Origin of the sequence: Citrobacter sp. 50677481 (assembly GCF_001463265.1) — a bacterium.
GTDB classification, from domain to species: Bacteria; Pseudomonadota; Gammaproteobacteria; order Enterobacterales; family Enterobacteriaceae; genus Citrobacter_A; species Citrobacter_A sedlakii.
On the sequence record NZ_LNHZ01000075.1, the window covers coordinates 287366 to 398618 of the forward strand.

The 111253-nt window shown below is 54.2% G+C and carries 121 protein-coding genes, 4 tRNA genes and 1 pseudogene (2 of these 126 cut by a window edge); 44 read left to right on the forward strand and 82 right to left on the reverse strand.

Going from position 1 to position 111253, the window contains the following annotated elements; genetic code table 11:
• The 8 genes in view from APU02_RS23075 to flgB are tightly spaced (at most 57 nt apart) and all read right to left on the reverse strand, a layout consistent with a single transcriptional unit that may run on beyond the window.
• Positions 1-152 carry the start of a flagellar basal body P-ring protein FlgI gene (locus APU02_RS23075; protein ID WP_042283752.1) on the reverse strand. 946 nt of this gene lie to the left of the window's left edge, so the window shows 152 of its 1098 coding nt (coding positions 1-152); its start codon is at positions 150-152; the stop codon falls past the left edge of the window.
• A gap of 12 nt (positions 153-164) precedes the next feature.
• The gene (gene flgH, locus APU02_RS23080; RefSeq protein WP_042283754.1) at positions 165-863 is read right to left on the reverse strand and encodes a flagellar basal body L-ring protein FlgH; all 699 of its coding nucleotides are present in this window, start codon (positions 861-863) and stop codon (positions 165-167) included.
• 57 nt (positions 864-920) lie between these two features.
• The gene (gene flgG, locus APU02_RS23085; protein ID WP_042283756.1) at positions 921-1703 is read right to left on the reverse strand and encodes a flagellar basal-body rod protein FlgG; all 783 of its coding nucleotides are present in this window, start codon (positions 1701-1703) and stop codon (positions 921-923) included.
• A 13-nt stretch (positions 1704-1716) separates the two neighbouring features.
• Positions 1717-2472, reverse strand: a complete 756-nt coding sequence (locus APU02_RS23090; protein WP_042283758.1) for a flagellar basal body rod protein FlgF — start codon at positions 2470-2472, stop codon at positions 1717-1719.
• A 20-nt stretch (positions 2473-2492) separates the two neighbouring features.
• Complete coding sequence (flgE, locus tag APU02_RS23095; RefSeq protein WP_060571350.1) at positions 2493-3767, reverse strand: flagellar hook protein FlgE; 1275 nt, start codon at positions 3765-3767, stop codon at positions 2493-2495.
• 25 nt (positions 3768-3792) lie between these two features.
• On the reverse strand, positions 3793-4491 hold the full coding sequence (gene flgD / locus APU02_RS23100) for a flagellar hook assembly protein FlgD (RefSeq protein WP_060571351.1): 699 nt from the start codon (positions 4489-4491) through the stop codon (positions 3793-3795).
• Between the two features lie 11 nt (positions 4492-4502).
• On the reverse strand, positions 4503-4907 hold the full coding sequence (gene flgC, locus APU02_RS23105; protein WP_042283764.1) for a flagellar basal body rod protein FlgC: 405 nt from the start codon (positions 4905-4907) through the stop codon (positions 4503-4505).
• Between the two features lie 3 nt (positions 4908-4910).
• Positions 4911-5327 (reverse strand): flagellar basal body rod protein FlgB, encoded by a 417-nt coding sequence (gene flgB, locus APU02_RS23110; RefSeq protein WP_042283766.1) that lies wholly within the window; start codon positions 5325-5327, stop codon positions 4911-4913.
• Positions 5328-5483: 156 nt separating this feature from the next.
• Between flgB and flgA the strand changes: the two genes are divergently transcribed.
• The 3 genes from flgA to flgN all read left to right on the forward strand — a co-directional run bounded on the left by flgA (position 5484) and on the right by flgN (position 6956).
• On the forward strand, positions 5484-6143 hold the full coding sequence (gene flgA, locus APU02_RS23115; protein WP_060571352.1) for a flagellar basal body P-ring formation chaperone FlgA: 660 nt from the start codon (positions 5484-5486) through the stop codon (positions 6141-6143).
• Between the two features lie 92 nt (positions 6144-6235).
• Entirely contained in the window at positions 6236-6529 is a 294-nt protein-coding gene (gene flgM / locus APU02_RS23120; protein WP_042283772.1) for a flagellar biosynthesis anti-sigma factor FlgM, read from the forward strand.
• 4 nt (positions 6530-6533) lie between these two features.
• A complete protein-coding gene (gene flgN / locus APU02_RS23125; protein ID WP_060571353.1) occupies positions 6534-6956 on the forward strand; it encodes a flagella biosynthesis chaperone FlgN in 423 nt (140 codons plus the stop codon).
• A gap of 94 nt (positions 6957-7050) precedes the next feature.
• Here the strand turns inward: flgN and murJ are convergent, their stop codons facing one another.
• The 4 genes from murJ to rimJ all read right to left on the reverse strand — a co-directional run bounded on the left by murJ (position 7051) and on the right by rimJ (position 10866).
• Positions 7051-8586 (reverse strand): murein biosynthesis integral membrane protein MurJ, encoded by a 1536-nt coding sequence (gene murJ / locus APU02_RS23130; RefSeq protein WP_042283776.1) that lies wholly within the window; start codon positions 8584-8586, stop codon positions 7051-7053.
• A gap of 109 nt (positions 8587-8695) precedes the next feature.
• Positions 8696-9619 carry a Gfo/Idh/MocA family oxidoreductase gene (locus tag APU02_RS23135; protein WP_060571354.1) on the reverse strand — a complete coding sequence of 308 codons (924 nt, stop codon included), beginning with the start codon at positions 9617-9619 and terminating at the stop codon, positions 8696-8698.
• A 1-nt stretch (position 9620) separates the two neighbouring features.
• Positions 9621-10271, reverse strand: a complete 651-nt coding sequence (locus APU02_RS23140) for a YceH family protein (RefSeq protein ID WP_042283781.1) — start codon at positions 10269-10271, stop codon at positions 9621-9623.
• Between the two features lie 10 nt (positions 10272-10281).
• Complete coding sequence (gene rimJ / locus APU02_RS23145; RefSeq protein ID WP_042283783.1) at positions 10282-10866, reverse strand: ribosomal protein S5-alanine N-acetyltransferase; 585 nt, start codon at positions 10864-10866, stop codon at positions 10282-10284.
• Positions 10867-11126: 260 nt separating this feature from the next.
• On the opposite strand from rimJ, the gene mdtH reads away from it, so the two are divergent.
• From mdtH to APU02_RS23195, 10 genes are all read left to right on the forward strand, one after another.
• Positions 11127-12335, forward strand: coding sequence for a multidrug efflux MFS transporter MdtH (gene mdtH / locus APU02_RS23150; protein WP_060571355.1), 1209 nt, complete (start codon positions 11127-11129; stop codon positions 12333-12335).
• Between the two features lie 63 nt (positions 12336-12398).
• Positions 12399-13046 carry a glutaredoxin 2 gene (gene grxB, locus APU02_RS23155; protein ID WP_042283788.1) on the forward strand — a complete coding sequence of 216 codons (648 nt, stop codon included), beginning with the start codon at positions 12399-12401 and terminating at the stop codon, positions 13044-13046.
• Between the two features lie 129 nt (positions 13047-13175).
• Complete coding sequence (locus APU02_RS23160) at positions 13176-13736, forward strand: lipoprotein (RefSeq protein WP_042283790.1); 561 nt, start codon at positions 13176-13178, stop codon at positions 13734-13736.
• A gap of 102 nt (positions 13737-13838) precedes the next feature.
• Positions 13839-14885: a dihydroorotase gene (pyrC, locus tag APU02_RS23165; RefSeq protein WP_060571356.1), complete on the forward strand. Its 1047-nt coding sequence runs from the start codon at positions 13839-13841 to the stop codon at positions 14883-14885.
• A gap of 75 nt (positions 14886-14960) precedes the next feature.
• Positions 14961-15206 (forward strand): DNA damage-inducible protein I, encoded by a 246-nt coding sequence (gene dinI / locus APU02_RS23170; RefSeq protein ID WP_042283794.1) that lies wholly within the window; start codon positions 14961-14963, stop codon positions 15204-15206.
• A 299-nt stretch (positions 15207-15505) separates the two neighbouring features.
• Positions 15506-15760: a biofilm formation regulator BssS gene (gene bssS / locus APU02_RS23175; protein WP_042284725.1), complete on the forward strand. Its 255-nt coding sequence runs from the start codon at positions 15506-15508 to the stop codon at positions 15758-15760.
• Positions 15761-15890: 130 nt separating this feature from the next.
• On the forward strand, positions 15891-17012 hold the full coding sequence (gene solA, locus APU02_RS23180) for an N-methyl-L-tryptophan oxidase (protein ID WP_060571357.1): 1122 nt from the start codon (positions 15891-15893) through the stop codon (positions 17010-17012).
• Between the two features lie 49 nt (positions 17013-17061).
• A complete protein-coding gene (locus APU02_RS23185; protein ID WP_042284727.1) occupies positions 17062-17175 on the forward strand; it encodes a YceO family protein in 114 nt (37 codons plus the stop codon).
• Between the two features lie 260 nt (positions 17176-17435).
• Entirely contained in the window at positions 17436-18008 is a 573-nt protein-coding gene (locus APU02_RS23190) for a cytochrome b (protein WP_060571358.1), read from the forward strand.
• Positions 18005-18580, forward strand: coding sequence for a YceI family protein (locus tag APU02_RS23195; RefSeq protein WP_060571359.1), 576 nt, complete (start codon positions 18005-18007; stop codon positions 18578-18580). The genes APU02_RS23190 and APU02_RS23195 overlap by 4 nt, the downstream gene beginning before the upstream one ends.
• 97 nt (positions 18581-18677) lie before the next feature.
• Here APU02_RS23195 and APU02_RS23200 read toward each other — a convergent pair whose 3' ends face one another.
• Positions 18678-19730: a rhodanese-related sulfurtransferase gene (locus APU02_RS23200; RefSeq protein ID WP_060571360.1), complete on the reverse strand. Its 1053-nt coding sequence runs from the start codon at positions 19728-19730 to the stop codon at positions 18678-18680.
• Positions 19731-19955: 225 nt separating this feature from the next.
• Between APU02_RS23200 and APU02_RS23205 the strand changes: the two genes are divergently transcribed.
• The 3 genes from APU02_RS23205 (at position 19956) to APU02_RS23215 (ending at position 22712) form a co-directional block, all read left to right on the forward strand.
• Positions 19956-20876, forward strand: coding sequence for a Kdo(2)-lipid IV(A) acyltransferase (locus APU02_RS23205; protein WP_042283799.1), 921 nt, complete (start codon positions 19956-19958; stop codon positions 20874-20876).
• 158 nt (positions 20877-21034) lie between these two features.
• A complete protein-coding gene (gene mdtG / locus APU02_RS23210; RefSeq protein WP_060571460.1) occupies positions 21035-22255 on the forward strand; it encodes a multidrug efflux MFS transporter MdtG in 1221 nt (406 codons plus the stop codon).
• Between the two features lie 82 nt (positions 22256-22337).
• Positions 22338-22712, forward strand: coding sequence for a MysB family protein (locus APU02_RS23215; protein WP_042284731.1), 375 nt, complete (start codon positions 22338-22340; stop codon positions 22710-22712).
• Here the strand turns inward: APU02_RS23215 and APU02_RS23220 are convergent, their stop codons facing one another.
• The 3 genes from APU02_RS23220 to mdoG form a co-directional block, all read right to left on the reverse strand.
• Positions 22713-22940 carry a YceK/YidQ family lipoprotein gene (locus APU02_RS23220; protein ID WP_060571361.1) on the reverse strand — a complete coding sequence of 76 codons (228 nt, stop codon included), beginning with the start codon at positions 22938-22940 and terminating at the stop codon, positions 22713-22715.
• 106 nt (positions 22941-23046) lie between these two features.
• On the reverse strand, positions 23047-25575 hold the full coding sequence (mdoH, locus tag APU02_RS23225; protein ID WP_042283804.1) for a glucans biosynthesis glucosyltransferase MdoH: 2529 nt from the start codon (positions 25573-25575) through the stop codon (positions 23047-23049).
• Complete coding sequence (gene mdoG, locus APU02_RS23230) at positions 25568-27103, reverse strand: glucans biosynthesis protein MdoG (protein WP_082636903.1); 1536 nt, start codon at positions 27101-27103, stop codon at positions 25568-25570. The genes mdoH and mdoG overlap by 8 nt, the downstream gene beginning before the upstream one ends.
• 278 nt (positions 27104-27381) lie before the next feature.
• Between mdoG and mdoC the strand changes: the two genes are divergently transcribed.
• Positions 27382-28542, forward strand: a complete 1161-nt coding sequence (gene mdoC, locus APU02_RS23235) for a glucans biosynthesis protein MdoC (RefSeq protein WP_060571362.1) — start codon at positions 27382-27384, stop codon at positions 28540-28542.
• An 11-nt stretch (positions 28543-28553) separates the two neighbouring features.
• Here mdoC and APU02_RS23240 read toward each other — a convergent pair whose 3' ends face one another.
• The 6 genes from APU02_RS23240 to csgB form a co-directional block, all read right to left on the reverse strand.
• The gene (locus APU02_RS23240) at positions 28554-30035 is read right to left on the reverse strand and encodes a phospholipase D family protein (protein ID WP_082636899.1); all 1482 of its coding nucleotides are present in this window, start codon (positions 30033-30035) and stop codon (positions 28554-28556) included.
• A complete protein-coding gene (gene ymdB / locus APU02_RS23245) occupies positions 29977-30510 on the reverse strand; it encodes an O-acetyl-ADP-ribose deacetylase (protein ID WP_060571364.1) in 534 nt (177 codons plus the stop codon). Before ymdB ends, APU02_RS23240 begins: the two co-directional genes overlap by 59 nt.
• Positions 30511-30599: 89 nt before the next feature.
• Positions 30600-30923: a type 1 fimbrial protein gene (locus APU02_RS23250; protein WP_042284734.1), complete on the reverse strand. Its 324-nt coding sequence runs from the start codon at positions 30921-30923 to the stop codon at positions 30600-30602.
• A gap of 152 nt (positions 30924-31075) precedes the next feature.
• Positions 31076-31408 (reverse strand): curli assembly chaperone CsgC, encoded by a 333-nt coding sequence (csgC, locus tag APU02_RS23255; RefSeq protein ID WP_060571365.1) that lies wholly within the window; start codon positions 31406-31408, stop codon positions 31076-31078.
• 58 nt (positions 31409-31466) lie between these two features.
• Positions 31467-31925 (reverse strand): curli major subunit CsgA, encoded by a 459-nt coding sequence (gene csgA, locus APU02_RS23260; RefSeq protein ID WP_042283817.1) that lies wholly within the window; start codon positions 31923-31925, stop codon positions 31467-31469.
• Positions 31926-31965: 40 nt separating this feature from the next.
• Positions 31966-32421 (reverse strand): curli minor subunit CsgB, encoded by a 456-nt coding sequence (gene csgB / locus APU02_RS23265; RefSeq protein ID WP_042283819.1) that lies wholly within the window; start codon positions 32419-32421, stop codon positions 31966-31968.
• A 762-nt stretch (positions 32422-33183) separates the two neighbouring features.
• On the opposite strand from csgB, the gene csgD reads away from it, so the two are divergent.
• From csgD to csgG, 4 genes are read left to right on the forward strand one after another with little or no spacing between them, the layout of a single operon-like run.
• Positions 33184-33834 carry a biofilm master transcriptional regulator CsgD gene (gene csgD / locus APU02_RS23270; protein ID WP_042283821.1) on the forward strand — a complete coding sequence of 217 codons (651 nt, stop codon included), beginning with the start codon at positions 33184-33186 and terminating at the stop codon, positions 33832-33834.
• Positions 33835-33837: 3 nt separating this feature from the next.
• Positions 33838-34227, forward strand: coding sequence for a curli production assembly/transport protein CsgE (gene csgE, locus APU02_RS23275; RefSeq protein WP_060571366.1), 390 nt, complete (start codon positions 33838-33840; stop codon positions 34225-34227).
• A gap of 25 nt (positions 34228-34252) precedes the next feature.
• Complete coding sequence (gene csgF, locus APU02_RS23280; RefSeq protein ID WP_060571367.1) at positions 34253-34669, forward strand: curli production assembly/transport protein CsgF; 417 nt, start codon at positions 34253-34255, stop codon at positions 34667-34669.
• A gap of 25 nt (positions 34670-34694) precedes the next feature.
• The gene (csgG, locus tag APU02_RS23285; protein WP_060571368.1) at positions 34695-35528 is read left to right on the forward strand and encodes a curli production assembly/transport protein CsgG; all 834 of its coding nucleotides are present in this window, start codon (positions 34695-34697) and stop codon (positions 35526-35528) included.
• A gap of 46 nt (positions 35529-35574) precedes the next feature.
• On the opposite strand, the gene APU02_RS23290 is transcribed toward csgG, so the two are convergent.
• The 4 genes from APU02_RS23290 to ghrA form a co-directional block, all read right to left on the reverse strand.
• Positions 35575-36057, reverse strand: coding sequence for a DUF1097 domain-containing protein (locus APU02_RS23290; protein WP_131729058.1), 483 nt, complete (start codon positions 36055-36057; stop codon positions 35575-35577).
• A 100-nt stretch (positions 36058-36157) separates the two neighbouring features.
• Entirely contained in the window at positions 36158-36712 is a 555-nt protein-coding gene (locus APU02_RS23295) for a molecular chaperone (protein ID WP_060571369.1), read from the reverse strand.
• Positions 36713-36735: 23 nt separating this feature from the next.
• A complete protein-coding gene (locus APU02_RS23300; protein ID WP_060571370.1) occupies positions 36736-37473 on the reverse strand; it encodes a phosphatase in 738 nt (245 codons plus the stop codon).
• An 86-nt stretch (positions 37474-37559) separates the two neighbouring features.
• On the reverse strand, positions 37560-38498 hold the full coding sequence (gene ghrA, locus APU02_RS23305; RefSeq protein ID WP_060571371.1) for a glyoxylate/hydroxypyruvate reductase GhrA: 939 nt from the start codon (positions 38496-38498) through the stop codon (positions 37560-37562).
• 233 nt (positions 38499-38731) lie between these two features.
• On the opposite strand from ghrA, the gene APU02_RS23315 reads away from it, so the two are divergent.
• A tRNA-Ser gene (locus APU02_RS23315) sits at positions 38732-38819 on the forward strand.
• 347 nt (positions 38820-39166) lie between these two features.
• Here the strand turns inward: APU02_RS23315 and ruvB are convergent.
• The 6 genes from ruvB to aspS all read right to left on the reverse strand — a co-directional run bounded on the left by ruvB (position 39167) and on the right by aspS (position 44421).
• Positions 39167-40177, reverse strand: coding sequence for a Holliday junction branch migration DNA helicase RuvB (gene ruvB / locus APU02_RS23320; RefSeq protein ID WP_042283850.1), 1011 nt, complete (start codon positions 40175-40177; stop codon positions 39167-39169).
• Positions 40178-40185: 8 nt separating this feature from the next.
• The gene (ruvA, locus tag APU02_RS23325) at positions 40186-40797 is read right to left on the reverse strand and encodes a Holliday junction branch migration protein RuvA (RefSeq protein WP_042284736.1); all 612 of its coding nucleotides are present in this window, start codon (positions 40795-40797) and stop codon (positions 40186-40188) included.
• A gap of 79 nt (positions 40798-40876) precedes the next feature.
• Complete coding sequence (ruvC, locus tag APU02_RS23330; RefSeq protein WP_042283852.1) at positions 40877-41398, reverse strand: crossover junction endodeoxyribonuclease RuvC; 522 nt, start codon at positions 41396-41398, stop codon at positions 40877-40879.
• 34 nt (positions 41399-41432) lie between these two features.
• Positions 41433-42176 carry a YebC/PmpR family DNA-binding transcriptional regulator gene (locus APU02_RS26405; RefSeq protein WP_042283855.1) on the reverse strand — a complete coding sequence of 248 codons (744 nt, stop codon included), beginning with the start codon at positions 42174-42176 and terminating at the stop codon, positions 41433-41435.
• A 27-nt stretch (positions 42177-42203) separates the two neighbouring features.
• Complete coding sequence (gene nudB / locus APU02_RS26410) at positions 42204-42647, reverse strand: dihydroneopterin triphosphate diphosphatase (protein ID WP_060571373.1); 444 nt, start codon at positions 42645-42647, stop codon at positions 42204-42206.
• Position 42648: 1 nt separating this feature from the next.
• Positions 42649-44421 carry an aspartate--tRNA ligase gene (aspS, locus tag APU02_RS23345; protein ID WP_042283861.1) on the reverse strand — a complete coding sequence of 591 codons (1773 nt, stop codon included), beginning with the start codon at positions 44419-44421 and terminating at the stop codon, positions 42649-42651.
• A 242-nt stretch (positions 44422-44663) separates the two neighbouring features.
• Between aspS and APU02_RS23350 the strand changes: the two genes are divergently transcribed.
• The 5 genes from APU02_RS23350 to cmoB are packed head-to-tail and all read left to right on the forward strand — an operon-like array spanning position 44664 to position 48239.
• Positions 44664-45230, forward strand: a complete 567-nt coding sequence (locus tag APU02_RS23350) for a hydrolase (protein ID WP_060571374.1) — start codon at positions 44664-44666, stop codon at positions 45228-45230.
• Positions 45227-46045, forward strand: coding sequence for a DUF72 domain-containing protein (locus APU02_RS23355; protein ID WP_042283866.1), 819 nt, complete (start codon positions 45227-45229; stop codon positions 46043-46045). Before APU02_RS23350 ends, APU02_RS23355 begins: the two co-directional genes overlap by 4 nt.
• Before the next feature lie 49 nt (positions 46046-46094).
• Positions 46095-46490 (forward strand): MAPEG family protein, encoded by a 396-nt coding sequence (locus tag APU02_RS23360; protein ID WP_042283868.1) that lies wholly within the window; start codon positions 46095-46097, stop codon positions 46488-46490.
• Positions 46491-46530: 40 nt separating this feature from the next.
• Positions 46531-47274: a carboxy-S-adenosyl-L-methionine synthase CmoA gene (gene cmoA, locus APU02_RS23365; protein WP_060571375.1), complete on the forward strand. Its 744-nt coding sequence runs from the start codon at positions 46531-46533 to the stop codon at positions 47272-47274.
• Positions 47271-48239: a tRNA 5-methoxyuridine(34)/uridine 5-oxyacetic acid(34) synthase CmoB gene (gene cmoB, locus APU02_RS23370; protein WP_060571376.1), complete on the forward strand. Its 969-nt coding sequence runs from the start codon at positions 47271-47273 to the stop codon at positions 48237-48239. Before cmoA ends, cmoB begins: the two co-directional genes overlap by 4 nt.
• A gap of 192 nt (positions 48240-48431) precedes the next feature.
• Here the strand turns inward: cmoB and cutC are convergent, their stop codons facing one another.
• On the reverse strand, positions 48432-49178 hold the full coding sequence (gene cutC / locus APU02_RS23375) for a copper homeostasis protein CutC (protein WP_060571377.1): 747 nt from the start codon (positions 49176-49178) through the stop codon (positions 48432-48434).
• A 2-nt stretch (positions 49179-49180) separates the two neighbouring features.
• On the reverse strand, positions 49181-49747 hold the full coding sequence (locus APU02_RS23380) for a VOC family protein (RefSeq protein WP_060571378.1): 567 nt from the start codon (positions 49745-49747) through the stop codon (positions 49181-49183).
• Positions 49748-49985: 238 nt separating this feature from the next.
• Here APU02_RS23380 and argS point away from each other — a divergent pair, with 238 nt between their 5' ends.
• Positions 49986-51719 (forward strand): arginine--tRNA ligase, encoded by a 1734-nt coding sequence (argS, locus tag APU02_RS23385; RefSeq protein ID WP_060571379.1) that lies wholly within the window; start codon positions 49986-49988, stop codon positions 51717-51719.
• Between the two features lie 85 nt (positions 51720-51804).
• Here the strand turns inward: argS and APU02_RS23390 are convergent, their stop codons facing one another.
• The 15 genes from APU02_RS23390 to APU02_RS23460 form a co-directional block, all read right to left on the reverse strand.
• The gene (locus APU02_RS23390) at positions 51805-52944 is read right to left on the reverse strand and encodes a glycoside hydrolase family 105 protein (protein ID WP_060571380.1); all 1140 of its coding nucleotides are present in this window, start codon (positions 52942-52944) and stop codon (positions 51805-51807) included.
• Positions 52945-52948: 4 nt separating this feature from the next.
• Entirely contained in the window at positions 52949-54532 is a 1584-nt protein-coding gene (locus APU02_RS23395; RefSeq protein WP_060571381.1) for an MFS transporter, read from the reverse strand.
• Positions 54533-54792: 260 nt separating this feature from the next.
• On the reverse strand, positions 54793-55185 hold the full coding sequence (gene flhe / locus APU02_RS23400; protein WP_042283891.1) for a flagellar protein FlhE: 393 nt from the start codon (positions 55183-55185) through the stop codon (positions 54793-54795).
• A complete protein-coding gene (gene flhA / locus APU02_RS23405; protein WP_060571382.1) occupies positions 55185-57263 on the reverse strand; it encodes a flagellar biosynthesis protein FlhA in 2079 nt (692 codons plus the stop codon). Before flhA ends, flhe begins: the two co-directional genes overlap by 1 nt.
• Positions 57256-58404, reverse strand: a complete 1149-nt coding sequence (gene flhB / locus APU02_RS23410) for a flagellar biosynthesis protein FlhB (protein ID WP_060571383.1) — start codon at positions 58402-58404, stop codon at positions 57256-57258. The genes flhA and flhB overlap by 8 nt, the downstream gene beginning before the upstream one ends.
• Before the next feature lie 179 nt (positions 58405-58583).
• Positions 58584-59228 (reverse strand): protein phosphatase CheZ, encoded by a 645-nt coding sequence (cheZ, locus tag APU02_RS23415; RefSeq protein ID WP_042283898.1) that lies wholly within the window; start codon positions 59226-59228, stop codon positions 58584-58586.
• A gap of 10 nt (positions 59229-59238) precedes the next feature.
• The gene (cheY, locus tag APU02_RS23420) at positions 59239-59628 is read right to left on the reverse strand and encodes a chemotaxis response regulator CheY (RefSeq protein WP_042283900.1); all 390 of its coding nucleotides are present in this window, start codon (positions 59626-59628) and stop codon (positions 59239-59241) included.
• Positions 59629-59645: 17 nt separating this feature from the next.
• Entirely contained in the window at positions 59646-60695 is a 1050-nt protein-coding gene (gene cheB / locus APU02_RS23425) for a protein-glutamate methylesterase/protein glutamine deamidase (protein WP_042283903.1), read from the reverse strand.
• A complete protein-coding gene (gene cheR / locus APU02_RS23430) occupies positions 60692-61558 on the reverse strand; it encodes a protein-glutamate O-methyltransferase CheR (protein ID WP_060571384.1) in 867 nt (288 codons plus the stop codon). The genes cheB and cheR overlap by 4 nt, the downstream gene beginning before the upstream one ends.
• A gap of 87 nt (positions 61559-61645) precedes the next feature.
• Positions 61646-63307: a methyl-accepting chemotaxis protein II gene (gene tar, locus APU02_RS23435; protein ID WP_042283908.1), complete on the reverse strand. Its 1662-nt coding sequence runs from the start codon at positions 63305-63307 to the stop codon at positions 61646-61648.
• A gap of 81 nt (positions 63308-63388) precedes the next feature.
• The gene (locus APU02_RS23440) at positions 63389-64351 is read right to left on the reverse strand and encodes a spore coat U domain-containing protein (RefSeq protein ID WP_042284739.1); all 963 of its coding nucleotides are present in this window, start codon (positions 64349-64351) and stop codon (positions 63389-63391) included.
• Positions 64351-66741 carry a fimbria/pilus outer membrane usher protein gene (locus tag APU02_RS23445; protein ID WP_060571385.1) on the reverse strand — a complete coding sequence of 797 codons (2391 nt, stop codon included), beginning with the start codon at positions 66739-66741 and terminating at the stop codon, positions 64351-64353. Before APU02_RS23445 ends, APU02_RS23440 begins: the two co-directional genes overlap by 1 nt.
• On the reverse strand, positions 66717-67472 hold the full coding sequence (locus APU02_RS23450; protein ID WP_060571386.1) for a molecular chaperone: 756 nt from the start codon (positions 67470-67472) through the stop codon (positions 66717-66719). The genes APU02_RS23445 and APU02_RS23450 overlap by 25 nt, the downstream gene beginning before the upstream one ends.
• A gap of 16 nt (positions 67473-67488) precedes the next feature.
• Positions 67489-67956 carry a spore coat U domain-containing protein gene (locus tag APU02_RS23455; RefSeq protein WP_239692886.1) on the reverse strand — a complete coding sequence of 156 codons (468 nt, stop codon included), beginning with the start codon at positions 67954-67956 and terminating at the stop codon, positions 67489-67491.
• Between the two features lie 88 nt (positions 67957-68044).
• Entirely contained in the window at positions 68045-68614 is a 570-nt protein-coding gene (locus APU02_RS23460; RefSeq protein ID WP_042283919.1) for a spore coat protein U domain-containing protein, read from the reverse strand.
• Between the two features lie 423 nt (positions 68615-69037).
• Between APU02_RS23460 and APU02_RS23465 the strand changes: the two genes are divergently transcribed.
• Positions 69038-70306: a dicarboxylate/amino acid:cation symporter gene (locus APU02_RS23465; protein WP_060571388.1), complete on the forward strand. Its 1269-nt coding sequence runs from the start codon at positions 69038-69040 to the stop codon at positions 70304-70306.
• Positions 70307-70374: 68 nt separating this feature from the next.
• Here APU02_RS23465 and cheW read toward each other — a convergent pair whose 3' ends face one another.
• The 6 genes from cheW to flhD form a co-directional block, all read right to left on the reverse strand.
• On the reverse strand, positions 70375-70878 hold the full coding sequence (gene cheW / locus APU02_RS23470; RefSeq protein ID WP_042283923.1) for a chemotaxis protein CheW: 504 nt from the start codon (positions 70876-70878) through the stop codon (positions 70375-70377).
• A 20-nt stretch (positions 70879-70898) separates the two neighbouring features.
• Positions 70899-72914 (reverse strand): chemotaxis protein CheA, encoded by a 2016-nt coding sequence (gene cheA, locus APU02_RS23475; RefSeq protein WP_060571389.1) that lies wholly within the window; start codon positions 72912-72914, stop codon positions 70899-70901.
• Positions 72915-72918: 4 nt separating this feature from the next.
• On the reverse strand, positions 72919-73848 hold the full coding sequence (gene motB, locus APU02_RS23480) for a flagellar motor protein MotB (RefSeq protein WP_042283929.1): 930 nt from the start codon (positions 73846-73848) through the stop codon (positions 72919-72921).
• Positions 73845-74732 (reverse strand): flagellar motor stator protein MotA, encoded by an 888-nt coding sequence (gene motA / locus APU02_RS23485; protein ID WP_042283932.1) that lies wholly within the window; start codon positions 74730-74732, stop codon positions 73845-73847. Before motA ends, motB begins: the two co-directional genes overlap by 4 nt.
• Before the next feature lie 127 nt (positions 74733-74859).
• On the reverse strand, positions 74860-75438 hold the full coding sequence (gene flhC / locus APU02_RS23490; protein WP_042283935.1) for a flagellar transcriptional regulator FlhC: 579 nt from the start codon (positions 75436-75438) through the stop codon (positions 74860-74862).
• Between the two features lie 2 nt (positions 75439-75440).
• Complete coding sequence (gene flhD, locus APU02_RS23495) at positions 75441-75791, reverse strand: flagellar transcriptional regulator FlhD (RefSeq protein WP_042283937.1); 351 nt, start codon at positions 75789-75791, stop codon at positions 75441-75443.
• Positions 75792-76584: 793 nt separating this feature from the next.
• Between flhD and uspC the strand changes: the two genes are divergently transcribed.
• Positions 76585-77013, forward strand: coding sequence for a universal stress protein UspC (uspC, locus tag APU02_RS23500; RefSeq protein WP_042283941.1), 429 nt, complete (start codon positions 76585-76587; stop codon positions 77011-77013).
• A gap of 17 nt (positions 77014-77030) precedes the next feature.
• On the opposite strand, the gene otsA is transcribed toward uspC, so the two are convergent.
• The 6 genes from otsA to APU02_RS23530 all read right to left on the reverse strand — a co-directional run bounded on the left by otsA (position 77031) and on the right by APU02_RS23530 (position 83851).
• Positions 77031-78452 carry an alpha,alpha-trehalose-phosphate synthase gene (gene otsA, locus APU02_RS23505; RefSeq protein ID WP_042283945.1) on the reverse strand — a complete coding sequence of 474 codons (1422 nt, stop codon included), beginning with the start codon at positions 78450-78452 and terminating at the stop codon, positions 77031-77033.
• On the reverse strand, positions 78427-79230 hold the full coding sequence (gene otsB, locus APU02_RS23510; protein ID WP_042284742.1) for a trehalose-phosphatase: 804 nt from the start codon (positions 79228-79230) through the stop codon (positions 78427-78429). Before otsB ends, otsA begins: the two co-directional genes overlap by 26 nt.
• A 165-nt stretch (positions 79231-79395) precedes the next feature.
• Positions 79396-80388, reverse strand: coding sequence for an arabinose ABC transporter permease AraH (gene araH, locus APU02_RS23515; protein ID WP_042283948.1), 993 nt, complete (start codon positions 80386-80388; stop codon positions 79396-79398).
• 14 nt (positions 80389-80402) lie between these two features.
• Positions 80403-81917 carry an L-arabinose ABC transporter ATP-binding protein AraG gene (araG, locus tag APU02_RS23520; RefSeq protein ID WP_060571390.1) on the reverse strand — a complete coding sequence of 505 codons (1515 nt, stop codon included), beginning with the start codon at positions 81915-81917 and terminating at the stop codon, positions 80403-80405.
• Positions 81918-81986: 69 nt separating this feature from the next.
• Positions 81987-82976 carry an arabinose ABC transporter substrate-binding protein AraF gene (gene araF / locus APU02_RS23525; protein ID WP_042283956.1) on the reverse strand — a complete coding sequence of 330 codons (990 nt, stop codon included), beginning with the start codon at positions 82974-82976 and terminating at the stop codon, positions 81987-81989.
• 317 nt (positions 82977-83293) lie between these two features.
• Positions 83294-83851, reverse strand: a complete 558-nt coding sequence (locus APU02_RS23530) for a DJ-1/PfpI family protein (protein WP_060571391.1) — start codon at positions 83849-83851, stop codon at positions 83294-83296.
• A gap of 515 nt (positions 83852-84366) precedes the next feature.
• Here APU02_RS23530 and APU02_RS23535 point away from each other — a divergent pair.
• A complete protein-coding gene (locus APU02_RS23535) occupies positions 84367-84870 on the forward strand; it encodes a non-heme ferritin-like protein (protein WP_042283961.1) in 504 nt (167 codons plus the stop codon).
• A gap of 125 nt (positions 84871-84995) precedes the next feature.
• On the opposite strand, the gene APU02_RS23540 is transcribed toward APU02_RS23535, so the two are convergent.
• Both APU02_RS23540 and azuC read right to left on the reverse strand, forming a co-directional pair.
• Positions 84996-85247, reverse strand: coding sequence for a DUF2766 family protein (locus tag APU02_RS23540; RefSeq protein ID WP_060571393.1), 252 nt, complete (start codon positions 85245-85247; stop codon positions 84996-84998).
• 116 nt (positions 85248-85363) lie between these two features.
• Positions 85364-85447, reverse strand: a complete 84-nt coding sequence (gene azuC / locus APU02_RS26420) for a stress response protein AzuC (protein ID WP_014229869.1) — start codon at positions 85445-85447, stop codon at positions 85364-85366.
• A 211-nt stretch (positions 85448-85658) separates the two neighbouring features.
• On the opposite strand from azuC, the gene APU02_RS23545 reads away from it, so the two are divergent.
• The gene (locus APU02_RS23545) at positions 85659-87083 is read left to right on the forward strand and encodes an MFS transporter (RefSeq protein ID WP_060571396.1); all 1425 of its coding nucleotides are present in this window, start codon (positions 85659-85661) and stop codon (positions 87081-87083) included.
• Between the two features lie 40 nt (positions 87084-87123).
• Here the strand turns inward: APU02_RS23545 and APU02_RS23550 are convergent, their stop codons facing one another.
• On the reverse strand, positions 87124-87762 hold the full coding sequence (locus APU02_RS23550; protein ID WP_042283968.1) for an RpiB/LacA/LacB family sugar-phosphate isomerase: 639 nt from the start codon (positions 87760-87762) through the stop codon (positions 87124-87126).
• 259 nt (positions 87763-88021) lie between these two features.
• Between APU02_RS23550 and yecR the strand changes: the two genes are divergently transcribed.
• A complete protein-coding gene (gene yecR, locus APU02_RS23555; protein WP_060571397.1) occupies positions 88022-88357 on the forward strand; it encodes a YecR family lipoprotein in 336 nt (111 codons plus the stop codon).
• 181 nt (positions 88358-88538) lie between these two features.
• Positions 88539-89036, forward strand: coding sequence for a non-heme ferritin (ftnA, locus tag APU02_RS23560; protein ID WP_060571399.1), 498 nt, complete (start codon positions 88539-88541; stop codon positions 89034-89036).
• A 32-nt stretch (positions 89037-89068) separates the two neighbouring features.
• Here ftnA and APU02_RS23565 read toward each other — a convergent pair whose 3' ends face one another.
• On the reverse strand, positions 89069-89308 hold the full coding sequence (locus tag APU02_RS23565) for a YecH family metal-binding protein (RefSeq protein ID WP_060571401.1): 240 nt from the start codon (positions 89306-89308) through the stop codon (positions 89069-89071).
• A 193-nt stretch (positions 89309-89501) separates the two neighbouring features.
• Between APU02_RS23565 and tyrP the strand changes: the two genes are divergently transcribed.
• On the forward strand, positions 89502-90713 hold the full coding sequence (tyrP, locus tag APU02_RS23570; protein WP_042283977.1) for a tyrosine transporter TyrP: 1212 nt from the start codon (positions 89502-89504) through the stop codon (positions 90711-90713).
• Between the two features lie 57 nt (positions 90714-90770).
• Here tyrP and APU02_RS23575 read toward each other — a convergent pair whose 3' ends face one another.
• Entirely contained in the window at positions 90771-91436 is a 666-nt protein-coding gene (locus APU02_RS23575) for a YecA family protein (RefSeq protein WP_042283979.1), read from the reverse strand.
• Positions 91437-91864: 428 nt separating this feature from the next.
• On the opposite strand from APU02_RS23575, the gene APU02_RS23580 reads away from it, so the two are divergent.
• Positions 91865-92209 (forward strand): anti-adapter protein IraM, encoded by a 345-nt coding sequence (locus tag APU02_RS23580; RefSeq protein ID WP_042283982.1) that lies wholly within the window; start codon positions 91865-91867, stop codon positions 92207-92209.
• A gap of 171 nt (positions 92210-92380) precedes the next feature.
• Here the strand turns inward: APU02_RS23580 and APU02_RS23585 are convergent.
• From APU02_RS23585 to uvrY, 6 genes are all read right to left on the reverse strand, one after another.
• Positions 92381-92467, reverse strand: a tRNA-Leu gene (locus APU02_RS23585).
• Between the two features lie 11 nt (positions 92468-92478).
• Positions 92479-92552: transfer RNA gene (locus tag APU02_RS23590), tRNA-Cys, on the reverse strand.
• Between the two features lie 50 nt (positions 92553-92602).
• Positions 92603-92678: transfer RNA gene (locus tag APU02_RS23595), tRNA-Gly, on the reverse strand.
• A 150-nt stretch (positions 92679-92828) separates the two neighbouring features.
• The gene (gene pgsA, locus APU02_RS23600; protein ID WP_042283985.1) at positions 92829-93377 is read right to left on the reverse strand and encodes a CDP-diacylglycerol--glycerol-3-phosphate 3-phosphatidyltransferase; all 549 of its coding nucleotides are present in this window, start codon (positions 93375-93377) and stop codon (positions 92829-92831) included.
• Between the two features lie 56 nt (positions 93378-93433).
• A complete protein-coding gene (gene uvrC, locus APU02_RS23605) occupies positions 93434-95266 on the reverse strand; it encodes an excinuclease ABC subunit UvrC (RefSeq protein ID WP_060571403.1) in 1833 nt (610 codons plus the stop codon).
• The gene (gene uvrY / locus APU02_RS23610; protein WP_042283990.1) at positions 95263-95919 is read right to left on the reverse strand and encodes a UvrY/SirA/GacA family response regulator transcription factor; all 657 of its coding nucleotides are present in this window, start codon (positions 95917-95919) and stop codon (positions 95263-95265) included. Before uvrY ends, uvrC begins: the two co-directional genes overlap by 4 nt.
• Before the next feature lie 349 nt (positions 95920-96268).
• Here uvrY and APU02_RS27045 point away from each other — a divergent pair.
• Together APU02_RS27045 and APU02_RS23615 are read left to right on the forward strand one after the other, a co-directional pair.
• Positions 96269-96379: pseudogene (locus APU02_RS27045) on the forward strand (hypothetical protein); the annotation flags it as partial.
• Positions 96376-96600, forward strand: coding sequence for a DUF2594 family protein (locus tag APU02_RS23615; RefSeq protein WP_042283992.1), 225 nt, complete (start codon positions 96376-96378; stop codon positions 96598-96600). The pseudogene APU02_RS27045 and the gene APU02_RS23615, both read left to right, overlap by 4 nt.
• A gap of 66 nt (positions 96601-96666) precedes the next feature.
• Here the strand turns inward: APU02_RS23615 and sdiA are convergent, their stop codons facing one another.
• The 9 genes from sdiA to APU02_RS23660 form a co-directional block, all read right to left on the reverse strand.
• Entirely contained in the window at positions 96667-97389 is a 723-nt protein-coding gene (gene sdiA / locus APU02_RS23620) for a transcriptional regulator SdiA (RefSeq protein ID WP_060571406.1), read from the reverse strand.
• Between the two features lie 234 nt (positions 97390-97623).
• On the reverse strand, positions 97624-98376 hold the full coding sequence (gene tcyN / locus APU02_RS23625) for an L-cystine ABC transporter ATP-binding protein TcyN (RefSeq protein WP_060571408.1): 753 nt from the start codon (positions 98374-98376) through the stop codon (positions 97624-97626).
• Entirely contained in the window at positions 98373-99041 is a 669-nt protein-coding gene (gene tcyL, locus APU02_RS23630; protein WP_042284001.1) for a cystine ABC transporter permease, read from the reverse strand. The genes tcyN and tcyL overlap by 4 nt, the downstream gene beginning before the upstream one ends.
• Before the next feature lie 14 nt (positions 99042-99055).
• Entirely contained in the window at positions 99056-100042 is a 987-nt protein-coding gene (gene dcyD, locus APU02_RS23635; protein ID WP_060571410.1) for a D-cysteine desulfhydrase, read from the reverse strand.
• 106 nt (positions 100043-100148) lie between these two features.
• Entirely contained in the window at positions 100149-100949 is an 801-nt protein-coding gene (gene tcyJ / locus APU02_RS23640; RefSeq protein WP_060571412.1) for a cystine ABC transporter substrate-binding protein, read from the reverse strand.
• 87 nt (positions 100950-101036) lie between these two features.
• The gene (fliZ, locus tag APU02_RS23645; RefSeq protein WP_060571414.1) at positions 101037-101588 is read right to left on the reverse strand and encodes a flagella biosynthesis regulatory protein FliZ; all 552 of its coding nucleotides are present in this window, start codon (positions 101586-101588) and stop codon (positions 101037-101039) included.
• 59 nt (positions 101589-101647) lie between these two features.
• Positions 101648-102367, reverse strand: coding sequence for an RNA polymerase sigma factor FliA (fliA, locus tag APU02_RS23650; protein ID WP_012906204.1), 720 nt, complete (start codon positions 102365-102367; stop codon positions 101648-101650).
• Positions 102368-102558: 191 nt separating this feature from the next.
• Complete coding sequence (gene fliB / locus APU02_RS23655; RefSeq protein ID WP_060571416.1) at positions 102559-103764, reverse strand: flagellin lysine-N-methylase; 1206 nt, start codon at positions 103762-103764, stop codon at positions 102559-102561.
• Positions 103765-103842: 78 nt separating this feature from the next.
• On the reverse strand, positions 103843-105354 hold the full coding sequence (locus tag APU02_RS23660; protein ID WP_060571418.1) for a FliC/FljB family flagellin: 1512 nt from the start codon (positions 105352-105354) through the stop codon (positions 103843-103845).
• A 255-nt stretch (positions 105355-105609) separates the two neighbouring features.
• On the opposite strand from APU02_RS23660, the gene fliD reads away from it, so the two are divergent.
• The 4 genes from fliD (at position 105610) to amyA (ending at position 109362) form a co-directional block, all read left to right on the forward strand.
• Positions 105610-107013 carry a flagellar filament capping protein FliD gene (gene fliD / locus APU02_RS23665; RefSeq protein WP_060571420.1) on the forward strand — a complete coding sequence of 468 codons (1404 nt, stop codon included), beginning with the start codon at positions 105610-105612 and terminating at the stop codon, positions 107011-107013.
• 15 nt (positions 107014-107028) lie between these two features.
• Positions 107029-107436, forward strand: a complete 408-nt coding sequence (gene fliS, locus APU02_RS23670; RefSeq protein ID WP_042284021.1) for a flagellar export chaperone FliS — start codon at positions 107029-107031, stop codon at positions 107434-107436.
• On the forward strand, positions 107436-107807 hold the full coding sequence (gene fliT / locus APU02_RS23675; protein ID WP_042284024.1) for a flagella biosynthesis regulatory protein FliT: 372 nt from the start codon (positions 107436-107438) through the stop codon (positions 107805-107807). Before fliS ends, fliT begins: the two co-directional genes overlap by 1 nt.
• 67 nt (positions 107808-107874) lie before the next feature.
• Entirely contained in the window at positions 107875-109362 is a 1488-nt protein-coding gene (amyA, locus tag APU02_RS23680) for an alpha-amylase (RefSeq protein ID WP_060571422.1), read from the forward strand.
• Positions 109363-109397: 35 nt separating this feature from the next.
• Here amyA and yedD read toward each other — a convergent pair whose 3' ends face one another.
• Positions 109398-109811 (reverse strand): lipoprotein YedD, encoded by a 414-nt coding sequence (yedD, locus tag APU02_RS23685; protein WP_042284030.1) that lies wholly within the window; start codon positions 109809-109811, stop codon positions 109398-109400.
• Between the two features lie 185 nt (positions 109812-109996).
• On the opposite strand from yedD, the gene yedE reads away from it, so the two are divergent.
• Both yedE and yedF read left to right on the forward strand, forming a co-directional pair.
• Positions 109997-111202: a selenium metabolism membrane protein YedE/FdhT gene (gene yedE / locus APU02_RS23690; protein ID WP_060571425.1), complete on the forward strand. Its 1206-nt coding sequence runs from the start codon at positions 109997-109999 to the stop codon at positions 111200-111202.
• Positions 111199-111253, forward strand: the beginning of a protein-coding gene (gene yedF, locus APU02_RS23695; protein WP_000790504.1) for a sulfurtransferase-like selenium metabolism protein YedF. The gene runs 179 nt beyond the window's last position; 55 of the gene's 234 nt are visible here — the first part of the coding sequence; the start codon lies at positions 111199-111201; its stop codon lies off the right edge, out of view. Before yedE ends, yedF begins: the two co-directional genes overlap by 4 nt.

Sequence of the window (111253 nt, forward strand, 5' to 3'; positions counted from 1 at the left end):
TGGTCGCCGGTACCGTCCAGCCCTACCACCAGCCCGTAGCCAATGAGCGAGTTTTCACGTACGCCCTGTACGCTGGTGAGATCGCGAATACGATCGGCATGGGCCAGCGTGGCGGCGAGAACCAGGACCAGTCCAACTACAGATTTAAACATGGAAGACCTCGCTTACATCGGGGACAGGTTAAGGAAGAAACGCTGGAGCCAGCCCATATTTTGCGCTTCGTTGATATAGCCGTTTCCGACATATTCGATACGGGCATCCGCCACCTGGGTTGACGGAACGGAGTTACTGCCGCTAATGGTGCGTGGATTAACCACGCCGGAGAAGCGGATGAATTCAGTCCCCTGATTGATGGCGATCTGTTTTTCACCCACGACATGTAAATTACCGTTGACCAGCACCTGATCGACGGTCACGGTCAGCGTGCCGCTGAAGGTATTGCTGGCGTTTGCCCCCCCTTTACCGTTAAAGGTGTTACCGCCGGACGCTTCTACGTCGGCACGGGCATTGCCAAACAGTCCTTGCAGATAACGCGGCACGGTATCAAAACCAAAGTTGGTTTTGCCGTCGCGGCTGGCGTTCGCCGACGAGCTTTTACTGGCGCTGACGTTTTCCTGCAATACGATGGTCAGCGTGTCGCCAATATTACGCGGGCGACGGTCTTCAAACAGTGGCTGATAGCCATAGTTGATGGGCTGCGCGGACTGAAAAATCGAACCATTCGCCACCGGCGTCGGTCCCGGAACAGGCTGGGCCGAGGTCGCGCCCTGTACCAGCGGCGTGGAAGGGATCCAGGCGCATCCTGACAGCGAAACCACCAGCAGGGCCATGATCGGGTAAGCGTGCGCAGCGTTTTTTTGCATTGCCTTTATCTTCTGAAACCGGGAGCCGGTGACGCTTTCGCCTCACCGGGCATCACCTTAGAGTTGCGTCAGTTTTTGCAGCATCTGATCGGTCGTTGAGACCGCTTTGCTGTTGATTTCGTAAGCGCGCTGAACCTGGATCATGTTGACCAGTTCTTCCGCGACGTTAACGTTTGAGGTTTCGACATAGCCCTGATACAGCAAGCCCGCGCCGTTCAGCCCCGGCGTGCTCTCATTCGGCGCGCCGGAAGACTGGGTTTCGGTGTACAGGTTTTCGCCGATACTCTCCAGGCCGGTGTCATTCATAAAGGTGGTCAGGTTGAGCTGCCCCACCTGCACCGGGGCTGCCTGTCCCTGCTGGGTCACGCTGACAACGCCGTCGCGACCAATAGTAATGCTCAGCGCGTTCGCCGGAATGGTGATCGCAGGTTGAACCTGGAAGCCGCCCGCCGTCACCAGTTGACCATTCTGGTCAACCTGGAACGAACCGTCGCGGGTGTACGCCGACGTGCCGTCCGGCAGCATTACCTGAAAGAAGCCCTGACCTTTAATCGCCACATCTTTACTGTTATTAGTCTGCGACAGGTTGCCCTGGCTGTGCAGGCGTTCGGTCGCGACAGGTCGTACGCCGGTACCGATTTGCAGACCCGAAGGCAGGGTAGTCTGCTCGGAAGACTGTGCGCCAGGCTGGCGAATCGTCTGGTAGAGCAGATCTTCAAATACCGCGCGCTGGCGTTTAAAACCATTCGTGCTGACGTTTGCCAGGTTGTTGGCAATCACATCCATATTGGTTTGCTGCGCGTCCAGGCCGGTTTTGGCGATCCATAATGAACTGATCATAAAATGTCCTGCATTAACTCATCGACAGCAGTTGGTTAGCGCGCCCGGCGTTGTCATCCACGCTGGTGATAACCTTCATCTGCATTTCAAAACGTCTGGCGTTGGCGATCATGTCGCTCATCGCGGCCACCGCATTGACGTTACTGCCTTCCAGTACCCCTGACATGACGCGGATCGTCGGGTCAGCCTGCAATACCGGACCACGGGCGGCCTGAGTCGCGGCGGTCAGACGGAACATTCCGTCGTCGCCGCGCTGTACTTCATTCCCTTCAGCCTTTACCAGCTTCAGACGTCCTACCGGGGCCACCGTGTTCGCCGGATCGCCCGGATTCAGCGCCGAGATAGTGCCGTCGGCGGCAATGGTTATCTCCGACCCTTCAGGCACCGCTATCGGCCCGGCTTCGCCAATTACCGGATGCCCCTGAATAGTCAACTGACCGGTGGGGCCCACCTGAATATTGCCGTTGCGGGTATACCCTTCTCCGCCGTCGGCGGTTTGCACCGCCAGCCAGCCGTCCTGCTGCAGCGCCACGTCCAGCGGACGCGAGGTGTAGTCCATCTGGCCCGGCGTCATGTTTGCCCCCGGCGTGGAGGCCGTTACCAGCGTCCGGGTGGGCAGCGACAGCCCTTCAACCGGAACCGCTCGCAGTGCGGTAAGCTGGGCGCGGAAGCCCGGCGTCGAGGCATTTGCCAGGTTGCTGGCCGTTACCGCCTGCTGATTCAGGGTCTGGCTCGCTGCCCCCATTGCGGTATAGATTGCGTGATCCATTAAGCTATCCCGTCAGGCGCTTAGCGCAGGTTAACCAGCGTATTGAGGATCTGATCCTGGGTTTTGATGGTCTGCGCGTTCGACTGATAGTTACGTTGCGCGACGATCATGTTCACCAGTTCTTTACTGAGATCCACGTTCGAGGACTCCAGCGCGCCGTTGGTCAGTTTGCCGAAGTTACCCGTGCCCGCCGTACCCAGCAGCTCAACGCCGGATGCCTGGGTCGCCGCCCAAACGTTATCGCCCTGTGACGACAGCCCTTCGTTGTTGGCGAAGTTCGCCAGCACGATCTGCCCCAGCACCTGCTTTTGCTCGTTGGAGTAGTTGCCCACCACGGTACCGTCGTCGTTAATCTGGTAGCTGACCAGGTCCCCCGGCTTGTAGCCGTTCTGGGTGGTGGCAATGACGTTGTTCGCACCGGTGTTCTGCTGCATGGAGTTCTGCAGGCTTAAGGTGAATTCCGCCGGTTCCGCGCCGTTTACCGTGCCGGAGGTGATCCGGAAGGTTGGCGTGGCATTCGGCATGCCGCTCAGCACCCAGTCCTGGGCCGGTACGCCAGCGTCTGGGGTATATTCTTCTACGTTATCCAGTGCGCCGTTCTCGTCGAACTTCATCTGGGCGGCTTTCACCAGCGGCGAGTTGGCTACGCTGGAATCCTGAGTCCAGACGTCCCAGGTGTTATCGCCGGTTTTCACGTAAAACACGTTGATGTCGTGCTGGTTGCCCTGGCTGTCGAAAACGGTCAGCGGCGCGCGCTTGTTATAGCTGTCAGCATCGGTCGGTGAAAACGGCTTGTTAGCGGGCACTTTATCTGACGAGTTAAGGTTAATCTGCATCGCCGCGGTATCGGTACTTTTCGCGCCCATCAGCGTGTTCGGGATAGTAATCGGCCCCGGGTTCGCCCCTTGCTGAATGGTCGGCGGCGTGCCGGCTGCCGGGTAACCTGTCAGTTGCATCCCCTGCATATTCACCAGATTACGGTTTTCGTCCAGTTTGAACTGGCCGTTGCGGCTGTAGAAAACGGCGCCGTTGCTGTCCACCAGACGGAAAAAACCGTTCTGGCTGATGGCGACATCAAGGCCGCGTCCGGTATTGGTGGTGGTGCCGTCGGTAAAGTCCTGGGTGATACCCGCCACTTTTACCCCCAGCCCGACTTTGGAACCGGCGAACATATCCGCAAACGAGGCGGTACCCGATTTAAAACCGTACGTGGCGGAGTTAGCGATGTTGTTACCAATGACATCGAGGTTGGTGGCTGCGGCATTCAGACCGCTAACCGCTTGTGAAAAGGCCATGTTGACTCCTGATAAGTGAGAAGGCTTAAATGATCTGCCGTACTTCGTCGAGGGTGGTGGTTCCGTAAGTGCCGAGATCGAGCGTATTGCCGCCGTTACTGCGGATCACCCCTTGCACCAGCGCAAACTGCAACGGCTGCGCCACCAGTTGCGTCGCGCCGTTGCTGGCGTTGATCGCCACGTTATACGAACCGTTTGGCGCCGTGGTGCCGTCGGTCAGTGTGCCGTCCCAGGTAAAGGTATGAACGCCCGCTTTCAGCGCGCCGATCTCAATAGTGCGCACCACTTTGCCGTCTTTATCGGTGATCGTGGCGGTGACTTTATCGGCGGGCTGCTGTAGCTCAACGCCAAACGGCGTGGTCGTGGTGGTCGCGCCCTCTTCCGTTCCCTTGCCCGCCAGAATCGTGGTGCCGGGGATCATCACCCCGTGACCAATCAGCGCGCTGGCCTGCAGCGACTGGCTGTTATCGATTTGGCCCGAAATAGCGCCCAGCGTGGTGTTAAGCTTTTCGATACCGCTGACGGTACTGATCTGCGCAAGCTGAGTGGTCAGCTCGTTGTTCTGCATCGGATTGGTGGGATCCTGGTTTTTCAGTTGCGCCACCAGCAGCGTCAGAAAGCTGCTTTGCAGATCGGAAGCGTTGCTGCCGGTCAGCGAGCTGCCGCTACCGGTACTCTTCACACCGGTATTAGTCGGATCGTTAACGTTTACCGCGATAGACATTGCCGTCTCCTTTACTGGCCAAGTGTCAGCGTTTTAAGCATCATGCTTTTAACGGTGTTGAGAACTTCTACGTTTGCCTGATAGCTGCGGGAGGCGGACATGGTGTTGACCATTTCGCCCACCACATCCACGTTCGGCATTTTCACGTAGCCATTGGCGTCCGCCAGAGGATTACCCGGCTCATAGACCAGCTTGTCCGGCGCCTGGCTTTCAATCACGTTGGACACCTTCACGCCGCCCGTCGGCGCACCGGGCGCCGCATCCACCTGAAAAACCACCTGCTTCGCGCGATACGGCTGACCATCCGGTCCCGTCACGCTGTCGGCGTTCGCCAGATTACTGGCCGCCACGTTGAGGCGCTGGGATTGCGCCGTTAAGGCCGAACCGGCGATATCAAAAATATTCAGCAGCGCCACGGATTAGTTCCCTCCCTGTAGCACGTTCATCATGCCTTTAATCTGTCCGCTCAATGCGGTCAGGCTCATCTGGTATTTCAGGCTGTTATCTGCAAACTGCGTGCGCTCGCGGTCCATATCAACGGTATTGCCATCCAGCGACGGCTGGTCGGGAACGCGGTAAAGCAATTCCGTAGACGGTGACGAGAAGGTCTGGGCGGGAATGTGCTGCGCAGAGGTCAATGCCAGGGAAATGCCGCTGGTTTCCGGCCTTCCCCGTACCATGACTTTTTTTAACTCACTGGCAAAATCCATATCGCGCGCCTGGTAACCCGGCGTGTCCGCGTTCGCGATATTGGCAGCCAGTACCTCCTGCCGCTGCGCGCGCAGATTCAGCGCTTCCTGTTGAAAACGTAAAGCGGCATCGAGCTTATCGAGCATATCTCCCCCGCGGATGACAAAATTCAGCCGACAGCTTAAATCCCATTACGCGCGCGTTATCGCCGGAATAAACGCAAAATGCGTCGCTATTTATTGCGTTGATGGTTGCGTCACACGGGTAGAATCCTGTCATTGCTGAAACAGCGGGAGATGACAATGCAAACGTTAAAGCGTGGAATAGCCCTGGCGGCGCTGTTGTTCAGTCCTCTGACGCTGGCGCAGGATTTAAACGCCCAGTTGACTGACTGGTTTACCCAGCGGCTGGCCGGGTTTAGCGATGAGGTGGTTGTGACACTTCGTACCGCGCCGAATCTGTTGCCACGTTGTGAATCCCCCGCCTTTAGCGTAACTGGCAGCGCGAAGCTATGGGGAAACGTTAACGTGCTCACGCGCTGCGCCAACGAAAAGCGTTATTTGCAAGTCAATGTGCAGGCGACGGGAAACTATGTGGTCGCCGCGGGGCCCGTTGCGCGTGGCGGCAAGCTCGGACCTGCCAGCGTCACGTTAAAGCGTGGACGGTTGGATCAGTTGCCTCCGCGCACCGTGCTGGATATCAATCAGATTCAGGACGCGGTCAGCCTGCGCGATCTCGCGCCTGGACAACCGATTCAGCTTACGATGCTGCGCCAGGCCTGGCGAATCAAGGCCGGTCAGCGCGTGCTGGTGGTTGCCAGCGGCGAGGGATTTAACGTTAATGCCGAAGGGCAGGCGCTGAACAACGCTGCGGTAGCCCAGAATGCGCGAGTGAGGATGTTATCGGGTCAGGTCGTCAGCGGTACCGTTGGTCCTGATGGGAATATTCTTATTAATCTGTAATCAGTTAAAGATTTTGTGGCGGCTGCCGATAGTGAAGAAACATTTGATAATAGCTGGCCGCGACAGCGTAGCCCCTCGATGAGGATGATAAAATGAGCATTGACCGTACCTCACCATTGAAACCCGTTAGCACCGTGCAACCGCGTGAAACCAGCGATACGCCGGTACAAAAGACCCGTCAGGAAAAAACCTCGACGGCAAACAGCACCAGCGTGACGTTAAGCGATGCTCAGGCCAAACTGATGCAGCCCGGCGCCAGCGATATCAACATGGAGCGCGTTGAAGCGTTAAAAACGGCGATTCGCAACGGCGAGCTGAAAATGGACACTGGCAATATTGCCGACGCGCTGATCCGCGAGGCGCAGAGCTATCTCCAGAGTAAATAAACGTATGACTCGTCTGGCAGAAATACTTGACCACATGACGGCGGTACTCAATGACCTGAAAAGGGTGATGGATGCCGAACAACAACAGCTTTCCGTCGGCCATATTAACGGTAGCCAGCTGCAGCGGATTACAGAAGAAAAAAGTTCTCTGCTGGCGACCCTTGACTACCTTGAACAGCAGCGACGCATTGAGCAGAATGCCGGGCATGGCGGCGATGACGATGTCAGCGCGCGCTGGCAGGCGATTACCGAAAAAACACAGCATCTGCGCGACCTGAACCAGCATAACGGCTGGCTGCTGGAGGATCAGATTGTTCGCAACCAACAGGCGCTCGACGTGCTGAAACCGTATCAGGAACCGACGCTTTACGGCGCGAACGGTCAAACTGCCTCAGCCCACCGCGGTGGGAAAAAATTCTCTATTTAGCGTTGCCCGATGTCGCCCGACGTTTCAGGCATTCGCAATGACGATCGGCACAGGCCGGAAAAGGCGGAACGCCGCCCTCCGGCAATGACCACCATTACGCCGTCCGGCGCGCAAACTCTTTCACTTTAAAGCCCAGCACCGCCAGCGCGGCAAAGTAAGCGGCAGCGCCAGCCACCACTACCGCCATCAGGCGTAGCAGACGCCACGGCATCGTGCCCTGGGACCATTCCGGCATGATGTGCAGCATTCCCACCAGCACAGCGGACATCACCAGCACCGCAATGACCAGACGCGAGAAAAAGCCCAGCCAGCCCGGCTGCGGCGTAAAAATGTCCTGCTTGCGTAACTGCCAGTACAGCAGGGAAGCATTGAGGCAGGCGGCAAGACCGATCGAAAGAGACAGCCCCGCGTGCTTCAGCGGGCCAATAAACGCCAGGTTCATCAACTGGGTCATGATCAACGTCACAATCGCGATTTTAACCGGCGTTTTGATGTCCTGACGAGAATAGAAGCCCGGCGCCAGCACTTTTACCACGATTAATCCCATCAGCCCCACCGAATAGGCAATCAACGCTTTTTGCGTCATCAGCGCGTCAAAGGCGGTAAATTTACCGTACTGAAACAGCGAGACGGTCAGCGGCCCGGAGAGGATCCCCAGGGCCACCGCGCTTGGCAGCGCCAGCAGAAAGCACAGACGCAGCCCCCAGTCCATCAGGCGGCAATACTCGTCATGGTTGCCGCTGGCAAAACTTTTCGACAGCGACGGCAGCAGGATGGTCCCCAGCGCCACACCCAGTACGCCGGACGGAAACTCCATAAGGCGATCCGCGTAGTACATCCACGATACCGATCCTGAAGTCAGAAACGAGGCGAAAATGGTGTTGATAATCAGTGAAATTTGGCTGACCGACACCCCCAGGATCGCCGGCCCCATTTGTTTGACTACCCGCATCGCCCCCGCATCGCGGAAATTAATGCGCGGCAGTACCAGCATGCCGATTTTCTTCAGGTGAGGCAGTTGGTACACCAGTTGCAGTACCCCGCCTGCAGTCACCGCCCACGCCAGCGCCAGTACCGGTGGGTTAAAATAAGGCGCCGCGAACAGTGCGAAGCCGATCATGCTGATGTTCAGAAAGGTCGGCGCAAACGCCGGGATCGAGAAGCGGTTCCAGGTATTGAGGATCGCCCCCACCAGCGAGGCCAGTGAAATCAGCAAAATATAGGGAAAGGTGATCTGCAGCAGTTTGGTGGTCAGCGCGAATTTATCGGCAGTATCGGCAAAGCCAGGCGCGGTCACCATGATCACCCACGGCGCGGCCAGCATCCCGAGGATTGTCACCACCGCCAGTGCCAGCGTCAGCAGTCCCGACACATACGAGACAAATACCCGGGTCGCATCTTCGCCCTGCTTACTTTTGTATTCCGCCAGAATCGGCACAAAAGCCTGAGAAAATGCGCCTTCGGCAAAAATGCGGCGTAACAGATTAGGTAATTTGAATGCCACAAAAAAGGCGTCGGTCGCCATACCTGCGCCAAAGATTCTGGCGACAATCGCATCACGCGCAAAGCCAAGCACGCGCGAAAACATGGTCATTGAGCTGACGGCCGCCAGCGATTTCAATAAGTTCATTTCTTGTTATTCCACACCCTACGGCAAAACGCCTGCAGTGCAGGCGTTGGAAGAGGCGCTTAGTCTACCGTGATTATGCTGAATTACTACCGGCAGTTGTGACAGATGATTATTCGCTCATCGCCTCGCGCCAGAGCTTTTCCACTACCCGCTGGGCCAGGATCGCCTGCTCGCCAGCGGTTTCCGGAACCGTCTGATTCTGCACGCATTCGATAAAATGACGCGCACAACCGGCGAAACCGCGCTGTTCAAGGATGCTCTGCCAGCCGGGAATCGGTTTATGCACCACCCCCTGCCCGCGCTCCTCGCGCCAGTCGCGCATATCGGTAACATCAATCAGGCCGCCGTCGGTCACCGCCTGCACCCATTCCCGCTGGCTTCCCGCCCGACGGTGCATACTGGTGGTGATGTGGAGTCGGCTGGTGGCGAAATGGTGTTCCGCATACAGCATTTCGCCTGCGTCGTTGGTTTGCAGACTCCCGCTGCTGAGCGCGGCAGTCCCGCCCGCCAGCCACAGCGCGGTGTCGACAACATGCAGATAATCATCGAGCAGGGTGAACCGCAGGTCGTGTGGTCCCACGCTGTCGGTACGGTGTTTATCCATGCGCAGCGAAGCGGCGTTGCCGAGCTCCACTTTCAGTTCGCGGTACAGCGGTGCAAAGCGGCGGTTAAAGCCAACCATCAACGTGAGCTTTTTCTCCGCCGCCAGCGCCACCAGTCGCTCAGCATCACGCAGATTCTCAGCCAGCGGCTTGTCGACACAAACATGCACCCCCGCATTCAGCAATTCACTGACGACCGCATAATGGCTTGCGGTGCTTGAGTGGACGAAAACCGCGTCGCAGTCGCTTGCCAGGCTGGTCAGCGAGCCCGCGTAAGGGATGCGCCAGCTTGCACAGATTTTCTCTGCTTTTTCGCGCGATGGCGACCACGCAGCCTGGAGCGTCCAGTCTGTGGATGCGCCTAAAACCGGCAACCAGGCTTTTTGCGCGATGCCGCCCAATCCAACCACCCCGATGCGTAATTTTTTCACGTTACTCCCCCAGGTGCGCCAACAGTGACTCGAGTCGTTGCCTGAGCTCCGCAACCTCACCTTCCAGCGCCTCTACCCGCGCCAGCAGATCGCCTGACGCCGCAGAGACGCCCGCGTCGCTCGCCAACGCCTGTTCATCCACTTCGCCGCAAAACAAATGCATGAAACGGCTTTCGCGCTTACCCGGTTCACGCGCCAGACGAACAACGTAAGGGCCATCCTCGCGCGTCGCCAGTTGTTCCAGCGTGGCGTCCACTTCAGCCATGTCGCTAAACTCATACATCCGCGAGGCGCGGCTACGCAATTCCCCTGGCGTTTGCGCCCCGCGCAGCAGCAATGTCGTGACCAGCGCCACTTCCGCCGGGCTCAGCTTCAGGTTTCCGAATTCGGAATTACAGAAGCGCTGTTCATATTTGGTGACGCGATTGCCAAAACCGCTTACTGTGCGCAGGAAGTGACGTTTAACCAGATTATCAAGCTGTTCCTGCACCTCGTGTTCCGACAGGTTCATCACCGGTTCGCGGTTGGTCTTCTGGTTACAGGCGGTGACCACGCCGTTCACGGAAAGTGGATACTGTTCTGGTGTCGTGACCTGTTTTTCCAGCAGGCAGCCAATCACGCGGGCTTCCGTGGCGGTTAATTCGTATTTCATTATTTTCTCCTCACCGTCCGGGGGTCCATTCCGTTGTCGTTAACGCCGTCAGCACGTGGTCGCGCCACTGCCCGTCAATCAACAGATAATCTTTGGCGTAACCCTCTTTCTCAAAGCCGAGTCGCGCCAGTAAATCACCGCTGCGTTTATTGTGCGGCATGTAGTTTGCCATAATGCGATGAATATGTTGCGTGCGCTGCATATAGCGAATAGCGGCGCTGAGCGCTTCAAACATCAGCCCTTGTCCCTGCCATTTTTGCGCAATCGAATAGCCCAGATAACAGGCATGAAATGAACCGCGGACCACGTTTGAAAAGTTTGCCACGCCGATGATCTCTTTTTCTTCCGGGTCAAGCAGTGCAAAGTAAAAGGCAGAGCCCTGCTTATGAAATTCGCTAATCATACTCAGCCGTGCCTGCCATCCGGAAGGATAGCAGTGGCTTTCATCGCGAATCGGTTCCCAGGGCTTTAAAAAATGACGATTTTCCGCGTAATAGTCCGCCAGACGCCAGGCATCACGCTCATGCACTAAACGCACGACCAGACGGTCAGTGGTTAAGCGCACTTTTGGCACGTTACTGCGATAGCCAAACATAGATATTTCAACTCCTTCCCGAATCGTCATGACACCCCGATTCACTTACTATACCTGTGCAAAACCGCCCTGTGAAAAGCACGATTTGCCATTATTTGAATTATTCCTGCATTTTGATAAAAACTCTCTATCAAGACGGACTTTTGATAAAAAAATATTGTCCCGGTCAGGGGTGGGCAAAAAGAGAGCAAAGCCGCAAAATAGGATCCTCTTCGCTCTGTCTACTCGGAATATTGAGAGTATTTTCCCGGGAGGGGAAAATGTCGCGCACCTCGCAGGCCAGGAACCTGGGTAAATATTTCCTGCTCATCGATAACATGCTGGTCGTGTTAGGCTTTTTCGTCGTGTTCCCGCTGATCTCCATTCGCTTTGTTGACCAAATGGGCTGGGCCGCCGTCATGGTCGGGATTGCCCTGGGTCTGCGTCAGTTCATTCAGCAGGGACTGGGCATTTTTGGCGGCGCGATTGCCGACCGTTTTGGCGCCAAGCCCATGATCGTCACCGGTATGCTGATGCGCGCCACCGGGTTCGCCACTATGGGAATCGCCCATGAACCCTGGCTGCTGTGGTTTTCCTGCTTTCTCTCCGGTCTCGGCGGGACACTTTTCGATCCGCCCCGCTCTGCGTTGGTGGTTAAACTGATCCGCCCGCAGCAACGCGGTCGTTTTTTTTCACTGCTGATGATGCAGGACAGCGCAGGCGCGGTAATTGGCGCGCTGTTAGGTAGCTGGCTGTTACAGTATGATTTTCGTCTGGTGTGCGCGGTAGGCGCGGTGCTGTTTGTTTTATGCGCGGGCTTTAATGCCTGGCTGCTGCCCGCGTGGAAGCTGTCGACTGTGCGTATTCCGGTGCGTGAAGGGATGCGCCGCGTACTTAATGACAAGCGCTTTGTCACCTATGTGCTCACACTGGCGGGCTATTATATGCTGGCGGTTCAGGTCATGCTCATGCTGCCGATAATGGTCAATGACATTGCCGGTTCACCGGCAGCGGTAAAATGGATGTACGCCATTGAAGCCTGCCTGTCGCTGACGTTGCTCTACCCCATCGCCCGCTGGAGCGAAAAACGTTTTCGTCTTGAGCACCGGTTGATGGCCGGGCTGCTGCTGATGTCGCTCAGCATGCTGCCTGTCGGCCTGGTGAGCGATTTACAGCAGTTGTTCACCCTGATTTGCACCTTTTACATTGGTTCGATAATCGCTGAACCGGCGCGGGAAACGCTGAGCGCGTCGCTGGCGGATGCCCGGGCGCGCGGCAGTTACATGGGCTTTAGCCGTCTTGGTTTAGCCATTGGCGGCGCGATAGGCTATATCGGCGGCGGCTGGCTGTTTGATATGGGAAAATTGCTCCAGCAGCCGGAGCTGCCGTGGATGATGCTCGGCATTATTGGCGGTATCACCTTCCTCGCGTTAGGCTGGCAGTTCAGCCATAAACGCACACCGCGAGGTATGCTCGAACCGGGCGCCTGATTTGATACCTGCTCGCGTCTCCTCCATACTGACAAAGAACCGACAGTAAAATGGAGGAGAAACGTGAAGCTTTATATTTACGATCACTGCCCTTTCTGCGTCAAAGCCCGCATGATTTTCGGCCTCAAAAACATTCCCGTCGAACTGAACGTCCTGGCCAACGATGACGATGCCACGCCGACCCGTATGGTTGGTCAGAAAATGGTGCCGATTCTGCAAAAAGACGACAGCCGCTATATGGCGGAAAGCATGGACATTGTGCATTACGTCGACAACATTGATGGCAAGCCGCTGCTGACCGGCAAGAAGGTTCCGGCTATTGACGAATGGCTGCGTAAAGTGAACAGCTACGCTAACCATCTGCTCCTGCCGCGCTTTGCTAAATCAGCCTTTGACGAATTTTCCACGCCATCAGCCCGTCAGTACTTTACGCAAAAGAAAGAGGCAATGATCGGCAGTTTTGCCGACCATCTGGCTCACTCTGCGGGGCTGACGAAAAAAATCAGCGACGACCTCCGGGCGCTGGATAAGCTGATCGTTCAGCCCAACGCCGTCAACGGCGAACTGTCCGAAGACGATATTCAGCTTTTTCCCCTGCTGCGCAACCTGACGCTGGTGGCAGGCGTGAACTGGCCGACGCGTGTGGCGGACTATCGCGACAATATGGCAAAACAGACACAGGTCAATCTGTTATCATCCATGGCGATATAACCTTCGCTGGCGGCGGCATCGTTTCGCATGTCGCCGCTATTTTCAGTTTTTTCTACTGGCGCGGTTTGTGCCGGTAACACATGCTGCTCAGGTCAGGATTTTGACAATGGCAACATGTCGAGGAACCTCATGAAGACGATTTTTTTTGCCGCTGCGCTGATGGTTGGCGGCCTGCTGGTCGGCTGTAACCAGCTCACGCAGTACACGGTAAGCGAACAGGAAATTAATCAGGCACTTGAAAAACATAACAATTTTTCTAAAGATATTGGCTTACCTGGCGTCGCCGACGCCCATATCGTGTTGAATAATCTGGCGAGCCAGATCGGTCGCGAAGAACCGAATAAAGTCACCCTCACCGGCGATGCGAACCTGGACATGAATTCGCTGTTTGGCAGTCAGAAAGCGACCATCAAGTTGAAACTGAAAGCGCTACCAGTGTTCAACAAGGATAAAGGCGCCATCTTCCTGCAGGAGATGGAAGTGGTGGATGCTACCGTCACGCCGGAGAAAATGCAGAGCGTCATGCAAACGTTGATGCCCTATCTGAATCAGTCGCTGCGCAACTATTTTAATCAGCAGCCGGCTTACGTACTGCGTGAAGACGCCAGCAAAGGCGAGGCGATGGCGAAAAAATATGCCAAAGGCATTGAGGTGAAACCGGGCGAAATCATTATCCCGTTCACGGACTAAATGACAAGGGCGCTCCGGCGCCTTTTTTTACGTGCAAACGAAAACGTTTCCGCTTATCCTTTGTGTCCGGCAAAAATGACATTCCCCAGCCGGAGCATATTGATGACAGCACCCTCCCAGGTTTTAAAAATCCGCCGCCCAGACGACTGGCACCTTCACCTTCGCGATGGCGACATGTTGAAAACGGTCGTGCCGTACACCAGTGAAATTTATGCTCGCGCCATTGTGATGCCGAATCTCGCGCCGCCGGTCACCACGGTGGATGCGGCTATCGCCTACCGTCAGCGCATTCTTGATGCGGTGCCTGCCGGGCATTCATTTACCCCGCTGATGACCTGCTATTTAACGGACACGCTGGATCCGGATGAGCTGGAACGCGGCTTCCGCGAAGGGGTGTTCACCGCGGCAAAGCTGTATCCGGCAAATGCCACCACCAACTCCAGCCACGGGGTGACCTCCGTCGACGCCATTATGCCGGTGCTGGAACGGATGGAAAAACTCGGTATGCCGCTGCTGGTCCACGGTGAAGTCACCCACGCGGATATTGATATTTTCGACCGCGAAGCGCGTTTTATCGTGACCGTCATGGAACCGCTGCGGCAGCGGCTTCCCGCGCTGAAGGTAGTCTTTGAACATATTACCACCAAAGATGCCGCCGACTATGTCCGCGAGGGCAACGAACTGCTGGCGGCGACAATTACCCCCCAACATCTGATGTTCAACCGCAATCATATGCTGGTGGGTGGGATTCGCCCTCACCTGTACTGCCTGCCCATCCTGAAACGTAACGTTCATCAGCAGGCGCTGCGTGAACTGGTTGCCAGCGGCTTTGCGCGCGCATTCCTTGGAACCGACTCCGCTCCCCACGCACGGCACCGCAAAGAGTCGAGCTGCGGCTGCGCAGGCTGCTTTAACGCGCCGACGGCGCTGGCGAGCTATGCCACTGTCTTTGAAGAGATGAACGCGTTAGCGCATTTTGAGGCATTTTGTTCACTGAACGGACCGCGCTTTTACGGGCTGCCGGTTAACGACACTTTTGTTGAACTGGTACGCGAAGAACGGCTAGTGCCGGAAAGCATCCATGTTGCGGATGACACGCTGGTGCCGTTCCTCGGGGGTGAAACAGTACGCTGGTCCGTTAAAGCATAAAATAATCAGCGCCGCCTGTTGTCAGCGGGTTATTTTAACTGTATAAATAACCAGTATATTCAACAGGGGGCCATTATGCGTATTGAAGTCACTATTGCAAAAACTTCTCCGTTGCCAGCAGGCGCTATCGACGCGCTGGCTGGCGAACTCTCCCGCCGTATCACCCATCATTTTCCCGATAACGACGGAAACGTCACCGTGCGTTATGCCGCCGCGAATAATTTGTCCGTGATTGGCGCGACAAAAGAAGATAAACAACGTATCAGCGAAATCCTCCAGGAAACCTGGGAGAGCGCGGACGACTGGTTTATTACCGACTAAAAAAGCTGTGCTGTTGTGTGTTTGCCGGGTCGCCCCGGCTTTTTTACCACGCTATCTTTCCTGAATCGATAAACGGTTATAATTTCACCTATACTCAAAATAATTGGACAACTTACTTAAAATTAATGAACAAGATGGTGATTAATTCCCCACAATATTCCTAAAAAGGAGAAATTTATCCTTTTCTCCCTTTAAATTTACCGTGAATACCCTTATTTATTGATATACTGAAGTTGCTTCAGATAAAAACGCATTGAACCTCGAAAACCGTTGTCTTGTAACACGAATTAGGGGGCATGATGGAAAAGAATAATGAAGTCATTCAGACTCATCCGCTTGTGGGATGGGACATCAGCACCGTGGATAGCTATGATGCGCTGATGCTGCGTTTGCACTACCAGACCCCAAATCGCCCTGAAACGGACGGAACGGAAATAGGCCAAACGCTCTGGTTAACCACCGATGTTGCCAGACAATTCATTTCGATCTTAGAAGCGGGTATCGCCAAAATAGAATCTGGCGATTACCAGGAAAATGAGTACCGTCGTCATTAACGAGACGGTGATGGCCACTCACAAAAGGCACCTTCATGGTGCCTTTGCCGTTTCTGGTTTGTATCACATGGGTTGTATAACGGCGTTCACTTAATTACCCTGCCCCTATCGCGACAGCAGAGAGAACCCCATGAATTACGATTTAATCATCATTGGCAGCGGCTCCGTCGGTGCGGCCGCCGGTTATTATGCCACTCGCGCCGGGCTAAACGTGCTGATGACGGATGCCCATATGCCGCCGCATCAGCAAGGCAGCCACCACGGCGACACGCGACTGATCCGACACGCTTACGGCGAAGGCGAGAAGTACGTGCCGCTGGTGCTGCGCGCCCAGGCGCTTTGGGATGCGCTTTCCACCCATAGCGACGAGCCGATCTTTGTTCGTTCCGGCGTCATTAATCTTGGCCCGGTCGATTCCCCATTTCTTGCAAACGTCGCTCACAGTGCGAAACAGTGGCAGCTTAACGTCGAGCGTATGGACGCTGCCGCTGTCATGGCGCGCTGGCCCGAAATCCGCGTGCCGGATGACTATATTGGTCTGTTTGAAGCAGACTCCGGATTTGTCCGTAGCGAGCTGGCTATCGCCACCTGGATACGCCTGGCGAAAGAAGCTGGCTGCGCACAGCTGTTCAACTGCCCGGTCACGGCAGTCCGTCATGACGAAGGCGGCGGCGTCACGGTTGAAACAGCCGACGGCGAGTACCGCGCGAAAAAAGCGCTGGTCAGCACTGGCACCTGGGTGCGCTCGCTGCTCCCCGAACTGCCGATCCAACCGGTGCGCAAAGTCTTCGCCTGGTACCAGGCTGACGGACGCTACAGCGGCAAAAACAACTTTCCGGCGTTTACCGGGGAACTGCCGAACGGCGACCAGTATTACGGTTTCCCGGCAGAAAACGACGCGCTGAAGATCGGCAAGCACAACGGTGGTCAGCGTATCCAGTCAGAAGATGAGCGTACACCGTTTGCCAGCGTCGCCAGCGATGGCGCAGAGGCGTTTCCGTTTCTGCGTAACGTGCTGCCCGGCATTGGTTGTTGTTTGCATGGCGCCGCCTGTACTTATGACAACTCGCCGGATGAAGACTTCATCATCGACACCCTGCCTGGTCACGACAACACGCTGATTGTCACCGGTCTTAGCGGACATGGTTTTAAATTTGCCCCGGTCCTCGGTGAGATCGCCGCCGATTTCGCGCAGGACAAACCATCCGGTTTTGACCTTACGCCATTCCGGCTGTCTCGCTTTACGGCATAATTCCCCCATGGCCTCACCCTGAGGCCATTTTTATGTGGTGAACAACATTATGCGTCGTCTGATTCATTACCTTGCTAACAATATTCGCGAACATCTGGTGCTCTACGTTATTTTGTGGTCGCTACTGCTCGTTCTGGATATTATTTATATCCTGTTCTTCTAAGCGCGATGCTTGACAATTTTTGACAAAAACTGAAGTGAAGCGGATTCTCATTGGGATTTTTTGAATGATATCCTTTCTCTCATGACGCAGCTCTGCGGTTATAAAAAAGCATTCTGCGCGAATTCCTTGATTGATTCTTAAAAGTTAAATCAAAATTATTGATTGAATTTAAAATAACGCCAGGGTTGTTATTTTTTAGTTGCAATAATGTCTATTCCACGCCATTTTCATTCAATCCCGAAATATTAAATGGTGTGTTTATGCAGTTATCAAATACTCCTCAACGTTATGGTTACCTCTCCGTTGCGCTGCACTGGCTCACCGCCGTGGTGGTCTACGGGATGTTTGGCCTTGGATTGTGGATGGTGTCGCTCAGTTATTACGATAGCTGGTATCACCAGGGGCCGGAACTGCACAAAAGTATCGGCATTTTGCTGATGTTCGGTCTGCTGGTGCGCGTCGTGTGGCGTGTTATCTCGCCGCCGCCTGCCGCGCTGAAAAGCTACTCTACTCTCACCCGTATTGGCGCAACGCTGGGTCATATCACGCTGTATCTGCTGCTGTTTGCCATTGTCATCAGCGGTTATTTGATCTCAACCGCTGACGGCAAGCCGATCAGCGTATTCGGCTGGTTTGAGATTCCGGCGACCTTCGCCGACGCAGGCGTCCAGGCTGACCTCGCCGGTAGCGTACACCTCTGGCTGGCCTGGACGGTTGTCATTCTCTCCGTTCTGCATGGCCTGATGGCCTTCAAACACCACTTTATCGATAAAGACGACACCCTGAAACGCATGTTGGGGAAATCGTCATCTGACTATGGAGCTCAAAAATGAAAAAAAGCCTGCTGGGTTTAACCCTCGCCTCTTTGCTGTTCACTACCGGTTCCGCCGTGGCGGCCGACTATAAGATTGACAAAGAAGGACAACATGCCTTTGTTAATTTCCGTATTCAGCATTTAGGCTACAGCTGGTTGTACGGGACGTTCAAAGACTTTGACGGCACCTTTACCTTCGATGAGAAGGATCCTGCTGCGGATAAAGTCAATGTCACCATTAACACCAATAGCGTTGATACCAACCACGCCGAGCGTGATAAGCACCTGCGCAGCGCTGATTTCCTGAACGTGGCGAAGTTCCCGCAAGCCACCTTTACCTCCACCAGCGTGAAGAAAGACGGCGATGAACTGGATATCACCGGTAATCTGACCTTAAATGGCGTTACCAAACCCGTCACCCTGGAAGCGAAGCTGATTGGTCAGGGGGATGACCCGTGGGGGGGAAAACGCGCAGGCTTTGAAGCGGAAGGCAAAATTAAGCTGAAAGACTTCAATATTACTAAGGACTTGGGTCCGGCATCACAGGAGGTAGATTTGATTATCTCCGTGGAAGGCGTGCAGCAAAAATAAACCTGGCGGGAAGCCCGATGGGGTTACGCTTGTCGGGCCTGAATAATGGCAATCCAGGGTTGGCCGGATGAGGCGTTTCATCGCCATCCGGCCAGGGTTATTCGGCAGGGTCTGGAATACCGAGAGCGGTATTCAAACGGCCACGAGACTTATTGAAAATCTTATTGCCATTTTCACGCCCCGCGCGGCGGCGGCGTTGTTCGTCTTCCGGCAGTGCGCTCTCTTCACAGCACAGCTCGCTGCAGCACCCCTTAAACTTCTCTGCGCAATCCGGGCACTGAATGAACAACAGATGACAACCGTCGTTTTTGCAGTTGGTGTGGCTGTCGCACGGCGCACCGCACTGGTGACAGTGCGCAATCACCTCATCGGAAATACGCTCACCCATACGCTCGTCAAACACGAAGTTTTTACCGATAAAGCGCACCGGTAACCCCTGTTCGCGGGCTTTACGCGCATATTCGATAATACCGCCTTCAATGTGCCACACCTTATTAAAGCCATTATGCTTCATCCAGGCGCTGGCCTTTTCACAGCGAATCCCACCGGTGCAGTACATCACAATCTTTTTATCTTTGTGCCCCTGCATCATCTCAACCGCTTTTGGCAACTGCTCGCGGAACGTGTCAGCCGGGATTTCCAGTGCGTTCTCAAAGTGGCCCACTTCGTACTCATAGTGATTACGCATGTCGATAAACACAGCGTCCGGATCGTCAAGCATGGCGTTCACCTCGGCGGCCTTGAGGTAGTCTCCAACGTTGCTGGCGTCAAAGTCCGGATCCTCAATGCCATCAGCCACAATGCGGTCACGCACTTTCATGCGCAGAACCCAAAAGGATTTGCCGTCATCATCCAGTGCGATGTTCAGACGCAGCCCCTCCAGCGCGGGATCGAAGGCGTACAACTGCTGGCGGAAGCGCTCAACCTGACTTTGCGGCACGCTGATCTGGGCATTGATCCCCTCGTGCGCCAGATAGACGCGACCAAAAACGTTCAACGACGTTAAGGTTTGATACAGCGCATCACGGGTGGCCTGGGGGTTTTCAATGGTAAAATATTTATAGAATGAGATCGTCGTGCGGGGTTCAGTTTCCGCCAGCATCCTGGCTCTGAGCACATCATTGGAAATGCGGTTGTGTAACACTGGCATGGTGTACGGTTCCTGCAATAGGTGAAAAACAAAATCGGGCGGCATCATATAGCAATCGCTGCCAATTTACATCCACACATTTTGCGCTACATTTCATGCTTCACGCTAAAAAATTCACAACATTTGTTCTTTTTGTCACCACTCTCAGGGCGCAAATTTTTGCTGGACGCGAAAAAGTGCGACAATACAGATAATTGCCCGTTTTACGTTCACTACAGGAATGAGATGACGAATTTACCTAAGTTCTCCGCAGCATTACTGCATCCACGGTACTGGTTAACCTGGCTCGGTATTGGCGCACTTTGGTTGGTCGTGCAGTTGCCCTACCCGCTGATCTATCGTACAGGACACGCGATGGGACGTCTGGCGCTTCGCCTGATGAAGCGCCGTGCGAAAATTGCGTATCGCAATCTTGAGCTCTGCTTTCCGCAGATGAGCGAGCAGGAACGCCACGAGATGGTGGTCAAAAACTTTGAATCAGTCGGCATGGGTGTGATGGAAACCGGCATGGCGTGGTTCTGGCCCGATCGCCGCGTATCTCGCTGGACGGAAGTGATCGGTATGGAACATATTCGCGACGTTCAGGCGCAGCAACGTGGCATTCTGCTGGTGGGGCTGCACTTTCTGACGCTTGAACTGGGCGCGCGGCAGTTTGGTCTACAGGAGCCGGGAATTGGCGTTTACCGACCAAACGATAATCCGCTGATTGACTGGCTGCAAACCTGGGGCAGGATGCGCTCCAATAAATCTATGCTCGATCGCAAAGATCTGAAAGGCATGATCAAAGCGCTGAAGAAAGGGGAAGTGGTCTGGTACGCCCCGGATCACGACTACGGCCCGCGCGCCAGCGTATTTGTGCCGCTGTTCGCCGTCGACCAGGCCGCCACCACTTCGGGCACCTGGATGCTTTCGCGCATGTCCAACGCCTGCCTGGTGCCGTTTGTGCCGCGACGGAAACCTGACGGTAAAGGGTATCAGCTTATCATGCTGCCGCCGGAATGCTCGCCGCCGCTGGATGATGCGGAAACCACTGCCGCCTGGATGAACAAAATTGTGGAAAAGTGCATCATGATGGCGCCTGAACAATATATGTGGCTGCATCGCCGCTTTAAAACGCGCCCTGAAGGTGTCCCTTCCCGTTATTGAGTGTTCTTTCCGCAGCCCGCTATGGGCTGCCTTTCCCCCTCTTTTAGCTTTAAAAGCGCCTCACATTGCAGGGTTTCCGGGTCCGGAGCATACTTAAGTCACGTTAGAATAAATTGTTTTTTCATCCTGCGCTGCCGCGCAACAAACTGCGGATCGCTATGTCACCCTCAGATATACCAATAAACTGGAAACGCAATCTCACCGTCGCCTGGCTCGGCTGCTTCCTGACCGGCGCCGCCTTCAGCCTGGTGATGCCCTTTCTGCCGCTCTACGTCGAACAGCTCGGCGTAACGGGCCATAGTGCGCTGAATATGTGGTCCGGCCTGGTGTTCAGCATCACCTTTTTGTTTTCCGCCATCGCCTCGCCGTTCTGGGGAGGACTCGCCGATCGCAAGGGCAGAAAGATGATGCTGCTGCGTTCTGCGCTGGGCATGGCGATCGTCATGCTGCTAATGGGCATGGCGCAAAATATCTGGCAGTTTTTGGCACTGCGCGCTCTTCTGGGTCTGCTTGGCGGGTTTATTCCTAACGCCAACGCGCTGATCGCCACCCAGGTGCCGCGCAACAAAAGCGGTTGGGCGCTGGGCACGCTGTCAACCGGCGGCGTCAGCGGCGCGCTGCTCGGCCCGCTGGCGGGCGGTCTCCTTGCCGATCAGTATGGCCTGCGTCCGGTGTTTTTTATCACCGCCAGCGTCCTGCTGGTCTGCTTTCTACTGACGCTGTTTTTTATTCGTGAAAACTTCACGCCCGTCAGCAGGAAAGAGATGCTTCACGTTCGTGAGGTTGTCGCCTCGCTGAAGAATCCCAGACTGGTGCTCAGCCTGTTCGTCACCACGCTGATTATTCAGGTCGCGACCGGCTCTATTGCGCCAATACTGACGCTATACGTACGCGAACTGGCGGGCAACGTCAGTAATATCGCGTTTATCAGCGGGATGATCGCCTCGGTGCCAGGCGTTGCGGCTCTGCTCAGCGCTCCGCGCCTGGGTAAACTGGGCGACCGTATCGGTCCGGAAAAAATCCTGATCGTCGCGTTAATTATCTCCGTTTTGCTGCTGATCCCAATGTCGTTCGTACAGACGCCGTGGCAGTTAGCGATCCTGCGCTTTTTACTCGGCGCCGCAGACGGCGCGCTGTTACCTGCAGTACAAACGTTGCTTGTCTATAATTCGACCAATCAAATCGCCGGGCGCATCTTCAGCTACAATCAGTCATTTCGTGATATCGGAAACGTGACCGGGCCATTAATGGGCGCGGCGATCTCCGCCAGCTACGGTTTTCGCGCTGTCTTTCTGGTCACGGCGGGCGTGGTGCTGTTTAATGCCGTTTATTCCTGGTACAGTTTGCGCCGTCGCGCCGTGTCGCGCGTGACTGGATGATTTTTCAGGATTCATCCTTGCAAAATCCCAGAATCAGCTATTCTTTCCCTGAATACTTCATCGCATTAAAGGGAGAAACATGATGACTATGTACGCAACGCTGGAAGAAGCCATTGACGCCGCCCGTGAAGAGTTTCTGGCTGACAATCCAGGCCTGGAACAAGATGACGCCAGTGTCCAACAGTTCAACGTGCAAAAATATGTGCTTCAGGATGGCGACATCATGTGGCAGGTTGAATTTTTTGCCGACGAAGGCGAAGAAGGGGAATGTCTGCCGTTGCTCAGCGGTGAAGCCGCGCAAAGTGTTTTTGACGGCGATTATGATGAGATTGAAATCCGTCAGGAATGGCTGGAAGAAAATACGCTTCACGAATGGGATGAGGGTGAGTTTCAGCTTGAGCCGCCGCTGGATACCGAAGAAGGTCAGGCTGCGGCCGATGAGTGGGACGCACGTTAATTAGTCATAGGGACCGTGATGCATGTCGAGCGGGAGCAGCAGGGTGTCAAACACCAGCGAGAACGGCAGATCGAGTATGGTAAGGTAGCGCCAGGCTGAATCCCGCACGTCCCATTGAACACCCGGATAGTACTGGTTACCGTGCCCCTGTCCGGGGATGGTCCGGCTGATGACGCTACCGCATCCAGACAACAGCATCACCATCATAGCCACCGCAATGACGCGCATAATCTCCCTCCCCACCCTTATTCTTCGTGGAAAAAAATACCGGCGCAAGCCGGTATTTAACACTGCATGATGCCGGATACGCGAAGCAGCATCCGGCAACAGCGCATTACGGTTTACGTAGCGCCTGCGGGTTAAGCGTAATCCCCTGATAATAATTTACCCAAGAGGAATATCGCTCAGGTGAATTCCACACCCGATAATGCAGGCGCGCCATCGTCACCGGATCGCTCAACAGCACCAGACGGCGGTCACGGTTGAGTTTTTCCGGCGTTTCGTTCAGCGCCTGCTCAACGTGGCGGTCACGGGCGATCTCCAGCACCTGGCTGGCGCGGTGACGCGCGGTCGCCATAGCGGTGGCGAGGGCGTTAAACGACGGGTTAAACACCGCATGCATAAAGCCATCATCCAGCGAACGGTTACGGTTCATCACCAGGTACTTATCGGTATCGACCAGCACCTGCGGCGGTGAATACTCTTCGGGGATCAGGAACAGCTTCCAGCGTTTGGTGCGCAGACCGACCGTCGAACGGCTGGATATCACCGACACGAACGGCGACAGGATCAGCGAGAACACAATCGGCGCCAGCCAGAACAGGAAGCGCAGATCCAGCCACGCCATGCCCACCGCCCAGACCAGACCGAGCAGCAGTTGCGAACCGTGGCGCATAAACGCCTCGCCCCACGGGGTAGAGTCATCATCACGCTGCGGCGAGTTCCAGACCACTTCCCATCCCAGGAAGGCGCTGACCACAAACACGGTATGGAACAGCATACGCACCGGCGCCAGCAGCACCGAAAACAGCACCTCAAGCAGCAGCGACAGCGTGACCCGAATAAACCCACCGTATTCTTTGGTGCCTTTGCACCAGATAAGCAGAATACTCAGCAGCTTCGGTAAGAACAGCAGCACCATCGTGGAGGCAAACAGCGCAATCGCCAGTTCCGGACGCCACTGCGGCCACACCGGGAACAGCTGACGCGGTTGCAGGAAGTATTGCGGTTCCGTCAACGCGTGCACCACCTGAAGGGCCGTTGACAGCGCCAGGAACATAAACCACAGCGGCGCCGACAGATACGACATCACCCCGGTCAGGAACACGGCGCGATGCACCGGGTGCATCCCTTTTACCAGGAACAGACGGAAGTTCATCAGGTTGCCGTGACACCAGCGGCGGTCACGTTTCAGTTCGTCAAGCAGGTTCGGCGGCAGCTCTTCATACGAACCGGGTAAATCGTAGGCGATCCACACGCCCCAGCCTGCACGACGCATTAGCGCCGCTTCCACGAAGTCGTGAGACAGAATGGAGCCCGCAAACGACCCTTCGCCCGGCAGCGGCGCCAGCGCGCAATGCTCGATAAACGGCTTCACGCGAATAATGGCATTGTGGCCCCAGTAGTGCGATTCCCCCAGTTGCCAGAAGTGCAGACCGGCGGTAAACAGCGGTCCGTAGACGCGCGTCGCAAACTGCTGGCAGCGGGCGTACAGGGTATCCATTCCGGAGGCTTTCGGCGATGACTGGATGATCCCGGCATTCGGGTTCGCTTCCATCAGACGCACCAGCCCGCTGAGACACTCCCCGGTCATGACCGAGTCAGCATCCAGCACCACCATATAGCTGTACTGGCTTCCCCAGCGACGGCAGAAGTCGTCAATGTTACCGCTTTTACGCTTCACACGACGACGACGGCGACGATAGAAGATCTGCCCTTCGCCCTGCACTTCGGCAATCAGCTCCATCCACGCCTTTTGCTCTGCCACGCAGATATCGGGGTTGTAGCTGTCGCTCAGAATGTAAACGTCGAAATGCGCCGCGTTGCCGGTCGCCTTTACCGACTCCCACGTCGCCCGCAGACCGGCAAAGACGCGGTCCACGTCTTCGTTACAGATCGGCATAATCAGCGCGGTACGGTGTTCAGGGTTCAGCGGCTCATCGCCAACTGTGGACGCGGAAATACTGTACTTATCGCGGCCAATTAACAGTTGCAGGAACCCCATCAGCGCGGTCCAGAAACCCGCAGATACCCAACAGAACAGCACCGCGAACAGGATCAGGATCCCGGTTTGCAGCACATACGGCAGCAGCTGCATAAAGGAAACCCACAGGTCCTGCCCGACCATATCCATCGGATTGATCAGCGCCCAGCCCTGATAAGGAAGAATGGTCTTCATATACCAGGTGGCGACGACGGTCTGCGCCAGGGTCAGCAGTAGCAAAATGTAGCGACGAATCGTACCGACGGTACGCCATTTCTGCTCGCTTTCCTGCTCCTCTTTGGTCAGACGAGAAAGGTAGCGCGGCGTGACGTCACGGCCACGCAGACGATCCCAGAAGCGTCCAACCGGGTTAGTGCGCCACGGGTCGGGAAACATAGACGAACGTTTGGCTTTCGGCATGGCCTGGAGCTGATCGCGTCCTTCATCGTCTTTGATCAGTTGCCCTTCCGGCAGCGAATTCGGCCAGGCCTGCTCCAGGCGCGCTTTCACAGACCCCTGCGGTGAATCGTCTTCTCGCGAGTAACGGCGATGCTCGGCATCCAGCGCTTCATGCACTGCGCGGATGTCAGTGTTCGGCAGCGCCGCTTTCTCGATGTCCGAGAGCGGCATTGCATCAATGTACTCAGTTGTCTTATTCATTGGCAGGTAACTGGTAGCTCCAGGTTTCACTCAGCGTCTGGTCGGCGTTGACCAACGCCGCACGCATTTCCGTGGTTTTCTTCGCGTCTTTCACTTTTACGCGCAGCGTCAGACGCCACCCCTTGGTGACAGGGTTATAACGCACGGTATTTTCTACGATCTCGCCGTTGTCGCCGATGCTGGTTTGCGCGGTAACCGGGGTATCCTGCGGCAGCTTTTTCATGTCGGTGCCGGCAAAATCCACGATAAACGCGATGGTGCCGTCAGGCTGGCGAATGAGATTCGACTGTTTGACGTCGCCGGTAGAACGGCGCGTCTGCTGCACCCACGCGTTATCCGGCGCATGAAGTTTGTCTTCATCGCGGCTGAACGTCAGGGTGTATTTGAAGTTCATCTCTTTGCCCGCTTCAGGCAGTTGATCCGGAGTCCAGTACGCCACGATGTTATCGTTGGTTTCATCGTTGGTCGGAATTTCAACCAGCTCAATTTTCCCTTTGCCCCATTCGCCTTTCGGCGTAATCCAGGCGCTCGGACGCAGATCGTAGCGGTCGTCGAGATCTTCAAAACGGGAGAACTGGCGACCGCGCTGCAGCAGGCCAAAGCCCTGCGGGTTCTCCATCGCGAAGCTGCTCACCGCCAGATGTTTAGGGTTGTTCAGCGGACGCCAGATCCATTCGCCGTTGCCCGCGTGGATCGACAATCCGTTAGAATCATGCAGCTCCGGGCGGTAGTTGGTGGTCGGCGACGGCTGGTTCGGCCCAAACAGGAACATACTGGTTAACGGCGCAACGCCCAGTTTGCCGACTTTGTCGCGCAGATATACTTTTGACTGGACGTCGACCACGGTGTCGCGCCCAGGAATGATGACAAAACGATAGGCGCCGGTCGCACGCGGGGAGTCCAGCAGCGCGTAAATGGTCAGGCGTTTGTCCGTCGGTTTTGGACGTTCGATCCAGAACTCACGGAAACGGGGAAATTCTTCGCCTGAAGGCAGCGCGGTATCAATCGCCAGCCCGCGGGCAGACAGGCCATAAACCTGTCCGGCGCCCAGCACGCGGAAATAGCTCGCGCCAAGCATGCTGACGATTTCATCGTTTTTGTCTTTGCTGTTGATCGGGTACAGCACTTTAAAACCGGCGAATCCGAGATCCTTTACCGTGTCTTTGTCATGCTGTACGTTGCCAAAATTGAAGTAATCCGGGCTGTATTTGATTCTTTTAACCGTCGTCGCGGTCACTTCGTTGATTTTGACAGGGGTGTCGAAGTACATACCCTGGTGGTAGAACTCGAGCTTGAATGGGGTCTTGATATTGCTCCAGTAGGCTTTATCGCGATTAAACTGGATCTGCTGATAGTCCGCGTATTTCATATCGCGGAAAACGGAGGGCAAGTTGCTTTTTGGCGCCTCATAGCCTTTACCGGCTAAGGATTGCGCTTGTTTTGCGACGTCATCGATGGTGAAAGCCCAACCAGACGTGGTGGACAACGCGAACATGACGGCTGCACCCAACCAACGCATTTTCATCATTTGTGGTTTATGTTTCATAATAAGTAAGCACTTCCCCCTTTGTGTGCTTATATCGATCCGATCTATTTTAATGGATAATCAGGCATTAGGACAACTGAATCCCTGTATTGTTCAGCACGCTGGCTCATGCTTTAAGCATCCGTCTGAGCCTTTTTCACTTTGCGTGCTTATCCTGGAGACAGGCTGCTGTCCTTCGTGTAGGGTTGCCCCCGAATGTAACTATTATTCGTCTTAGGGATAAGGCGATTAGTCTGAGAATCTGAGAATACGAAACCTCTATGAATTCCGTACCCGCGCAGCGTGAATATTTTCTTGACTCCATCCGCGCCTGGCTGATGTTGTTGGGTATCCCTTTCCATATCTCGTTAATCTATTCCAGCCACACCTGGCACGTGAACAGCGCCGACTCGTCATGGTGGCTCACCGTGTTTAACGATTTTATCCATGCATTCCGTATGCAGGTTTTTTTCGTTATTTCAGGGTATTTTTCATACATGTTATTTTTGCGTTATCCGCTTAAACGCTGGTGGAAAGTGCGCGTTGAGCGGGTCGGCATTCCCATGCTGACCGCTATTCCGTTGCTGACGCTGCCGCAATTTATTATGTTGCAATATGTGAAAGGGAAAGCGGAAAATTGGCACTCGCTCTCTTTGTATGACAAATATAATACGCTGGCCTGGGAGTTAATTTCCCACCTGTGGTTTTTACTGGTTCTGATAATAATAACAACCGTAAGCCTGTGGCTATTTAGTCTGCTGCGCAATAAATGGACAGCGGCGAATAAAAATCGCCTCACCACCCTTTCGATGTCAAAACTGACGCTGATCTTTTTATTCACCGGAGTCGGTTATGCGGCAATCAGACGAACGATTTTTAGTGTTTATCCGTCGATTCTCAGTGATGGCATGTTCAATTTCGTCGTCATGCAAACGCTATTTTATGTGCCTTTCTTTCTCCTCGGCGCGCTGACGTTTATTTCGCCGGAACTCAAAGCGCTGTTCACCAGGCCGTCTCGGGGCTGCACGCTGGGCGCAGCCTTCGCCTTCGCGGCCTATCTGTTGAACCAGCGCTACGGCAGCGGCGACGCCTGGATGTACGAAACGGAGTACGTGATCACCATGGTGATGGGACTGTGGATGGTTAACGTGGTGTTTTCATTAGGGCATCGCTTACTCAATTTTCAATCCGCCCGTGTGACTTACTTTGTTAATGCTTCGTTGTTTATCTATCTGGTGCATCATCCGTTGACACTGTTCTTTGGCGCGTATATTACCCCGCATATCACCTCCAATCTGCTCGGGTTCCTTTGCGGGCTGGTATTTGTGATAGGTATTGCGCTGGCGCTCTACGAAATTCATATACGCATACCGCTGCTGAAGTTCCTTTTTTCGGGTAAGCCTGCGGTAAAACAGAGTAAAAACGCCAGCGTGGCGAATTAAAACCCGCCCGGTTACAGTAGCCATTCGACAGGCAAAATGGTCGCCAGTCGCACCAGAACCCGCTTCCAGAACCCGGTTGCGGGTTCTTTTTTTAGCACGACTTCCCGGTCGTTCTGGTGGTCGACCCAGTTAATGCGCCCCCAGCGATCGAGGCGCAACTGCCAGGCGGCGTTGCGCTGGCTTTCAGTAAAGCGCTTATGAATCAGGGTCGCCAGCGACTCGCTTTCGATAACAAATCCCATCTCGGTATTCAGCAGCGTCGAGCGCGGGTCAAAATTGAGAGAGCCGATGAACACGTTGCGCCCGTCAATACTGAAGGTTTTAGCGTGCAGGCTGGAGCCGGAATTACCGGTCAACCCCCGATCGTGCACCACCGTTTCGTGCTCCCGGGTAGGCTTGAGTTCGTACAATTCGACGCCATAGCGCAACAGTTTTTTCCGCCAGCGGGCGTAACCGGCATGGACCACGGCAACATCATTGGCCGCCAGCGAGTTCGTCAGAATCGCTATCCTGACGCCTTTTCTTACCAGTTGCAGCAGTTGGGCGACACCCGCCCGGGTCGGCACAAAATAGGCGGATATAATGTCAATCCGCTCCTCGGGCGATCCCATCACGTCGAATAATCGCTGCGGCAACAGCGAGTGACGCTGCGCTTTTCCCTCTCCTTTTGCCGGATCATCGCTAAGCAGCCGGGTTTTCGCCCAAATCAGCGGGAGCGAGGCGTGTTCAAGCTGCGACATAAACTGGCTGGTTTCCAGCTTATGCAGATAACGGCGCGTGATCTCATCGTTATACCAGGATTCCGGAAGCTCTATCCGTTCAGTGATCTCTTGCTCGGAAAGCGAAAGCACAGACTTGAGCGTCGAAACCGATCCGCAGCGCCAGTAGCGCTCGAAATCATCGGCAACATCCTGCACCACCGGGCCAATAGCCATTACGTCGAGATCGGAAAACAGCGGTTCCTGCCCGGCACCAAAATAGGCATCGCCAACGTTACGCCCGCCGACCAGCGTCACAACGCCATCCACGGTGAAGCTTTTATTATGCATCCGGCGGTTAAGTCTGGCGAAATCGGTCAGATAGCCCAGCGCCCGCAGCATGCGAAAGGAGAAAGGATTAAACAGGCGGACTTCAATATTCGGATGGCCGTCAAGCAGTTGCAGCGTATCGTCAAGGCCAGGCGTGTTGTTATCGTCCAGCAGCAGGCGGACGTGAACCCCGCGTCTCGCCGCCGCCAGCAGGACTGCGAACAGGAGTCGCCCTGACATATCATTTTCCCAGATGTAATACTGGATATCGAGCGTGCGCTCCGCCATTTCGGCCAGCCGATAACGGGCCGCAAACGCATCAAGGCTGTCGTCCAGCGCCAGGATGCCGCACTTCCCCGGATGACGCTCACATACAGGGATAATGGCATGCGCGAGCCGGGTCAACTCATTCGTCGCCTTGTTGGGTGAGTAAACGCTGGTAAAGTCGGGTAGTTTCTTCGTCATAACAGACAAAGTATATCTGCTCCGGTGAAGCGCGACGGGTGATGAAGTCTGAAACTGTGTTCACCGCAATTTCTGCCGCCGCCGCCCGCGGATAGCCATAGACGCCAGTGCTGATGGCCGGAAAGGCAATCGACTGATACCCATTCGCCAGCGCCAGATTCAGACTGTTGAAGTAAGCGTCATGCAGCAGTTGCGCTTCATTATGCTCACCGCCGCGCCAGACCGGGCCGACCGTATGTATCACCGCCTTCGCCGGTAGACGTCCTGCAGCGGTAATGACCGCGTGTCCGGTTGGACAATCGCCCTGCTGTTGCCGGACCTTCATGCAGGCCTCCAGCAGTTCCGGACCGGCTGCACGGTGAATGGCCCCATCAACCCCGCCGCCGCCCATCAGCGACGCGTTAGCGGCGTTAACGATCACATCAACAGCGACGGTGGTGATATCGCCGTGAATAACATGAATACGCGATTCCATAGGTTCTCCTTGCAGAACGTTCTTTTTCAAGTGTACAGCAGGCCACCCAGTGAAATCGCCTTTTTCGTGCAGAGATTCCGTTGTCATTGTTAACGGTAATTGATGTTCATCACCGCGAGCGTTTTGTTTTTATCAATGTACTGCATGTTGACAGACGCGATCTGTTTAAAATGGTGAGGGGCGTTGATCAATTCCTGTGGTGAATAGTACTGAGTGTGGATTTGCCCTCCGCGATTGCAGGACAGCGCAAAGCGGTGTTGAACGCGATCCACCTCGCATGGCGGCTCGACAATCTGACCGGTAAAACGTATGACGCCCCCCTGGTGGTCTGCATCAGCTATCGCGACGGCGGAAAAGAGAGAAAAGAGACTAAGAGTTAAAACGGTTTTTAGTACAGTGACAGAAAGCTGCATTGTGATTTCCTCAATGATCATTCATCCTTGAGGGTTATGTTTTCCCTTACTGCTGCGATTGCCGGGTACGGGAGTAACGCCATCTGCGTTACTCTATTCATAGTCCAGCAAACTCACCTCCGCCACTCAAAAATGTACAAATAATCAGCAATTTATGACGATGTCGCAGAGGGCGGCCATTGTTGTGATAAATGCAGTGACTGTCCGTCAGAAACAGTAACAACTATTTTAACGGTGTCCTGTGGTGAAATAGTTAAGCTCAGTTTCGTCAAATCAATGGCTTGATTAGCTGGTAAAGAAAGCGTCTTTTTTTGCATTGACTGGCTTCGCCCGGCGAGGCCTTCCCGAAGGGTCAGAATTTGTATCTGGCAGAGACAGGGTTGCGTCAATGTGACCTGCGGAATAATGGTGTACATCTCGCCCTGCTGATGGGTGGAAAAGGTGATCTGGCTGGACAAGGCGGCCAGAAGAAGAACCGTTTGCATAGAGACCTCGCAAAAAAACAGGGCTTACGCCCTGTTTATTGTTCAGCGACTGGCTGAATCAGTATTGGTTGGCCGTCGCGTTGTTGCCAAAGCCAGCCTGTGACACCAGCACGCTGGAATCAGACGCCGTCTGGTTCACCAGCGCAGCGTTCTGCCCACCATACTGGCTGACAGTAATATCCGAGTTTTTGGCGTTCCACTGATCGATGGTCGCGTTGTTACGGAATCCACTCTGGGTCAGATCGATGGTGCTGTTGTCAGCCCCCTGGCCGACGTCGGCGCCGTTAGCAACGCCATTTTGATGAATGGTGGTATCCGATTTACGCGCATCGCTTTGCAGAGCAAGCGCAGCGTTATTCACCCCGGACTGATAGATGCTCAGGGTCGATTCCGGCCCAGAGCTGTTACCGTTGCCGCCGCCGTGATTACCGCCGCCACCCCATTGTGGAACGGAACCCGCCAGCGCACTGCCAGAAACGACGATTGCTGCAAATGCTGCCACTTGTACAAGTTTCATGGTAAACCCCCATCGGATTGATTTAATTGTCGCTCAGGTATTAGCGTTGAGTCACGCGAATAGCCATATGCGACTGTCTTTGCACAACAACTGCTGATTTCTGCGTACCGTATTGCGTAATATTCGCTTTATTACCCGAGCCTTTCTGGATAATCATCGCGCTATTGCCGTATTGATTTTGCGAAATACTGGCATCATTGCCCTGTCCCGTCTGATCGATATAAGCAATGTTATACGCTCCGGACTGTTCCACCTTTGCGCGGTTATTTCCGCCTTCTTGCGAAATAACCGATAATAGTTTAGATCCCTGCTGGCGTATCTTTGCATTGTTCTCCGTACCGACCTGACCAATTATGGCAGCCTGATTAAATGAAGATTTGCTTAATTCATTCACCGCAAAGTTATATTCCGAACCAGCTAAGTCATAACTGGTCGCGGTGGCAATCCCAGGCGCGCCCAGCATTGTTAATATCGCAAATAAGACTGTCTTCTTCATGTTATCACCCTGGACCTGGCGTTATATCAATTCAATAATACCCGCAAGGATTATTGTTAACGCCAGACCTAATTTGTTAACGCCGCGTTACGATGAAGAGTATGTCCGGGGAAACATTTTAAATAACTCACCCACCAGTTGTATTTTGTTATCCTCGCTCACACCAAAGTATGAATTCGCATTGCGTCAGGTGTTTTGCTCCGTAGATTATTTTTTGCTTCATTTCGGCACCCTGAATGGTGCTGGCATTCATCGCTCTGGTGATCCCATTACTGGCGTTGTAAACCGTTAGGCACAGAAAAAGCTGAACAAGTCGTTACAGGCCCGCCGTTTTTCTGTGGTTTACGTTGATCGGCAAGCGCGATCGTCAAATTGGAATTAACGCAGAGAGAAACAATCCGTCATATCCGAGTTCATATCATTAAAAAACAACGGATTAAGCTAATTTGTATGATTTTTTAAATGTGTGCAATTATTTTCCCCTGTACAACTTTCCTCTCAATTCTGAACGTATAATTCAGGAGCAAATCATAAATTAATATATAATTTTACATCTTGTTACACGTTTAACACTTGCTTTAAGATTTGTAATAGCTAGATTGAAATCCAGCAGTCATTCATTGGTATTACTATTTTGTCCCATTCGGGCTGATTCTACTCTTTTTCTACACACAGCAGTGCAACATCTGTCAGTACTTCTGGTGCCTTCAATTTTTATCAGGCAGCTGTCAGATGTGCGACTAATAAAAGTGGGGTTTCATCATGTTTAATGAAGTCCATAGTATTCATAGTCCTACATTATTGTTAATAACCAAACCGTCCCTGCAGGCAACAGCTTTATTGCAACATTTAAAGCAGTCGCTGGCGATAAACGGGAAACTGCATAATATACAGCGTTCTCTGGAAGATATTTCGTCTAACGGTATTGTGTTAGTGGATATGATGGAAGCGGATAAGAAGCTTATTCACTATTGGCAGGATAATTTAAGCAGGAAAAACAACGCGATAAAAACGCTCTTATTAAACACGCCTGACGAATATCCTTTCCGGGATATCGAAAGCTGGCCGCATATTAACGGTGTGTTTTACGTCTCCGACGATCAAGAACGCGTGGTGCACGGTCTGCAGTGTATTCTGCGGGGCGAATGCTATTTTTCGCAGAAACTGGCCAGTTACCTCATTACCCATTCCGGTCATTACCGCTATAACGGTACCGAGTCAACGCTGCTAACGCATCGTGAAAAAGAGATCCTCAACAAGCTGCGAATTGGCGCTTCTAATATCGAAATCGCCCGCTCATTGTTCATCAGTGAAAACACGGTGAAAACGCATCTTTATAATCTTTTCAAAAAGATAGCTGTTAAAAACCGGACTCAGGCGGTGTCGTGGGCAAACGATAACCTCAGGCGCTAGCCCATGAAACGCGCAATAAGCTGGCTGATTATCGCACACCTTTTGCTTGCTAACGCGAACCTACAGGCTGTTGAAGTGGAAGTGCCCGGCCTGATCACGGACCATACCGTTTCGTCTGTCGGGCACGATTTTTATCGCGCATTCAGCGAAAAATGGGAAAGCGAGTATACAGGCAATTTAACCATTAACGAGCGTCCCAGCGCGCGCTGGGGAAGCTGGATCACCATAACGGTTAATCAGGACGTTATTTTTCAGACTTTTTTATTTCCAACGAAAAGAGATTTTGAAAAAACGGTGGTCTTTGCCCTTGCGCAAACGGAAGAAGCGTTAAACCGTCGGCAAATAGATAAAACGCTATTGAGCACCAGCGATTTAACACATGATGAATTCTAAATAACTTTCTTGTCCGGAGGCTGTCATGTCTGTCAAACATGCAGTAGTTGCACTCATGCTTATTTCACCCTTAAGTTGGGCCGGAAATATGACATTTCAATTCCGTAATCCCAATTTTGGTGGAAACCCTAATAACGGTTCTTTTTTACTGAACAGCGCACAGGCGCAGAATTCATACAAAGACCCAAGTTATGATGATGATTTCGGAATAGAAACGCCGTCCGCGCTGGATAATTTCACGCAGGCAATCCAGTCGCAAATTTTAGGTGGCTTACTTACCAATATCAATACCGGTAAGCCCGGAAGAATGGTGACCAACGATTTTATTGTGGATATCGCCAACCGGGATGGACAATTGCAGCTAAACGTCACGGACCGAAAAACAGGCAAAACCTCGACCATCGAAGTGTCAGGTTTACAGTCGCAATCCACCGACTTCTAGGCATTAGCCGCGTAAGGAATTCATCATGCAGCGCTTAATAATTTTGATCGCCGTGACATTGCTCAGCGGGTGTTTAACCGCGCCGCCCAAAGAAGCGACGAAGCCGACATTAATGCCCCGTGCGCAGAGCTATAAGGACTTAACGCATTTACCTGCGCCCACCGGCAAAATTTACGTCTCGGTCTATAACATTCAGGATGAAACCGGTCAGTTTAAACCCTACCCGGCCAGTAACTTTTCAACCGCGGTCCCCCAGAGCGCCACTGCAATGTTGGTAACGGCCTTAAAGGATTCCCGCTGGTTTATCCCGCTTGAGCGCCAGGGGCTGCAGAATCTGCTTAACGAACGCAAGATCATTCGCGCCGCACAGGAAAACGGTACCGTCGCGATCAATAACCGGATCCCGCTTCAGTCGTTAACCGCCGCGAATATTATGGTTGAAGGTTCGATTATCGGCTATGAGAGTAACGTGAAGTCGGGCGGCGCGGGGGCGCGCTATTTTGGTATTGGCGCCGATACGCAGTATCAGCTGGATCAGATTGCCGTGAATCTGCGGGTGGTTAACGTCAGCACCGGCGAGATCCTCTCCTCTGTTAATACCAGCAAGACGATTTTGTCTTATGAAGTCCAGGCGGGCGTATTCCGCTTCATTGACTATCAGCGGTTGCTGGAGGGCGAAATCGGCTATACCTCCAATGAACCGGTGATGCTGTGTCTGATGTCAGCTATAGAGACCGGCGTCATTTTCCTGATAAACGATGGCATCGACCGTGGGCTTTGGGATTTGCAGAACAAAGCAGAGAGGCAAAATGATATTCTGGTGAAATATCGACATATGTCGGTACCGCCAGAGTCATGATGAACATTTCACTGTTGGATGACAGCGCAGCGCCATCAGGCGCTGCTCATTTACTGATGACCGTTTGCACATTCTGCCTTTCGCGGCGCGAAGCCAGCCACAATCCACTGTTTTTCATCGCGAAGCCAAACAGCAGCCCCACCGCCAGCGAGGGCAATACCAGTCGCCAGTCGCCCTGTCCGGCAAACGTGGCGCAAGCGCCAATAAAGGTTCCCGGCACAAACGACAACAGCACCTGCCTCGCCTGGATGCACATCAGAAACGCCACGACGCCAGTCATGACGTAGCCAACGATCTCAAGATGCGGCGTCAGTGCGCTGCCGTGAATAATGACCAACGCCCACACCACCCCGCTTAACAGCGTTGAGGCCGAGATAACGAGGCCTTTCAGTCCGCCCTGCGGGCAGGCAAAATAGGCTGTACAGCCCAAAAAACCGGCCCAGCTCAGTAAACCAAGAGAAACGGCCACCCATCCCCAAATCCCGGAGAGGATGCCCGTCGTAATTGCAATACAGAGAAGTATGTTCATGCCGCGCATCATAGCAGAAAACGACATGATGAATGAGATCGCGCACACAAATCATGCAACAAGATTCGTACGTTACAAAACCAAAGTGATTTAGATCACATTACTCGTCAGACTCTTCCTCTAATTCATCCCACATCGCACCGATAGCGTCACGGGTAAGGGGCGCCATTGTCCGCCAAAACGGGGTAACCGCATGGGCTTCCACTTTCCCCAGAAAAGTGCCGCACCACGGCAGGATGTAATCAGCGAACAAGGTTTCCAGCGCTTCGCTTTCATCTTCCGCTGATTGATCTTCCAGCCATGAGGCCGCAAGCAGCAGAGTTCCAATATGATCGGCGGGCGTATCGGCAAGCGGCATCCCGCGCGCAGACAAAAATGCGCGCACTTCCGCTTCCGTTGCCCCTTCCACCCATGCGCTACGGTATGGCGGCACCGAACACTCCGAGCCGACAAACAGCGCGTTATAATCCGCCGCCAGCTGCGACATGTCGCAACTCTTCTGCAAACGGCTTAACAGTTCGTCCTGCTCAAGCGGCCAGTTAGCCGACAGCTTGCCCTCGCGAATAAGGGTAAAAAGCGGAACCAGCAACGGATCCTGGGGTTGGCGGTAATACAACGATCCCAGCACGCGGCACAGGATAGAAAACTCGTTCATCAAAATCGTCCAGTCAGTGGTGATTAAAGGTCTGCAAACTCTGGGATGGACGCCATTCCTCGGGTCTCAAGGAAATTCAGCAACCGTCTCGGCGTCACGTTTAAAATGCGCTCTTCAGGGAAGCCCACATCATCCAGGATCTTACGGCACTCACCGAAGTCGCCCATGGTAAAAGCGGTATGGGAATCGGACCCCAGCGCAACCCAACCTCCGGCATCGCGTACCGCAGCAGCCACGGCGCGACAGTTGGCTTCGCTGCCCTTCCGGGAGTGCAGGAAGGAGGAGTTGTTAATTTCCAGCGCCACCTGATACTTTGCCGCGGCTTCGGCGATGGCGGTGATATCGACCGGATATTTTGGGTTACCCGGGTGACTAATGATATGCACCACGCCGCTGGCCATGGTGTTGATCATTGCCTGGGTATGCGTGGCTTCATCATGTGGCGCAAAAACCGGCTCATGAAACCCGGCGATGATCAGATCCAGTGAAGTGAGCATGGGGCCGGTGCAGTCAATTTCACCGTCGACATTCTTGATATTCGCTTCAATGCCTCGCAGGATCCCTACCCCATCCACCAGTCGCGGCCAGATACGCATGTTGATAAAATGCCAGTGGTGCGGCGCATCCGCCATATCCGGGCCATGATCGGTGATCGCAAACAGCTTCAGCCCCTGGCGTTTCGCCTGCGCGATATAATCACTGAGGGTACTGTAGGCATGGGTGCTGGCAACGGTATGCATATGCAGGTCAACGGGATACATGTCTCTCTCCTGTAGTCATTTTTCGACAAGGATAGCAGGAATCGCCCACGTTTATTAGCGTTAACCCGGCGCAAGCCGGGCTGGCGTTAATAACCTCGCGTGCGATCGACCTGTCCGCTGACCGTTTCGCCATTTTCGAGTTGCTGAATAGTGCGCGAGATATACGCGACGGCTTCCGCCGGACGTGTCACTGCAGCCACATGCGGCGTCATTGCCACCCGGGGATGCGCCCATAGCGGGCTGTCGGCAGGGAGCGGTTCACGACTGAACACATCGAGCATGGCACCTTTCAATTTTTCGCGGTTCAGCGCGTCTAACAAATCGTCTTCATTGACATGCACGCCCCGCGCGAGGTTAAGTACATAAGCGCCGTCCTGCAATTGATCCAGCAGTTCGCCATTAATAATGCCGACCGTTTCTGCGGTATTGGGCAACAGGTTGATTAACACGCGCGTCTGGCTGAGAAACGCGCCAAGCTCTTCTGTTCCGGCAAAGCTCTCCACGCCTGGCCAGGATTTGCGGCTGCGGCTCCAGCAGCGTAGCGGAAATCCCCAGACCTGCAGGCTTTCGGCGACTTTCGCCCCCAGCACGCCCGCCCCCATGATGCCGACGGTAAATTCCTCGCGGCTGTATTCCGGTAGCGGTTGCCACTGGCGCTGATTTTTTAGCGCCTGGTAATCGTCAAAACGTCGGAACCAGTGCAGCACCTGACTGACCGCATATTCCTGCATTTGCAGGCCCATTCCGGTATCTTCCAGGCGAAATAGCGGGATTGCCGGGTCAAGCATGTTGGGATGGGCTTTGAGTTTGCTGAGTATCGAGTCCACTCCCGCACCGAGTGCAAATACCGCCTTCAGTCTGCGACCTTCAAGCATTTCGACAGGCGGATGCCAGACCAGGGCGTAGTCCGCCGGATCGTTATCGCCCGGTTTCCACGCCCTCACTTTTGCGTTTGGGATAGCGTTTTCCAGTGCGGTGATCCACCAGGGGGTATCAAACGTAGGGTGATAAAAAATGATATCCATACTGACTCCTGCGGGTTGTTGTGCGGCATCGGGCGCACTTATTATCATCGTTTTCAAAAGGATGTTCAGCATAGCAAATTCCCGGACGCTGGCAAAAAAAGCGGTTTCCGCTCAATTAAGCTGCATGTTGGTGGAAGTTTGTGTAAACGCACGGTTTTTGCGAAAAGTTGATTGACGCAGGCGCGGTATTTCCCTAAATTAGCGCCCGTTCCGGTAACGCGGAGCGACAATTTGGTGAGGTGTCCGAGTGGCTGAAGGAGCACGCCTGGAAAGTGTGTATACGGCAACGTATCGGGGGTTCGAATCCCCCCCTCACCGCCATCTTTAAGAAAGAGCCCGTACGAAAGTATGGGCTTTTTTTTTCGCATATTGCACATTCCGGGGGGATGAGAACCCCCGACCGGGGTCGACAACGGGCGCAGCCCGCAGGGCGAGCGAAGCGAGTCAATCCCCCCCTCACCGCCATATTTGAGAAAGAGCCCGTACGAAAGTATGGGCTTTTTTTTCGCATATGCACATTCCGGGGGGATGAGAACCCCCGACCGGGGTCGACAACGGGCGCAGTAAGCTCCCGCCATCTTCAGGAAAAACACCGCACAAAAGCACAGGCTTTATTTCGCCGTTCCAGACCTGATAAGGGTGACGCCATCAGGCGTCACTCAGCAGATTTAAGGCATTTCCGGCGGGGTGATACCAAAATGGTTCCAGGCCCGCACCGTCGCCATTCTTCCGCGTGGCGTACGTTGCAAAAAGCCCTGCTGAATTAAATACGGCTCCAGCACATCTTCAATGGTTTCGCGCTCTTCACCGATTGCCGCCGCCAGGTTATCGAGCCCGACCGGACCGCCAAAGAACTTATCAATCACCGCCAGCAACAGCTTGCGGTCCATATAATCAAACCCTTCCGCATCGACATTCAGCATGTCCAGCGCCTGGGCGGCAATATCCGCTGAAATCGTGCCATCATGCTTCACTTCGGCGAAATCACGGACGCGTCTGAGCAAGCGGTTGGCAATACGCGGCGTACCGCGCGCGCGTCGCGCGACTTCCAGCGCCCCGTCATCGCTCATCTCAAGCCCCATAAAGCGAGCGCTGCGGCCCACAATATGCTGAAGATCGGGCACCTGATAAAACTCTAGGCGCTGGACGATACCAAAGCGGTCGCGCAGCGGCGAAGTCAACGATCCGGCGCGGGTCGTCGCGCCAATTAGCGTAAACGGCGGTAAATCGATTTTAATGGAACGCGCTGCTGGTCCTTCGCCAATCATAATGTCCAGCTGATAGTCTTCCATCGCCGGGTACAGCACCTCTTCCACCACCGGCGACAGTCGATGGATCTCATCGATAAACAGCACGTCATGCGGTTCCAGGTTGGTGAGCATCGCCGCCAGGTCACCGGCTTTCTCCAACACCGGGCCTGATGTGGTACGCAGGTTCACGCCCATTTCATTCGCCACGATATTCGCAAGCGTGGTTTTGCCAAGCCCCGGCGGTCCAAAAATCAGCAGATGGTCAAGCGCGTCGCCGCGCAGTTTCGCCGCCTGGATAAATATCTCCATTTGCGAACGCACCTGCGGTTGACCGATATATTCATCCAGTAATTTCGGGCGAATGGCACGATCGGCCACCTCTTCTGCAATGGTGGCGCCTGCCGAAATCAGGCGATCTGCTTCTATCATCCTTTACCTCATAACGCGGCGCGCAGGGCTTCGCGGATCAGTGTTTCACTGCTGGCGTCCGGGCGAGCGACTTTACTCACCATACGGCTGGCTTCCTGAGGTTTATAGCCCAGCGCCACCAGCGCCGCAACCGCTTCCTGCTCCGCGTCTTCCACCGCCGGGCTGGCCGGAGAGGTCAGCACCAGATCGGCCGCAGGGGTAAACAGATCGCCGTGAAGACCTTTGAAACGGTCCTTCATTTCGACGATCAGGCGTTCGGCGGTTTTTTTGCCAATGCCGGGCAGCTTCACCAGCGCTGCGGGATCTTCACGCTCGACGGCGTTAACGAACTGCTGTGCGGACATCCCGGAGAGAATTGCCAGCGCCAGTTTTGGCCCCACGCCGTTGGTTTTAATCAACTCTTTGAACAGAGTACGCTCTTGCTTGTTGTTGAAACCGTACAGCAGTTGCGCGTCTTCGCGCACCACAAAATGGGTAAAGACCGTCGCTTCTTTTCCGGATTCCGGGAGCTCATAAAAACAGGTCATCGGCATATGCACTTCGTAACCGACGCCGCCCACTTCAAGCAACACCAGCGGGGGTTGTTTTTCCAGAATAATGCCTCTGAGTCTGCCTATCACATTACGCTCCTGCGTTGGGGCCGAAAAATAAAGCTGTATCATAAAAAAAGGCTGGATAGATATCCAGCCTCATTTGTCATTATCGCAAGCGACCTCGCGCAAGATTGAGACGCGACTCGCTCATTTGCATCGCATTCTGACTGACGTGGCAGTGAGTGATGGCAATTGCCAGCGCATCCGCCGCATCGGCCTGTGGATTGGCCGGGAGTTTCAGCAAGGTGCGCACCATATGCTGCACCTGGCTTTTTTCAGCGCTACCGATGCCCACCACGGTCTGCTTCACCTGGCGCGCCGCATACTCAAATACCGGCAGCGCCTGGTTGACCGCTGCGACAATCGCCACGCCGCGCGCCTGCCCCAGCTTGAGCGCGGAGTCCGCATTCTTCGCCATAAACACCTGTTCAATAGCGAAGTAGTCTGGCTGAAACTGGGTGATGATTTCCGTCACGCCCGCGTATATCAGCTTCAGGCGCGACGGAAGGTCGTCCACTTTCGTACGGATGCAGCCGCTACCGAGATAGGTCAGCTGTCTGCCGACCTGGCGAATTACGCCATAGCCGGTCACGCGAGAGCCCGGGTCAATACCCAGTATGATGGACATCACGCGCCTCCGGTGGTAACGGGATTAAGCCACATCATTCTAAGGTAGCTGCAACCTCATCAGAGATTTCACCGTTGTGGTAAACTTCCTGCACGTCGTCACAATCTTCAAGCATGTCGATCAGACGCAGCAGTTTTGGCGCGGTTTCCGCATCCATGTCCGCTTTGGTTGACGGGATCATAGACACTTCCGCGCTGTCCGCTTTCAGACCCGCGGCTTCCAGCGCGTCACGCACTTTACCCATATCTTCCCACGCGGTGTAGACGTCAATCGCGCCGTCGTCGAAGGTCACCACATCTTCCGCACCCGCTTCCAGCGCCGCTTCCATAATGGTGTCTTCATCGCCCTGCTCAAAGGAGATCACGCCTTTTTTGCTGAACAGATAGGCCACGGAACCGTCGGTACCCAGGTTACCGCCGCATTTGCTGAACGCATGACGCACTTCCGCAACAGTACGGTTACGGTTGTCAGACAGGCATTCCACCATGATTGCCGTACCGCCAGGACCGTAACCTTCATAGATGATGGTTTCCATGTTGGCATCATCATCACCGCCCACACCGCGGGCAATCGCGCGGTTCAGGGTGTCACGGGTCATGTTATTGGACAGCGCTTTATCAACCGCTGCGCGCAGACGCGGGTTAGCGTCCGGATCGCCACCGCCCAGTTTGGCAGCCGTCACCAGTTCACGAATGATTTTGGTGAAGATTTTACCGCGCTTAGCATCCTGCGCCGCTTTACGATGTCTGGTGTTGGCCCATTTACTATGACCTGCCATAAATATTTCCTCAAAAAGCATGCCTTTTCAGGCGATGTTAATTACAAATTCTTCAATCGCCTGCCGGTTGCTCCATGACTTGGTGAGCGCCGCCGCCGCGGGCGCATCAAGCCACTGGTAGGTCAGGTGTTCGGTGAACACAATCTGCCGCTCATGCGGCAACGCAAGGCAGAACCAGGATTCTGTATTGCGCGCCACGCCCGGCGCATAGCGATGACGTAAATGTGAAAAAATCTCAAACTCCACCGTGCGCTGACAGTCGATTAAGGTCAGTTGCTCAGCGGCAACGTCAATGGCGACCTCTTCCTTTACTTCACGCACGGCGGCTTGCGACGCGGTTTCACCGTCTTCAAGGCTTCCGGTTACCGACTGCCAGAAATCCGGGTCGTCGCGTCGCTGCAACATCAGCACTTTCCCGGTGTCTTCTGCATAGATTACGACTAACACCGAGACAGGCTGTTTGTATGCCATATCAGTTTTTCTCAGCCTTTTTGACCACGTCGATACCCAGCTCAGCCAGCGCTGCCGGGTTCGCGAAGCTCGGCGCTTCGGTCATCAGACAGGCTGCGGCGGTCGTTTTCGGGAAGGCAATAACGTCACGAATATTATCGGTACCGGTCAGCAGCATGGTCAAACGATCCAGACCAAATGCCAGACCCGCATGTGGCGGCGTGCCGTATTTCAGCGCATCCAGCAGGAAGCCGAACTTCTCACGCTGTTCCTGTTCGTTAATCCCCAGAATGCCAAACACGGTCTGCTGCATTTCGCCGTTATGAATACGTACGGAACCGCCGCCCACTTCGTAACCGTTAATGACCATGTCGTAGGCATTGGCGACCGCATTTTCCGGCGCGGCTTTTAGCTCAGCGGCGGACATGTCTTTCGGCGAGGTGAACGGGTGGTGCATTGCGGTCAGACCGCCTTCACCGTCGTCTTCAAACATCGGGAAGTCGATCACCCACAGCGGCGCCCACTTGCTTTCGTCGGTGAGATTCAGATCTTTACCCAGCTTCAGACGCAGCGCGCCCAGCGCATCGGCCACCACTTTCTTGTTGTCCGCGCCGAAGAAGATCATATCGCCATCCTGGGCGGCGGTGCGCTCGAGGATCGCGTCAACAATTTCCGCGTTGAGGAATTTCGCGACCGGGCTGTTGATGCCTTCAAGTCCCTTCGCGCGCTCATTGACCTTAATGTAGGCCAGACCTTTTGCGCCATAGATCTTGATGAAGTTACCGTAGTCGTCGATCTGCTTACGGCTCAGCGCCGCGCCGCCGGGTACGCGCAGCGCGGCTACGCGCCCTTTCGGATCGTTCGCCGGGCCGGAGAATACCGCGAATTCGACGGACTTCAGCAGATCGGCAACGTCCACCAGCTCCATCGGGTTGCGCAGATCCGGCTTGTCGGAACCGTAACGGCGCTCGGCTTCCGCAAAGGTCATAATGGGGAAATCGCCCAGATCCACGCCTTTCACGTCCAGCCACAGGCTACGTACCAATGCTTCCATCACTTCACGCACCTGTTCGGCGGTCATGAAGGAGGTTTCCACATCGATCTGGGTAAATTCCGGCTGACGGTCAGCGCGCAGGTCTTCGTCGCGGAAGCATTTCACGATCTGGTAATAGCGGTCAAAGCCGGACATCATCAGCAACTGCTTAAACAGCTGCGGCGACTGCGGCAGCGCGTAGAATTTGCCTTTATGCACGCGGGACGGGACCAGGTAGTCGCGCGCGCCTTCCGGCGTGGCTTTGGTCAGCATCGGCGTCTCAATGTCGAGGAAGCCGTGATCGTCCATAAAGCGGCGCACCAGACTGGTGATTTTCGCGCGGGTCTTCAGACGCTGCGCCATTTCCGGACGGCGCAGATCCAGATAACGGTACTTCAGACGCGCTTCTTCTGTGTTGACGTGGTTTGAATCAAGCGGCAGCGATTCTGCGCGGTTGATGATAGTCAGATCGGAGGCCAGCACTTCAATTTCGCCGGTGGCCATCTCGCTGTTGACGTTTTTCTCGTCACGCGCACGCACGGTGCCCGTCACCTGAATGCAGAACTCATTACGCAGTTCAGAGGCCAGCTTTAATGCGTCCGCACGATCCGGGTCGAAAAAGACCTGCACGATGCCTTCACGATCGCGCATATCGATAAAGATCAGGCTGCCAAGATCACGACGACGGTTGACCCAACCACACAGAGTCACCTGCTGCCCCACGTGGGACTGACGGAGCTGTCCGCAATATTCTGTACGCATGAGATATCCCTTAATAAGCCGCAGGCTGTTTTGTCGCAGCTTTAACTGTATGTCACAACTGGATGAAAAAAGGCGGCTATTATACTGGAAATTCCGCCTGACGATAAGTCCGCTACAGACTGTACGCGTGTTTCGTACGCGGGTATTGCGTATTCTCACAAAAAATAACAAAAATTGTCGTCCGTCACACGGGCAATCGCGATTAAGGTGTAACGGAATTTTGAATTTCGACGGGAGTTATCATGCTGCAACTGAACGCAAAAACCACCGCCCTGGTGGTCATTGACCTGCAGGAAGGGATTTTACCCTTCGCTGGCGGCCCGCATTCCGCCACTGACGTCGTGACGCGCGCTGCCCGCCTGGCGGAGGCGTTTCGCGCCAACGGTTCGCCGGTGGTGATGGTTCGCGTTGGCTGGTCCGACGATTATGCCGAAGCGCTTAAACAGCCCGTTGACGCCGTGACGCCCGCGCACCCGCTGCCGGAAAACTGGTGGACGTACCCGCAGGCGCTGGGTAAAGCCGAAAGCGATCTGGAAGTGACCAAACGCCAGTGGGGCGCTTTTTACGGGACCGACCTTGAGCTGCAACTGCGCCGTCGGGGTATCGACACTGTCGTGCTGTGCGGTATCTCCACCAATATCGGCGTAGAATCAACTGCCCGCAACGCCTGGGAACTGGGTTTCAGCCTGATCATCGCCGAAGACGCCTGCAGCGCGGCCAGCGCCGAACAGCATCAGGGCAGCATGACCCACATCTTCCCGCGTATCGCCCGTGTGCGTAGCGTGGACGAGATCGTTCGCGCCTTATGATATACATCGGCCTGCCGCAATGGTCGCACCCCAAGTGGGTGCGTCTGGGGATCAACGGTCTGGAAGAGTATGCCCGCCACTTTAATTGCGTGGAGGGCAATACCACCCTGTACGCGCTTCCCAGGGCGGAGATTGTCGAACGCTGGTACGCGCAAACCACGGATGATTTTCGCTTCTGCTTTAAGTTTCCGGCGACCATTTCGCATCAGGCGGCTCTTCGCCACTGTGATGATCTGGCGCATGCGTTTTTTAGCCGCCTGTCCCCGCTGGAGACGCGCATCGGGCAGTACTGGCTGCAGCTTCCCGCGACCTTTGGCCCGCAGGACCTTCCTGCCCTCTGGTCGTTTCTCGACGCGCTGCCAAAGGGCTTCACTTACGGCGTCGAGGTTCGTCATCCGGAATTTTTCGCCAAAGGCGACGCGGAACAGTTGCTGAACAGCGGTCTGCATCAGCGCGGCGTAAACCGGGTTATTCTCGACAGCCGACCGGTTCACGCGGCGCGCCCGCACACCGAAGCCATACGCGACGCCCAACGCAAGAAGCCGAAAGTGCCGGTTCATGCGCTGGTGACAGCAAACACTCCGATGGTGAGATTCATCGGCAGTGATGATATGGCGCAGAATCAATCGTTTTTCGCCGACTGGCTGACGAAACTGCCACGCTGGGAGCAAACCACCACGCCGTATCTTTTTTTGCACACCCCGGATATCGCGCAGGCGCCGGAGCTGGTCGACACCCTGTGGGAAGATTTGCGTGCGGTGTTGCCAGTGATCGGATCAGCACCTTCCATCCCACAGCAATCTTCTCTTTTCTGAAATTGCCCCCTATCATAAGGGCGTGCCATCTGCCAAAAAGGGACATTGTATGGTAAGCGCGCTATATGCCGTATTAGGTGCGTTGCTGTTAATTAAGTTTTCATTTGATGTCGTCCGTCTGCGAATGCAGTACCGCGTTGCCTATGGCGACGGTGGTTTTAGCGAACTGCAGAGCGCCATTCGTATCCATGGCAATGCGGTAGAATATATTCCGATCGCGATGGTGCTCCTGCTGTTTATGGAAATGAACGGCGCAGAAACGTGGATGGTGCACCTGTGCGGCATCATTCTGCTTGCCGGTCGGCTGATGCATTACTACGGTTTCCATCAGCGGCTGTTCCGCTGGCGTCGGTCAGGCATGAGCGCCACCTGGTGCGCGCTGTTGCTAATGGTGCTGGCGAACCTGTGGTATATGCCATGGGAGTTGGTTTTCTCCCTGCATTAGCGCACAATACGCCCCTTTATTTTTCCCGGATTTTTACGTTATGTCTCACCGCGACACGCTTTTTTCTGCGCCAATCGCCAGTCTGGGCGACTGGACCTTTGATGAACGGGTAGCTGAAGTCTTCCCGGATATGATCCAGCGCTCCGTTCCCGGCTATTCCAATATCATTTCGATGATTGGCATGCTCGCCGAACGTTTTGTGCAGCCTGACACGCAGGTTTACGACCTGGGCTGCTCTCTTGGCGCGGCGACGCTCTCTGTGCGGCGTAATATTCAACATCAAAATTGCAAAATCATCGCCGTCGACAACTCTCCGGCAATGATTGAACGCTGTCGCCGTCATATTGACGCGTATAAAGCGCCGACGCCTGTGGATGTGGTGGAGGGCGACATCCGCAGCATCGCCATCGAAAATGCCTCAATGGTGGTGCTGAATTTTACCCTGCAATTCCTTGCGCCAGTTGAGCGCCAGGCGTTGTTGGATAAGATTTACCAGGGGCTGATGCCGGGCGGCGCGCTGGTGCTGTCGGAAAAATTCAGCTTCGAAGATGCGAAAGTCGGCGAGTTGCTGTTTAACATGCACCATGACTTTAAGCGCGCGAATGGCTACAGCGAGCTGGAGATCAGCCAGAAGCGCAGCATGCTGGAAAACGTGATGCTCACCGACTCGGTCGAAACCCATAAGGCGCGTCTGCGCCAGGCGGGTTTCGAACACAGTGAACTCTGGTTCCAGTGCTTTAACTTTGGTTCCCTGGTGGCGCTGAAAGCTGAGGTTCCGGCATGATCGACTTTGGTAACTTTTATCAACTGATTGCCAAAAACGCGCTTTCCCACTGGCTGGAAACCTTGCCCGCGCAGATTGCCGCCTGGCAGCGCGAACAGCACGGTCTGTATAAGCAATGGGCCAACGCGGTGGCGTTTCTTCCGGCCCTGACGCCTGACCGGCTGGATCTGCTGCACAGCGTTACGGCAGAAAGCGAAACACCGCTTACCCCGGGCCAGCTCAAGCGTATCGATACCCTACTGCGCAACCTGATGCCATGGCGCAAAGGTCCATTCTCTTTGTATGGCGTGAACATTGACACCGAGTGGCGTTCAGACTGGAAATGGGATCGCGTTCTGCCGCACCTGTCCGACCTGACCGGGCGGACTATTCTCGACGTGGGCTGCGGCAGCGGTTATCACATGTGGCGCATGATTGGCGCAGGCGCGCATCTGGCAGTCGGCATTGACCCGACGCAGCTGTTCCTGTGCCAGTTCGAAGCGGTTCGTAAACTGCTGGGCAACGATCAGCGCGCCCACTTGCTGCCGCTCGGTATTGAACAGTTGCCCGCGCTTAACGCCTTCGATACCGTCTTTTCCATGGGCGTGCTGTATCATCGCCGCTCGCCGCTGGAGCATCTCTGGCAGTTAAAAGATCAGCTGGTGAAAGACGGTGAACTGGTGCTGGAAACGCTGGTGGTCGACGGTGACGAGAACACCGTGCTGGTACCGGGCGATCGCTACGCGCAGATGCGCAACGTCTACTTTATTCCGTCTGCGCTGGCGTTGAAAAACTGGTTAGAGAAGTGTGGTTTTGTCGACGTACGCATCGCTGACGTCTGCGTCACCACCACAGAAGAGCAGCGCCGCACCGACTGGATGATCACCGAATCGCTGGAGCAGTTCCTCGACCCAAACGACCACAGCAAAACCGTGGAAGGCTATCCGGCGCCGATGCGTGCGGTGTTGATTGCCACGAAGCCGTAGTATTTTGCCGGGTGGCGTCTACGCCTTACCCGGCCTACTCGTAGCACGTTTTCGCCAAAATAGTTCAGGTTGCAGCAAGGCGGCCAACGCAGCGGCAGCCTGAAATATGCAGGAGAAAAAAAGGCCCCTGTTAATGGCAGGGGCCTGGTACGAGCAAGCATCATATTGGGCGACATGATGCAACGGTAAAAATCATTTGGCCTGATGGCGAGCAATGATTCCTTTCATTTCAGCAACCGCGGCGCCGTCAACCACATAGCGGGAGTATTCGTCCGCCTGCTTATCGGCTGACATTGACAACCCTGGGTTGCGATAACGCATCGGCGAGGGCTGTGTCGTTCCGGCTGAGCTGTGTACTTCCCGTACCCCGGCATCGAGGAAACGCTGCAGATTTGCTGCACGAACCCCTGCTCCGGCCATAATGATTGGAACATCGGCGTGGGCAATAAGTTCCAAAATTATTGATAAACCTTGCGCCGCATCTGATTTTTGTCCCGAAGTCAGCACTCTGGCGACGCCCAGTTCCGCGAGATTGTTAAGTGCTTTTAATGGATTAGCACACATGTCGAAGGCGCGATGAAATGTCACGGCCAGCGGCCCTGCCGCCTGCATAATTTGCTGCATGCGCGGCAAGTCGACGTGGCCGTCCGCATCCAGCACACCGATCACCAGCCCCGGGAATCCCATCTCCCTCACCTGTCGCACGTCTTCAAGCATGGCGGCGAACTCCCCTGCGGAATAACAAAAATCGCCGCCGCGCGGACGGATGATAGGATGAACAGGGATCGTCACCTGTTGGCGAACCGTACTCAGCACGCCCAGCGAAGGCGTTAAGCCCCCTTCTTTCGGCGCGGCGCAAAGCTCAATACGATCCGCGCCGTTTTGCTGCGCGATGCGCGCGCATTCCATGCTGTAACAACAGATCTCAAGTAATGCCATTGTCACTCCTGCTGTTCGCTTGCCACGATCGCTTCAATTGACCACGGGTGGAATTTAACGGTGACGTGACCATCGGTAACCGCCAGAGTCGGATTCGGTAGACGCTCATGCGCGCCTTTCGGCGAACTGGTTTTAACGACAATCCCCGGCTGGCTCAGTCCGTCATCGGCGAGCAGCGCCAACGCACGCGCGTTCAGGGTATCCGGCTCTCCCGGCAAAACGATTTCGATATGCTCCCATCCTTCGTGGGGATAGCGCTTATCGCCCGGCCAGGGCAGCTCAACAACGCTAAATGCCCAGTGCGCGACGCAGACGGGCTCATCCAGTTTAAACAGACAAATCGGTCGGCCATTGATGATATTTTCCGACAACAGTTTGCCGCATTGTTCAAAGCCTCGCCGCCAGCGTTCCGCAGTGGCGTTTTGATGACAACGCAAAGAGATATGGTCGGCATCAAGCGGCGTAATATCCAGACCGAGGCGAGTGGAAAGTTCCGTGAACGCCCGCGTGAATCGCGGGAGGTCGGCGGAAATATCATGCAGTTCGTCGAGGGTTTGCCAGTTCGCCATAATGTCAGCTCTTAACAGGTTTCAAAGCCGCTAATTTACTCTGTTGGTCCGACACAACCAACCGCAGATTGCGGGATTTGCCGAATGCATGGTTATGCACGCTTTTATCGCTTATTTTCTGCACGTTGTTCAGGCCGCGCAGTGCTGACGCAAGGGGCCATTTGCAGTATACTCCCGCCCTTGATTCTTAAACTGCGGCGGTAAATTTCAACCCGCTTCATCAACGTAAGGTATTCAGGTGAATATTCAGGCTCTTCTCTCAGAAAAAGTCAGTCAGGCCATGATTGCCGCAGGCGCGCCTGCGGATTGCGAACCGCAGGTTCGTCAGTCAGCAAAAGTACAGTTCGGCGACTATCAGGCCAACGGCATGATGGCGGTGGCGAAAAAACTGGGCATGGCGCCGCGACAACTGGCCGAGCAGGTGCTGACTCATCTGGATCTCAGCGGTATCGCCAGTAAGGTTGAAATCGCTGGCCCGGGCTTTATTAATATTTTCCTCGACCCCGCGTTTCTCGCTGAAAGCGTGGAGCAAGCGCTGACCTCAGATCGCCTCGGCGTAGCGAAGCCGGAGAAACAGACCGTGGTGGTCGATTACTCCGCGCCAAATGTCGCGAAAGAGATGCATGTCGGCCACCTGCGTTCCACCATCATCGGCGACGCCGCGGTGCGTACCCTTGAGTTTCTTGGTCATCATGTGATTCGTGCGAACCACGTAGGCGACTGGGGCACTCAGTTCGGGATGCTGATCGCTTATCTGGAAAAACAGCAACAGGAAAACGCCGGTGAAATGGCGCTGGCGGACCTCGAAGGTTTTTATCGCGAAGCCAAAAAACACTACGACGAAGATGAAGCCTTTGCCGAGCGCGCGCGCAGCTACGTGGTAAAACTGCAGGGCGGCGACGACTATTTCCTGCAAATGTGGCGCAAGCTGGTCGACATCACCATGTCGCAGAACCAGATCACCTACGATCGCCTGAACGTCACGCTGACCCGCGATGATGTGATGGGTGAAAGCCTGTACAACCCCATGCTGCCGGGCATCGTGGCCGATCTGAAAGCCAAAGGTCTGGCCGTCGAAAGCGAAGGCGCCACCGTGGTATTCCTTGATGAGTATAAAAACAAGGAAGGCGAACCGATGGGGGTTATCATTCAGAAGAAAGATGGCGGTTATTTGTACACCACCACGGATATCGCCTGCGCCAAATACCGTTATGAGACCCTGCATGCTGACCGCGTGCTGTATTACATCGACTCCCGTCAGCATCAGCATCTGATGCAGGCATGGACTATCGTCCGTAAAGCGGGCTACGTTCCGGATTCCGTCCCGCTGGAGCACCACATGTTCGGCATGATGTTGGGTAAAGACGGCAAGCCGTTCAAAACCCGCGCTGGCGGCACCGTCAAGCTGGCCGATCTGTTGGATGAAGCGCTTGAGCGCGCCCGCCGTCTGGTGGCGGAAAAGAACCCGGATATGCCCGCCGACGAGCTGGAAAAACTGGCGAACGCCGTCGGTATCGGTGCGGTGAAATACGCCGATCTGTCGAAAAACCGCACCACCGACTATATCTTTGACTGGGACAACATGCTGGCCTTTGAGGGTAACACTGCGCCGTATATGCAGTATGCCTATACCCGCGTACTGTCGGTGTTCCGTAAATCTGGTCTGGATGAGCGCGCCCTTGCCAGCGCGAGAGTGGTGCTCAGAGAAGATCGCGAAGCGCAGCTGGCCGCGCGTCTGTTGCAGTTTGAAGAGACGCTGACCGTTGTCGCGCGTGAAGGGACGCCACACGTCATGTGCGCGTATCTGTATGATGTCGCAGGTCTGTTCTCCGGTTTCTACGAACATTGCCCGATTCTGAGCGCAGAGAACGACGATGTGCGCAACAGCCGGCTAAAACTGGCGCTGCTGACCGCTAAAACCCTGAAGCTGGGTCTCGATACGCTGGGTATCGAAACCGTAGAGCGGATGTAATTCCTTACGAGAATGACGCTGGCAAAATAAAAGGTTACCAGCAGAATAAACCCGGCTATCGCCGGGTTTTGTTTTTGCTTCTGAATCAGAAATATTTCCGCAGATATTCCGTCAGGCACAGCATCGCCATCGCCTGGCCATACGGCATAGAGGTGAGCGGGATCGCACGATAGAAATCGAGATTGCTGCCCATTCCGGTCCCGAAGGAGGTCTGCAACAACTCCCCTTCCGGCGAGATATTCTGCACAATGCCGCGAATGGCTTTTTCCGCAACCCCGGCATATTCCGCGCCAACATAACGTTTACGTACCGCTTTCAGTATGCCGTAGGCAAAACCCGCGGTCGCAGACGCTTCCAGGTAGGACTGCGGATCGTCCAGCAACGTATGCCACAGTCCGCTTTCGTCCTGGCATTTTGCCAGCGCGGCGATTTGCGCCTTCAGAACCTGCGCCAGATAACGACGCACCGCATTGTTTTCCGGCAGATCGACCAGTTCCAGGAAATCCGGGATCACAATGGTCAACCAGCTGTTGCCGCGCGCCCAGCGGGCGTTGGCAAAGTTATGGTGCCCGTCATAATTCCAGCCGTGGAACCACAGGCCGGTTTCCCTGTCCATCAGGTTTTGCACGTGTAGCAGGAACTGATAGGTTGCCTCTTCGACATATTCCGGCCGGTTGAGCAACTTGCCAATTTTCGCCAGCGGTAACACCGTCATCATCAGCGTATCGTCCCACATCTGCTGGTGGTTCTCTTCCGCCAGCGTGATATGCTGCATTCCGCCATGGTCGGTACGCGGCATTTCATTCATTGCCCATTCCGCCCAGCTGTCCAGCCAGGGCAGGTACGCCGGATTACGCGTCTCCTCATAGCGATACGCCAGCGTTAAGAACGGCGCCATGGTGTTTACGTTCTTGGTGGTGGCGCCTTCCGCAAAGCGGTCGGCGAACCAATTGTCGATAATGTCGCGCATCGACTCATCACCGGTCTGCTGATAATACTGATACATTCCATACAGACCGACGCCGTGCGTCCATTCCCATCCTGCCCACCCTTTTGTGTCAATCACACGTCCGTCATCCAGGCGTAGCAGGAATTGGCCAGTCTCGTCCTTGATGTTGACCAGATTGTTCGTCACCGTCTGAATCAAACCCTTCAGCTCTTCCCGGGAGATAAAACGCTCCGGCTGTCGTAGTAACGCGCTATGTTTGACGGGCCAAACTTTCATATTTCTAACCTCTGTTATAAGTCGAATTCAACGTTGCTGCCCGCTTGAGCGAGGGTGCAGCAGGTTTATTACGATTCAGGTAACCAATATTGTTGTTACCCCAAAGTGATTCATACGGCAGACCCGACAGCATCTCGACGGTGGCGCGCGCCTGCGGCGTGATGTTCTCCGGCATCGCCCGGCCCGACTCACGCATTTTCGCTGTTTCTTCGCGTAGCGTGCTGTGGGTTTGCAAATTCAGTTTGAAACGCAGAGAGACCAGGAAACCGCAGGCCAGCACCAGCAGCGTACCGCAGCTGAGGATTAACAGTATGGTGTGGCTGACCGCCTCCGGCTGGGTGCTTTGCCCGGAAACGAAACCAGACGTCTGCATGACAATCCCCACCAGCATGACCGCTCCAGCCTGCGAGGCTTTGCGCGTCAGGGTCATGATCCCGGCGAAGATCCCTTCACGACGCTGACCGGTAATCACTTCATCCACATCGGCAATGTAGGTGTAGGTGTTCCACGGCACATAGTTAATCCCCCCACGCCCCAGACCAGCAATGGCGGACACCAGCAGCAACAGGGAATAAATATCGCTTAATCCGGCGTAATACAGCAGGGCATACGAGAGTGAGCTAAGACCAAACAGCACCACCACCATCCGGTAAGAAGGTGCAGGTCCGAAGCGGATGCACAGCGGGATCATGCCGATAACCGCGATAAACTGGAAAATCGCCATGGTGCCAAGCAGGTTTGACGCCATCGACGCTTCCTGCATCAGGACGAACACCACGTAATAGGTAAAGACCGCGTTGAAAACATCCTGCGCGATGTAGCCGCCCAGATACATGCCGAGATGCTGGCGGAAAATTTTAATCCGCAACGTAGAGCTCAGCTCAACAAACAGGCGGCGCATGCTCTGGCTGAACGTCAGGCTCTTTTTCTCTTCTTCCGCGCGTAGCGCTGCTTCCGTCCATTCCTCGCGTGGACGCTCCCAGGTGAAGAACCAGACGAACGTCAGCATCAGGGCGCACAGCACCGAGAACACCAGGCTGGCGTAGAAAAAGGAGATGGGGTTGTCTTTGCCAAACGCGGTCAACAGGATACCCGGCAGGAAGGAAGCGAGGATCGCGGACATCTGCGCCATAGAAATACGCGCGCCGGAAAATTTGGTTTTCTGTTTGAAATCATCGGTCATTTCCGGCACCAGCGTTTCATATGGCACCAGGATCATGGTGTAGACGATATCGAAAACCAGGTAGGTCAGCAGGTAGTACCAGAACCCCATATCCCCCACCCACATTAATGAGTAGCTAAAGACACATGGGATCCCCAGCAAAATAAAGAACTTACGGCGGCCAAAGCGTTTACCCAGCCAGGTTGAGCCGAAGTTGTCCGTCAGAAAGCCCATCAGTGGGCTGACGACTGCGTCCAGCACCCTCGCCGCCGCAAAGATAAACGTCGCCTCTATGGGCGAAAGACCGCAAAACGTCGTATAAAAATACAGTAACCAGGCGGCTGTGAGCGCCGTGGTGCCTGCACCTAAAAAATCGCCTGAACCGTAGGCTAAATAATTCGCCAATCCAATTTTACGTGTTTTCATTGCCGTTAACCCTGCAATCAGTTGGGGGACTCCGACCTGTGGCTACGCCAGAGGGAGTACTTACACGGCTACAGTAAAAGCTTACCAGGCGGGATACCTTTTCGTTTTTGCCACCTGTCCTGGCGAAATGGCAAAAACGCAAAGAGACCGGCAACGCGTGTCACCGATTTATAAAACAGCGTTTCTTTTGAATCAAAAGAGGGGGCCAAAAATGCGAATCAGGCAGCAAATTACGTTGCCGCCTGATGAGGAAATAACCGTTAGCGGTAGTTCACAATTACCTGATTGCGCTGTACTTTTAGGGCGGGAATCAGACGGCCGCCACCGGGTACTTCCCAGATAAAACGCAGCGGCTCCACGGCGGGCACGTTGCTAAAAGCGGTGGTTGTCCCACTTTGTCCATCAAGCTCGACGCAGCGCGACTGGGAGCATAAGCGCACCCGCAAACCAGCGGGCGTCGGGCCATTCAGTTCATAACGCCAGGCCACCAGGGTCATCAGCCCGGACACTGGCTGACCAGCGGAAAGCGGCGCCGAGGAGGCGGATTCACCGCGATGGTTTAAGGTAATGCCGATGCTGCTGGCCTGCCATGCGCCTTCCCCGGCGGCCTGCGCCGCCAGCGGGAACAGCAACAGCCAAAGAAGTCTGCGCATTATTTACCTCCAATGGTTGCGGTCATGCGAATGTTACGATTGTCGGAAAGCTCCATGTTCGACAGGACAACCAGCTGCGGCAGACTGCGACGCAGAAAGCGCGACAGCAATGGGCGCAGCGCATGGTTGACCAACAGCACTGGCGGCGCGCCAAGCATCTCCTGACGAGACAGCGCCTCTTGCGTTTGCGCCAGCAGGCGATCGGCCAGCCCAGGCTCCAGACCGCCGCCGCCCTGCAACGCCTGCAACAACAAGCGTTCGAGCGCCGTATCCAGGCCAATAACGCTGACTTCATCGCTACCGGGGAACCACTGCTGTGTAATTGCGCGCCCCAGCGCCACGCGCACCACGGCGGTAAGTTCATGGGGATCATTTTGCAGCGGCGCATGTTCCGCCAGCGTTTCAAGAATGGTGCGCATATCGCGGATCGGCACTTTTTCATCCAGCAGATTCTGCAGCACTTTACGCAGCGTGGTCAGGGTGACCACGCCGGGGACCAAATCTTCGGTCAGTTTCGGCATCTCCTGGGAGACGCGATCCAACAACTGCTGCGCTTCCTGACGGCCAAACAGTTCGGCGGCATATTTGCCGATCAAATGGTTGAGGTGCGTCGCCACAACGGTACTGGCTTCCACCACCGTAAAGCCCTGGATCTGCGCCTGTTCTTTCAGCGCGCTTTCGATCCAGATTGCATCCAGGCCAAACGCCGGATCCACGGTTTGCTCGCCTGGCAGCGTACCCGCCGCCGTTCCCGGGTTGATTGCCAGCCAGCGCCCCGGATACGCGTCGCCGCTGCCAATCTCCACCCCTTTCATCAGAATACGATAGTGCGCCGGTTGCAGATCCATATTGTCGCGAATGTGCACCACTGGCGGCAGGAAGCCCATGTCCTGCGCGAATTTCTTGCGGATACTGCGGATACGCCCGAGCAACTCGCCATCCTGCTGGAAATCGACCATCGGAATCAGGCGGTAGCCCACCTCCATACCGAGCGAATCTTCAAGCTGGACGTCGTTCCACGTCGCTTCCACCACCGAATTGTTTTCCGGCATTTTTACGGGCTGCGGCTCGCTGGGCGCCTTTTGTTCCCGGCCACGGATCCACCAGGCCAGCCCCAACAGCGCCGCCGTAAACAACAGGAAAACGAGGTTTGGCATGCCCGGCACCAGCCCGAGCAGGCCCAGAACCCCTGCGCTGAGCAGCATGACGCTGGGGTTGCTGAAAAGCTGCCCCACCATCTGCTCGCCCACGTCCTGATCGGTACTGACGCGGGTGACGATCACGCCTGCGGCGGTCGAAATGACCAGCGCCGGGATCTGCGCCACCAGGCCGTCACCGATAGTCAGCAACGTATAACTTTCCGCCGCATCGCCCATGCTCATGCCATGCTGCAACACACCGACCAGCAGACCGCCGACCACGTTGATCACCATGATCAAAATACCGGCGATAGCATCGCCGCGAACGAATTTACTCGCCCCGTCCATAGAACCGTAGAAGTCCGCTTCCTGGGTCACTTCGGCGCGACGTTTTTTCGCTTCATCTTCGCCAATCAGTCCGGCGTTGAGGTCGGCGTCAATCGCCATCTGCTTACCCGGCATGCCGTCGAGCACAAAGCGCGCGCCAACCTCAGCGATACGCCCGGCGCCCTTGGTAATCACCATAAAATTGATGATGACCAGAATGACGAACACCACGATCCCAATGGCGAAATTGCCCCCCACCAGGAAATGCCCGAACGCTTCGACCACCTTCCCTGCCGCCGCCGCGCCGGTGTGTCCTTCCATCAGAATGATACGGGTGGACGCCACGTTCAGCGCCAGACGCAGTAAGGTAGTGAACAGCAGGATGGTCGGGAAGGCGGCGAACTCCAGCGTACGCTGGGTAAACATCGCCACCAGTAACACCATGATCGACAGCGCAATGTTAAAGGTAAACAGTAGGTCGAGGATAAACGCGGGTAGCGGCAGTACCATCATCGACAGAATTAACAGGATGAGGATCGGCCCGGCAAGGATCTGCCATTGCGTGGTTTTCATGTTGTTGGGCAGGCGCAACATCGCGACCAGATTAGCCATCGGTAGTCTTCTCGTTCATAAAATCCAGTGACTCAGGCACCGGAAGATTTGCAGGTTGTGGTGGACGTTCCCCGCCAGCAAGACGCCAGCGTTTAAGCTGCCAGACCCAGGCCAGCACTTCCGCCACGGCGGCGTACAGTTGACCGGGTATTTGCTGACCAATTTCAGCATGGCGATAGAGAGCGCGCGCCAGCGGCGGCGCTTCAAGCGTGGGGATTTTGTTTTCCGCGCCAATCTCGCGAATGCGCAGCGCCACCAGTCCCGCCCCTTTGGCGACCACTTTCGGCGCGCTCATTTTGTTTTCGTCATACTGCAACGCCACCGAATAATGGGTGGGGTTGGTGACAATGACATCCGCTTTGGGTACGTCGCTCATCATGCGCTGGCGCGCCGCCGCTCGCTGCATCTGACGGATACGCCCTTTCACGTGCGGGTCGCCTTCGTTCTGTTTGAATTCATCGCGGATGTCCTGACGCGACATGCGCAGCTTTTTCAGGTGACTGAAGATCTGAAAGATCACGTCAAAGGCGACCATCGGGATCACACCGAGCACCACCAGCAATGCGCAGAGTCCGACGAGATCCAGCGCGTTACCCATCGCCGTAATCGGCGATTCCGCCATCAGGCGCATCATCTCCGGCCACTTATGCCACAAATAAAGCGCTGTCACGCCGCCCACCAGCGACGATTTCAGTATCGCCTTCAGCAACTCCGCGCCGGTCTGCGCGGAGAACATACGCTTAATGCCCGGCAGCGGGTTAAGTTTGGAAAATTTCGGCTGTAGCGATTTGCCGCTGAACACCAGCCCGCCGAGTAGCACCGGCGAGATCAGCGCCACCAGCACCACGCCGGTGATAAGCGGCAGCAGCGCGATCATCGCTTCTTTTATTAACAGGATGATTTGCCCGAGGATCAGATTGGGGTCGTTGACCATGCTGTGATCAAATCGCAGCCCCGCCGACAGCATTCCCGACAGGCGCCTTGCCAACGACGCGCCGCCAATCCAGAGAATGCAGACCCCCACTAACAAAATCAGCAGAGAAGTCAGCTCCCGGGATCGGGGGATTTGCCCTTCCTCCCGCGCTTTTTCCAGTCGGTGGGGTGTGGGGGCTTCTGTTTTGTCGTCGTTATCTTCAGACACGCATCAGATCCTGGATGGGCTTATGAGCGAGAATGATGCCAGAAGCGCCCGCCGCCAATGGGCAGAGTAAACGGCAAAAAAGGTCGGGTTTATGCCGTTAAGGAGGATAAGCGGATAGCAATGCAGTCGCAGCTAATCTGTCATTCAGCCCGATGGCGTGACGCCATCGGGCGACCTGGTTAAAAACCGAGGCTGTCCAGCAGGTCGTCTACTTGATCCTGGCTGGCGACCACGCCCGCCCGGGTCGTATCCACCTGCGGACCGTTGAGCAGACTGTCGTTTTCACGCTTCGGTCGCGCGCCCTGCTCCGGAATATTCTCCAGCAGCACCATCAACAGTTGACGTTCAATTTCCTGGATGACATCCATCATGCGCTTGATCACCTGACCGGTCAGATCCTGGAAATCTTGCGCCATCATAATGTCGAGCAACTGCGCATTAGTGAAGCTGGTGTGTTCCGGCACATCGCTCAGGTATTTGCGCGTGTCGGTCACCAGTTCCCGGGCGTCTGCCAGCTCGATCGGGTTTTCAAACCACGCGTCCCAGCGCTTGCTTAACGCTTTCGCCCCTTTCTCCATTTCGTCCTGGTGCGGCTGTGAAGCTTCGACGCTGTTCAGCGCGCGCTCGGCGGCCTGGGCGGTCATCTGCACCACATAGTCCAGACGGTCGCGGGCGTCCGGAATGGCTTCTGCCGCTTCGGCGATGGCCTGGTCCAGACCCAGCTCCCGCAGGCTGTCGCGCAGCATACGGGTCAGGCTGCCAATGCGCGCAATAATATCCCCGGCAGAGTGTTCATCTACGGGTTTCATGGTTGGTTGCATCATTGTCCGCCCCTTACATGCCCAGTTTCTCAAAGATTTTGTTGAGTTTCTCTTCCAATGTCGCGGCGGTAAACGGCTTCACCACGTAGCCGCTGGCACCGGCCTGCGCCGCGGCGATAATGTTCTCTTTCTTCGCTTCCGCCGTCACCATCAGTACCGGCAATGAAGACATGCCGCCGTCTGCGCGAATGGTTTTCAACAGTTCCAGACCGTCCATATTCGGCATGTTCCAGTCAGAGATGACAAAACCAAAGCCGCCCATCTGCAGTTTATTCAATGCGTCCACGCCGTCTTCAGCCTCTTCGACGTTGTTAAATCCCAGTTCCTTAAGCAGGTTACGCACGATGCGACGCATGGTGGAAAAGTCATCCACAACCAGAAACTTAAGCTCTTTGTCCGCCATAAAAAATTACTCCTGAGTCAAATACGTATTGCCTGTCCGGCACTGATTTTCGCCAGCATCTGCTGGCTTACCTGGCTGAGATCGACCACTTCGCTCACGCCACCCATATTGATGGCCTCGCGCGGCATGCCGAACACCACACAACTTGCTTCATTCTGCGCAATCGTCCAGGCGCCCGCCTGGTGCATCGCCAGCATTCCGGCGGCGCCGTCGTTGCCCATCCCCGTCAGGATCACCCCCACGGCGTTGCGCCCCGCGTGTTTCGCCACCGAATGAAACAGCACATCCACAGACGGCCGGTGCCGGTTAACCGGCGGCCCGTCATGAATTTTGATTTGATAGTTTGCCCCGCTGCGCGCCAGCTCCATGTGCTTATCGCCGGGCGCGATGTAGGCATGTCCTGGCAGCACGCGCTCGCCGTCCTCCGCTTCTTTCACGCTGATCTGACACAGTTTGTTCAGACGCTCGGCAAACGAACGGGTAAAACCTGGCGGCATATGCTGCGTAATAATCACTGCCGGGCAGGAAAGCGGCAGCGGCTGCAACACGTGACGAATCGCTTCGGTGCCGCCCGTCGACGCGCCAATGGCGATCAGCTTTTCTGAACTGAGCAACGGCCCGGCTTTCAGGGTCGCTGGCGCGGCCAGTGGCTTATGCGCGCCCAGCCGCGCGCGCGACGCGGTGCGCACTTTTTCGGCAATCATCTCGCTGTAGGCCAGCATCCCTTCGCGGATCCCTAACTGGGGCTTGGTGACAAAATCAATGGCCCCCAGCTCCAGCGCGCGCAACGTCACTTCGGAGCCTTTCCCCGTCAGCGATGACACCATCACCACCGGCATCGGACGCAAGCGCATCAATTTTTCAAGAAAATCGAGGCCGTCCATCCGCGGCATTTCGACGTCCAGCGTCAAAACGTCCGGGTTGTATTTTTTGATTAAATCACGGGCAACGAGCGGATCGGGTGCGGTTGCCACCATCTCCATATCGCTATGGCTGTTGATAATTTCAGTCATGATTTGGCGCATTAGCGCGGAATCATCAACCGATAACACCCTGATTTTACTCATGCTTTATCCTTACTCAGCGCATACACCGTCTGTCCGCGCAGGCTAAAGTCGCGCACGAGGTTGCTAAAGTTCTCTGAATGCCCGGCGAACAGCAGGCCGTCAGGCTTAAGGAGGGGAACAAAACGGCGCAGAATGTCCTGCTGCGTCGTTTTATCGAAATAGATCATCACATTGCGGCAGAAAATCGCATCAAACGGCCCCGGCACGTTGTACTGTTTGTCAAGCAGGTTTATCCCGGCGAACTCCACGTGACTTGCCAGCTCCTGGCGCACGCGCACCAACCCTTCATGGGGGCCGGTGCCGCGCATGAAGTAGCGCTGCAGCTGCTGTGGCGACAGGGTTTTTAACTCATCAAGCCGATAGATGCCGCTGCGGGCTTTTTCCAGCACTTCGGTGTCGATATCACTGGCAAAGACCCGCCAGCGCCCTGGCGCTGTGCCTAACGTATCGGCCAGCGTAATGGCAATACTGTAAGGTTCTTCACCGGTTGACGCCGCCGCGCTCCACACCCGGTATTCGCCATTGCGACGGCGGGCGTGCTCAGCCAGCACCGGAAAGTGATGACCTTCGCGAAAAAAGGCGGTCAGGTTGGTGGTCAACGAGTTGATAAAAGCCTGCCATTCCGCGCTGTTTTGATTCGCTTCCAGCATGCTGAGATAGCGACCAAAATCATCCAGCCCCAGCGTACGCAGACGGCGAACCAGGCGGTTATAAACCATATCCCGCTTATGGTCCGCCAGCACGATCCCCGCGCGCTGATAGATTAACTGACATATCCGACGAAAGTGCGCGTCGGACAGCGCGAGGCGCTGTGTCATCTGTAACAATAATGACGTTTGCCCGTTGGGCAGAGATGATGTCATAGCGCCTTCTCAATCACATTCAGGATACAACGGGCGCCGCCTGCTGCGGCGCCGATTCTTGGTGTGTTACAACGTGTTTATTTGCCGTCAAAATGTTTCCCAGTGGGTGTCGGGTTCAGCGCCGGGTGATGCCTTCTGCGGCTCGCGAGGCGACGGCGCAGAGGCGCGTTCTTCTGTTTTTTGCGTGGTATAAGGGCGAGCGGCGAGACGAAACGCCGACACCGCTCTGGTTAAGCGACTGGCCTGGTCTTCCAGCGCGGCGGCGGCAGCGGCGGACTCCTGCACCAGTGCGGCGTTTTGCTGCGTCACACGATCCATTTCCGACACCGCCAGCGCCACCTGATCGATACCGCGGCTTTGCTCGTCGGACGCCGAGGCGATTTCCCCCATGATGTCAGTCACCCGGGTCACCGCGTTAACAATGTCATTCATCGTGTCACCCGCGCTTTCAACGAGCACCGAGCCGGTATCCACGCGCGCCACTGAATCTTCGATCAGCGCTTTGATTTCTTTTGCCGCCTGCGCGCTGCGGCTGGCGAGATTACGCACCTCTCCGGCAACCACGGCAAAACCACGGCCTTGTTCACCGGCGCGCGCCGCTTCAACCGCCGCGTTCAGCGCCAGGATATTGGTCTGGAACGCAATGCCGTCGATCACGCTAATGATGTCGGCGATTTTCTTCGAACTGTCAGCAATGTCGTGCATCGTTTTAACGACGTTATCCACCACTTTTCCGCCGTGCTGCGCCGTTTCCGAGGCGCTCTGCGCCAGTTGCGACGCCTGGCGGGCGTTGTCGGCGTTCTGTTTCACGGTGGCGGTCAGTTGTTCCATGCTGGCGGCGGTCTCTTCCAGCGCCGAAGCCTGCTGTTCGGTTCGCGAAGAGAGGTCGGTATTACCAGTGGCAATCTCGCTGGTGCCGGCATAGATGGCGTCGGACCCTTCCCGCACCTGCGTGACGGTTTCAACCAGCGAACGCTGCATGTGATCGACGCTGTCGGCCAGTTCGCCAATCTCATTGCGTCCGGCCACGGTCAGGGTAGTGGTTAAATTGCCGCTGGCGATATCACGGATATGCGCAATGACGCGCCCCAGCGGGTTCAACAAGGTGTGACGGATGCCGTACCACACCACCACCAGAATCAGCGCCAGCACGACCGCGAGAATGGCAAGCTGCCACTGGGCGAACTGATAATCGCGGGCGCTTTCGTCAAAGGCCTGGCGGTAAAGTTTTTCGCTGACGCTGGCATACTTGCCCAGCGCTTCGCCGAGCGCGTTTTGCATTCCCTGAGTCGGCTGGGCAAAGTAGGCGTCCATGTTGCCGCTTTCCAGAAACTGCACCAGTTCGGTTAACGCCGCAAAGTAGGCCTGGTACTTCGCCTCCACCTCAAGACTGGCTTCTTCCATGTCAGGCAGCGGACTGATCGCTTTAAATGCCTTATAGTGCACCGCGGCCTGCGCGAGGGTATTTTTCGCATTCTTCAGCAATTCGGTTTTGGCGCTGCTTTGCTGGTTCGCCGCATCCATCATCATGCGGGCGGAAGAGCGGCTAAGGTTAATACGCGTTTGCAGCATCAGATCCCATGTTGAGGTCAGTTCGCTTTGCTGCTGGCGCAGATCGTTTGAGATAACAAAACTGGTCTGGTTCTGCTGTAAAGATGAAAACAGCAGCCCCCCGGATACAAGCTGTAGCAGTGCGAAAACCCCAAGCACCATCATCAGCATTGTGACAACGCGGATACGGTTAAACATAAGGCACCTTCCTTAAAACGAGTTATCAACGTTATCGGCAACCCGGTTGAGAACTTTACGTTTGCGAAAGGGAAAAACAGATCAGAAGGCGATATCCACAACCACCGTGTCGGTGTAGGTCCCGGCGGGCGGTGTGGTCTGCGTGGTTAACACTCTGGCGGTATAGTTGTAGGTGCGCAGCAGGCCGTCGCTGCTAAGAGAAGACGACGCGCTGCTGGCCCAGCGATCGCCGCCGACGCTTCCCCAGCGGCTGGTGGTGCCTGCCTTATAAATTTCATAGCTCAGACGGTTATTACCGCTTGCCATGTTGCGTACATTGCCGTTGGCATAGCTGCCATTATTGATGCCTACCGTGTAGGCGCTGCCTTTGGTACAGGTGATCGCCACCGCCTGCGAGACGGCGGGAAAATTGTTCACCAGCGGCGCGCTGCCAAAGTTCACGTTCGGCGCAGTAAGGGTAATACAGTCATTAGTGACGGTCAGGTTTACCTGCAGATTAGCCGCCACCGTGCCGGTTTGCGCGGTAACGCATAATCCAAGCGCCCCCACCTGGCAGACATTAAAATAGACGCTGAAGTTAAGCGTCACCTGATACGGCCCGGCGCTAACGTTCTGGCCCGTAAGGGTGCGGAAGTAAAGCGGCAGGGTAAAGCGTGAAGAGCCTAACAGCGCCAGCAATGAACTGCCGCTCCAGGTGTAGCTGCCGCCAATCGGGATCTCACTGTTGCTGGCGCAACCGGACTGCGCGCACATGCGTACCGGAATGGCATCCGTCACCGCTGCGTTATCGCTTCGCCTGAGAGCCGCTCTGTTGCTGACCGAAAGCGTCGCGCCAGTATAGGTCAGAGTGATGGTATCGTTGTTCAACAATCCCAACACCACGTCGCACTGGACCACGAGATTAGCGCTGGTGGCCTGCTCGCTGCTGTTCACGGTAAAAGATGACACGCTGCCAAACGCGCCGCTGGTGGTGGTGACGGCACAGGCGGCCCAGGCCCCCGGCGTAACCAGCAGAAACAGGATCCCCCACAACGCCCGTCCCATCATGGCGCCCCCTTACGGCAGACCAGCGGCCCGTAGGTTTGCAGCTTATGCCCGGGATTAGGCGCAAGAGTGAATATGGCCGTGCAATGCTCTCCGGCCGGGGTTATCGCCCGGAGTCGGTTCACCTCGGCAAGATTTTCCAGCCAGACGATACCCTCATATCCCACCACCGCAGGCGCACTGTTGTCGCGCAGCACCTGGCTTGCCAGCGGCAGCGGCTGCCCCTCTGCGTCGTGCAAAATCACGCTGGCCACCCGCTCCTGTTCCATTGGGAAATCGACCAGATAACCGCTCTGACGACGTAGCGCGACTTTGCGCTCGGTCTCCTTCAGGCGGGTATCCGCGGGCAGGTTGAGGGTATTAATGCTGTAGCTCGCAGGATAATAAGCGGATACGCCGCTTATCAGCAAAAAGCCTTTCTCATTGGTTTTGCCGACCGGTTGGTTCTCATAGTTCACCGGCACTTCAGGCTGACCGTCAGTACTGACCACCACAAATGCATCGTTGATTTTATTGGCGGCGAACAGCTGATTTTCCATCAACACCAGCGATCCCATCGCCTCTCCCCACCAGGTCATGGCGTTGCTTTCGCCGTATGCGCCCCCCTGTAATTCAACGTTATTATTGCGCCAGCCCAGCGTCGCCTGCTGGTAGTTTCGCGCCAGGGTCTGTCGCGCCCACGCCAGATTCCAGCTGAACCCGCCGTCCGTCGGCTTCGAGTGGTTATAGTTGATACGCTGCGTCTGCCCGGCATCCGGCGTTTTCTCGGCGCTCAGCGCCACGCTGTCGCGATCGCCCAGTGGAATTTGCACCGACATTGCCAGCGTCCAGTCACCCTGCTGGTTGTCACGACTGGCAGCCAGATAGATACTGCTGCTTCCCCATAAATTGCGGCTCCAGGAGAGATTGAGCAGCTCCGTTTTTTGCGCGTCGACGCTGCGGATGCCAATCCACGCCGCGCCAATATTGCCGAAGGTTCCCATATTAACGGTTAACGAATACTGATCGCTGCGCTGACTTAAAGAGGCCAGCGGGCGGTTGTCGTCATCCACCAGCGCGGTCTGGTCATATAACGCCAGGTTGCCGAAACCGCGCTCGCGGCGGGAATGTTGCGTGGCGACGCTAAAGGCTGCGGTACTGTACTGATACCCCCAGTTAAGCTGATTACCGTGGTGACCACGCATTCTGCTTTCCGTCCATGCGCCGTTCACAACGCCAAAGCGGCCCACTTTCACCAGTGCGCCCACCCCGCCCAGCGCCAGTTCTTCGGCGCCTTCGCCATGACCTTCAAGCGTCAGAGCGTCATTGACGCCATAGCGATAGCTCGCGCTGCCCACCGCCGGGCCGTAATCAAAATTATCAATACCATAATTGCGCCGCAGGCTGCCGAGCGTAACGGCACCATCGCTGACGCCCGATTTCAACAAATTGCTGGCGACATAAAACGGTAAGGTGGTACTGACCTGTCTGCCAAGCGCGTCACGGGTGACCAGCACCGCGTCTCCCGCACCGTTTATATAAGGAAGGTTCGTCAGCGTAAACGGCCCGGGCTGCAGCTCCGTCGACCCCGCGCGATAACCGTTGATGAACAGATCCACAGCGGTCGGCACCGCGGCTTCACCGGAGAATGCCGGCAGCGGCCAGGTCACCAGATCCGGACGCAGCGAGAAGTCGCGTCCCCAGGAGATCCCGCCGACGCGGACGCTGTTGCTCCAGCTCAGGGCGTCAGTAATCACATCCCCAACCTGCCACTGGGTCGCATTTTCCTCATGAGTTGCGGTAAAAACCGTATCGTAACGCACATAGCCATCCTGCCAGTCATCGTCCCCCGCCAGATTTTGTCGCACGTACCCGGTGGAAGAGAGCGAACCCGCATCGTTAAAAAAGCGCAGCTCATGCCAGACGGAGGCCTGGCTGTCGCCATCCTGGGTACTGCTGGCGTAAACGTCGTAATTCAGCAACGCCCCGCTGCCGTTTCTCGCCACAGACGTCGGGGATTCACCGCCAAACGGCGTGCTGCGTACCGGTAACCATTCGCGCGGCACGCTGAGCAGCAGTCGCTGACCGCTGCTGTCGTAATCCACTTTCACCTGCGTCATCCGGGAGAGATTCACCTCCCCCGCCGCCAGCTGTTCGGCAGGCAGGCCAGCCTGTTGCAGATCGGCGCTGGCGACAAAGAAGTCGCCGCCGCGCCGGGTTACCGCCACCACCTTTTGCGTCTCGTAATGGTTAACAACCAGTGCCAGATGAAAAACCGCCTGCCGATCGAGCGCGCGCGCATCCGGTGGCGGCGGCAATACATCATCGCCGCTCCCGGCGCGGCAAAGCCCGCTGGTGGTCAGTATGGCCGTCACAAACACGCCGCTCAGTTGGCGGGACCAGACAACCATTTGCCGTCCTGCGCGTTGATTGCCGCGGTTAATCGGTCCGGACGGGTTGCGCCAGTGGGTAACGGCCAGCGGCGGAAACTCCCCGGCAACACATACCCGAGCAGCCCCTCGGCCATCGTGTGTTGAGACCCGCCCTGTTGCAGTGACACTTTGCTCAGCCGGACATGCACGTCACTGTCATTGCGCACTTCCAGCTGTGGTTGCCCTTCGCTACGCACCACCCGCCAGTGCAGTTGCGAAGGCTTCACCTGCGCGTGATGTTCCCCTTGCGCCCAGGTCTGCACCCCCTGTCCGTAAACAAACAGCGGTAGCGAATAGCGCATCTGCACCTTCAGTCCCATCTGGGGTGTACTGACGGGGTCCGGCTGGGGGATCTCGTCCACGATGATCCGGTAAGCCTGCTCCACACCGGCAGGAACGGTCGTCTGTTTAATCAGTCGAATGAGCTGCTTACTGCCTTTTTCGATACGGACAATCGGCGGGCTGGCGACCACCTCCTGCTGCGCTTTATAGCGTTCATATCCATTTTCCTGCTGCCAGCGCACAATGCGTACCTGCATCGTCGTGGGCGTGTCGCCCTGATTCTGGATCCACAGTTCGGTGGCATTATTCTCCGCCGCCAGCCAGGGATCGATGGGCCACAGCAGTATTGTGGCGGCGCTGTTGGCCCCGGGTGAGACCAGTGCTGCCGTGAGTACCGACAACAGTCCGAACGATGTTCGCACCTTCATTTCACTTCTCCCTTCGCTACCATGACAAGGTCACCGTAAGCTGATCTGAATAATTACCTGCCGGGCTAAAACCCGTTAAAAACGCGACGCCAAACAGCGGTAGCGTAATATTGTTACTGTTGGTATAGGTGACAGAGATCGGCTGGTTGATGCCAATCTCACTGTTCGCCGCCAGCGAGGCGGTACGGTACAAACGGTACCCCACGCGCTGCGTCCCGCCGTCACGCTGCATATTACGCACCGTACCGTAATAGCGTCCGCCATCCACCGTCATGCTCAGCGCCACGCCTGGCGTACAGGCCAGCGCCAGAGCGGCGTTTGGCACAAACTGGGCGTTCACCTGACGGTTCTCCACGCCGCTGTAGCTGCCAAAGTTCAGATTCCCCATCGCCGCTCCGCTCCCCGTGGTAACCGAACAGCCCGGCACGATGGTGGCATTCACCTGAAAGGATTGCGTGGTAATGGCATAGGCCGGGAAAGCCATCAGCGCGAGAACCGTCAAAAAAAGACGTCGCTTTCCCCCGCCTCCCCACAGGAAGCGCCTGAACCGTGTTCTCATTTAAAGTGACGTATCAGTAAATAACGCTGACGTTGATGGTGTCCGTGTACGTACCGGGAACCACGGTCACGCTGTTACCGCCGCCCTGGATCCGACCGAAGATCGTATAGTTATCGACCCCGGCTGTAGTAGAGACTTTAGGAATAGGAGTATTGTTAGCGATCACGTTATTGAAGCCGCTGTCGCTGTAGAGGCTGTACGCCACGCCCTGAGTGGTATTCGCGGCGTTCACCAGATAACGGGCTGGCGTTCCCGGCGTACCGACCACCGAGCCCGGCGCGGAAGAATTGGTATTACCGGTAATCTGTACGGTGTAGTCGGTGGTGGTGCACTGGATACCAAAACTGTTGCCCCCTGCGGCGCCGGTGAGCTGGGTGGTCAGTTCAGAAAAGGTGGCGGGATGCGTCCCGAAATTCAACGTACCAAAGTTGATACCGTTCTGACTGGGCGAGCCGTTTATCAGGCAGCCATTGGTTAACGTCAGTGACACCCCGACCGTGCCGCTGCTGGTTACCGCCATCGTCGAAGGCAAGGGAACAAGAAAAATGCCAGCTATACCCAGGAACCGAGAAAATGTGTTCATGACTCCACCTCCGAAATACCGTCACGTTGACGAAAGCCAGCACCGACGTAGCGAGAAAGTTCGCACACGTTCAGAAAACAAACCGATAATCAGAAATTTAGTTTACGGCGCGGAAAACAACCACTGGCGTTACGCTTGTTCATACAGAGGGGTGATTGACGTAAAAACAGCATATAGATCAGTCCATTAACTTTCATTACATCTCATTTACCCTGCTCCGTCGAAGGATATATTCATTCTTATGCGATCCAGATCACGAAAACGCCCTTCGAAGAACACAACAAAATGCGTAATTAATAAAAAATAGTTGTAAGCCGGGCGGGAATACGCCAATTTAGGTAGTAAATAAATCTTCACCAATAAATTCACAAAACAAATATATCGCTGATAACAAATTGTTAAATTCAGCCCGAGGGATTTTCAGTGACAAATGCAAATAAACTCACGATATTCATCGTGATGTTCATGCTGGCAGGCATTGTGTCAGGCGCGGTTATTCACTCCTGGACATCCGAAAGCGTGATTACCGCCTGGGCAGAGAACATCACCCTTCTTACCGATATCTTTTTGCGCCTGATAAAAATGGTCATTGCGCCGTTAGTCTTCAGTACGCTGACCGTTGGCATTATGCGTCTGGGCGAGACCGCCACCATCGGGCGCGTGGGCGGTAAGGCGATGATCTGGTTTATCAGCTCCTCGATACTGTCGATTCTGGTAGGGCTGTTTATTGTTACCCTTGAACAGCCCGGCAGCGGCCTGAACCTGACCATTCCAAAAGACGCGGTGGAAACCGGTCTGGCGGTTGGCGGTATGAGCCTGAAAGGCTTTCTGTCACATACGATCCCCACCAGCATTGCCGAAGCGATGGCGAATAATGAAATTTTGCAGATCGTGGTGTTCTCAATGTTCTTTGGTATCGGCGGCGCGTCGCTGGGCGAGAAATTCAACGCCCCACTGGTTGCCGCGCTGGATGTGGTTTCGCATATTATGCTGAAGGTGACGGGCTACGTGATGTATGTGGCTCCACTGGCGATATTTGCCGCGATTTCTTCGGTGATCGCCACCGAAGGAGTGGGGATTTTACTCAACTACGCCTCGTTTATCGGCGGCTATTACGTCGCCATTCTGATGACCTGCCTGGTGCTGTTGGCCGCAGGTTATCTGGTGCTGAAAAAAGAGGTGTTCCGGCTGGTCAGTCTGCTGAAGGAACCTGTGCTGGTCGCCTTTACCACCAGCAGTTCTGAAGCCGCTTACCCGAAAACCCTGGAGTTGCTGACCAAATTCGGCTGCTCGCGCAATATTGTTTCTTTCGTTTTGCCGATCGGGTATTCCTTTAATCTGGTCGGTTCGATGGTGTACTGCTCGTTTGCGTCGATGTTTATCGCCCAGGCGTACAATATTCACCTGTCGTTGGCTGAGATCAGCGTGCTGATGCTGACCCTGATGCTGGCCTCAAAAGGGATTGCCGGCGTTCCGCGTTCGGCGCTGGTAGTGCTGGCGGCAACCATTCCGAGCTTCAATATCCCGGTGGCGGGCATTTTGTTGCTGATGGGTATCGACCATTTCCTCGACATGGGGCGTTCCGCCATCAATGTGTTAGGTAACGGCATTGCCACCGCGATGCTGGCGCAGGATGAAGGATTACTGACGGAAAGCGAAAAAGAAGTGGCAGAGCAGGAAGTTAACGCATAACGGTTTATGCTGACGGATACCGTTGATACGCAGGCCCGGAAGCGGCATCGCCGCCGGGCCTGCGCCTCTTACGCCATATGCGAGGCGGCAATATCCAGCAGCGCCATTTCGTCACTGTTCAGCAGTTTTTCAATATTCACCAGAATCAGCATACGTTCGCCCAGCGCGCCCAGTCCCGTCAGGTATTCCGTTGACAAGGTGACGGCAAACTCCGGCGCAGGACGAATCTGTTCCGCGGTCAGCGACAGCACGTCGGAAACGCCATCAACGACAATGCCGACCACGCGCTGCCCCAGGTTAAGCACGATCACGACCGTGTTATCGTTGTACTCAACGTCCCCCTCGCAGAACTTCACACGCAGATCGACGATTGGCACGATCACACCGCGCAGGTTGGTCACTCCTTTGATAAACGCAGGGGTGTTGGCTATCCGGGTAACCTGATCATAGCCGCGGATTTCCTGCACTTTCAGAATATCAATACCGTATTCTTCGTCTCCCAGCGTAAACACCAGGAACTCCTGACCTGACGGCTCGCCGGCCAGTTTGGTTACATTAGTCATACCGGTCATATTTTTCCTTTCTCACTCAATCAGGCGGCGGTGATCGCCATACGTTGTTCGCGATTTAAACTCTGCAGGGCAGAGACATCCACAATCAGCGCGACGCTACCATCGCCGAGGATCGTCGCGGCGGAAATCCCCGGCACTTTGCGATAGTTGCTTTCCAGGTTCTTTACCACCACCTGGTGCTGACCAATCAGTTGATCAACCAGCAGCGCGTAACGGCGACCGCCGCTTTGCAGGATCACCACAATGCCCTGGGTGGCCTCCGTTTTCGCCCCTTCAACGTCGAAGACTTTCCACAGTTCCACCAGCGGCAGGTATTCTCCACGCACTTCCAGCACGCGCTCGCCACCGGCCAGCGGATGCAGATCGTCCTCGCGCGGTTGCAGCGATTCCATTACCGCATTCAGCGGCAAAATAAAGACTTCATCAGCGACGCGAACGGACATGCCGTCGAGAATCGCCAGCGTCAGCGGCAGCAAAATACGGATGGTGGTACCGGCGCCCTGTTTCGACTGGATCTCCACATGGCCGCCCATCTCCTGGATGTTACGTTTCACCACATCCATGCCCACGCCGCGACCGGAAACGTCAGTCACCTGTTCGGCGGTAGAGAAGCCAGGGGCAAAAATCAGCATACCGACTTCTTCATCGGTCATGTTTTCGTTTACCGCCATCCCCTGGGCGATCGCTTTTGCGAGGATCCGCTCGCGGTTTAACCCCGCGCCGTCGTCGGTCACTTCAATGCAAATGTTGCCGCCCTGATGTTCTGCGGACAGGATCAGATTTCCGACCGCATTTTTACCAGCCTCAAGGCGTTTTTCCGGCAGCTCAATGCCGTGGTCGAGACTATTGCGCACCAGATGCGTCAGCGGATCGATAATGCGTTCAATCAGACTCTTATCGAGTTCGGTGGAGCTGCCCACCAGCGTCAGTTCCACTTGTTTGCCGAGCTTGCCCGCCAGATCCCGCACCAGACGCGGGAAGCGGCTGAAAACGTATTCCATCGGCATCATGCGAATCGACATCACCGACTCCTGCAAATCGCGAGCGTTACGTTGTAACTGCCCCATGCTGGTGATGAGATCGCCATGATTAACCGGGTCAAGTTCGTTCGAACGTTGGGCCAGCATCGACTGAGTGATCACCAGTTCACCCACCAGGTTGATGAGCTGATCGACCTTCTCCACTGCCACGCGAATGCTGGTCGATTCGCTGGCGCGCGCGGGCTTTTCGCGCTCCGCACGTCCGGCATGCGCGTCGGCAGCGGGCGATTTAACTGCCGGGACCGCAGCGACAGGCTGCGCAACGGCGGCGGGCGGTTCAGGCGCGACCGCAGGGCTGTTCGGCGCGACGACTTTTTCGAAGGATATCTGATCGGCTTCGATCACAAAGCACAGCACTGCCACCACATCCTCTTCGGCGACATCGCCGTCCAGGGTAGCGGCAAGCGAATCGGCGCCTTTCACCACGTCGGTTAAGGTGCTCAAATTGCCCAGTTCTTCCTCCAGCAGATCAATCTCACTGGCTTTCAGGCGGGACAGATTAATGCGCAATTTTTCTTCTACTGTCGGCGCGCCGCCCTCATCAGGCGTTGTGTCCACGACGCTCAGCCGGGCGTTTGCCACCACCGCAGGCGCGGTTTCGCCCTTCGCTTCCAGCGCCAGCTGGCGCAATGCATTGCAGATATATTCGAAGCTAGCGGCATCCGGCTCCTGGGAGCTTTTATAGGCGTCGAGCTGTTCCTGCATAATATCTTTCGTTTCCAAAAACAGGTTGATAATGTCGGTGTTGAGCTGCATTTCACCACGGCGCGCTTCATCCAGCAGGTTCTCCATCAGATGGGTCGTTTCCTGCAAAATGGTGAAGCCGAATGTTCCGGCGCCGCCTTTAATGGAATGCGCGGCGCGGAAAATGGCATTCAACTGCTCGGCGTCCGGCGCGTCGGGCGCAAGGTCGAGCAGGTGTTGCTCCATGTCAGCCAACAACTCGTCAGCTTCATCAAAAAAGGTCTGATAAAAATCGCTAATATCCATGCTCACGCTATCACCTCGGATTGGCTGGTGGCGATGTGGGAACGCTTACCTGCGGTGCCGCCGCAGGCTGTTGTAATACACTTACCGGCTCGTTCTGGCTTTCAGCGTTTTCATGCAAAATTGACTGTTCAGCCTGTTTATTCAGTACCAGCAGGCTGATCCGGCGGTTAATGGCGTCATCGGGGCCGCGATCGCTCAGGCGCATCGTGGCGGCCATCCCCACCACCCGTAACACTTTTCCATCATCCAGACCGCCCTGCACCAGTTCACGCCGCGACGCATTCGCGCGGTCGGCGGACAATTCCCAGTTGCTGTAGCCTTTCTCCCCGTTGGCATAGGGAAAATCATCCGTATGCCCGGACAGGCTGATTCGGTTTGGAATCCCGTTCAGCACGGGCGCGATCGCCCGCAGAATGTCGCGCATATACGGCTCGACCTCGGCACTGCCGGTTTTAAACATCGGGCGATTCTGACTGTCGATAATCTGAATACGCAGCCCTTCCTGCACCAGATCGATCTTCAGATGCGGACGCAACGCCCGCAGTTTCGGGTCGGATTCAATCAGCTGATCGAGGTCGCCACGCAGTTTGCTCAACCGGTTTTGCTCCATCCGCTTCCGTAATGCCTCGATGTCAGGCTGTTTATTCACTTCTCCCTGTTGTTGGGTGAAGTCATCACCACCGCCGGGAATCGGGCTCTGGCTGTTGGCGATCCGGTTGCCGCCGGTGATCGCCGTCGCCAGCGGCGTACGGAAATATTCGGCAATTTGAATCAGTTCTTTAGGGCTGGAGATGGAAATGAGCCACATCACCAGAAAAAAGGCCATCATGGCTGTCATAAAATCAGCGTAGGCAATCTTCCACGAACCGTGAGCGCCGCCGCCGTGCCCTTTATGTTTGCGTCGTTTGACGACGACGATAGGATGGGACTGATTCTTCATGCGTCCTCAGTCGTCGTCTGCTGATTAGGGTTTCTGACCGCCCGCACGTGCTCTTCCAGTTCAATGAATGACGGGCGCTCGCTGGAATAGAGGGTTTTGCGGCCAAATTCGACGGCGATCGGTGGGGCATAGCCATTCAGATTTGAAAGCAGCGTAATCTTGACGCACTGCATCATCTTGGTGGTCTCGGCGCTTTTCTGACGCAGCACGCTGGCCAGCGGCGAGATGAAACCATAGGCAAGTAAAATACCGAGAAAGGTGCCGACCATCGCGTGGGCGATCAGCGCCCCCAGTTCGGCAGCGGGCCTGTCGGCGGAAGCCAGCGCGTGAACCACCCCCATCACCGCGGCGACGATACCAAACGCCGGTAGCGAATCGCCCATCAGCGCCAGGCTGTTCGCCGGAACTTCCGCTTCGCTTTCGTGGGTTTCGATCTCCTCGTCCATCAGCGCTTCAATTTCGAAAGTATTCATATTGCCGCTAATAATCAGACGCAGGTAATCGACAATAAAATCCAGCATGACCGCATCGGCAAGAATGCGCGGATAGCTGGTAAAAATTTCACTCTCTTTCGGGTTCTCAATGTCACGCTCAAGGGAGAACATCCCCTGCTGGCGTGACTTAGCCATCAGGCGGTAGAGCAGCGCCAGCAGATCCATGTACATCGCTTTGGTGTATTTGGATCGGCGAAACAGCAGCGGCAACGCCTTCAGCGTTCCCTTAATCGCTTTACCGTTGTTGCCGACGATAAACGCCCCGACCCCCGCGCCGCCGATGATCACAAATTCAGCCGGTTGATAGAGTGCCCCAAGGTGCCCGCCGGTCATCATATAACCGCCGAAAACTGTACCGATAACAACCAGGTAACCTAATAAGATAAGCACGACATCATCCTTCCGCTGTTGACTATGACAGGATGCGCAGTCGGGGGGCGTTAACGCGTTGGCGAGGCAAAAAAAAGCAGCGGTAATCGCTTACCGCTGCTGGAGTGTCTTGTCCACACCGTATCGGTTAAACAGCCTGTTCGACCTGTTCATCCAGCAGTTGTGGAATAATATCGGCAGCATCCTGGGAAAGTTTACGTCTTTTTACCGCGCGGGAAGGCGGCTGGCACAAACTACAGGCAAAACTCCCGGCAGGCTGATGCGCATGGGTAATAAAATTCCCGCCGCAACAGCTACAGCTCGACAGTTGCAGCAATCCGCTTTCGACGAAACGCACCAGCGTCCAGGCGCGGGTCAGCGCCAACAGCGGACCGTCTTCCCCTTGCGGACACTGTTCGAGGTACAACCGGTAGGCCTTGATCACCGCATCCACACCGCTGCACAGACCGGTTTTGAGTAAAAACTGCCAGGCATTACAGAACATGGACGCATGAATATTTTGCTCCCAGGTCATAAACCAGTCAGTAGAAAACGGCAGCATGCCTTTAGGCGGGGGGCTACCGCGGAGTTCTTTGTACAATTTGATGAGGCGGCCGCGACTTAACTGCGTCTCGCTTTCCAGCATTTGCAAACGGGCGCCCAGAGTGATCAATTCCATCGCTAACTGGATATCGCGAGCTTCCTGAACAATGCTTTTTTCACTCATCGTCAGGCCCTTTTTTTCCGTGCGGTTTCATCAGCCTGTTCGACATCACTCAACAGACGCGTGGACAACATGATACCGGTATGAATTTGCTGGAGATCGTCTACCCGTGAGTCCTGAGTCAGCCGGGTGATGGTCTGATGATTGTCGAAGCGGAAGTGACATACCAGTTGGTTTGTTTCCGCCAGTTTGACCATCTGTGGCAAGGTCAGGGCACCCAGCGAGGTCGCCATCTCTTCCGTGATCCCGAGACGAAACATGGCGGACGCTTTGTCCTGAACGATCAGACGCTGTGCAAGGAGTAAATATGACAAATTGATGTCATAAATGTGTTTCAGCAACTCGGATGTATGCATTATTCCCATCCAGAATAACCAACTTTATTTTTTATGCGGCGTAACCGCACCCCGTGATGTCGCCGGGAAATCCCGGTAAATAAAAGCAAATAGGTCAAATACATAGCAGATCTCAGACAGAAATATGCACACTGCGAACGTCATGACAACCTTGTCAGGCGCTTACAGACGAACATGATTTCTTACAAATGCCTAAGATTTTTCCTAAATCGACGCAACTGTACTCGTCACTCCCAAGACATACAACAAAGCCACGCTGCGAATTTGGAAAATATGTGATGTACATCACATAAATTAACTTATTCGATAACATAAATCCATCAGTTGAGCTTTTATTTTGATGAATAATTAGCCAGCAAAACCCCTTTTTGTTTCCAGGGTCATTAAAAAAAGAGCCGGATACAGAGAAAAATATTACGACACAGAAGTTAAAATAACGGTGAGAAAATACTCGTTTTCCATTAATTTCACCATGAAGGGTTGAATATTTTTATCGTTTATAAACAATGATTTAATTGTTTTCTAATTTTTATCAATGCGTGCTATTTATGCCTATAAAGAAATTAATAACTTTCGTAAATTTGTTAAGAGGAAAAATTGATGCGCGCGAAATTTGATTTAAGTCATCCCATTTCGGACATAATTTTGGTTATTCCTTCAGAATATTTATAAGAAAACTTAATGAATAATTATGATTGCCTTCACATTATTGTCATCGTAAAGCATTGCAGTTGTCCTCATTTCGGAGTAATGCTGAAGAACCCTCTCATATTCTTGCAATAAGGAGCGAGTTATGAGTTACCGTCACATCCTGGTTGCCGTCGCGGTCACCCCGGAAAGCCAGCAGCTTCTGGCAAAAGCGGTTTCGATTGCCCAACCCGTCAATGCGCGTATCAGCCTTATCACCCTTGCCTCCGATCCGGAACTGTATAATCAGTTCGCTGCGCCGATGCTGGAAGATTTACGCGCCGTGATGCATGAAGAAACCCATGATTTTCTGGAAAAATTAGGAAAAGATGCCGGTTACCCGATCGCCCAAACTTTTATCACGTACGGCGAACTGAGCGAGCATATTCTGGACGTGTGCCGCAAACACGACGTCGATCTGGTGGTTTGCGGCAATCATAATCAAAGTTTCTTTTCGCGAGCGTCCTGCTCGGCGAAAAGCGTTGTCAGTTCAAGCCTGGTGGACGTCCTGCTCGTCCCGCTGGATGGCGAATAACCGCATCTCAGCCGCCATCAGGCCAGTTTCGGGAAGGTCGCCACTTTGTTCTGCTGCAGGCTGTCAGCACTGCGCGGCGCGATCTGCTTTAAATCGCAGATAAAGCGCTCCTGCCAGTGGTTAATGTCATTTTTAACAATCACCTCCAGCATTTCCGCGTGGCGGGATATGCGCTCCGCCAGCGGCATCGTTAACGCGCGATCCAGCGCCGCGGCCACTTCGTCACGATCGTAAGGATTGACGATCAGCGCAGACGTCAACTCGTTCGCCGCGCCGGCAAATTGTGAAAGCACCAGCACGCCGGGGTTCGCCGGGTCCTGCGCGGCCACGAACTCTTTCGCCACCAGGTTCATACCGTCACGCAGCGGCGTCACCAGCCCTACGTCAGAGTAGCGAAACACTTTCATCAACAGCTTGCGATCAAAATGCTGATTCAGGTAGAACAGCGGCGTCCAGCCCAGTTGACCATATTTACCGTTGATGCGTCCGGCTTCGGTCTCAAGCTGATGACGGATGTCCTGATAGGCCTGAACATCGCCACGGGAGGTGGGGGCTATCTGGGTATAGCGAATTTTGCCGTGGTGCTGCGGGTATTTCTCCAGCAGCGCTTCATAAGCCTGAAAACGCTCCGGCAACCCTTTCGAGTAGTCGAGGCGCTCGACGGAAAAAATATTCTTCAGATTTTTGAGTTCAGCCTTAAGCTGCGCCAGTTTCGGCGGCAGCGGACCCGAGGCCTGCTGAGCGATCTCATCTGGCTCGATGCCGATAGGATACACCTCGGTACGGAAGCTTTTGCCCCACGCGATGTGGCTTCGGCTTTCACGGGTCGCGACTCTCGTCAGGCTGGACAAGCTGTCCAGGAACGCCAGACGGTCATTTTCCGTCTGGAATCCCAACAGATCGAAGTCGCACAGTTGTTCCAGTAGCTCTTCTGAACACGGCAGCGCGTTAAAGATTTCTGGCGTCGGGAACGGAATATGCAGGAAGAAGCCGATACGATTATTTACCCCACGCTTACGCAGCTCGCTGGCGAACGGCAGCAGGTGATAATCGTGGATCCAGATGATGTCATCCTCTTTTAGCAGCGGCAGCAGCTTGTCCGCTAACAGCGCATTGACCCGCTGATAACCTTCCCACGCCGAACGCTGGAAATTCACCAGATCCAGACGGTAGTGAAAGGCCGGCCATAACACGGCATTAGAAAACTGGTTGTAATACTCTTCGTGATCCTGCTCGCTCAGATTAAACGACGCCCAGGTAATGTTGCCCCGGGTCACCTTTTTTAACGGCTGATCCTCGTTCCCCAGTTCGCCACTCCAACCGAACCATAATCCTCCTGCGGCTTTCAGCGCGCCCAGCACGCCGACGGCCAGTCCGCCTGCGCTGGTTTTATTGTCCGGGGGAGCAATTCGATTAGATACTACGACTAAACGACTCATAGCCATCTCTCCTGTCATTCGTGTTTTTTTCTTGTTGTTGTGAAGTGTGAATAGTTTCGATCCAACGCCATACGTCGGGAACGCTTGCGAGACGCCATTTCGCCAGGGTTTCTCCCTCACCCACTTTGATTGACATACCCCCCGCGTTGTTCACCACGGCAAATCCTGTTTCATCGGTCAGGTCATCTCCCAAAAATACCGGGATTCGCCCGGCAAACGGCGCTTCCTGCATAAACGCAGAGATCGCCTCTCCTTTGTTAGTCCCCTTCGGTTTTATCTCTACAACGCATTTACCCTGCTGTATGGCCAGTTGCGGCCAGGTCTGGGTAATGCGGCTCGCTATCGCCTGAAGGGTCGCCTCATGCTCTGGTGCCTGACGATAGTGCAGCGCAAAGGCCATGCCTTTGGTCTCGAGTTCAGTGCCTGGCAGATTCGCCAGCGCGGTATGCAGTTGCAGGCTCACCTCACGCTCTATGGCTTGCGGAAGATGAACGATATGCGTCCGGCCATGAATGTCGCGCCGCTCGGCGCCGTGGACACCCGCCAGCGGAAAACGCCAGGGTTTCGCCAGCGCATCAAGTTCCGCCATGGAACGCCCTGAAACCAGTGCCAGTGCTCCAGCGCTGTTCTCGGCAAGACGGTGAAGCATCTGAAGAATCGTTGGTGGCACAACGACCTGGTCAGGATGCGGTTTGATCTCCGCCAGGGTGCCATCAAGATCAAAAAAGTAAGCGTAGAGAGCGGATTGTTCAGGGATTGCGGTTAACGGTTCTGCCACCCGGTTCTCCTCCTTATCATTATTTCCGGCAACGCGCGGATCGCGCCCCATAGTCATGTAAGTATAGACAGTGTGACCCTGCTCGCCATTTAGAAAGACAGTTGCCAGCCGGGGTAGCGGCTGGCAAAAGGGAGGAACTAGACTAAAAAGTTGAGGATTTTTTTATCAAACACTGCGCTTCGCTTTTTGCTTGTAACGGTCGAAGATCACTGCTGCCAGCAGGATTAAGCCGCGTACCACGTACTGGGCGAAAGGCGAAATATTCAGCAGGTTCATGGCGTTCTCAACGGTGCCTAAAATAAGGACTCCGGCGACCACATATGAGATTTTTCCGATGCCGCCTTTGAGGGAAACGCCGCCTAACACGCAGGCGGAAATGACGATCAGCTCGTAACCGATAGAGGTCATTGGCTGTCCGCTGGTCATGCGCGACGCGAGGATAATCCCGGCCGCCGCAGACACCAGCCCCGACAGCACGAAGATGATGATTTTGGTCCGAACGACCGGTACCCCTGCCAGACGCGCCGCCTCTTCATTTCCCCCAATCGCCAGCGTATTGCGTCCAAAGGTGGTTTTATTCAGCAGTAAACCAAAAATGATCAGGCAGGCGACCGTCAGCCAGATGGGGGCCGGTAGGCCGAACCAGTTGGCGTAGCCGAGGGTGAAAAAGCGTTCATCCTCAATCCCTACGGCTTTACCGTCAGAGATGATATAGGCCAGCCCGCGGACAATCTGCATCGTCGCCAGCGTGGTAATCAGCGCGTTAATCTTCAGCCTGGCGATTACAAAGCCATTAACCAGCCCGCACAGCACGCCGAGCAGCAACCCCGCGCCGACGCCAATCCACAGGCTTTCGCTCATGTTGATCACCACTGCCGTGGTTACCCCGGCACAGGCGATCACCGAGGCGACAGAGAGGTCAAAATCCCCTGACGCCAGGCAGAATAACATGCCGCATGCCACCATCCCCGACATAGAGATAGCCAGCCCCAGCCCTTTCATGTTGATGAAGGTGGCAAAGTTAGGCACAAAAATCGCGCAGGCGAGGAACAGAACGGCGAAGACCACCAGCATGCCATACTGATCCCAGATGCGACCCAAACTAAACGACGACGGCGACTTCGGCGCGCCAGAACCAGACGTTGTTACGGAAGACATCTTTCTCTCCTTTCTCAGGCGACTGCCTGGCTGACTTTAGGCATAGCGAGGCTCAGCGCCTGGCGCTCATCCGCCTGTTCATGAAGCAGTTCCCCGGCAATTTCCCCTTCCCGCATGACGATGATGCGGTCTGCGACACCGAGCACTTCCGGCAGATCGCTGGAGGCGAAAAGCACCGCGACGCCGCGGGCGGCCAGGGCATAGATTACGTTGTAAATTTCGTGCTTCGCGCCAACATCAATGCCGCGCGTCGGTTCGTCGAGCAAAATGACCTTCATCTCTTCCGACAGCCAGCGCCCCAGAATCGCCTTCTGCTGGTTCCCGCCGGAAAGGTTCATGATCAGTTGCTCCGCGCCAGGCGTTTTGATGTTCAGGGAACGAATGTGGTGATCGGCGTTGGTTTCCTCCCAGCCGTTATTGATCAGGCAGCCGCCAAGCACATGCTTGCGGCGGGCGCTGATATTGATATTGTCGCGAACGGAATGCACTGGAATGATTCCTTCGGCTTTGCGGTCCTCGGGGCACAGCATCATACCGGCGGCAATGGCGTTCGCGGGTTTGCGAATATCAATCTGTTGACCGTCGATATACACCTGCCCGTTACTGATCCGCGTGCCGCCAAACAGCCCTTTCATCAGTTCGCTGCGGCCTGCGCCGACCAGACCAAACAGACCGACGATTTCTCCGCTGCGCACCGTCAGGCTGACTGGCATACGCACGCCAGGCGCTTTTACCTCATGCAAACGCAGACGCTCCGCACCATACTGCCGCGGTTGCCAACCATAGATATCGCCGAGATCGCGCCCCACCATCGCCTGAACCAGCATGTCATGGTTCACCTGCGTCATATCGGTGAAGGTGGTGACATAGCGTCCATCCTTAAACACAGTAATGGCGTCGCTAAGGGCAAAAATTTCTTCCATGCGGTGTGAAACGTACAAAATGACGCGGCCTTCTTTGCGCAGTTCGCGGATCACCCGAAACAAATTCTCAATCTCCCTCGCTGAAAGCGAACTGGTCGGCTCATCAAAGGCGATAATTTTGGCGTTACGCGCCAGCGCTTTGGCAATCTCCACCATTTGCCACTGGCCGATGGACAGGTATTTCAGCGGGGTATCGGGATCAATATCCATTCCAAGATGTTTCAGTTGCAGCCCCGCTTCGTCGTTAAGCAGGCTGCGGTTTACGATTCCGCCCTTGTGCGGAAGCTGGCCGAGATAAATGTTCTCCGCCACGGTCATTTCCGGGACGAGATGCAATTCCTGGTAAATAATCGCGACACCGGCGTTCAGTGCGGCGGTGGTGTCAGAAAACGACATCTCCTGACCGCGAATCGCCAAAGAGCCCGTGGTAGGCGCATAGTTGCCGCTGAGAATTTTCAGGAGTGTGGATTTCCCGGCGCCATTTTCTCCCATCAACGCATGCACCTGACCGGCATGGCAGTCAAAACTGATGTCCGTGAGCGCCCTGACGCCGGGGAACGTTTTACCGATGCCGCGAAATGAGAGATACGGGATAGACTGTTGCATAACGACTCCTCGTTCACAGCCAATGCCGGAGGGCCGCTGCGCCTTGTCCGGCATTCGCTGTCTGTCAGGTTATTTACCGCCCAGGCCTTTTTTCGCCAGTTCTTCTTTGAAGTTGTCGCGGGTGATCAGCACCACGTCTGTGACCTCAGTGAATTTTGGCGGTTCTGCATCTTTAGTCACCCAGTTGTAAAGCATTTCGCTGGACTTATAGCCGTGAACGTCCGGGCTTGGCAGTAGCGAACCGTAAAAGCCGGTGGCCTGCGCTTTCGACAGCTCGCTTACCGCATCAACCCCGTTAATGCCGATACCGATAACGTCCGGCGCCTTAAAGCCCTGGCCTTCTGTCGCCCGGACGCCGCCGAGCACCGTGTTATCGTTCATGCCGACGATCAACCAGTGTTTGACTTCCGGATGCTGCACCAGCATCGAGTTGGCGGCGTCAAACGCGCCCGGGATATCGTTTGATTTGGTGGGCACCTGATAAATTTGTTTTTCCGGGAAGCCGGCGGCTTTCAGCGCTTCCATGGAACCGGAGGTACGACGGCGCGCCGTATCCAGCTCGTTGGCGGTAATCGCCATCACCGCGGTCTCTTTGACGTCCCAGCCGCGTTTCTGCATCTCTTTAAACAGTTCCTGGCCCTGACGCTCGCCGATTTTGGTCGCCGCCATCATCACCAGCGGGACGCTGTCCATGGGTTTACCTTTGGCATTAACGAACTGGTCATCGACGGCAATGACTTTCATGTCATACCCGCGCGCCTTGGCGACAATCGCCGAACCGAGTTTCGGGTCAGGCGTGCAAATGACGAACCCTTTCGCGCCGCTGGCCGCCAGACTGTCGATCGCATTCAGGGTTTTTTCCCCGTCCGGGACCGCTATTTTTATTACCTCAAAGCCCAGATCTTTCCCGGCCTTATCGGCAAATTTCCATTCTGTCTGAAACCAGGGCTCTTCGGGTTGTTTGACCAGAAAACCTAACTTCATGGTTTCAGCAATAGCGGATTGTGACATAACGGCAGCCAGACCGATGGCCGCCAGCGCTTTAGTGAATTTGTGCATGGTTAACTCCAGCTTTAGCGTCATTTTATGTAGGGTATAATCGAACGATTCTTTGTAATTCAGACGTAAAACAAGGCATTACCATTTATTCGCCTGGTAAATGCCGGTTCTGGAATAGTTGTAGCGGGAAATTGATTCTCCATAGGAGAGCGGCATCACACCGCAGAATTACAGTAATTGCGTACATAAATTCAGCGGAAAATGACATAAGAATGGGGAGTATTGTCTGACAAATAAAAAACAAGATAGCCAATTAATCCATAACGCCAGCCAGCAAATCCTAGTCCCCAAATACGGCATATTTGGGGACACGAAAATTACCAGCGATAATAAATATGGTCGGCGTGGTCGCGTACCGGCGCGTCATCGCCGAGTAAACGGGCCGACAGCGCCAGCGCGAAGTCAAAGATGTGTCCCAGCCCTTTTCCGCTCAGCAGATTTCCGTCTTCCACAACCGGGGCGTCGACATACACGCCATCGGTGACTGTCTCGTAGAGATCGCCGGAACAGACGTAGCGACGTCCTTTCAGTAACCCATTGCCGCCCAACACTCGCGCCGCCGCCGAACAAATCGGGCAGATCAGTTTACCCGCCGCGTCATGGCGAGCGATGAACGCCACAACCTGGGGACTGGCCGCCAGATTGACGCTACCCTGCGGTCCACCCGGCAGCACCACGGCGTCATAGAGTGTTTCCAGACTTTCTGCCAGGGTTTGATCCGCCACCATCGGAACATCGTGATAGCTTACCACCGCCCGCGATTCCGCGCAGGCCAGCGTGTCCACCTCAATGTGTAGACGGCGTAAAATATCAATGGTGACAATCGCTTCCGCTTCTTCAAAGCCAGGCGCCAACAGGACAGAAACTTTTTTCATTTCCACAACCTCATGCCAATGATGCCAAATGAACCGAAATAACGACGTTATCATTCGGTAAAATAAAATAGTTTTTAGTGAAACTGATCTGGCGCAAAAATGGCGAGCCGATAATTTCTGACTAAACAGTGTCATTCGTAAATTAATGCGCCAACGTAAAAAAGAATTATCAATAATCCGATCCTACCATGGCCGAGAGATCTCTTTTGTGATCTGAAACGTCATTTCAAAAATAAATGAAAGATTAAAACCATTGATAATCAATAGGATGCATTTTAATCACGCGGGGTAATATTTTTGGCATTCAGACATTGCTTTCAGCAACTTGTAAAAATTTATAAACATACAACATTAAGGATTTTCTTAATTTGCATTCGGCGCTATGCTTATTTCGATCAGCGACTGAATTGATACTACGATCACTCATGGACCGGCAGAAGGGGTTTTATTCTGCTAACAGTTAAGTGTGCCGTTTATCCCGCACACCGTCTCTTTCAGTAAATAAGGATATTGTTATGGCTGCAGCAGGCATGGCTCACAAACTCAACACCCAAATGAACCTTGAGTTTTACGCCTCGAATTTTTATCTCCATTTGAGCGAATGGTGCTCAGAGCAAAGTTTGATGGGAACGGCAACATTTCTTCGCACCCAGGCGCAAAGTAACGTCACCCATATGATGCGGATGTTTAATTTTATGAAAAACGCCGGCGCGAACCCGATCGTGAAGGCGGTTGACGTGCCGGGCAGCGATTTGCATTCCCTGGAAGAATTGTTTCAAAAAACACTTGAAGAGTACCAACAGCGCGCCAGTACGCTGTCGCGTCTGGCCGATGAAGCGCAGGCGTTGAACGACGCACAGACGCTCACTTTCCTGCACGATCTGGAGAAAGAACAGCAGCAGGACGGATTGTTATTGCAGACCATCTTTGAGGAAGTGCGCAACGCGAAACGCGCAGGGCTATGTCCAGCCCAGACCGACCAGCATGTGCTTAACGTGGTGAATTATCAGCAGCATTAATTTCCCCGCACTGGCCTGCCGTTCCCTTCCCCGCAGGCCAATCCGCAAGTCCGTGTTCCCGGATGCCTCCCATAAACAGGAGGCATCGCAAAAAACATTTCTAAATTCTGAAACAACGGTTTATTTTAATGTGCTTCGCCCTGCGGCGTGAATTTGAGCTCAATGAGCGCGATTGCCTTTTGAATGGCGCGCAGGGTGATAGGGTCGGCTGCCGCCGGATGTGTGGTGAAATCGATATTCTTTAGCTGGCTGGACATTTTTTCACGTACTTCAACGGGCGCGATCACATCAAGTACATCAAGGATTTGTTTGATCACCAGTTGGCAGGCGACAACATCAGATACCAGTTCCTGATCGGCATTCATCGGTTGGGACATTGCTTGGGCTCCTGAAAAAAGAAAGGCCGCCATAGTACCGATTACGTCGCAGAAACGATAGTCATACGGGTACCCGGCTCGCGGGCATAAAAAAACCTGCCGAAGCAGGTTTTTTATCAGAACATCGCGCCAGGCGGTACGTCTTTGAATGTTTTGCAATAATTTTCAAACATGCTTTTGAGGATTTTACGCAGTTTCATGGCATGACTCCAAAGGTATTGTTATGCAGGTGTTATTGCCTATGCGCGTATAATATGACATTCATCACAAAAATCAACCATTATGTGATGCATATCACATAATTAAATTAACATTTTCTTTCCAAATTTGCCCTTATTGCTGACTTTTCAAAGGCCTGTATCACGTTCAGTTCCAGTAAAAATTTAAAATTTTTTTGAAGGCAAGGACCACATGCGAGACGATTTGGTCACAGAAAGCAAACGGGGCATCTCTCCTGCCGCTTTGCTTGTTGCTGGCGCATTTTTTATGGAGTTCATTGACGGCACGGTGATCGCGACTGCCCTGCCGGATATGGCCAGTACTTTCGGTGTTCAGGCCGTGGATCTGAATATCGGTATCAGCGCGTATCTGATCACCCTGGCGGTACTGATACCCGCCAGCGGCTGGATAGCCGACCGCTTTGGCGCGCGCAAAGTGTTTACCCTTGCCCTGGCCATTTTTACGCTGGCCTCAGTGCTTTGCGGCCTTGCCACCACGCTGGAAGGCTTTCTGGCGATGCGTATTTTTCAGGGCGTCGGCGGCGCGCTGATGGTGCCCGTCGGACGTCTGGCCGTACTGCGCACCACGCCGAAGCATCAGCTCATTACCGCCATCGCCACCTTAACCTGGCCCGCCCTGGTGGCGCCCATCATCGGCCCGCCGCTGGGTGGATTTATTACCAGCTATGCCAGTTGGCGATGGATTTTCTTTATTAACGTACCGGCAGGGCTGCTGGCAATGACGCTGGCGCTGCGTTTTATCCCCGACATAAAAGAGGAGGTTCGCCGTCCTTTCGATGTGCCGGGTTTTATGGCTACCGCCATTGCGATGGTCAGTCTGGTTTACGCGATGGAACTGATGGGCGCGCAGCAATTTGCGCCGGGCTTGCCCCTCACGCTGCTGCTACTGGGCGGGATCACCCTGGCGTATTCACTGCGTCATTTTCAGCAAGCCGCACATCCGATGATTCGTCTGGACGCTATGCAGGTGCCGACGTTTCGCGTCACGATGTACGGTGGCTCTTTGTTTCGCGCCTCGATTAGCGCCGTTCCGTTTTTGCTGCCGCTGATGTTTCAGGTTGGTTTTGGCATGAATGCTTTTCAGGCGGGCTCGCTGGTACTGGCGGTTTTTGTCGGTAATTTAACGATCAAACCCGCCACCACTCCGCTGATCCGCTGGCTTGGCTTTAAAAAGCTGTTGTTGATTAATGGCGCGCTCAATGTGCTGGCGCTGCTCGCCTGTGCGTGCCTGACGCCCGACACGCCCGTCTGGTTGCTATTACTGGTGCTTTACCTTGGCGGCGTATTCCGTTCTGTACAGTTCACCGGCATCAGCACCCTCGCCTTTGCGGACGTTCCTGCTGAACAGATGAGTTATGCCAATACGCTATTCAGTACCGCCACTCAGTTGGCCGTTGGGTTGGGCATTTCGCTGGGCGCAATTGGGATCCGGATCGGCGCAAGCATCAGCGAATGGCTGGAAATAAGCGCGACGCCCGGCATCAGCTTTCGCCTGGCGTTTGTGACGATTGCGGCGATCTGTCTGGTGGGGATGGTGGATACGTTGAGGCTGGCGAACGATGCGGGAAGTGCGGTGTCGGCAAAGAAATCAGGGTAGTTACCGGACGGCGCAGGGCCATCCGGTTTCGTCGCGGTGATTAGCCCAGGATTTCGCGAACAAAGGCTTCGATCTCTTTGTTCTGGCAGTTCTCAAAGAAGCACTGCTGGAAGCGCGGGCCAGACACGGCGGTTTTGACCAGTTCCGGGTCGATCGCCCGCAAGGTGTCGAGGTAGTTGTCTTTCACAACTGCCGCTTTCACCTGGTTCAGAATACCTGCGTTACGTACCTGCGGCTCTTTACGCTCCGGCGGGTATCCTTCCCCGTTACGACCGGTAAAGGCTTTCTCGAAAATGAAGCGTACGTTCAGTTCTGCGCCCCAGCCAAATCCTTTAGCAAACGGCAGAGACAGCGCATTACCGTTGTTGATCTGCGCAAACAGGAAGGCGTCAGCCGGATCGATGCAGTAACCGCACACCACGCCCGGATGGATATTCAGCGACATCAGCGCGCCCTGACCAGTACCACAGCCAGTCACGACAAAGTCAACTGCTTTGGCATTCAGCAGAATGCTGGCCATGATACCCAGATGGATGTAGGTCAGATGATGATCGTTCTCATCGCTCATACCAACGTTGAATACTGGAAAGCCTTTTTCATCCGCAACCGCTTTAAGCTCATTATGAATGATGGCGTTTTTGCTGGCCTGGCTGTTTTCCATCATGAGTGCAATTTTCATTCTGTCTTCTCCTGAAATGCGTGCGGGTTGTCCCGCCATGAGTCAATGACGTTTCAGGAACAGTACTACTTCCCAAACGCACTTTCAAATTTTGTGAAAAACGATTTTAAAAAACAGAGTAAGCTTCACATTTTTGCAGAACGAAAGGCGCAACCCTGGCCGTAGAAATTAGTGATAGCGGATCTGTAAGCTATTCCGGCCATTGAAATTCGCGGGCATAGAGTAGGATAGCCTATCCCCGATCTATCAGAGTGAAACCATGAAGACGCTTTTACTTGCCCTTTCATTGACGGCACTGACAGGATGTACGATAAACAGGCACGCTGAGGTGAGCGAGGTCAGCGCGACCACGGGTGTGGTACGTCTGAGCTACGGTGAAGCCATGTTACAAAATGCGGTAACCGATGAGTATATCGCCCACGGCACCGCGACGAAAGCGTGTCAACAGACAGGCTATGCCAATGCCGTACGCTTCGGGCAGCCGGTTAAAACCTGTCGTGTATTTGCAGGTTCGCTCTGTATTAACAGTCAGGTTATCCTTTCATACCAGTGCCAGGGTGTCGCCTTGTCACAAACGCGTTCCCCTACTTATTAAAATAACGGCCAGGGTACCGCTGGCCTTTATCCCTATTATATCGGGCATATAGCGTAAATGCGTTTTATTCCCATTCGTATTTTTAATAATTAAATTTATTATTTTACCTTTTGCAAATATTTAAATAACAAATTATAGTGACGCCACATCAAAATAATTCTCACCTTTGTGGAGCGTAACCATGCTGAAAACAGAAATGATCGATAAACTCAATGAGCAAATGAATCTGGAGTTATATTCTTCGCTGCTCTATCAGCAGATGAGCGCCTGGTGTAGTTACCACAGTTTTGAAGGCGCCGCCGCGTTTCTGCGTCGCCATGCGCAGGAAGAGATGACCCATATGCAGCGCCTGTTCGACTATCTGACCGATACCGGCAGCCTGCCGCGCATTAATACCGTCTCCTCGCCTTTTGCGGAGTACGCATCGCTGGACGAATTATTCCGCGCCACGTATGAGCACGAACAATTAATTACGCAGAAAATAAATGAACTGGCTCATGCCGCAATGACCAGCCAGGATTATCCGACCTTTAATTTCCTGCAATGGTACGTCGCTGAACAGCATGAAGAAGAAAAACTGTTTAAATCCGTTATTGATAAATTAACCCTGGCGGGCAAAAGCGGCGAAGGGTTATATTTTATTGATAAAGAACTTTCGACTCTTGATAGCGCAAATTAATGTCTGACGGTGAGGTTATCCTCACCGTTTTGTTAATGACGGCAGATCTTACTTTCATGAGTGGAAAAACCGTCATCCTGGGCAACAAATTTTCCTTTCGCCGCCAGAAACGCCACCAGTTCCCCCGCGGTCATATCCGACGCGGAACAGGTATGAAAACGCGCCTGCTCGCCGAAGCGATTTTTTATCGCCGCTTCCAGACTTGCCGTTGAATACGGTTCGCCCGACTCTATCATCATATTCAACACTTCGTGCCCATGAATGGATGTCATATGTCCTCCTGAATCAAAACGGATAGCCTAAGCGGGACGCGCGTTCTTCGCCTTGCGCTAGCGCAGGTTCAATGCGGGAATAGATGTATAATTATGTTTACATTGATTGTAACGGTGATTTGACGAAAATAACGTTTTGCCTTACCCTGCGCCGCAGATCTTACCGTTGTTTATCTGCAGGGCAGTGTAAAGCGTGAAAAATAGAACTCTGGGAAGTGTTTTTATCGTGGCCGGCACCACGATTGGCGCCGGGATGCTGGCCATGCCGCTGGCGGCCGCTGGCGTTGGTTTTGGCGTGACTTTTGCGCTGCTGATGGGTCTGTGGGCCTTAATGTGTTATACCGCGCTGTTGCTGCTGGAAGTTTATCAACACGTTCCGGCGGATACCGGCCTCGGATCGCTGGCGAAGCGTTATCTTGGCCGATACGGTCAGTGGGCGACAGGCTTCAGTATGATGTTTTTGATGTATGCCCTCACCGCAGCGTACATTAGCGGCGCTGGCGAACTGCTGGCAGCCAGTATCAGCGACTGGAGCGGAAAACAAATGTCCCCCACCGCGGGTGTCCTGCTGTTCACCTTTGTTGCCGGTGGCGTGGTATGTGTCGGCACCTCGCTGGTCGATCTGTTTAACCGTTTTCTGTTCAGCGCCAAAATCATTTTCCTGGTCGTCATGCTGGCGCTGCTGATGCCCCATATTCACAAAGTTAACCTGTTAACCCTGCCGCTGGAACAGGGCCTTGCCCTTTCCGCCATTCCGGTGATCTTTACCTCCTTCGGGTTTCACGGCAGCGTTCCCAGCATTGTCAGCTATATGAACGGCAATACTCGTAAATTGCGGTGGGTATTTATTATCGGCAGCGCGATTCCGTTGGTGGCCTACATTTTCTGGCAACTGGCCACGCTTGGCAGCATCGACTCGACAACGTTTATGGGGCTGCTGGCGGATCATGCGGGTTTAAACGGCTTGCTGCAGGCCCTGCGGGAAGTGGTGGCCTCGGCGCACGTTGAGCTGGCTGTGCATCTGTTTGCTGATCTGGCGCTGGCGACCTCGTTTCTCGGAGTGGCCCTCGGGTTGTTTGATTATCTGGCGGATCTGTTCCAGCGCCGCAATACGGCGTCAGGCCGACTGCAAACCGGGGCAATTACCTTTCTGCCTCCGCTGGCATTCGCCCTCTTCTATCCGCGTGGTTTTGTGATGGCGCTGGGCTATGCCGGCGTCGCACTGGCGGTGCTGGCGCTGATCGTGCCCTCGCTGCTCGCATGGCAGAGCAGAAAACAAAATCCGCAAGCTGACTACCGCGTGTCGGGCGGGCGTCCTGCGCTGGCCCTGGTGTTTCTCTGCGGTATTGCCGTCATCGGGGTGCAGTTCTGTATTGCCGCCGGGCTGTTGCCTGAGGTGGGATAGGTCGGTCAGAGAGACGACAAACGGCCTGACGGGCGAAACGTCGCCAGGCCGTAAATTTTAATGCAGGCAGCACTGCTTATATTTTTTGCCGCTGCCGCACGGACACGGATCGTTACGTCCTGGTTTCACCTCTGCTTTCACCGGCACCTGCACCGGCGTTTCCTGCGGATGCGCCATCCAGTAAGCATGGAGATCCAGCGCCGCAAGGCGAATGGCATCGACACTCTCCTCAAACGCTTCCGGGCTAAGTTTCTCGACTTTGCTGAAATTCTCTTCCGTACCGTGAAGCGCAATGGCATCCAGGGCCGGTTTCAGCGTGTCAGGCAACGCTGACCAGTCAGACAGCGCCACGCCCCGCATATAACCGAAGCACCATTCTTCTACGATGGTGAGCTCATGGCCATCGACTTCCCGCAGGCCAAACAGCGGCTCGAACTGCTCTGGAAACGCATTGAGTCGGTCAGCGGTATCCGCCATGTGCTGGAAAGCGAGATTCATAAAACGCGTCATCTCTTTTTCTGAAGACCAGCGCGGCACATATTGCGCACCGCCCCACACGGCAACCAGCCACTCATCTGGCTCAATTTCGCGCGGCGAACTGAGAACAGCGGTGATCAGCCCATCCAGCTCTGCGACGTCCAGTATGGCATGATCGGTGTTGTATTGGGTCAATACATCGTCCAGCCACTCCAGTTCGCTTTCGTTTAACGGTCCCGTTTTCATCATGCTTGTCCTCGTTGAATGCTTAACTGTGGCTATCTTACAGGTTGAAAGGAGCGGCGGATACACCCTGCGCGCGCAAGAAAAGAAAACGCTTCTGACACAATTTACTGGCTTAATCTGTCACGTTCCGCGCGGGAGTGAAGAATAATCCGTAAGCATTGCAGTCAGGCAGTATGCATTAGCATTTTTTAATAATTGAAATGTATAACAATTGCCCACGATCAATAATAGCAATGCATCTATAAGACTAAAATGTAATATAATGTAAATAAAAACATCATACAAACTTAATAATTTATTAAAAAACAACACCTTCAGTAGGTTAATTAAAAAGTTGATCATTTTCAATAAGTTATGCGTCACTTGCATTTTCTACTAGGCTAAATCTGGCCTTAAAAAATGTATTTAATATTGACGTGAAGGTGAGTATGGAATGGACTGTCATTGACACCGTTGTCAGCCCGACAACGGGTATGTGTTTCTCATGCATTTGTAGTCTGAAAAATTTAAAATTAACGATCTGGTATCAGGCAGATATATTTTTATCCAGCGGCAGCATTATTGAGCCGTTTCAGGACGGTGTATTAATAGACCACAAACCCTATCCCATTACCGTCTATAATGTGACACGCTACAATAAAGAATTATGGAATGCGATGAAAACAAATAGCTTATGCCCAGGCAATGATGAAAATCATCCTAAATATTGTCATTTAGCTCATCTGTGCGTGATTGCTATCTGTCCATACGGTTTACTGAAACGAAAAGGATAATGTTGCCGTAATCTTGTGTTCCGTCATAATCAGGCGGAATACACTATGAGACGTTATTTCTACGCAGGAGGAAATGTTCAGCACGTGTCAGCCATGCCGTAGAAATAAAAAAACCGCCTGAAGGGCGGTTTCACGACACTGCTTATTGCTTTGATTATTCTTCTGTTCCCATGGTACCCGGAGCGGGACTTGAACCCGCACAGCGCGAACGCCGAGGGATTTTAAATCCCTTGTGTCTACCGATTCCACCATCCGGGCTCGGGAAAAAGTGGAGGCGCGTTCCGGAGTCGAACCGGACTAGACGGATTTGCAATCCGCTACATAACCGCTTTGCTAACGCGCCTTAATTCTTTGTCTTTCGACCCGCACCCGCTATCGCCGGTGCCGTTAATCTGGAGCGGGAAACGAGACTCGAACTCGCGACCCCGACCTTGGCAAGGTCGTGCTCTACCAACTGAGCTATTCCCGCATAATCAAGTTCGTTGTTAATCACTTGATTTTGCTATCGTCTGGCAAACCGTGCTGCCGTTCGATGCGTTGCATTCTACTTACCTGACGCAATGAGTCAACGATATTTTTCGCCACTTCCGCTCGTTTGCTGAAATTTGCGGCGAAACGATCACTGATCAAGCAAATCCCCGCGCGCAGCGTTCAGATACTGGAACATTGACCACAACGTCAGGACTGCCGCGACGAAAAACAGCGCAATACCCGCATACTCGACCCAAATATTGGGTCGCCACAGCAGCCACGCCAGGGCCGCCATTTGCGAGGTGGTTTTAACTTTACCAATCCATGAAACCGCCACGCTACTGCGTTTACCCAGTTCCGCCATCCATTCACGCAGCGCAGAAATAATAATTTCGCGCGCGATCATGATTGCCGCAGGCAGCGTCACCCACCAGCTGTGATAGTGTTCGGTCACCAGCACCATCGCGATGGCAACCAGCACTTTATCCGCCACCGGGTCGAGAAAAGCGCCAAACCGGGTGCTCTGGTTCCAGCGGCGCGCCAGGAAGCCGTCAAACCAGTCGGTGACGGCAGCCACCACAAAGATCAGCGCCGCCACGAAGGGCGACCAGCTAAACGGCAGATAAAACACCACGACAAAGAATGGAATGAGGATGACACGGAACAGCGTTAGCAACGTTGGGATATTAAATTGCATAGTGACGGGTAACTATCTGTTGTCAGAGAAATTACCCCTATGTTGCTACAGAGACCTCAATGTTTCAACGACCAGAAGATCTTTTCTGCCAGACCTTGCGAAATACCCGGCACTTTTGCAATTTCTTCTACGCTGGCATTACGTAATCCTTGCAAACCGCCCATATATTTCAACAAAACCTGGCGACGTTTGGGCCCCACGCCTTCAATCGTCTCCAGCGTGCTGGTATTTTTCACCTTCGCCCGTTTTTTACGGTGTCCGCCGATGGCATGATCGTGCGATTCGTCGCGAATGTGCTGGATCACATGCAGCGCTGGCGAGTCCGGCGGCAGGCTAAAGCCCTCGCCTTCCGGCTCAAAGAACAGGGTTTCCAGTCCGGCTTTACGGTCAGCGCCTTTCGCCACGCCCAGCAGCAGCGGGTGATGTTTATCCCAGGTCACGTCCAGCCCGGCAAAAACCGCTTTCGCCTGGCCCAGTTGTCCTTTGCCGCCATCGATCAGGATCACGTCCGGAATCTTACTCTCTTCGATAGCCTTCCCGTAGCGGCGGCGTAACACCTGATTCATCGCCGCATAATCATCACCCGGCGTGATACCGGTAATGTTGTAACGGCGATACTCCGCGCGCAGCGGCCCGTTGGCATCGAACACCACGCAGGAGGCCACCGTCTGCTCGCCCATCGTATGGCTGATGTCGAAACACTCCATGCGCTTGATGGCTGGAAGGTTCAGCACCGTCGCCAGCGCGGTCAGACGCTGGTTAATGGTCGACTGCTGAGACAACCGGGTGGTCAACGCGGTCCCGGCATTTGTGCGCGCCAGCTTGAGGTAGCGCGCGCGATCGCCTCGGGGGCGCGTCTGTACATGAATACGACGCCCCGCCAGTTCAGATAGCGAGTCGGCCAACAGCGTTTTATCGCTAAGGTTAAAATCAAGCAGGATCTCGCCCGGCAAGGTACGCATCTGGCTACCCTGTAAATAGAACTGGCCGACGAAGGTTTCCACGACTTCGCCCAGTTCCGTACCGCCAGGGACTTTCGGGAAATAACTGCGGCTACCCAGCACCTTTCCTTGCCGGATGAAAAGCACATGCACACAAGCCATACCGGCGTCGAACGCCACGCCGATGACATCAAGATCGTCCCCGGTATTCGAGACGAACTGTTTTTCCGTCACGCGGCGCACGGCCTGGATCTGATCGCGAATGCGCGCGGCTTCTTCAAAGGCAAGATTCTCGCTGGCTTTTTCCATCCGCGCGATCAATTGCGTCAGCACCTGATCGTCTTTGCCGGATAAAAACAGGCGCACGTACTCCACCTGCTGCGCATATTCTTCTTCACTCACCAGCCCTTCGACGCAGGGGCCGAGGCAGCGACCAATCTGATACTGCAGACAGGGACGCGAACGGTTGCGGTATACGCTGTTTTCACACTGACGAATCGGAAAGATTTTCTGCAGCAGCGCCAGCGTTTCACGTACCGCATAGCCATTCGGGAAAGGTCCAAAATACTCGCCTTTGGCGTGTTTGGCGCCACGGTGCATCGCCAGTCGGGGATGCGTGTCGCCGCTGAGGAAAATAAAGGGATAGGATTTGTCGTCGCGCAGCAGTACGTTGTAACGCGGCTGATAAAGCTTGATGTAGTTGTGCTCAAGCAGCAGCGCTTCCGTTTCGGTGTGGGTCACCGTCACGTCTATTTGCTGGATGAGCGCCACCAGCGCTTCCGTTTTACGCGACGCCAGATTGCTGCGGAAATAGCTGGAAAGCCGTTTTTTCAGGTCTTTCGCTTTTCCCACATAAATTACCGTACCACCGGCATCATACATCCGGTACACGCCGGGCTGGCTGGTGACGGTTTTTAAAAATGCTTTTGAATCAAACTGAACACTCACTGGCTTGTTAACGTCTCCGCATTACACAGGCCATGGCGAATTGCCAGGTGAGTCAGCTCGACATCACCATGAATGTTTAATTTACTGAACATACGATAGCGATAGCTGTTCACCGTTTTAGGACTGAGATTCAGTTGCTCTGAAATCTCATTAACCTTCTGACCTTTGGTGATCATCAGCATAATCTGCAATTCCCGTTCAGACAAACTGGCAAAGGGCGTTTCCGTTTTTTCCGGCTCAATCTGACTCAACGCCATCTGCTGGGCAATGTCTGAAGCAATGTAGCGTTGACCGGTGTACACCGAACGAATTGCATTAACCACTTCCTGCGGCGCCGCGCCTTTGCTGAGATAGCCAGCGGCTCCCGCCTGCATCACTTTCGCAGGTAACGGGTTTTCCGTATGGACGGTTAACATGATGACTTTTATATCAGCCGTTGAACGCGCAATTTTACGCGTGGCTTCCAGACCGCCAATACCGGGCATGTTCATGTCCATCAACACGACGTCGACGGTGTTTGTGCGGCACCATTTGACGGCATCCTCACCGCAGTTCGCCTCACCGACGACTTTTATACCCTTAATATCTTCAAGAATGCGTCGTATCCCTGCGCGCACCAGTTCGTGGTCATCAACAAGAAGAACGTTGATCAAAGGAATTTCTCCAGAATAGGGATAACGCTACTGATAATAAAACATCCCTATATTAGCGGGTTTTATCTCAACTTTGAAACGTAAAAAACGCTCCGCGACCGATTTTGCTCTCGTTTTTGGAAATTAGTGTGTACGTGGAGTGGAAACTCCATGTACTAACAATCTGTTACATGTCTTATTTCGGAAAGTCGTTTCAGAATGGCGACAGAAAACGATACGGCGCAAAAAGATGCTAATTACACAGCAAGTTTGTAACAATAATTAACGAGTCAAATACGCCTAATAAACAATAATGCGCGTAAATATACGCGGCTGAGGTTGTGGTTTAATTTAACCCCAACCGCTTTTTTTTGATCAAAAAACAACCGCTGCTATTTTTTGCCTGGCTTATGGTATACTCCGCGGCCTCACCATTTACCATCGCACATTTTTACTGAGACATAACGAGGAAAATAAATGAGTACGCCTGATTTTTCCACTGCCGAAAATAATCAAGAACTGGCTACCGAAGTCACCTGCCTGAAGGCGCTGTTAACGCTGATGCTCCAGGCGATGGGCCAGGCCGATGCGGGCCGTGTGATTCTTAAGATGGAAAAACAGATCGCGCTGGTCGAAGACGAAACCCAGGCCGCCGTATTTTCCAGTACGGTTAAGCAGATTAAACAAGCTTACCGCCAGTAAAGCAAAACCGGCTGAGAGCACAGCTTTCAGCCGGTTTATCGTCTGACACGCAGAACGCTCAACGTTTCAGATGAGCCCCGTCGCGGCGGCATAGCAGGCAATCTGCGTTTTATTGGGGGCGTTGAATTTCTTCTGCATATTCTTCTGGTGAAAGTTGACGGTATTCTCCGATATCGACAAGATCATCGCGATTTCAGCCGACGTTTTGCCTTCTGCGGTCCATTTCAGGATCTCTTTTTCCCGCTTGCTAAAGCGCATTTCCGGCGCCATCACCATGTCATCCTCCAGACGAGTCAGCGCCGTCAGGCTTTCCCGCGCCAGCAGTTGTAGCTTAAGCTCCACTTCATCGGTGTCGAAAGGCGTATGGCGCAGGCTTGCACGAGAAACGGAGAGAAAACCCAGCGCCCGGTTGGGCAGCATTAAGCACTGTGTGACGCCTTTGCGCAGACCATGCGCGCGCGCCGCGTCCCACATCGTCTGGGCATGACTGAATAAGGCGTCATTCCACGGCAGATGCCCTTGGATGAAGTTCTCCGCCTTAAGCACCGGATCGATGGCGAAATAGTTCTCGGACTGATAGTGCGAAACCCACGCCGCCGGGTAAGTGGTATGAAGGGTAATTTTGGGCCGGGTAAACGGAACGGGATGTCTGACACACAGCGCATAATAATCAAATTCCAGGCGTTGCGTCTGAAGCTGTAATTCGTTGTAAACGTCTTCTGCGCGGGTCATTTCCTGGAAGCGTAACAGCATCGTCCGCCGCCAGGTAAAGAAATCGGTATCCTGCATACTCAGTCGCTGGGCTCTTGTGATTGATAATCATTATTAATGTATGAAATAAGCTAACACATAATGACATGTTTCATTAATGAAATATCGGTCAGAACGCAAATTACTTGAACCGTAAAGTGTTATTCAGAACAGGGCGAAAGAAATAAGGATCCCGTCATGCAATAACCATAAATAATTATGCAAAATGGCACGCGCCGATCGGCGTGAATCATTGCGTGCCTGGCGGGAGAATTATTGCAGGAGAAACTTCTCAAGGAACTGACGCGTTCTCGGCTGCTGCGGTTCGCTGAATAACGATTTCGCCGGCCCTTGCTCTACTATTCGCCCTTGATCCATAAATATCGCCCGGTCCGCCACGTCGCGGGCAAAACTCATTTCATGGGTGACGATGACCATTGTGCGTTTTTCCTGCGCCAGCTGGCGAATGGTGTTAAGCACCTCACCCACCAGTTCGGGATCGAGCGCCGAGGTCGGTTCATCAAACAGGATCACCTCCGGGCGCATCGCCAGCGCCCGGGCAATGGCCACACGCTGCTGCTGACCGCCGGAGAGACGTCGCGGATAGCTGGTCTCTTTGCCAGCGAGGCCCACCTTCGCCAGCAGTTCCCGCGCCAGCGCCGTTGCGGCGTCTTTAGGTTCCCCTTTTACAATAACCGGCCCTTCAATAATGTTTTCCAGCACCGTCCGGTGAGGGAACAAATTGAAATTCTGAAACACGAAGCCGACATGCTGTCGTAGCTGGCGAATCAGCGATTTTTGCTGATTCAGCGAGCGTGCGGTATCAATGGTGATCTCGCCCACTTTGATTGTCCCGGCCTCCGGCTGTTCAAGCAGGTTTATACTGCGCAACAGCGTGGTTTTACCCGACCCGCTGGGGCCGATGATGGCGACCACTTCGCCGGGTTTAACCTCCAGATCGATACCGTGCAGGACGGTCTGACCATGAAACTTTTTGACCAGGTTTTTCACTTCGATCGCGCTCATTTCGGCTCTCTCTCCTGGCGGTTGAGTTGATTTTCAAAGTAGTTCTGTAACGTTGACAGCACGGTCGCCATCACCCAGTAGATCAGCGAGGCCGCCAGATACATGGTGAACACTTCCAGCGTGCGCGAGGTGATCAGTTGCGCCTGACGGAACAGCTCCGGCACCTGAATGGTCGCCGCCAGCGAGGTGTCTTTCACCAGACTGATAAAGCTGTTGCTGAGCGGCGGCAGCGCCACCCGCGAAGCCTGCGGCAGAATCGCCCGGCGCATCGTTTGCCACGGCGTCATGCCAATACTGGCCGCCGCTTCCCACTGCCCTTTGTCAATGGACGAGATCGCCGCCCGCAGGGTTTCCGCGGCATAGGCGGCGGTATTAAGCGACAGACCGATCATCGCCGCCGGGATCGGATCCAGTTCAATACCGAACTGCGGCAGGCCGTAGTAGATCATAAACAGTTGGGCGATAAGCGGCGTACCGCGAAAAATGGAGATATAAAACCGCGCCAGCCAGCGAAGCGGCAGCAGCGGCGACAGGCGCATCAGCGCAAGGATAAATCCCAGCAGCAGGCCGAAAAACATCCCGCCGATGCTTAACTGCAGCGTGAACACCGCGCCTTTAAGCAGATACGGCAGGGAATCAATAACCAGTTGGATACTTTCTTGCATGAGCTTATCCGATATTACACGTGGGGATGGTAGGCAAAGAGCGCAGGCGCACCGCCGGTATGAATAAAGAGAACGGGACCTTCGTCTTTAAAACGCTTCTGGCTGATGCCGTCGATTAGCCCGGCCATCGCTTTCCCGGTATACACCGGATCGAGAAGAATGCCTTCCAGGCGCGCCAGCAGTTTTACCGCTTCCATCCCCTCTTCATTCGGCATGCCATAACCGGGCGCAAAATAGTCATCCCACAGCGCAATGTCTGCCGACGCGGTCAGTTCCAGGGTTTTGGCAAGGGTCTGCTGCAGCGCCGCCACCTTTGGTTTTTGTTCGGCGACGCTACGCGATACCGTGACGCCAATCAGCTCCACTTCTGGCATCAGTTGTTCAAGGCCCACCGCCAGACCGGCATGAGTGCCAGCGCTGCCGGAAGCCACCACCACCGAAGAGAGCCGTACCGCCCCTTCACATTGCTGGGCGATCTCCAGCGCGCTTTCAACGTAACCTAACGCGCCGAGGGCGTTTGAACCGCCCACCGGGATAACGTAAGGCCGGAAGCCCTGCGCTTCAAGCCGGGTGGCGAATTCCTGTAGCTGGGCGTCCGGATCGGTTAACGCGTCGCACATTTCGATTTGCACGTTGAACAGATCCAGCAGTAGCCGGTTGCCGTTGCTCAGATAGTTTTCCGCCGTGGTGCCGATCGGGTTCTCCAGCAGCGCGACGCAATGCAGACCGAGCTTCGCCGCCACCGCCGCCGTCTGACGCACATGGTTGGACTGAATAGCGCCAGCGGTAATTAGCGTATCCGCCCCTTCGCGCAGCGCGTCAGCGGCAAGAAACTCCAGTTTACGCAGCTTATTGCCGCCCATCGCCATTGGCGTGACGTCGTCCCGCTTTATAAAAATGTCGCGTCCAAGATGATCAGATAAACGTGGGAGGTATTCGAGCGGCGTGGGCGCGCCGATAAATTCCAGGCGTGGGAAGCGCGTCAGGTTGTGCAGTGGCATAAAGCCTCCGTTTTTTGTTGTTGTGATGTTCTTTTTATTATGCACGTTCAGGCGGATGAAATAAAAAAGGCGCTGATTAAAGCGCCTTTTTTTGCTATTTAGCTGATTATTTCGTCACGTCAGCGCCAAACCACTTCTCAGAAAGCGCCTTCAGCGTACCGTCTTTTTGCATCTCAGCGATAGCAGCGTCTACCGCTTTCAGCAGATCTTCGTTGCCTTTACGTACCGCAACGCCCGCTTCCTGACGGGAGAACGCTTCGCCAGTCACCGCCAGCGAGTCTTTGGTTTTCTTCACCAGATCCAGCGCGGCCAGACGGTCGACGAGGATCGCATCAATACGCCCTACGCGCAGATCCTGGTATTTGGTCGGATCGTCATCGTAGGTGCGGATGTCCACGCCCTGAACGTTCTGACGCAGCCACTCTTCGTAGTTGGTGCCCAGGCCGACGCCGACTTTCTTATCTTTCAGATCGGCCGCGGTCTTGATCGCCCCTTCATTGCCCTTTTTCACCAGCGCCTGAATACCGGACACCGTATACGGGGTAGAGAAATCGTATTTCTTCTTACGCTCGTCAGAGATGGTCACCTGATTGATCACCACGTCAATGCGTTTTGAATCCAGAGAGGCCAGCATCCCGTCCCATTTGGTCGGTTTCAGTGAGGCTTTCACCCCAAGATGTTTCGCCAGCTCTTCGGCAAATTCCACTTCAAAGCCGGTTAATTTACCGTCGTCACCCTGATAGCTGAACGGCGGATAAGTGCCTTCCAGCCCCACCAGCAGGGTTCCGCGATCTTTGACCTTCTTAAGCAGTCCTTCATCCGCAAACGTTTTTGCGCTCATCCCAGCGACCAGTGCAACAGCCATCACGCCCATCAGCGCCTGACGACCCAGAAGTGCTAATTTCATATTTACCCCGAATGTTATTATGAATGACCGTAGTGTAGAGCGATTACGCGTCACGCCATAATCCACTCTGCTACATCTTATTCATTTTTAATATATATCAGAAGTCGCTCTGAAGGAGGATTTCTGCATCTGCCCGGGGTGGACCTGCGCTTTGTACTGTTCATACTTGCGCAGCGCAATGCGGTAGTTGTTGGTACTGGTTTCCGGCAGCCACGGCGCCAGATTTTCATCAAGAAAACCATCCTGCAGCAGATCATGAGAAATCTTCTGCTCGCTAAGGTGATTGCCGAGGCGGCGCAAGCGAACAACGTATTCGCGCACAGTGCCGTGGCTCATCTCAGTTTGTTCAAATAAAAACTGCTTAAAACCGATGATGTCAAAGAAGTCGCTCTGCGCTTTGCAGTGCAGATCGCCGCAGAAGCGGCACAGCGCGACCCACTCTTTCCGCTCTTGCTCCCAGGCAGCCTCGTCCATCAGCGTGTCCAGTCGGGATATGGCGATTTTATTGACGATCTGCCCTTTACGCACCAGCGTGATGCGGTCGAGTAATTTGTGGCAATGGGCGCAATGCGTCTGGCTGTGTTTAAAGTCTTTGAGGTAGCGGCTTAATGGCCGTCTTTTAGATTGCTGCACCGTCATGAGAACTCCTGGTAGTCAGTAGGTTGTGCGGCATTTTGCAGAGGCAGTATGGTCGCCTCCTATAACTTACCCAGCTTAGTGCGTAACCGTTTGATAGCCTGACTGTGCAACTGGCTCACCCGCGACTCCCCGACTTCCAGAACCGCGCCAATCTCTTTGAGATTCAGCTCTTCCTGGTAATAGAGTGTCAGCACCAGTTGTTCACGCTCCGGAAGGGCTTCAATGGCATCCATCACGCGCTGGCGCAAATTGCTCTCGAGGAGCTGCTGTAACGGGTTTTCCTGCTGATGCTCTTCAGTCACCAGCTCAATACTGTCGCCATGTTCTTCCCGCCATTCGTCGTACGAGAAAAGCTGGCTATTATTGGTATCAAGCAACATCTGACGGTATTCTTCGACAGGGATCCCCAGACGCTCCGCCACTTCCGTTTCCGTCGCGTTGCGTCCTAATTCCTGCTCCAGTTGCCCCATCGCCTGCGCCACTTCGCGGGCGTTACGCCGGACGCTACGCGGCACCCAGTCACGGCTGCGTAGTTCATCCAGCATTGCGCCACGAATACGCTGCACTGCGTAAGTGGTAAATGCCGTTCCTTGCAGAGCGTCATATCGGTCAACTGCATTCAATAACCCGATGCCGCCCGCCTGTAGCAGATCGTCCAGTTCCACGCTCGCGGGCAAACGCACCTGCAGGCGCAACGCTTCGTGACGCACCAGCGGTACATAACGCTGCCACAGCGAGTGTTTATCCATTACACCTTCAGCGGTATACAGTGAATTCACGATAAACAGCCCTGCGTTAAATGAGTTATCGGCATGATTATCCGTTTCTGCAGGGCGTTCTATCGGGAGAATAAGGCTATAAAAGAAGGGTTATTTTACTTATGTAGCCAAAGATAATTTATAGCAGAAAAAAAGAAGCTTTAGATCAAAGTGTTAGAGGAAGGGGTGCACAAAAGTGCACCCCGTTCATGTTAGGCTAAAAGATGAATCATTGACAGATCGTCACCCGCACGTACCGCCTCAATATGCTGATAAAAATTACTGGCGACTTCAAGGTTGTGCTGGCTGCGGGAATGGAAACTATAAACGATATTTATCACGTCATCCCATTCAAGTCGCCCACGCTCACTCACGCTGGCCGCAATGAGTAATTTGATGAAAACGTATTCCGCAACAATCATATACAGTGCACGTAAAGGCTCAGTACCTGCCTGATTCGGGAAATTATGTTCCCAAATTTTATACATAATAAAATTTCGTAAAGCATAAGCGCCGTATTTTTCGTCCTGTTTTAGCGCATTGTCCAGTAAACTTTCCGTTTCACTGACTTTTTGACCCAACTCCGTCCCTGCTTCCATCGTAAGGACCCGAAGCAGGCATTCAATATACTGTTCGAGAATGACGCTACCACGGCTGGGAGCCAGGGAACGGAAGTAATTCTGCATTTGCAAAACCAGTGAAACTTTAATGTTTCTATCAGAATTCATCCCCTGTAGCTCCTTTGCTAACTCACCGTTCTGTAGCTGTGAAATCAACGTATTATAAACCTGTTCAAGTTCCGAAAGAGCATAGTCATCAATCCGGGAAAATTTCTGCGTGATCAAGTTAAATTTGACCAGCGCATACAAGGCAGCTTCGGGTCGACTCTCCGCATGATTGACAATACTTAAGCAAAACAGATTCAGCAGTTTCTGCTCAGGGTGAAATTCTGGGGCTGTATTAAGTTGTGGCTGAATCATTCTCTTGTCATTAATTACCATCGCTTCTGGATCGGTGAGGATTCTGGCAGTCACTTCCGGGCAAGCAAGACTGAGAGAATGTCTGACTTCATGTTTAAAGATGTGCTGGGCGCGGGGAAACACCGAGCAGGTCCGACTCAATGCTTTTGGACCCAGTGTCTTTTGCACCAGACATAAACGCTCCTCATCCAGATAAGGACAATTACCCAATGCTGATGGCAGTTTTATCTCGCCCCAGTGATTCACATCCTTTTTGAGCAGAATAATATTTTCTTTCGCGATCTTACGAATAGTCTCGTTTTTACTGGATACATATTTCTTGGCCGTCGCCTTATCCAGCGTAATTTTCCACCCCTTACAGCAGTGATCTCGACAAGCGGACCCGCTGCAGGAAAAAGTGGTGACAAAGTAGGGTTCAGTGACGGTGATCTCTTTCATTGCACAGGCTCCAGAATTAAAAAAGGCAGCTTTCGCTGCCTTAATTGTGTATGACCTTTTACTAAGTTAATCGCTTGATTAACGCAGTAAAGACAGTACGTTTTGCGGAACCTGGTTAGCCTGTGCCAGAACAGAAGTGCCCGCCTGCTGCAGAATCTGCGCGCGAGACATGTTGGACACTTCGGTCGCGTAGTCAGAGTCTTCGATACGGCTACGTGCTTCGGACAGGTTATTTACGGTATTGCCCAGGTTGGTAATGGCAGAGTTGAAACGGTTCTGTACTGCACCCAGATCCGAACGCAGCGCATCAACCTGCGCCAGAGCGGCGTCGATTTTGGACAGCGGATTTTCAGTGGTTTTAGCAGCAGCTTCAGCAAGTTCAGGCTGCGCTTTAAAGTCGTGGCCAGCCGCTTTGGTCGCATTATAAGTTTTGCCGCCGATAGAAACCACTTCAGTTCTTCCGTCAACACCCCCAAGCTGGTTAGCAGCAGTCTTAGCTGCACCAGTAGAATCGGTGTAAGAAGTTACTTTCGCAGTAACTTTGCCCGTACCTTCGTCGTAATTTGCAGCATAGTATTTACCGCCAGCTTCCAGTGCATAACCACCATCAATGGCTTTACCGTTTTTATCAGTAAACGTCATTTTCACCAGTTTAGCCGCAGTTGCATCCGCATTAGAAACGCCACCGTCTTCAAGGGCTTTCTTGGCATCTGCACTCACCGTGACAGGAGTATCAGTATTAACCTGTACTTTTGTTACAGCAGTATCACCGGTAACGCTAGATTTGGTCGGAGCCGCGCCGAAGGTAACATTACCTGTTGCGCTATCAACGTTGACTTCATACTTACCATTCTTGGCTGTATCACCAGCATCAGTATAACCGGAGACGGTAGCGTAATATTTACCCTCTTTGAAGGATACTGTTGCAGCTAATGTGTCACCCGCAACCGTTGGGGTACCCAGCGCAGCTTTAATAGCCGCTGCATCTGGCGCAGTAAGATTCTGCGTACCATCAGAATAGGTAGAGGTAGTTACATCCGTCGCTGAAACATCATACGCTTTCTGCACATTCAGTGTATCCAGACCCAAAGTCTGAGAGTTGATCTGTTTCAGATCGATATCAATGGTTTCGCCGTCGTTTGCGCCAACCTGGATGGTCAGTGTGTTATCCTGTGCCAAAACTTTCACGCCGTTGAACTGAGTTTGACCTGAAACACGGTCGATTTCGTTCAGACGCTGAGTGATTTCAGCCTGGATTGAGTCAAGGTCAGATTGAGAGTTAGTGCTGTTCGCGGACTGAACAGCCAGTTCACGCACACGCTGCAGGTTGTTGTTGATTTCGTTCAGCGCGCCTTCAGTGGTCTGCGCAATGGAGATACCATCGTTGGCGTTACGGGAAGCCTGAGTCAGGCCTTTGATGTTGGATGTAAAGCGGTTAGCAATTGCCTGACCCGCAGCATCGTCTTTCGCGCTGTTGATACGCAGGCCGGAAGACAGACGTTCAATAGCCGTGCCCAGTGCGGACTGAGATTTGTTCAGGTTGTTCTGGGTCAACAGCGACAGGCTGTTTGTATTAATGACTTGTGCCATGATCTTTTCCTTATCAATTACAACTTGATGTTATTGGGCTGTTGCCCACGGTTTCTCACCGTAACCCTTGTATCGGCACCTGAATTTCGAACTTTAGAAAATTTTTAGTTGCAGGCTGCTTTTTTCTTAGCGCACGAAATACCCGCTTTAATAGCCATTAATCTGCGCATTATTTTATCGAAATTATCATTAAACTTTGCCTCCGGATTGCCGATAACGCGCTTATCTACTGTTTGCAATCATAAGGAAGAAGGCATGGCTTCAATTTCATCACTGGGTGTCGGTTCAAACTTACCGCTGGACACGCTGCTGGCTAACCTGACTACCTCCGAAAAAGGACGTTTAACCCCTATTACTACCCAGCAGAGCGCAAACACTGCGAAATTAACGGCCTATGGCACCCTGAAAAGCGCATTAGAAAAATTTCAGACTGCGAATACCGCCCTGAATAAAGCTGATTTATTTAAAGCAACCACGGCTTCAAGCACCACCGAGGATCTCAAAGTCAGTACGACGGCAGGTGCTGCACCTGGGACTTACAAAATTACCGTTAAGAATCTTGCCGCCGCGCAATCTCTTGCCACCAATGCGACTTTCGCGACCACGAAAGAACAGCTAGGCGATACCACTGTCACTTCCCGCACCATTAAAATTGAACAACCGGGACGTAAAGAACCGCTGGAAATTAAGCTTGATAAAGGCGATACCTCTATGGAAGCGGTTCGCGATGCGATTAATGACGCTGACAGCGGGATTTCGGCCAGTATCGTTAAAGTCTCTGAAGACAAATATCAGTTGGTGTTAACAGCGGCAAGCGGCACAGACAACACAATGAAGATCTCTGTCGAGGGTGATACCAAACTGAATGATCTTCTTGCCTATGACAGCACGACCGGCACAGGTAACATGAAGGAATTGGTCAAAGCGGAAAATGCGGAGCTTACCGTTAACGGTATTGATATTGTCCGTCAAAGCAATACTGTAACCGATGCTCCGCAAGGCCTGACACTTAATCTGACCAAAAAAGTCACTGACGCTACCGTGACCGTCACAAAAGATGATTCTAAAGCGACTGAAGCGATCAAAAGCTGGGTAGAGGCATACAACTCACTGGTGGATACCTTCAGCACCCTGACAAAATACAATGAAGTCGAACCGGGCGAAGCCTCAAGCGACAAAAATGGCGCTCTTCTTGGCGACAGCGTATTACGTACTATCCAGACAGGTATTCGCGCTCAGTTTGCGAACAGTGGCAGCAATTCCACCTTCAAGACAATGGCTGAAATTGGCATTACACAGGACGGTACAACCGGAAAACTCAAACTTGATGAGGATAAATTAGCGAAATCGCTAAAAGATAACACTGCATCAGTTCGCGAACTGTTAGTCGGAGATGGCAAAGAAACAGGTATCACTACAAAAATCGCCACTGAAGTTAAAGGATATCTGGCCGACGACGGCATCATTGATAATGCCCAGGACAATATTAACGCCACGCTAAAGAGCCTGACCAAACAATATCTTTCTGTCAGCAACAGTATTGATGAAACCATAGCACGCTACAAAGCTCAGTTTACCCAGCTCGATACCATGATGAGCAAATTGAATAACACCAGTACTTATCTGAGCCAGCAATTTACGGCGATGAGTAATTCCTGATAACACGAGGTAAATATGTATACCGCGAGCGGTACTAAAGCGTACGCGCAGGTTGGAGTAGAAAGCGCTGTGATGAGCGCCAGCCCGCACCAGTTAATTGAGATGTTGTTTGAGGGTGCTAATAGCGCTTTAGTTCGCGCGCGTTTGTTTATGCAACAGGGTGAAATTGTCGCGAAAGGAGAAGCCGTAAGCAAAGCCATCAATATCATCGATAACGGGCTGAAGGCTGGTCTGGACCTGGAGAATGGTGGTGACATCGCCGCCAATCTTTCCGATCTCTATGACTATATGATCCGCCGCTTACTGCTCGCTAATCTGCGCAATGACAGTCAGGCCATCGAAGAAGTGGAAGGGTTACTCGGCAACATCGCGGATGCCTGGAAACAGATTTCACCGAAAGCATCATCCCAGGAGTCTCGTTAATGACCTCAGCCGTGGAGTTTATCAACCGTTGGCAACGCATTGCGCTGCTAAGCCAGTCGCTGCTCGAACTTGCGCAGCGAGGTGAATGGGACCTTTTACTGGAACAGGAAGTCAGCTATCTGCAAAGTATTGAAACGGTCGTTGAAACGCAAACTCCACCGGACATTACGCGCAGTATTCAGGATATTGTTGCCGGATACATTAAACAAACGCTGGATAACGAACAGCACCTCAAGGTATTGCTGCAAAAAAGACTCGATGAGCTGAGCGGTCTGATCGGCCAGAGCACGCGACAGCAGTCCCTCAACAATGCTTACGGTCGCCTTTCCGGCATGCTTCTGGTGCCGGACGCCCCCAGCGCGCCACAATAATTCCCGCCACGTTTAAAAATATCTTCCATACTCCAGAAGTTGTCTTTTGATTTCTGGAGCACGGAAGATGAAAAATCCTACCCTTTTGCAGTTCTTCCACTGGTATTACCCCGACGGCGGCAAACTCTGGCAGGAAGTCGCAGCGCGCGCGGACGGCCTTAACGATATCGGGATAAACATGGTCTGGCTTCCCCCGGCGTATAAAGGCGCATCGGGCGGCTATTCCGTCGGTTATGACTGTTACGATTTATTTGATCTCGGCGAGTTCGAGCAAAAAGGATCGATCGCCACCAAATATGGCGACAAGGCGCAGCTGCTGGCGGCCATCGACGCGCTGCAAAAGAACGAAATTGCGGTTCTGCTCGACGTGGTGGTGAACCATAAAATGGGCGCAGACGAAAAAGAGCCGATTCGCGTTCAGCGGGTGAATGAAGACGACCGCACGCAAATAGATGACGAAATCATCGAATGCGAAGGCTGGACCCGCTACACCTTCCCTGCCCGCGCCGGGCAATATTCGCAGTTTATCTGGGACTTTAAATGTTTCAGCGGTATCGACCACATTGAAAACCCCACCGAGGACGGGATTTTCAAAATCGTCAACGACTATACCGGCGACGGCTGGAACGACCAGGTCGATGACGAAATGGGCAATTTTGATTATCTGATGGGCGAAAATATCGACTTCCGCAATCATGCCGTGACCGAGGAGATCAAATATTGGGCGCGCTGGGTGATGGAACAAACCCACTGCGACGGTTTCCGGCTGGACGCGGTAAAACATATTCCGGCCTGGTTTTATAAAGAGTGGATTGAGCACGTACAGGAGGTCGCGCCGAAGCCGCTGTTTATCGTGGCGGAATACTGGTCGCACGACGTTGATACGCTGCAAAACTACATCAATCAGGTTGACGGCAAGACGATGCTGTTTGACGCCCCGCTGCAAATGAAATTTCACGAAGCGTCCCGTCAGGGGAGCGACTATGATATGAGCCAGATCTTTACCGGTACGCTGGTGGAGGCCGATCCTTTTCATGCCGTCACGCTGGTTGCCAACCACGATACCCAGCCGTTGCAGGCGCTGGAAGCCCCGGTCGAGCCGTGGTTTAAACCGCTGGCCTATGCGTTGATCCTGCTGCGGGAAAACGGCGTCCCTTCCGTTTTTTATCCCGATCTCTACGGCGCGCATTACGAAGATACCGGCAACGACGGCGGAACCTACCCCATCGACATGCCGATCATTAATCAGCTCGATCAGCTTATTCTGGCGCGCCAGCGTTTCGCCCACGGCGTGCAGACACTCTACTTCGACCATCCAAACTGTATCGCTTTCAGCCGCAGCGGCACTGAAGAGGATCCCGGCTGTGTGGTGGTGCTGTCGAACGGCGACGACGGCGAAAAAACGCTCACACTGGGTGAAAACTACGGCAACAAAACCTGGCGCGACTTTTTAGGAAATCGTCAGGAAACCGTGACAACCGACGCAAATGGCGTAGCGACCTTTTACTGCAACGGCGGCAGCGTGAGCGTGTGGGTGATAGAAGAAGCGATATAAAAATACCCCGGCAGGGCGACCTGTCGGGGGAGTGTTCAGGGCAGCGGGGTCGGCAGCGGCGATTTTTCCAGCGCAGCGGCGCACTCTGCGGTGGGACGCGTGACGCGCTGCAGGGTCATTCCATCATATTCTAACGTGCTGCCTTCGCGCTCGATCGCGTAAAGATCGCGGTTTACCGTCACGTTGGTTAACTCACCCGATAACATCGTCAGTTTACCCGGTAGCGCAATCACGCGCTGCCATTGACGGCAGTCGAGGGTATCCCCGGCGTGGGTAATCACCAGGCTGCCAATCGCTTCCGGACTCACCAGACTGCGCTGCGGGCCTTTCGTCTGCCAGTACCCTTCCAGTCCGGCCGGCGCAGGCGTTTTCACCACGTTATGGTAATTTTCCACCTCGGCGCATCCCGCTAACATCAGTAACGCCCCAATGATTGCTACTTTTTTCATCATTCATCCTGCATGCGAAGAAAAGGGGATTGTGGCATTAAAGCCCTGATGTCGCCAGCCTTTCCCACAGAACGGCGAAGTTTGATCCAGTCGGTATTACCGCTTAATAGTACCAGGCAAAAAAACGGTTGTGGTGTACTATCCGCACTCTTGTTTCATACCTTCTGAGTTCAGAGGCAAAACACATGTCATGGCAACACTTCAAACACGCCTGGTTAATTAAATTCTGGGCGCCCGTTCCCGCGGTCATCGCGGCGGGTATTCTCTCCACTTACTATTTTGGCATCACCGGCACCTTCTGGGCCGTCACCGGCGAATTTACCCGCTGGGGCGGACAAATCCTGCAACTGTTTGGCGTCCATGCCGAAGAATGGGGCTATTACAAGCTGATTCATCTCGACGGCTCACCGCTGACGCGCATCGACGGAATGATGATCCTCGGCATGTTCGGTGGCTGCTTCGCCGCCGCGCTGTGGGCCAACAACGTTAAGCTGCGTATTCCACGCAGCCGGGTGCGCATCATGCAGGCAATCATTGGCGGGATGATCGCCGGTTTCGGCGCGCGTCTGGCGATGGGCTGTAATCTGGCGGCCTTCTTTACCGGCATCCCGCAGTTCTCTCTTCATGCCTGGTTCTTTGCATTGGCGACCGCCATCGGCTCCTGGTTCGGCGCTCGCTTTACGCTACTGCCAATCTTCCGCATTCCGGTCAAAATGCAAAAAGTCTCCGCCGCCTCGCCGCTGACGCAAAAGCCGGATCAGGCGCGTCGCCGCTTCCGCTTAGGGATGCTGGTGTTTATCGGCATGATTGGCTGGGCGCTGTTAACGGCGATGAACCAACCGAAGCTGGGTCTGGCGATGCTGTTCGGCGTGGGATTTGGGCTGCTGATTGAACGCGCGCAGATTTGCTTTACTTCGGCGTTTCGCGATCTGTGGATCACCGGACGTACCCATATGGCGAAAGCGATCATCTTTGGGATGGCGGTAAGCGCTATCGGGATATTCAGCTACGTGCAGTTGGGCGTGGAAGCGAAGATCATGTGGGCTGGCCCGAACGCCGTGATCGGCGGGCTGCTGTTCGGTTTTGGCATCGTGCTGGCCGGCGGTTGCGAAACCGGCTGGATGTACCGCGCCGTGGAAGGCCAGGTGCACTACTGGTGGGTTGGGCTGGGTAATGTCATCGGCTCTACAATTCTGGCGTACTACTGGGATGACTTCGCCCCGGCGCTGGCAACCAACTGGGACAAAATTAATCTGCTCACAACCTTTGGTCCGCTTGGCGGTCTGTTGGTGACTTATCTGCTGCTGTTTACCGCGCTGATGCTGATTATCGGTTGGGAAAAACGTTTCTTCCGTCGCGCCGGGTTAACCCCCGCTAAGGAAACCGCATGAAAAATATCGTACCTGATTACCGTCTTGATATGGTTGGTGAACCCTGCCCCT

What these genes read in the sequence shown, in the direction of transcription:
- APU02_RS23660 (WP_060571418.1), bottom strand. Translation starts at nt 105,354, where the DNA reads ATGGCACAAGTCATTAATACAAACAGCCTGTCGCTGTTGACCCAGAAC.
- APU02_RS23160 (WP_042283790.1), top strand. Translation starts at nt 13,176, where the DNA reads ATGAAGACGATTTTTTTTGCCGCTGCGCTGATGGTTGGCGGCCTGCTG.
- pgsA (WP_042283985.1), bottom strand. Translation starts at nt 93,377, where the DNA reads ATGCAATTTAATATCCCAACGTTGCTAACGCTGTTCCGTGTCATCCTC.
- APU02_RS23090 (WP_042283758.1), bottom strand. Translation starts at nt 2,472, where the DNA reads ATGGATCACGCAATCTATACCGCAATGGGGGCAGCGAGCCAGACCCTG.
- tcyL (WP_042284001.1), bottom strand. Translation starts at nt 99,041, where the DNA reads ATGCAAGAAAGTATCCAACTGGTTATTGATTCCCTGCCGTATCTGCTT.
- fliZ (WP_060571414.1), bottom strand. Translation starts at nt 101,588, where the DNA reads ATGACGGTGCAGCAATCTAAAAGACGGCCATTAAGCCGCTACCTCAAA.
- APU02_RS23550 (WP_042283968.1), bottom strand. Translation starts at nt 87,762, where the DNA reads ATGAAAATTGCACTCATGATGGAAAACAGCCAGGCCAGCAAAAACGCC.
- mdtG (WP_060571460.1), top strand. Translation starts at nt 21,035, where the DNA reads ATGTCACCCTCAGATATACCAATAAACTGGAAACGCAATCTCACCGTC.
- fliT (WP_042284024.1), top strand. Translation starts at nt 107,436, where the DNA reads ATGACCTCAGCCGTGGAGTTTATCAACCGTTGGCAACGCATTGCGCTG.
- csgG (WP_060571368.1), top strand. Translation starts at nt 34,695, where the DNA reads ATGCAGCGCTTAATAATTTTGATCGCCGTGACATTGCTCAGCGGGTGT.
- flhA (WP_060571382.1), bottom strand. Translation starts at nt 57,263, where the DNA reads ATGGCTAATCTGGTCGCGATGTTGCGCCTGCCCAACAACATGAAAACC.
- ftnA (WP_060571399.1), top strand. Translation starts at nt 88,539, where the DNA reads ATGCTGAAAACAGAAATGATCGATAAACTCAATGAGCAAATGAATCTG.
- ymdB (WP_060571364.1), bottom strand. Translation starts at nt 30,510, where the DNA reads ATGGAATCGCGTATTCATGTTATTCACGGCGATATCACCACCGTCGCT.
- flgG (WP_042283756.1), bottom strand. Translation starts at nt 1,703, where the DNA reads ATGATCAGTTCATTATGGATCGCCAAAACCGGCCTGGACGCGCAGCAA.
- APU02_RS23575 (WP_042283979.1), bottom strand. Translation starts at nt 91,436, where the DNA reads ATGAAAACGGGACCGTTAAACGAAAGCGAACTGGAGTGGCTGGACGAT.
- APU02_RS23565 (WP_060571401.1), bottom strand. Translation starts at nt 89,308, where the DNA reads ATGACATCCATTCATGGGCACGAAGTGTTGAATATGATGATAGAGTCG.
- csgB (WP_042283819.1), bottom strand. Translation starts at nt 32,421, where the DNA reads ATGAAGAAGACAGTCTTATTTGCGATATTAACAATGCTGGGCGCGCCT.
- APU02_RS23380 (WP_060571378.1), bottom strand. Translation starts at nt 49,747, where the DNA reads ATGGCGAACTGGCAAACCCTCGACGAACTGCATGATATTTCCGCCGAC.
- APU02_RS23440 (WP_042284739.1), bottom strand. Translation starts at nt 64,351, where the DNA reads ATGGGACGGGCGTTGTGGGGGATCCTGTTTCTGCTGGTTACGCCGGGG.
- csgA (WP_042283817.1), bottom strand. Translation starts at nt 31,925, where the DNA reads ATGAAACTTGTACAAGTGGCAGCATTTGCAGCAATCGTCGTTTCTGGC.
- csgD (WP_042283821.1), top strand. Translation starts at nt 33,184, where the DNA reads ATGTTTAATGAAGTCCATAGTATTCATAGTCCTACATTATTGTTAATA.
- cheW (WP_042283923.1), bottom strand. Translation starts at nt 70,878, where the DNA reads ATGACCGGTATGACTAATGTAACCAAACTGGCCGGCGAGCCGTCAGGT.
- yedE (WP_060571425.1), top strand. Translation starts at nt 109,997, where the DNA reads ATGTCATGGCAACACTTCAAACACGCCTGGTTAATTAAATTCTGGGCG.
- flgN (WP_060571353.1), top strand. Translation starts at nt 6,534, where the DNA reads ATGACTCGTCTGGCAGAAATACTTGACCACATGACGGCGGTACTCAAT.
- sdiA (WP_060571406.1), bottom strand. Translation starts at nt 97,389, where the DNA reads ATGCAGGATACCGATTTCTTTACCTGGCGGCGGACGATGCTGTTACGC.
- APU02_RS23460 (WP_042283919.1), bottom strand. Translation starts at nt 68,614, where the DNA reads ATGAACACATTTTCTCGGTTCCTGGGTATAGCTGGCATTTTTCTTGTT.
- APU02_RS23240 (WP_082636899.1), bottom strand. Translation starts at nt 30,035, where the DNA reads ATGACGAAGAAACTACCCGACTTTACCAGCGTTTACTCACCCAACAAG.
- APU02_RS23295 (WP_060571369.1), bottom strand. Translation starts at nt 36,712, where the DNA reads ATGAACGAGTTTTCTATCCTGTGCCGCGTGCTGGGATCGTTGTATTAC.
- fliD (WP_060571420.1), top strand. Translation starts at nt 105,610, where the DNA reads ATGGCTTCAATTTCATCACTGGGTGTCGGTTCAAACTTACCGCTGGAC.
- fliB (WP_060571416.1), bottom strand. Translation starts at nt 103,764, where the DNA reads ATGAAAGAGATCACCGTCACTGAACCCTACTTTGTCACCACTTTTTCC.
- APU02_RS23540 (WP_060571393.1), bottom strand. Translation starts at nt 85,247, where the DNA reads ATGTCCCAACCGATGAATGCCGATCAGGAACTGGTATCTGATGTTGTC.
- mdoH (WP_042283804.1), bottom strand. Translation starts at nt 25,575, where the DNA reads ATGAATAAGACAACTGAGTACATTGATGCAATGCCGCTCTCGGACATC.
- APU02_RS23455 (WP_239692886.1), bottom strand. Translation starts at nt 67,956, where the DNA reads ATGGCTTTCCCGGCCTATGCCATTACCACGCAATCCTTTCAGGTGAAT.
- dinI (WP_042283794.1), top strand. Translation starts at nt 14,961, where the DNA reads ATGCGTATTGAAGTCACTATTGCAAAAACTTCTCCGTTGCCAGCAGGC.
- APU02_RS23250 (WP_042284734.1), bottom strand. Translation starts at nt 30,923, where the DNA reads ATGCAGCTTTCTGTCACTGTACTAAAAACCGTTTTAACTCTTAGTCTC.
- APU02_RS23360 (WP_042283868.1), top strand. Translation starts at nt 46,095, where the DNA reads ATGGTAAGCGCGCTATATGCCGTATTAGGTGCGTTGCTGTTAATTAAG.
- fliS (WP_042284021.1), top strand. Translation starts at nt 107,029, where the DNA reads ATGTATACCGCGAGCGGTACTAAAGCGTACGCGCAGGTTGGAGTAGAA.
- tcyJ (WP_060571412.1), bottom strand. Translation starts at nt 100,949, where the DNA reads ATGAAATTAGCACTTCTGGGTCGTCAGGCGCTGATGGGCGTGATGGCT.
- APU02_RS23205 (WP_042283799.1), top strand. Translation starts at nt 19,956, where the DNA reads ATGACGAATTTACCTAAGTTCTCCGCAGCATTACTGCATCCACGGTAC.
- cheB (WP_042283903.1), bottom strand. Translation starts at nt 60,695, where the DNA reads ATGAGTAAAATCAGGGTGTTATCGGTTGATGATTCCGCGCTAATGCGC.
- flgH (WP_042283754.1), bottom strand. Translation starts at nt 863, where the DNA reads ATGCAAAAAAACGCTGCGCACGCTTACCCGATCATGGCCCTGCTGGTG.
- mdoG (WP_082636903.1), bottom strand. Translation starts at nt 27,103, where the DNA reads ATGATGAAAATGCGTTGGTTGGGTGCAGCCGTCATGTTCGCGTTGTCC.
- cmoB (WP_060571376.1), top strand. Translation starts at nt 47,271, where the DNA reads ATGATCGACTTTGGTAACTTTTATCAACTGATTGCCAAAAACGCGCTT.
- rimJ (WP_042283783.1), bottom strand. Translation starts at nt 10,866, where the DNA reads ATGTTTGGCTATCGCAGTAACGTGCCAAAAGTGCGCTTAACCACTGAC.
- APU02_RS23545 (WP_060571396.1), top strand. Translation starts at nt 85,659, where the DNA reads ATGCGAGACGATTTGGTCACAGAAAGCAAACGGGGCATCTCTCCTGCC.
- cheY (WP_042283900.1), bottom strand. Translation starts at nt 59,628, where the DNA reads ATGGCGGACAAAGAGCTTAAGTTTCTGGTTGTGGATGACTTTTCCACC.
- APU02_RS23290 (WP_131729058.1), bottom strand. Translation starts at nt 36,057, where the DNA reads ATGAACATACTTCTCTGTATTGCAATTACGACGGGCATCCTCTCCGGG.
- amyA (WP_060571422.1), top strand. Translation starts at nt 107,875, where the DNA reads ATGAAAAATCCTACCCTTTTGCAGTTCTTCCACTGGTATTACCCCGAC.
- nudB (WP_060571373.1), bottom strand. Translation starts at nt 42,647, where the DNA reads ATGGCATACAAACAGCCTGTCTCGGTGTTAGTCGTAATCTATGCAGAA.
- mdtH (WP_060571355.1), top strand. Translation starts at nt 11,127, where the DNA reads ATGTCGCGCACCTCGCAGGCCAGGAACCTGGGTAAATATTTCCTGCTC.
- flhe (WP_042283891.1), bottom strand. Translation starts at nt 55,185, where the DNA reads ATGCGCAGACTTCTTTGGCTGTTGCTGTTCCCGCTGGCGGCGCAGGCC.
- mdoC (WP_060571362.1), top strand. Translation starts at nt 27,382, where the DNA reads ATGAATTCCGTACCCGCGCAGCGTGAATATTTTCTTGACTCCATCCGC.
- motB (WP_042283929.1), bottom strand. Translation starts at nt 73,848, where the DNA reads ATGAAGAATCAGTCCCATCCTATCGTCGTCGTCAAACGACGCAAACAT.
- APU02_RS23300 (WP_060571370.1), bottom strand. Translation starts at nt 37,473, where the DNA reads ATGTATCCCGTTGACCTGCATATGCATACCGTTGCCAGCACCCATGCC.
- csgC (WP_060571365.1), bottom strand. Translation starts at nt 31,408, where the DNA reads ATGCAAACGGTTCTTCTTCTGGCCGCCTTGTCCAGCCAGATCACCTTT.
- flgB (WP_042283766.1), bottom strand. Translation starts at nt 5,327, where the DNA reads ATGCTCGATAAGCTCGATGCCGCTTTACGTTTTCAACAGGAAGCGCTG.
- APU02_RS23395 (WP_060571381.1), bottom strand. Translation starts at nt 54,532, where the DNA reads ATGAAAACACGTAAAATTGGATTGGCGAATTATTTAGCCTACGGTTCA.
- araG (WP_060571390.1), bottom strand. Translation starts at nt 81,917, where the DNA reads ATGCAACAGTCTATCCCGTATCTCTCATTTCGCGGCATCGGTAAAACG.
- APU02_RS23355 (WP_042283866.1), top strand. Translation starts at nt 45,227, where the DNA reads ATGATATACATCGGCCTGCCGCAATGGTCGCACCCCAAGTGGGTGCGT.
- flhD (WP_042283937.1), bottom strand. Translation starts at nt 75,791, where the DNA reads ATGCATACATCCGAGTTGCTGAAACACATTTATGACATCAATTTGTCA.
- bssS (WP_042284725.1), top strand. Translation starts at nt 15,506, where the DNA reads ATGGAAAAGAATAATGAAGTCATTCAGACTCATCCGCTTGTGGGATGG.
- ruvC (WP_042283852.1), bottom strand. Translation starts at nt 41,398, where the DNA reads ATGTCCATCATACTGGGTATTGACCCGGGCTCTCGCGTGACCGGCTAT.
- APU02_RS23450 (WP_060571386.1), bottom strand. Translation starts at nt 67,472, where the DNA reads ATGAAGGTGCGAACATCGTTCGGACTGTTGTCGGTACTCACGGCAGCA.
- APU02_RS23200 (WP_060571360.1), bottom strand. Translation starts at nt 19,730, where the DNA reads ATGCCAGTGTTACACAACCGCATTTCCAATGATGTGCTCAGAGCCAGG.
- APU02_RS23615 (WP_042283992.1), top strand. Translation starts at nt 96,376, where the DNA reads ATGAGTACGCCTGATTTTTCCACTGCCGAAAATAATCAAGAACTGGCT.
- APU02_RS23220 (WP_060571361.1), bottom strand. Translation starts at nt 22,940, where the DNA reads ATGCGCGTCATTGCGGTGGCTATGATGGTGATGCTGTTGTCTGGATGC.
- flgD (WP_060571351.1), bottom strand. Translation starts at nt 4,491, where the DNA reads ATGTCTATCGCGGTAAACGTTAACGATCCGACTAATACCGGTGTGAAG.
- APU02_RS23390 (WP_060571380.1), bottom strand. Translation starts at nt 52,944, where the DNA reads ATGAAAGTTTGGCCCGTCAAACATAGCGCGTTACTACGACAGCCGGAG.
- flhC (WP_042283935.1), bottom strand. Translation starts at nt 75,438, where the DNA reads ATGAGTGAAAAAAGCATTGTTCAGGAAGCTCGCGATATCCAGTTAGCG.
- cmoA (WP_060571375.1), top strand. Translation starts at nt 46,531, where the DNA reads ATGTCTCACCGCGACACGCTTTTTTCTGCGCCAATCGCCAGTCTGGGC.
- APU02_RS23535 (WP_042283961.1), top strand. Translation starts at nt 84,367, where the DNA reads ATGGCTGCAGCAGGCATGGCTCACAAACTCAACACCCAAATGAACCTT.
- APU02_RS23195 (WP_060571359.1), top strand. Translation starts at nt 18,005, where the DNA reads ATGAAAAAAAGCCTGCTGGGTTTAACCCTCGCCTCTTTGCTGTTCACT.
- APU02_RS23140 (WP_042283781.1), bottom strand. Translation starts at nt 10,271, where the DNA reads ATGAAATACGAATTAACCGCCACGGAAGCCCGCGTGATTGGCTGCCTG.
- flgM (WP_042283772.1), top strand. Translation starts at nt 6,236, where the DNA reads ATGAGCATTGACCGTACCTCACCATTGAAACCCGTTAGCACCGTGCAA.
- APU02_RS23580 (WP_042283982.1), top strand. Translation starts at nt 91,865, where the DNA reads ATGGAATGGACTGTCATTGACACCGTTGTCAGCCCGACAACGGGTATG.
- aspS (WP_042283861.1), bottom strand. Translation starts at nt 44,421, where the DNA reads ATGCGTACAGAATATTGCGGACAGCTCCGTCAGTCCCACGTGGGGCAG.
- cheZ (WP_042283898.1), bottom strand. Translation starts at nt 59,228, where the DNA reads ATGATGCAACCAACCATGAAACCCGTAGATGAACACTCTGCCGGGGAT.
- yecR (WP_060571397.1), top strand. Translation starts at nt 88,022, where the DNA reads ATGAAGACGCTTTTACTTGCCCTTTCATTGACGGCACTGACAGGATGT.
- uspC (WP_042283941.1), top strand. Translation starts at nt 76,585, where the DNA reads ATGAGTTACCGTCACATCCTGGTTGCCGTCGCGGTCACCCCGGAAAGC.
- cheR (WP_060571384.1), bottom strand. Translation starts at nt 61,558, where the DNA reads ATGACATCATCTCTGCCCAACGGGCAAACGTCATTATTGTTACAGATG.
- flgA (WP_060571352.1), top strand. Translation starts at nt 5,484, where the DNA reads ATGCAAACGTTAAAGCGTGGAATAGCCCTGGCGGCGCTGTTGTTCAGT.
- APU02_RS23215 (WP_042284731.1), top strand. Translation starts at nt 22,338, where the DNA reads ATGACTATGTACGCAACGCTGGAAGAAGCCATTGACGCCGCCCGTGAA.
- cutC (WP_060571377.1), bottom strand. Translation starts at nt 49,178, where the DNA reads ATGGCATTACTTGAGATCTGTTGTTACAGCATGGAATGCGCGCGCATC.
- araF (WP_042283956.1), bottom strand. Translation starts at nt 82,976, where the DNA reads ATGCACAAATTCACTAAAGCGCTGGCGGCCATCGGTCTGGCTGCCGTT.
- murJ (WP_042283776.1), bottom strand. Translation starts at nt 8,586, where the DNA reads ATGAACTTATTGAAATCGCTGGCGGCCGTCAGCTCAATGACCATGTTT.
- APU02_RS23185 (WP_042284727.1), top strand. Translation starts at nt 17,062, where the DNA reads ATGCGTCGTCTGATTCATTACCTTGCTAACAATATTCGCGAACATCTG.
- APU02_RS26405 (WP_042283855.1), bottom strand. Translation starts at nt 42,176, where the DNA reads ATGGCAGGTCATAGTAAATGGGCCAACACCAGACATCGTAAAGCGGCG.
- dcyD (WP_060571410.1), bottom strand. Translation starts at nt 100,042, where the DNA reads ATGCCACTGCACAACCTGACGCGCTTCCCACGCCTGGAATTTATCGGC.
- yedD (WP_042284030.1), bottom strand. Translation starts at nt 109,811, where the DNA reads ATGAAAAAAGTAGCAATCATTGGGGCGTTACTGATGTTAGCGGGATGC.
- otsA (WP_042283945.1), bottom strand. Translation starts at nt 78,452, where the DNA reads ATGAGTCGTTTAGTCGTAGTATCTAATCGAATTGCTCCCCCGGACAAT.
- ruvB (WP_042283850.1), bottom strand. Translation starts at nt 40,177, where the DNA reads ATGATAGAAGCAGATCGCCTGATTTCGGCAGGCGCCACCATTGCAGAA.
- csgF (WP_060571367.1), top strand. Translation starts at nt 34,253, where the DNA reads ATGTCTGTCAAACATGCAGTAGTTGCACTCATGCTTATTTCACCCTTA.
- tar (WP_042283908.1), bottom strand. Translation starts at nt 63,307, where the DNA reads ATGTTTAACCGTATCCGCGTTGTCACAATGCTGATGATGGTGCTTGGG.
- APU02_RS23350 (WP_060571374.1), top strand. Translation starts at nt 44,664, where the DNA reads ATGCTGCAACTGAACGCAAAAACCACCGCCCTGGTGGTCATTGACCTG.
- solA (WP_060571357.1), top strand. Translation starts at nt 15,891, where the DNA reads ATGAATTACGATTTAATCATCATTGGCAGCGGCTCCGTCGGTGCGGCC.
- flgE (WP_060571350.1), bottom strand. Translation starts at nt 3,767, where the DNA reads ATGGCCTTTTCACAAGCGGTTAGCGGTCTGAATGCCGCAGCCACCAAC.
- araH (WP_042283948.1), bottom strand. Translation starts at nt 80,388, where the DNA reads ATGTCTTCCGTAACAACGTCTGGTTCTGGCGCGCCGAAGTCGCCGTCG.
- pyrC (WP_060571356.1), top strand. Translation starts at nt 13,839, where the DNA reads ATGACAGCACCCTCCCAGGTTTTAAAAATCCGCCGCCCAGACGACTGG.
- csgE (WP_060571366.1), top strand. Translation starts at nt 33,838, where the DNA reads ATGAAACGCGCAATAAGCTGGCTGATTATCGCACACCTTTTGCTTGCT.
- APU02_RS23190 (WP_060571358.1), top strand. Translation starts at nt 17,436, where the DNA reads ATGCAGTTATCAAATACTCCTCAACGTTATGGTTACCTCTCCGTTGCG.
- APU02_RS23445 (WP_060571385.1), bottom strand. Translation starts at nt 66,741, where the DNA reads ATGGTTGTCTGGTCCCGCCAACTGAGCGGCGTGTTTGTGACGGCCATA.
- tcyN (WP_060571408.1), bottom strand. Translation starts at nt 98,376, where the DNA reads ATGAGCGCGATCGAAGTGAAAAACCTGGTCAAAAAGTTTCATGGTCAG.
- ghrA (WP_060571371.1), bottom strand. Translation starts at nt 38,498, where the DNA reads ATGGATATCATTTTTTATCACCCTACGTTTGATACCCCCTGGTGGATC.
- APU02_RS23530 (WP_060571391.1), bottom strand. Translation starts at nt 83,851, where the DNA reads ATGAAAAAAGTTTCTGTCCTGTTGGCGCCTGGCTTTGAAGAAGCGGAA.
- azuC (WP_014229869.1), bottom strand. Translation starts at nt 85,447, where the DNA reads ATGAAACTGCGTAAAATCCTCAAAAGCATGTTTGAAAATTATTGCAAA.